Origin of the sequence: Vibrio litoralis DSM 17657, from assembly GCF_000426765.1 — a bacterium.
Classification (GTDB): domain Bacteria; phylum Pseudomonadota; class Gammaproteobacteria; order Enterobacterales; family Vibrionaceae; genus Vibrio; species Vibrio litoralis.
The window spans coordinates 230,686-346,028 of the sequence record NZ_AUFZ01000016.1 but is presented as its reverse complement, the minus strand read 5'-3'; the positions used below and the strand labels follow the sequence as shown (position 1 = coordinate 346,028).

Sequence of the window (115,343 nt, the reverse complement as noted above, 5' to 3'; positions counted from 1 at the left end):
GATATAACTGAAAATATAACAATAATGTGGAGAACCTTATGTTTCCTAAAAACCTCATATATAAAGTATTAGTTGGTACTGCCGTATTAATGCCTTTAGCTTCAACCGCTTCAGCTGAGACCATCTTAAAACTCGCTTATGCCGAAAATAGCCAGCCGGTCAAAGATGCTTTGAAATACATAGGTGAAGCTGTTGAAAAGAAAACCGATGGTGAAGTTAAAATTCAATACTTCCCCGACGCACAACTCGGTGGTGAACGTGAACTGGTTGAAATGACCCAAGTTGGCGTCGTTGATATCACTAAAGTCTCTTCGGGACTACTTGAAAGCTTCTCTCCTGTTTATGGTGTCTTTTCTCTCCCTTACCTTTTTAATGATCAAGAAAGCTTTTATAAGGTGATGGAAGACCCAAGCATTATGGATCAAGTTTATCAGTCAACCGAATCAATGGGCTTTACTGGTGTGGGTTGGTATGACTCTGGTGCTCGAAGCTTTTATATGACTAAAGGGCCAATTGAGAAAGTCTCTGACCTTAAAGGTAAAAAAATTCGTGTCATGCAAAGTGAAACGTCAATTCGAACAATGGAATTACTTGGCGCATCTCCTATCGCAATGAGCCAAGCCGAAGTCTATACCTCATTGCAGCAAGGCATTTTAGATGGTGCGGAAAATAACGAATTTGTACTGACCATTGCTCGTCACGGTGAGGTTGCTAAATACTATAGCTATGATGAGCACACTCGTATACCAGATGTCATCTTAATGAGTAATACCACTAAGATGAAGTTGACTCCCGATCAACTCAAAGCACTTGAAGAGGCCATCCAAGAATCAATCGAAATTGAAAAACAAGCTTGGTCAATTGAGATGGCAAAAACGCGCAAATTAGCGGAATCGGAGTTTGGTGTAACCTTCAATAAAGTTGAGCATGCTCCTTTCCAAAAAGCAGTACAACCTATCTATAACGACTTAAAGAAAAAACCTGAGCTGTTCAAATTATATGAACAAATTCAATCAGCTCAACATAACTAAATAACAATACAGGGAGGGAAAAACCTTTTCCCTTCCACCTCCTATGCTGTTTGAGGCTGTTATGAACAAAATTAGATACATACTCGATAAAACCATCGAAATATTTGGTGGCTCGTTACTGTTTATTATGGTGTTAGTCGCTTGCTGGCAGGTGATCAGTCGCTATATTTTTAATTCCCCGAGTACTTTCTCGGAAGAATTTTTACGCTTTTCATTAGTGTGGTTATCGGTCATTGGTCTTGCTTATGTTTCAGGTAAACAAGAACACATTAGCCTAACTTTATTCTTGGATAAATGCCCTAAAACGCTAGTCCATATTTGGCAAATTATACTGCAGGTTATCTTTATTGCATTTGCAATTTATATTTTGATCATTGGCGGAATGAAAGTAGTAAATAATGCCATGATGCAGGTATCCCCTGTCCTACAAATCCCTATGGGTAAAGTTTATTACGCCTTACCAATCTCTGGCGTGCTTACCATTGTTTATAGCGTACTCAACATTATTGATTATGTTGCTCAACATAAAACTGAAACAAGCTATCCCTCTTCAGCAGCAGTAATGGGAGAGAAAAATGATTGATCCAATTTACGCAGCAACGCTTTTAGTGTCTGTATTTGTCGTCTTACTGATACTTGGCACCCCAATTGGTTTATGTATTGTCATCGCTTCTGGTGCAACCATTATGTTGGTATTGCCATTCGATGTCGCGATGTTCTCTACCGCGCAAAAAATGTTCTCCAGCTTAGATAGCTTTGCCTTATTAGCCGTGCCTTTCTTTATCCTCTCGGGGGTAATAATGAATAACGGTGGTATTGCGACCCGGCTAGTTAACTTTGCCAAGCTATTTACTGGCCGAGTACCTGGCTCATTGTCTTACACTAATATCGCAGGCAACATGATGTTCGGGGCAGTCTCGGGCTCGGCGATTGCCGCCTCTACCTCAATTGGCGGTGTAATGATCCCAATGAGTGCAAAAGAAGGTTATAACCGTAACTTTGCCTCTGCGGTAAACATTGCTTCTGCGCCAACTGGAATGCTTATTCCACCAACAACCGCATTCATTCTATATGCTCTTGCGAGTGGCGGAACATCGATTGCCGCACTATTTGCTGGCGGCTTAGTCGCTGGTAGCTTATGGGGTATTGGTTGTATGGCTGTTACCTACTTCGTGGCTAAAAAGAATAATTACACAGTCTTTTTTCCATTACAAAAAGGGATGGCATGGAAAGTAACCAAAGATGCTTTACCTAGCTTATTACTGGTCGTCATTGTTGTAGGTGGAATCGTTCAAGGTATTTTTACAGCAATAGAAGCGTCTGCTGTTGCGGTTATTTACACTGCATACCTAACATTGGTCTTATATAAAACATTAAGTATCAAACAGTTACCGGGGATATTAGTTCAAACCTTTGTCATGACGGGCATCATCATGTTCTTGCTTGCGACATCGTCTGCAATGTCATTCTCAATGTCCATAACAGGTATTCCAGGAGCATTAAGTGCAATGCTGCTTGGTATATCCGATAACCCACTAGTCATCTTAATGGTAGTCACCATATTCTTACTTGTGGTCGGTGCCTTCATGGATATTGGTCCCGCTATTTTAATATTTACGCCAATCCTACTACCAATTATGAAACAGATTGGTGTAGATCCTGTCCATTTCGGAATCCTCATGGTTTACAACCTTGCGATTGGAACGATAACTCCGCCAGTCGGCAGTGGCTTATACGTTGGGGCAAGCGTTGGTAAAGTAAAAGTCGAAGATGTTATCAAGCCTTTAATTCCGTTTTATATTGCGATCATTTTAGTGTTAATGATTATCACTTATTCACCAAACGTCACTTTATTCTTACCAAGATTACTTGGTGTTATGTAATTTTCAGAGGTCTCTCACATGCAAGTTTTTCCAGTAAAACACAGTAAGTTACTCGCTCGCGTTGAACGTCCGCATCCGCGTAGCCATGTTATTAAACAAATTGATAAACTGATCAATAACCTTATTAATATTAAAGATGAAACTGGTGAGTTCTTACTTCACCTTGATGACGGCAGAACCATTGATACCAAAGGTTGGGCTGGTTGGGAGTGGACCCACGGCATTGGCCTTTACGGTATGTATAAGTACTACCAACAAACCAATGACCAAGCAGTTGTGAAAATCATTGATGACTGGTTCAAAGACCGCTTTTCAGAAGAACAAGCCACCAAGAACGTCAATACGGTTTGCCCATTTTTAACCTTGGCTTACCGTTATGAAGAAACTGGCGATCAAAGCCTGCTGCCTTATTTAGAAACTTGGGCAGAGTACGTAATGCATGAGATGCCACGTACTGCTGGCGGTGGTATTCAGCACATTGTTTATAACAGTGAAAATACCCAACAAATGTGGGATGACACGCTGATGATGAGCGTGATGCCACTGACCAAAATTGGCCTTCTACTGAATAAACCTGAATATATTGAAGAAGCGAAATACCAATTCTTAACCCATATTCAATACTTGATGGATAACCAAACCGGCGCATGGTTCCACGGTTGGACGTTTGATGGACACCATAACTTTGCTAACGCTCGCTGGGCACGTGGCAACAGTTGGGTCACTATTGTTATTCCTGATTTCTTAGAGCTACTCGATTTACCAAAACACGACGCTTACCGTCGTCACCTAGAACACGTGCTATCACGTCAGGTAGAAATGTTAGCCGCTAGCCAAAATGAAAATGGTCTATGGACTACCCTACTTGATGATCCTGATTCTTACACTGAATCATCAGCGTCGGCAGGTTTTGCATACGGTATTTTGAAAGCGGCTCGCAAAGGCTACCTTGATGCTAAATACCTACCTATTGCTCACAAAGCAGTAGATAACTTAATCAGTGACTATATCAATGAAGATGGTGAGCTAATCAACACATCATTTGGTACTGCGATGGGCTCTGATTTGGATTACTACCGTAATATCCCATTAACCTCAATGCCTTACGGTCAAGCGATGGCGATATTGTGCTTATCTGAATACCTAAGAACCTACCTATAAATTAGAGCTTTAAGATTCAACACCGCCTTCTCATTGGGCGGTGTTTTTCATTCAACTGTAACCCATAACCATAGTCGCAATATTTTGATTTCATGGAGTTTAAAATGGAAAAGCACTTAGATCCGACAGCCGTATTTTGCTTATCTGATGGTAGTAATAATGTCTTACAAGGCCGCTATCCCGATAGAATCCATTCTCAAATTAACCGGTTAGAACTGCATAACTTTCAAGCGGATACACCAAAGGCACAAGCCTTGATTTATGCTGGCGGTGGCTATGTAGAACTTGTTCATGATAAAGAAGGATTGGAGATTGCTGAGTGGCTATCAAGTATCGGTATTGATGCCTATGTGGTAACACATCGCCTTCCTGGTACTAACAACGAATTAGGTGGCGTTTATCCAGCGGATATTGCGCTGCAAGATGGTTTAACCTGCCTAGAATTTCTTAAACAGCGTAACTCGTTACCTTTGCTTCATATTGGTTTATCTTCAGGCGGCCACCTAGCCGGCGTGATGGCGTGTCAAACTGATATAATTCAAGCTGCCGGAGCCTTGATCGCTTACGCCCCAATTAATGCCAATCATAAAGACTATAAATACCCACAAGGCAAACCAGACTACCCACCGGTTGAAAAACAAGACTTCTATAACTCATGGCCAATTGGAATCGAAACCGAGCCTCATGGCATTCCAGCAATTCCGGTATTTTTAGCCTACCCACTTCATGACCAAGCCGTACCAATTGACCACGCTTTAAACATGATAAAAACCGCTCACCGGACTGGCGGCGATGTTGAAGCTCATATTTATCCGCAAGCACCACACGGCTTTGCTTTACGGGATAAAAATGGCTCGCATGACCAATGGAGTCAAACAGCGGAAAGATGGATTGAGCGGGTATTGAAATAAATGAAAAGAGGTAAAACCTCAACCAATAGATGCACAAAATCACTCAATAAAGAGTGTCATTTATCAAATATTTATATTGGAATAATGTCGCTTGGAGAAATATAGCTAGAAGATTTGGAGCGTACGGCGGGAATCGAACCCGCATCATCAGCTTGGAAGGCTGAGGTAATAGCCATTATACGACGCACGCTTACTGGGTAAGCTGTCTTTGGAAGACGGGAGCTACTATGCCACAACCGAGAGAAAAAAAAAGCCCTTTTCTGCACATTTCTGTTTAAGTGCGCACAATATAATCAAATGGTTATAGATGAATCTCCTTCTCCATCGTTTATCTCATCCCTACAACTAAAAAGCCACTGATGCTAAATCGCTATCAGTGGCTATTCGTTTAGCGTCTTAAACTAAATGGAATTATTCAAGCTAATTTATACGTTCTCGCTCTCTGCTTTTTCTGTATTGAGCCACACCGTAAATACGCCCCACCATAGTGACAACACCACTGCACCTAGGAATAAACCAATAATACCGGCAAACATCATCCCGCCTAATGAACCAATCACAACGATAGGCATAGGTACTAGAGAGCCACGCCCCATCAGCAATGGTTTTAGCACGTTATCAGCCAAACCTGCCAATAAACCCCACACGGTGAAAATAATAAATGAGGTTAAATCTGCGGTGAAATACATATAACCAAACAGTGGCAATAACGGCAAAATCGCAGGTAGTTGAGCAATACACAGCACCAATACCAATAAGCTAATTAGCCCAGCGGCAGGAATATGGAAGGTAAACAAGGCGGCACTGATAATCGCACTTTGAATAAACGCTACCCCGATAACGCCAACCAACACACTACGAATAATATTCGCCAACATATTGGCCCAATGCTTGCCATGTTCACCAGCACTACGCTCGAATACCTGAGTCACTACGTTCGAAATTGGCTCACTGGCGGCCATAAATACACCGGCGATCACCAATGATAATAAGAACATGATCAAACTACCTAGCCCGCTACCAAAGGTCGATAGCATTTTCGTCAGCACCATTTTGATCTGTGGCAGAAACTGAACCACCAGCTCTTTAATGTGCAGCGTTAAGTAGGTTAGCCCGTCAAAAATGCGCTCTCCAACTAGAGGCCACTCTTTGATTGCAACATTTGGTGTCCATGCTTTTAATTCCCCCGATGTCACCATGTTGGTCAAATACATCAAACCATCATAAATAGAGGTAGAGATCAGCGCGAAAGGAACAATCAAAATCAAAATACTAACGGCAGTGACAATGGTTGCGGCAACGGTACGATTGGCACGGATACGGTCAGTCAATATGTTCACTAAAGGGTTTAATGCGACGGCAATGATCGCCCCCCAAAGTACCGGTAAAATCAAAGGCTGAACAATGTGGTACGTGCCCCACACCAAAATAAAGATCAAACCGATACGGATGGCTGACTCGACCATGTTATTCACAAACACGCGAGAAGCTTCATCAATAGGTTTCATAGGGATATGTTCCTTTAAAAAAGAAGTCGAGAAAAATAACTTATTAAAAATATAGGTTATTCTACCCTTGAAAGTACTTGATTGTGACTTTTTTCACCCAATGGTGGAAATACTACATTAAAACTCAGAACTTATTGACTCACTCCTTCGCTCTCTCAATTAAAAACTTTTTGAACTTGATCATTAAATTTGGTCATTTTCTCGTCAAAACCATGTTCAATAGCAAATAAATAAAACATCGTTTTTAATTTATGGAAAGTAGGTTCTATAAATAGAATTCCTAATAATATTAACCTTATGGATGAGAATTATGAAAAAAATCGTACTAAGTTTAGCTGTTGCAACGGCATTAACTGGTTGTAAATGGGATATATCATCACTAGGTGCCGATGGATGGGCTGCGGTAGATGGCCCTGTCACCGGTGGTGAAGGATCAGAACAATCTGAGATATTTGTCGTCACAAATCGCCAAGAATTAATTACTGCTTTATACGGTTCAGAAGACGCAAGTTTAAGCAACGAACCTAGTCATGAATCAAAATTAATTTATATCAAAGGTACCATTGACCTTGCTGAAAACACCGCGGGCATTTCGGTGTCTGGTGATCAATTTATGCAAAGCTGTCCACAATCAGGCTATCAAGATTATGATGATTTTTATGCTGATTACCGCGACACCTACAATCCATTAGAGTGGAATAAACAAGATCTAGCGAGTAATGGCAGACCCATTCCCGTTCATGGTTTTTTAGAAGAGATGCGATCTTGCTTTCAAAAAGCTCAGCAAAACCACACTGTCTTTAAAGTCGGATCGAATACATCCATATTAGGTGTCGGTGAGAATCCAATTATTCAACACGGTAGTCTCGTTCTCGGAAATAGTTCAGCAGGTGCTGAGCCAGTAAAAAATATTGTAATTAGAAACATTACGTTTATTGATGCTTTCGACTATTTCCCCGCTTGGAGCCCTACCGATTCTTTCAAAATTGATAAAAACGAATTTGGCATTGGAAATTGCAGCGAAACTTACGTTAACGATGACGTTAACCCTGCTGGTTGTGAATCGATCTCTGGCGGCCGCTGGAACTCTGAGTATGATCTTATTACCGTTAATAACGCTCAAAATGTCTGGATAGATCATAATACCTTTAGTGATGGAACTCGTACGGATGATCAATTCCCACCGGTATTTGAAGCTCCATACAACCAAAAAGAACAAAAAGTTCAACATCATGATGGGTTAGTCGATATTACCAATGGCTCAACCAAGGTCACCGTTTCTTATAACATTTTTAAAGACCATGATAAGACCAACCTTTTAGGGGGAAGTGACTCTGCTAAACCTGAACTCAATTATGGCCCAGGCGCGATTGATGTCACCTTCCACCATAACTATTGGGAAAATACTGGTCAGCGCATGCCAAGAGTTCGTTTTGGTCGTGTTCATGTTTATAACAATTACTACAACCTAAATGCGAATGCTGAAGAAACAGTCTATAAGATGGGCGATGCGGTGATTTTAGGCACTGCATCTAAGATTTACTCTGAAAATAATGTCTTTAACATCAAAGGAACAGATAACTGGTCAAAAATCATCGGCTTCAGTTCTAAAACATCGAACCGAGATAAATGTACAGCAGCTGGGTATTCTGAAGCAGAATGTGGGACTTATTTCTATTCTTCTGGAAACTTTGTTAACGATGAAATCGTCGATTTAATGCCATTCGCGGTAGCTAAATCAGAAAGCTCCAGTGCAAATATGCCTGTGATAGCACTAAACCCTGAAGATCCTCAAGCATTTTGGATTCCATCATTTACTTATGATTATAAATTGAAGAAAGCGAAAAACTTGAAGAAATATGTCCTTAAGAATGCCGGTGCCGGTAATATTAAAGACTAGTATTCAGCTAAATGGAGGGCATCGTTCCCTCCATTTTTTATCGCTCGATTTAACGCAAAACCGGATACTTACGTAATAAGCCAACAAGCACTAACATAGAAACAAGACCGATAGCAGAGGCGACATAACCCACATTAGGTAAGCCTAGGTTAAGAATGACCTTACCGCCTAGTAGTGCGCCCGCACCAATGCCCAAGTTAATAATGCCTGAATACATCGACATGATGACTTCAAAAGCATCGTTATCAATGTTGAAGACTTTCACTTGCATGGTCACTGGTACAAGCATCATCACAACGCCCCAGACGAAGATCAAGCCACTAATGCCCCACGTAGACTGAGCCACAAGACTAAGTAGAAGCATACAAATAACCAGTAAAACACCGCTTCCAAGCAGCATCGGAGTATTGTGCTTTTCACCCCAGATGCCGAACATCACACTACCAACAATACCTGCCCCACCAAACAATAGCAGTAAGAAGGTCGTAAAGTAGCTATTGGCTTGGCCTACTTGATGCATAAACGGTTCGATATAACTGTAACTCGTGTAATGAGCGGTAAAGACTAAGAAAGTAAATAAGTAAGCGCCGATCAGAACTGGCTTTTTAAATACCGCGGCTAAACTTTTTAAGTTACCCGTCGAAACACTTGGCAGCTTAGGCAACAACTTCGCGAGTAGCAGCATCATGACAAACGCAACAACGCCAATCACGGCAAAGGTGGTTCTCCAACCAAACCATTGGCCAATCAAACGTCCAAGCGGCACACCCAGTACCATCGCCAAAGAAGTACCGGTCGCGAGTACACTCAAGGCAAAAGTCTTTTTACCTGCAGGAGCAACTCGAATCGCAATCGCGGCAGCAATCGACCAGAAAATCGCATGAGAGAATGCGATGCCAATCCGGCTAATCACCAAGACCGGAAAACTCCATGCAAATACGGATAAAATATGGCTAACCGAAAACACCCCAAATAAGCACAGTAGTAATGTCTTGCGCTCAACCTTGCGAGTAAGCAGCATTAAAGGCAGTGAAAACAGCGCCACAACCCAAGCATAAATGGTCAGCATCCAACCGACTTTCGCCGTAGTGACATCAAAGCTTTGAGCGATATCGGTTAAAATACCCACAGGTACAAACTCAGTGGTATTAAAGATAAAAGCACTAAAACCCATCGCCAATACTCGTAAATATTGTTGATGGCGAGGCACTCTTTCGGTCATGTTTAGGATCCTGAAGATAAAGGGGTAACGTGATTCAAGTCACACATTTTAACACTGTATTTTTTAAATAGCTTGAGGGTATGAAAAATATTTTGCCATTTATTTGCACTATATATTGGGGCCTGTTTTTTACAAAAAATCAGCTTTATTTCCACTCAACCTCATTTGGTCATAATGATGACTATTTTAAGATGTTTTTGGAATTTGGGCTTCTCAGCCTAACGGAGTAATATACCTAAGTAACTTCAAGATGTGGGTTTCAGCAAGAATAATACAAGCTTTAGGCAAGGAAAATTGAATAGGATTATAGTCATCCTATCTCTGTTCAATTTCACGCGACATAAAGTTTTTTAACTTGCCCTTAGGGAGTGTCATCGAAACAGTTAGATTTTATTGACAATACTTTGCTGCCCTTTGGCTAAACTAGATGCCAACTGGTCATCGTGAAAGAGGAAAGTCAATGCAATCCAAAAACATCAAAAATGTCGTATTTGATATCGGTAATGTCATCGTTCGCTGGTCGCCATTAGAAATTGCTCGCCTTACTTTTGGCGAGGTTAATGATCTTCAACCACGCTGCAATTCAATTTTTCAAAGTGAAATTTGGCTAGATTTAAATAAAGGCAAAATAACGGAGCAAGAGGCTAAATCACTCTACCAACAGTCTATTGCGCTTTCCGAGTTAGAGTGTGAGCGACTCTTCTATTACGTAAAACAAACTCAAATCTTATTGTATGGCTCAATAGATTTACTCAAGCGAGTTAAAGCTGCCGGTTATAACGTTTACGCACTGACGGATAACGTAATCGACATTGTCGAACACTTAAAATCTACCTACTCTTTCTGGTCTGAATTTGATGGCACCATAGTCTCAGCCGATCTCGGTGTATTAAAACCACAAGCTGAAATCTACCATGCCCTATTAAATCAATATTCTTTACAAGCAAAAGAAACGGTATTTCTTGATGATATGCCAAACAATGTGAAGGGAGCAGAAAGTGTTGGTATGTATGCGATTCAATTTCTAACTGCAGAACAGTGCGAAAAAGACTTAAAAGAGCTTGGGGTTCAGTTTTAGTACATAAAAAATCCGAGCCATTTGACTCGGATTTTTATTATTCAGAACTTAGTCTTATTAAATTCTAAACTTAGCAATTAAGCATCTGCACCTTTTGGCGGTAAGAAGGCTTGTGTTTCAAGCGCATCGCCTACCCACTTCTCAATTTTTACTAGCGCTGAGTTTGCTGCACAGCCATTAGCAAGACGAGAAGTTGGAATATCCAACGTCAATACGTTTGGACCACCGTTACGACAAATACCTAATTTAGGATCAAAGTCTGGCCATGCACCTTCGTGGATACATACCGAACCTTGCTTAATGCCATCAGTCACATCAGCACCCGCTAGAACTTGACCACGTTGGTTAAACACACGAACGATGTCGCCTGTTTTAATACCACGTTTTGCCGCATCATCTTTGTTGATCAAGATAGGCTCTTTGCCTGCAATCGCATACTCTTTGCGGATATCAGCATAGTTGAACTGACTGTGTAAACGATACGCTGAGTGCGCGGTCATTAACTGCAGCTCTCCTTCTTTAGCAGAACCGGTGTATTCAGTAGGCTCTAACCATGTTGGGTGTGCTGGGCAATCTGGCAAGTTATAGCTCGCAAGGGTCTTCGAATAGATTTCAATCTTACCACTTGGCGTGCCAAGAGGATTCATAGTTGGATCTTCTCTAAACTCTGCGTAACGAATAAACTTAGCATTTTTCTCGTTCCACTTCATTTCAATGTACTGGTTTTCTTTCCAGAAATGCGTGAAGTTAGGCATAGGAACACGAGAGTTACGACCACCTTTTTGCGCAATCTTGTAGAAATGGTTTAACCATTCCATTTCATCACGACCTTCGGTGTAAACATCACGTCCACCTTTGAATAGATGCTCAGATAGATCACCAAACACTTCAAAGTCACTCTTAGATTCGTATTGAGACTCTACTGCTTTTTTCATCGGTGATAAGAATTGGCTACTGTAATCACCAACCATAACCACATCATTACGCTCAAAGCTCGTATTGATAGGAAGAACAATATCGGCGTGCTTAGCAGCAGCAGTCCAGTAGATTTCAGAGATAACGGTTAATTCTAACTTCTGCCATGCTTTTGCAAGACGGTTAGTATCTTGATGATGAGTAAAGTTACCACCGCCACACCACCAAATCATCTTGATATCAGGGTAAGTGAGTGTGTGACCATTATGTTGGTACTGCATTCCTGGATTTTCTAAAGCCTCAGTAATACGAGCAACAGGTAAAGCGTTAACAACGCCCTCACCAGTATTCAACCAAGAACTTGTATCACCACCAGCATTAGCACCCGCATTAATACTAGATGAGATAGAAGGTAGAATACCCGCATCACGCGCTGGGTTACCACCATTTGAATAATGGTAAGAGAAACCAAAACCACCACCGGGTAGACCAATTTGACCAAGCATTGCTGCAAGGGTCACGATCATCCAGTGACGTTGCTCACCAAATTGTTGACGCTGCATACCCCAACCGGCCATTAACATGGTGCGATTTTTAGAGAAAATATCCGCTAACAGTTCGATTTGTTTCGTCGGTACACCCGTAATTTTTTCTGCCCATGCAGAATCTTTTACTACGCCATCTGTTTTACCCAACAAGTAATCATTAAACTTATCAAAGCCGTGAGTATATTTTTCGATAAACTCAACATCATGCTTACCGTTTTTCACTAAGGTATGTGCAATACCCATCGCTAATGCCACATCGGTCATTGGATGCGGAGCAATCCACTGCGCATTATCACCAAAGAACTCAATCGTTTCCGAACGAATAGGATCAATTGCAATGACCGTCTTACCAGATTTTTTCAATTGATGGAAAAACTCTAAACCTTGGCCATCTGCTGCCGTCCAAGCAATCTCAAGTGTGTTAATTGGGTTCATCCCCCAAAGCACAACCACATCAGAATGTTCTAATACGACAGGATAAGTAGTTTGTTGCTCGTATACTTCAATAGAACCTACTACGTAAGGCATGATCACCTGAGCAGCACCGGTTGAGTAATCACCTAATGAGCCTACATAACCACCCGCTAATCCCATGTAACGTTGCAACAAGGTTCGCGCATCATGCAATGCACCACTAGAGTGCCAACCGTAAGAACCTGCAAAAATACCTTCTGCACCGTAAGTCTTACGAATCCGGCCATGTTGTTCATTGATTAGCTTGTATGCTTCTTCCCAAGACACTCGGACATATTCGTCTTGTCCACGAACACCTTCGGGGTTTTCTGGGTTTACTAAATAGCCCTTACGCACCATCGGGTACTTAACACGAGCCTTAGTATGAACTTGAGATGGGCCGGTTTGTTGAAGATGGTTAACCACGGTTTGAGGCAGTGCATTAGTGGTTTTCACTAATTTTCCATCTTGTACTTCAGCTAGCAAAATACCCATACGCCCTGCTGTTAGGACTTTGCCATCAGTACGGCCAATTTTCGGTTCAGCAGCAAAAGCTGGCATTGGTTGAATTGATGCGATCGCCAATGCACCCGCTGTAGCACCAGAGCCTTTTAAAAATCTACGACGTGAAATTCCAGACATGACAGCTCCTTAGTGTTGTTCTTTAACAACGTCTTTCGCGTTGTTTTGTAAAAACTTAGTTAGGATTTCTAGGTTAAGATCCGAGATATCCGTACGACTTCCCATGCTTTTCGCAACCGGGCCCCATGCATTCACCGTAAAGTGATTTGGTGGGATCTTCGCATGACAAGTAGAGCAATATGTACTATCTAGTTTTTCGCCGTATTCCCATAAAGCTTTATTTGAATCAATAACAGGAGCACTAATTTCACCCGTTAAGCTAGCAGTACGCCATTCATTTCCATATTCATCAGTAGAAGGCTCACCAAGCTCTAACGCTTTTTGACCTTCTTCTGTTAGCGAAGCAAGAATTGAACGCTTACCATTGCCTAGGTAAATTACCGACTCTGCACCTTTCATTTGGTAACCAGAAACCGTTACAGTGCGCTTATCTCCATCTGTTTTCGCTACTTTTAGCTCAACAGTTGGATTGATGGTTGCAAGCTCACCCATTTTAATGAAATCAAGAGGGTAAACTGTTTGAGCATCATTTGGCGTAGATTTCGCAAGATCGTATAAGTGATCAAATGCTGAAGTATCTAACTTAGCTTGTGGGGCCATGTGAGCCACACCTTTGTGACAATCAATACAAGTTTGACCATCTTTCTGAGCGGCAATGTGCATTTCGCGTGCACCTTTAGGCTGGTCGTAAAGTTCCATTGCATTGAAACTATGGCAACTACGACAAGTCGCAGAGTCATTCGCTTTTAACTGATCCCAGACCGTTTGCGCCATTTCTAAGCGGTGTTCTTCGTATTTTTCGTCGGTATCAATTTTGCCAGTGACAAACTCGTGATAGATATCTTTAGATGCACGAATTTTCGTCCAAAGGTAATCAACAGTATTGTGGGTAGGAATATGACAATCGGCACATTCAGCTCTCACACCTTTACTATTACTGAAATGCACCGAGCCTTGGTACTCATGAAGAGGTTTTTCCATAGTGTGGCATGAGACACAAAATTCAGTGGTTGAGGTGGCATGGAGCACAGCTTGGGTTCCTCCAAAAGTGATCCAGCCAATTACCACACCGATGATCACGATGATGGCAATAGATGTTTTTTTCATAATTATTTTCCTTATTTGCCCACAAGTTGGTTTCGCAGCGGTGCGAATCTACCACTAAAGGATAGGTTACGAAAGTAAAATGTAACAAATTGAATATTAAATTTTTTTGATAACACTTCCTGTTAAGCAACTGGTTATTATGAAGATTAGTTCAATACCCATGAAATGGTTAAGTATTTAAAAATCAAACCGTAAACCTTCACTTTTTCCTCTCAAAAATAAACATTCAAAAAAACATCTAACGATAACTTTTAACATCAATAGCTGGGCAGTTTTTACTCAGGTAATTTCAAGTAAGTTGTACATTGCCTCTTAGTCTCATTATTGATACTTTCAGCCCTCACACATAATCGCTAACGAAGTATTACCATGCCTTTTCTAACCAAACATAAATACACGCTGTGCGGCGTACTCGCTATCCTACTGTGGAGCTCTCTCACCGCATTAATTCGTGATATCTCCGAGTTATTTAGTCCAACCGCGGGCGCGGCGATGATTTATTCCGTGAGTACTGTATTTCTGTTTGTGGTAATGGGTGTGCCTCGTCTTAAACAATTTCCTAAGCAGTACTTAATTGTAGGCGGGATTTTGTTTGTCACTTATGAAATTTGCTTAGCCCTATCACTCGGTTTAGCCAATAGTCGTCGCCAATCAATGGAAATGGCGATCATCAATTACCTATGGCCCGCATTGACCATTCTACTTAGCGTGATTGTCAGTAATAAGAAGGTGAACCTTTTGATCTACCCAAGCATTGCGCTGGCATTTATTGGAGTGGCGTGGTGTATATCGGGCGATCAAACATTATCCATTAAACTAATCAGCCAGAATGTTGCAGGTAATCCTATCCCATACCTGCTCGCTTTTTCTGGCGCGTTTATTTGGGCGATCTATTGCACGATCACCAAAAAAATGAGTAATGGTCAAAACCCTATCCCACTATTCTTTATGGCAACCGCTATCTCCTTATGGATAAAATACACCATCAGCGCAGAGCCTAGTTTATCCTTTACTTGGGGTAGCAGTATTACGGTGTTAATTGCTGGGATCACCATAGGTTCAGGTTATGCTCTATGGAATCACGCCATTGTCGGTGGCAACATCATTTTGCTAGGAACGCTGTCTTATTTTATTCCTATCTTCGCGACGCTATTTTCTGCCGTGTACTTAGAAGTCAGCCTCAGCCACTCCTTTTGGCAAGGTGTTGCATTAGTTACTTTTGCTTCGCTAATGTGCTTTTTCATTACTCGAGAAAAGTGTGCAAAACCTTTACCGACACAAAATGCTTAACGGTAAGGTCGCTAACCAACTCACGATAATTCGATGGATTTTATTCATCCAACCAAACTTGTAAGGAATCACTATGTCTATTCTCGCCGATGTGCCATTTTCACTCTTAGAATTAGCACCTATGCGCCAAGACTCAACGGTTGGGGAAACGCTGCAAAAAAGCCTTAAATACGCACAACTGGCCGATGAGCTAGGCTATAACCGCTTTTGGCTTGCCGAACACCACAACATGGCAGGCATTGTTTGCGCAGCAACTTCTGTTCTAATTGGTTACATTGCCGGTGGCACCAAAAACATCCGAGTGGGCTCTGGCGGCATTATGCTACCTAACCACCCACCACTGGTCGTTGCCGAGCAATTTGGCACATTGGAAAGTTTATACCCCGGCCGAATTGATCTTGGTTTAGGGCGAGCACCCGGTAGTGACCAAATCACCAGCCGTGCACTGAATCGCGATGAAAAGCGTGCCGATGAGTTCCCTATCGAAGTCGAAGAACTGCAAACCTTACTTGGCCCTTACAACGGCTTTAGCCAAGTTCGCGCTATGCCCGGTGAAAATACCAACGTGCCAATTTGGCTGCTTGGATCAAGCTTGTTCAGCGCACGTTTAGCCGCAGAAAAAGGACTACCTTATGCCTTTGCTGGTCACTTTGCGCCACGCTTTATGCATGATGCAATAGAGCTATATCGAGAAGAATTTCAACCATCAGACGTTCTCGATAAACCTTACGTGATGCTCGGTTTACCGCTGGTCGCCGCCGAAACAGATGACGAAGCACAGTACCTTTCTACCACCACCAAACAACGAGCGTTAGCGCTTATTCGTGGTAAAGAATTATGGTTGCAGCCACCAGTAGAAAGCATGGATGGCTTATGGAATGAGCAAGAAGAAGCTTATGTCGATAACTTCTTAGCCTTATCGATTACCGGAGGCCCAGCAACCGTCAAGCACCGTTTAGAAATGATGGTGAAGCAATTAGGAATTGATGAGTTTATCTTCACTAATGATTTGTATGATCATGATAAGCGCTGTAAGGCGATAGATATATTAGCGGATATTAAGAAAGCGTAACTTTTCTCATTCATTCCCCATAACGTCAAACGTCAACTTTACAAATAAAGAGCTCTACTTTCCGAATATTGAGCTCTTTATCATCTAATATTCATTCTCGTTTTGATCGCCTTAAGCAGATAAACCCACCTCGCGTAACCCTGTAAAACTCAAACTTAATTTGCATTTTTAGACGGTGCGCAAACTAAATGTTAACAGTATTGTTAATGCGAGATTACATTTTGTTACACATTGGAGGTAAATATGAAAGTTCTTATTGAATATAACGAGACGGGCCTATATAGAGATAACTCTTGGGCAACGCCATCGATTAGAACTAAAGGGCAACTGCAAGCGGTAGAACCTGCTTTAGCGGCGACTCTTATTAAGACGCATAAGGCGAGTCTGCATAAAAATGAAAATGGAGAGATCATCATTCAAAGGTAAGTAAAGTGGTAAACTAAGTTATATCGACCACCAATATGCTGAACTTTAGATAGGTCACGGGCTTGAAAAAAGAGAAACAAAATGCGCTACCATTCTTTAAATATGCTTACTAAAAACTAGATAAGTATTAAATAATGAATGACAGCGCTTTTGATTATTTAGATTAGGTTTCTCACGACTATCTTGATGACAAATAGAGGTGACTGAACAAACTATGATTTAATAAGTCGAGAAATATAAAGCAATAATACCGCTCCTACCGTCGCCGTCACAATTGAACCAATGAAGCCCCCAGACGATAACCCCAGTAGACTAAACGTAAAACCACCCACGAAAGAACCTACGATACCAATAACAATATTACCTACCGCACCAAACCCTGAGCCTTTCATGATCTGACCGGCAAGCCAACCTGCTATCGCACCAATAATCAAAAATGTAATTATCGACATCAAATTCTCCTTTAAAATGATCGTTTTTAATCTTCCTATTTTAGCCTAGTCAACTTTATGAAAACTCGCTGGATTTCATGGGATTATTTTAATTTTTAAAAGGAGTCATGCATTTATACTCAAACTAATTGGAGTGACAGTGAGGCGACAGGTGAATGAGGCCCCATGTGCATAGATCGCCTATTCGATTAGGGTGAATGAACGCCTTCAACAAAGCTGCTGCTTCAAGTACGAAGGGGATATACTAAGGTTTTATTAAATAACTCTAAAGTTCTATCCCAAGCCAATTCTGCTTCTTTTTCAGAATAGCGTCCTGTCGAGTCATTATGGAAACCGTGCTGAGTATTCGGATAAATGTAAGCTTTGTAATCCACTTTTGCGGCTTTTAAGTCTTCCTCATATTCCGGCCAGGTGGCATTTACGCGCTTATCTTCACTGGCAAATTGAATAACGAGGGGCGCGGTAATATTCGGACGAATTGATTTTTCCGCTGGCGTGCCATAAAACGGAACCCCCGCCCCCAGATCATCACCTAGGGTCGCGGCAAGCATATTGACGATATAGCCACCAAAGCAGAAACCCACTGCACCTAATTTGCCATTGCTTCGCTCACTCGATCTTAAAAACTGAGCGGCAGCAATAAAATCTTCTTCGATTTTGGCTTTGTCTAAAGAGCTTTGCATTGAGCGACCTTCATCGTCATTGCCCGGGTAGCCACCTAAACTGTAAAGCGCGTCTGGGGCAAATGCGATAAATCCAGCTTTGGCTAAACGACGTGCCACATCTTCTATATAAGGATTCAAGCCACGGTTCTCATGAATCACCAAAACAACCGGAAGTTTCCCTTCTTTATTTTTGGGTTCAACATAATAGCCTCGCCCTTCCCCATAACCTTTAGGAGATGGAAAGGTACGATAACTGCCCACAATATCAGGATCGTTAAACGAAACCTGTTCAGCTAAAGCGTAGTTGGGGAGCAATGCAGAAGTGAGCGTTGTCATAGTAAAACCAAGTGCGACTAGGCCACCTAAACGAGAAAAGAACTCACGTCGGTCAATTAGCCCGTGGGCATATTCGTCATACCAATCAAATGCTTCTTGTGGAATGGGTCTTGAATCCGTCATCACGCTCTATCCTTTTTACGTTATTAATATCTATTGAGAATAGATGGCGTTTGATGGCTTATCCAATTTATTACAGATATAAAAAAGGCACCCGAGGGAGGTGCCGAATAAGTACAACAACGGAATAAAATAGGTTCATGACCAAAGTAATTGAAGAGGTTGTGAGGCAAACAATACCATCAAGCTACCGCTTCAATGACTAAGGTTTTAGCGGTTAGATCTTCGCGCCATCGCTCACCCAATCGACCACTAACGCTCGCTCTTCATCTGTCATCTTGGTTAAGTTACCAAGTGGCATCACGCGAGTCTGAACTTGTGATTGAATGCGTGGAGCATTGGTTTGAATCTCTTCCGGTGTATCAAGTACTACTCCCGCAGGTGCCGTGGCAAACATGTTGCTAGTTGGCGTTGCTGAGTGACATTCCACACAACGATCATTCATGATTTTTTGCACTTGAGTAAATACTGAAGCTTCCGCAACTTCGGTACCCGCTTCATTTGCACTGGCGGTTTCCGTTGCGCTATCAGTCGTAGTTGCAGCTTCTTGTTGAGCAACAGGCGCACTTGGTTCAGATAAGCTAGGCATCTTGTTTGACGTCACAAACGCAAGGCTGATCATACCTAGTACTGCAACCGGTACTGCCCACGCAAACTTCTGACCACCATGACGAGTGTTAAAGTAGTGACGAACTAAAATACTGAACACCGCTAAACACGCCAAAATTAACCAGTTGTATTCCGAGCCATACGTGCTTGGGAAGTGGTTACTGATCATAATGAACAGCACTGGCAATGTTAGGTAGTTATTGTGACGAGAGCGTAATAGACCTTTGGCTGGCAGTGCTGGATCTGGCTCTGTACCGTCTTCAATTGCTTTTACTAGGTTACGTTGGGCCGGCATGATAACGAAGAATACGTTACCCACCATGATAGTACCGATAATCGCACCAACATGAATGTAAGCACCGCGGCCACTAAACACTTGGCTTAAACCATAAGCCGCACCAACAAGGCAGGCAAACAGCACCACACCTAATAGCAGTGGCTTTTTACCTAATGGTGAGTCACACAATAAGGTGTAGATGATCCAACCACCCACTAGCGAAGCGATACCAATACCAATTGCCGCGCCGACACTTAAACCAGAGCCCGGAGCAATCAGATAAATATTGGCATTAAGGTAGTAGACTACGCCTAGTAGCAACACACCAGTGATCCAAGTGAAGTAAGCTTCCCACTTAAACCAGTGTAGGTTTTCTGGCATTTGAGGGGGTGCTAATTTGTATTTCTCTAGGTGATAAATACCACCGCCATGAATCGCCCATAAATCACCAGACAATCCCGTTTTTGGATTAACACGGTTTAAGTTATTTTCTAACCATACAAAGTAAAATGATGCCCCAATCCACGCGATACCAACGATCATGTGAACCCAGCGAATTGCGAGGTTGAGCCATTCCGTAATATGCGGATCCATAATTTTCTCCTTAAACTGTTCCTTGTCTAGAGCATACGTAACCGGGATATGGTGAACCGGTATGCTCTTCAATAGACGGCTAAATAATCAACTTTTGCTTGTTCGTAATTCGGTTAATTCACACTCGGTAAATTATCCAATGACAAGATGATTTCGGTTGATTGTTCAAAGTACACTTCATCACAGTTATTGCCTTCGCCAGCACGATCAACAATTAAGAATTGATCATCCGGTTGCAGTGCAAGCACTGGATGGTGCCAAACCCCTTTGTGATAATTGACACCTTGACGTCCATTGCTTAAAAACGCTCTCAATGCCTGTGGCTGCAAATCTTCGCCCTTCTCTGCCACCACAATTAAATATGGATGACCAAGAAGTGGAATAAATGCTTGAGAGCCCAAAGGATGACGTTCCATCATTTGGATGTTCAATGGGTACGTTAAAGGGGTTGCCTGAAAAATACTGATGATGGGTTCACCACCGTTATCTGCCACATCCACATCCGCCATACGGTGATAGCGTCTTGTTGAACCGTTGTTGATCATAAAGTAATCGCTGACTTCTTTATCAATCACATCGCCAAAAGGTTTAAATGCCTCTTTGGTTAATGGTTCAACTTTCAGTGAAATTGCGGTGTCTACAGTCATGATATCCCTTCCGTTATTTTATGCTCTATTGAGCCCTATTTAATTAACCTCAATGCTATTCAATACCGCTAAATAACGTTGAGTATGGGCACAGACAGTCCTCATTCCCTTTTATGATTTACATGTCTTCCGCGTTATATATTGGTTTGTTACATGTCTTGAAGTCGAAACGAAGCGATCTTATTGATCTGTGCAATCGCGGTTGCAAATTCCGTTTCTTTATCGTTGTCAATTCTCTCAGCAAACGACGCCAAGATTTGGTGACGGTTGGCCCCTTTTACCGCCATGATAAAAGGGAACTCAAAACGAGCTTTGTATCGCTCATTAAAATCGGTAAATTGTTCAAACTCTTCTGGAGTACATTGACTAATTCCAGCCCCTGCTTGCTCTGAAGTTGATGCAGCGGTTAGCTCACCATTAACCGCAGCTTTTCCGGCTAAATCTGGGTGAGCGTTAATCAAATCTAATTGCTCTTGTGGGTCGGCATCTAGCATGGTTTTTGACATTGCCGTATGCAGCTTTTCAATCTGATCAAAAGAAGAATCCAGACCTTTATCAAAAGTACGCTCTGCAACCCAAGGACTGTGTTCATAAATATCAGCAAAGGTTTCAACAAATTCTGCTTTGGTCATTTGGCTTGGTTGGCAAGTTTTAAATTGAGTCACGGTTCCTTCCTTCTTTACTTAATATTTGAAACTGGCTTGCAATGTTCACTTAAATAAAATCAATTACTTAACAAGATCAGGATGCGGATGACATTCATGCCAATGTTTAGCGATATCTAAACGACGGCACACCCAAACTTTGTCATGCTGCTGCACATATTCCATAAATCGTTTTAAACCTTGAATACGGCCTGGGCGACCAATCAAACGACAGTGCAAACCGACAGACATCATTTTTGGTGTTTCTGCGCCTTCCTCATACAAAGTATCAAACGCATCTTTTAAGTATTGGAAGAATTGCTCACCCGTATGGAAACCTTGGTTGGTCGCAAAACGCATGTCATTCACATCAAGCGTATAAGGAATCACCAGTTGAGGTTTCGGGCCTTCGGTATGCCAATAAGGAAGATCGTCATCATAAGCATCGGAGTCATATAAGAAGCCACCTTCTTCGGCCACCAGCTTGCGAGTATTCACACCATTACGGCCAGTGTACCAACCATACGGACGCTCACCTGTGATCTCCTTAATAACATTGATCGCTTTCTGCATATGTTCGCGTTCAGTATCAATGTCAATTTTGTGGTAATCCAACCAGCGGTAACCGTGGCTGCAAATTTCATGACCAGCATTCGCCATTTCTTGAATGACTTCAGGATGACGCTCAGCTGCCATGCCTACAACAAACGCGGTCAGTGGGTAGTTAAATTGCTCAAATAACTTCAGAATACGCCAAACACCTGCGCGGCTACCGTATTCATAGATAGATTCCATACTAATATGACGAGCATTAGGGAAAGGCTGCGCACCAATGATTTCAGAAAGAAACGCTTCTGACTCATCATCACCATGCAAAGTACAGCGCTCGCCGCCTTCCTCATAGTTCAGCACAAATGAAACCGCTACTCGAGCCTCGTTCGGCCACTGAGCATCAGGCAGATCTTTTCCATACCCGATTAAATTGCGTGGATACTCACTACCCATGAACCTCTCCTTTGTCGTGTCATCCTGAATATTGAATACTGAATTCATCTGAATTAGATTCGTACACATTAAAAGTATACAACCTAAACCAGTAAATAGCCCTGAACCTTTGTTTTAATAATTGTATACAATTATTAAAACATGGCAAATATTTTTATTCACAACTTGTTAACCTGCGCACTATTTTAAGTGCCAAACAAAATTAAGCTGACTTTTAAGTCAAGAATATTAAAAATTTTTTGCTGAATGATGAAAGCTGCCAAATCTAAAGTTTTATATTTAAAATCATTGAATTATAAATAACCTACCAAATTATCATCCACTTCAACACATGATCCAGTGCCAATTTTTTGAGCTCTCACCTTTACGGAACACAATGTTGTGTACATAATCAATTTCAAGTGATCACATTTTTATAACAAAACTTTTTTTGATTCACTCAACATTTACTAACCATTTATTTTAACAATTAACAAGCAGAGCTAATTATGGGAAAACTGACTACACATGTTTTAGATACGGCGAATGGATTGCCGGGCTGCGATATACAGGTCGAACTCTTTCGCATCACCGAGCAAGGCGCACAAAAAATCAAAACCGTCGCCACTAACTTTGATGGACGAACCGATTCGCCTCTATTAGAAGGTGCCGATTTTGAAGTGGGTAAATACGAACTTATTTTCCACACCGCAAGCTACTTTAAGCAAAAAGGCGTAACGCTAGACGAAGTGCCGTTTCTAGATGACATCTCGATCCGCTTTGGTATTAACGATCAAGACAGCCACTATCATGTGCCGCTACTTTGCTCGCCTTACAGCTTCTCAACCTATCGCGGCAGCTAGTTTTCGTCGCCAACATAAATTCAGCGTAGTGCCAGCCGGCTGTCGGCACTTCACTTAACTCTAAACTTAACTATCAATGCATGGAGATCAGGATGTCCTCCAGGCCTAAGGTCTGTTGACCTTTGTTACGCCTAAAAAACGTATCGAGCTTTCTATCTAAGTCGCAAATTAACAAATCGTTGTGACAAGTAGATGCAAACCACAAGGACCACCCTACAAGGAAACGTACCGTGGAAAATTCAAACAGCGAAACCTTAACCACAAACCAAGCCGAGCAATCCAACCAAAATTCAGGGCTACTAGAACGTTGGTTTAAACTCAAACAACATGGCACTACCGTCAAATCTGAAATCATTGGCGGCTTAACCACCTTTGCCACGATGGCTTACATCATCTTCGTCAATCCATCGATTATGGCGACGTCTGGTATGGATGCAGGCGCCCTCTTTGTGGCAACTTGTATCGGGGCAGCCATCGGTACCCTACTGATGGCGTTTTATGCCAACTGGCCCGTTGGGCTGGCACCGGGTATGGGGCTAAATGCCTTCTTCGCCTTTACCGTTGTCGGAGAAATGGGGTATAGCTGGCAAGTCGCACTAGGTGCCGTCTTCATTTCAAGTGTGCTATTTGTTGCCATGAGTTACAGCAGTTTGCGTGAATGGATTATTGATAGTATTCCACATAGTCTGCGCTACTCAATGACCGCAGGTGTCGGTTTATTCCTTGGTCTAATTGGCTTAAAAACCGCAGGCATTGTAGTCGAAAGCCCAGCGACCCTCGTCTCCCTAGGTGACTTCACACAACCTAGTGCAGTATTAGCCGCACTATGCTTTTTGATCATTAGCGTGCTGAGCGAGCGTAAGATATTCGGTGCAGTATTAATTGGTATTTTCAGTGTCACCATGATCGGCTTTTTCATGGGTATCGTTGAATACAACGGCATTTTTGATACCCCGCCTAGCCTAGCTCCAACCTTTATGGCGATGGATATTTCAGGCGCGTTAGAAATTTCGATGATCAGCGTGATATTAGCTTTCTTGTTCGTCAATATGTTCGATACCGCAGGCACCCTAATGGGCGTGGCTCAACGTGCTAACTTGATGGATAAAGACACCGGCAAAATTAAAGATCTGCGTAAAGCATTGAAAGCCGACAGTGTGGCGAGTGTTGCGGGTTCTTGCGTAGGCTGTCCACCCGTGACCAGCTATGTAGAAAGTGCCGCTGGCGTTGAAGCCGGTGCTCGAACTGGCTTATCTTCTGTCGTGGTTGGTTTGCTATTTATTGCGGCAATCTTTGTGTCACCACTGGCTGGCATGATCCCAGGATACGCCACCGCAGGTGCACTGATTTATGTGGCGTTTGTAATGATGAGCAGCATGCAACACATTAAATGGAACGACTTCACCGACGCCGCTCCTGCAGCCATCACCGCATTAATGATGCCGCTGACCTTCTCGATTGCCAATGGCATTGCACTAGGCTTTATTACTTACACGGTTTTAAAAGTCGCAACGGGTAAACAAAAAGACGTCTCAATTTGCATGTACGTATTAACAGCAGTCTTTGTGGCTAAACTAGTCTTTATGTAAAAGGCAGTTATTCATTTAAAGTAAATTCAAACCAGTAGTATGGAAACATGCTGCTGGTTTTTTGTTGTTCTTTGTTTGTTTAACTTGCCGTACTACAAAAATGTATTGTGTGCTTATCGCACCTTAATGAAGCGTTAGTTGTCGCACAACGACTTAATACTTAATCTATAGGAAACTTTTGCTTCTGATGCAGAACTCGCATAATGCGAATGATTGAACCCTCAACCCAATAGGAAACAATCATCGATACTTCGGGAATAATCAGCAACCTTCCTCGAATTCCATCACGTTGCGCTCCCATTAGTGGTTGTTCGAGTAAATTTTCAACCTTAGCTTCAATAATGTTATCGGTTCTTTCAGCGACATCTGGGTTAAAGTCGTATAGAAATTCAAAGATCTTCTCTCGGTCATTAAGGGACTCTTCTTCCCATAAAATCATTGCTGACCTCGGTTGCGAATTCTTTCTTTTCGGACTTCCATACGAGACTTGGCTGATTCATTATCAACAAACACGGCTTTCCCAGAATCATACTTATCAAAAGCAAGGTTTACCTGCTCCGTTAACCAAGCATCATGGGATAATGTCTTTCTTTGTTGTTCCGCCATTTGCTCTGTAAGTTCACGGCAAGCATCACTAAGGGTACGGCCTTGGGTCTCTGCCATTTGTTGAGCTAAGCGTTTTGTTTCTTCATTAACACGAAATTGAATTCTAGTGTCCATGAGTCGTTCCTTAATAAGTAATGTACACACAAATGTTAGCACCGGTAAGCTAGAGGGGCAACGAACAAATATTTAAGGCTCACTATTTTTTTAACCACAAAACTAAAGATGCTAGAAATTGAAGCACACTCTCCAACGCCCCTCTCAAACCTTTAATGTAAACGTTGCCTCAATGCGAAAATGTTTTAAACTAGCTTTCTAATGAGTGGGTTAATGTAAATAAAGGTCAGTATGGCAACCATTAAAGATGTCGCAAAAGAAGCGAACGTTTCCATCGCTACCGTTTCAAGAGTGATCAACAAATCACCGAAAGCCAGTAAGGCATCGATTGAATCGGTCACGCTTGCGATGAAAAAGTTAGGGTACCGCCCAAATGCGGCGGCGCGCGCTTTGGTTAATCAATCAACTCAAACCATGGGCGTATTAGTGGGTGATGTGTCTGATCCGTTTTTTGGATCTATGGTAAAAGCGATTGATACGATTGCCACTCAACAAGGCAAACATTTATTGATTGGTAATGGTTACCACTCGGCGCAAAAAGAACGTGAAGCAATTGAGTTATTGATCAACCATCGATGTGAAGCCTTGGTGATCCACAGTAAAAGCCTAAGTAGTGAAGAACTGATTGCCTTTGCTCAAGAAATTCCCGGCATGGTGCTAATTAATCGCTTTATACCGGAAATAGCCGACCGTTGCATCGCATTAGATAATCATAAAGGCTCTTATCTCGCCACTGAGTTCTTGATTAAAAATGGCCATAAGAATATTGGTTATATCTGTTCGAATCACGATATTGAAGATACTTACCATCGTAAAGATGGGTATTTACAAGCCTTAAAAGATAACGGCCTAACTTACTCTGAAAGCCATATTGAATACGGCTCACCAGATGAAGAAGGCGGCGAGCATGCCATGACTAATCTATTAGCAAAAGGCTTACCGCTAACCGCTATTGCAACCTATAACGATTACATGGCGGCTGGCACGCTATCAGTGCTAGAAGAGAATGACATTGAAGCACCAAAAGATATGTCGATTATCGGGTTTGATAACGGCTTAATTGCTAAGTACCTACACCCTAAACTGACTACCGTGCGCTACCCTATTCAAATGATGGCAGAAAAAGCTGCTGATTTAGCGCTGAAACTTGCCAACAATGAACCCGCCAAAGCAGAAACCACTATGTTTGTACCGACGTTAGTTAGGCGTTTATCGGTGCAGCAAGCGTAGAGCTTACTCTATTTATTACACACATGAATTTAAACTAGGCGTACACAAAGCGCCTAGTATTGATCTCAGATGAACCACACGCCTTAGTCTCGCTCTCACCCTCTCATTCGATTACCTTTAGCTAACAACCCACCAGGTAACAAAATATTTTTGGTTGTAACTATTTGTGATTTCTATCACTTTCAATTTAAGGGTAAACGTTTACACTTCGCCATGAAAAATAACCATGCCCACCAAAATGATTGAGGTTACGGTCTGTAAACCTAGCTTCTTATCATTAACAGGGTATATAACAAATTTAACAGTAGGTTAGATACTATGTCTCATGTTGAAAATGGATTAGGTACCATCGACATTATTGTGTTTGCTATTTATGTAGCAATCATTATTGGTGTTGGTCTTTGGGTTTCCAGAGACAAAAAAGGTACTCAAAAAAGTACTGAAGATTATTTCTTGGCGGGTAAATCATTACCTTGGTGGGCAGTTGGTGCGTCACTTATTGCCGCCAACATTTCCGCGGAACAGTTCATCGGTATGTCTGGCTCAGGCTTCTCGATAGGTCTAGCGATTGCCTCATATGAATGGATGGCCGCAATTACGCTTATTATCGTGGGTAAATACTTCTTACCGGTGTTTATTGATAAAGGTATTTACACCATTCCTGAGTTCGTTGAAAAACGCTTCAATAAGAATTTGAAAACCATTCTTGCAGTATTCTGGATTGCCCTTTATGTGTTTGTAAACTTAACCTCTGTGCTTTACTTAGGTGGCCTTGCTCTACAAACCATCCTAGGCATTCCTCTTATGTATTCTGTTATTGGTTTGGCAATCTTTGCTTTGGTTTATTCTATTTACGGCGGCCTTTCTGCTGTGGTTTGGACCGATGTGATTCAAGTATTCTTCCTTGTACTTGGTGGACTGCTGACTACTTACATGGCGGTTGATTTTATTGGTGGTGCAGATGGCTGGTTAAGTGGTTTGTCTAAAATGGCAGAGGCAGCCCCTGAGCACTTCGAAATGATCCTAGATCAAAGCAACCCACAATACATGAACTTACCGGGTATTGCGGTTCTCATCGGTGGTTTGTGGGTCGCCAACTTGTATTACTGGGGGTTCAACCAATACATCATTCAACGTACTCTGGCGGCAAAGTCGATTGCTGAAGCGCAAAAAGGTATCGTGTTTGCAGCGTTCCTGAAATTAATCGTGCCTTTCCTTGTCGTTATTCCGGGTATCGCAGCGTATGTTATCACTTCGTCACCGGAGCTAATGGCGCAATTAGGTGATGTCGCAACAAACAACATTCCATCATTAGCGCACGCGGATAAAGCGTACCCTTGGTTAACTCAGTTCTTACCTGTTGGCTTTAAAGGTATTGTATTTGCAGCCCTTGCCGCAGCGATTGTGTCTTCGTTAGCATCGATGCTGAACTCAACGGCAACCATCTTCACAATGGATATCTATAAAGAATTCATTGCACCGAAAAGTGGTGATCACAAGCTGGTGAACGTCGGCCGTATTACTGCCATCGTAGCGTTAATCATTGCTTGCTTTATCGCTCCATTACTTAGCAATCTTGGTCAGGCTTTCCAATATATTCAAGAGTATACCGGCTTAGTTAGCCCTGGTATTCTAGCGGTATTCTTACTTGGTTTATTCTGGAAGAAAACGACCAGCAAAGGCGCGGTAACTGGTGTTATCCTATCGATTCCATTCGCCCTGTTCTTGAAGTTTATGCCTCTAAACATGCCGTTTATGGATCAGATGCTTTATACCCTGCTATTCACAATGGCGGTTATTGCATTCACAAGCTTAAGTTCTTCTGAAAACGATGATGATCCAAAAGGTATAGCTCTGGACTCATCTATGTTTAAAACAGAGTCTAGCTTTAATATTGCAGCCTATGCGATTGTTATTATCCTTGCGGTACTGTACTCAGTATTCTGGTAATAAAGACAGCCTAGCCTCATCTTCGGATGGGGCTATGGTTAATGAGATAACTTATCATTTCATTAACCATAGCCTTGATTTTATATCCTCATTTAGCCGACAGGGAGAAGGAAACTCACGATGAACAATGGACTTCTTCCCAATATCGTCTCGTTTCTACAAACAATTTACCCATTCAGCCAGCTGCCAAAAACGGTTCTAAACAATATCGCTCAAACTGTAGATATTTTATTTCTTAGCCCTGAGCAACAGTTAAAACAAAATGGTGAAGCAACCTATTTATACATTCTTCGTTCAGGTGTGATTCAGCAAAGCTACCCCGATGACAGCCTACGTTCTATGTTAGGTGAAGAAGATATTTTTGGCTTTAACCTTCATAATAAAGATTCTGAAAACAAAGACTCTGAGAACTATGTCATCACAGCAATCGAAAACACCTTGCTTTACCGTTTTGATTACCCAGCGCTGATCACACAACTACAAGACTACCCTGACATAACCTCGCAACTGGCGCTAAGTTTACAGACTCGCCTACAAGCAATCCAAACTCAACATCATCGCTTACAATCAACACAGCACTGTTACATGCGCCCAAGTATCGATATTGCTAGCGATAAAATTTTGACGGTATCGGCCTCTGAAAGCATTCAAGAAGTAGCGCATCAAATGAGGGATATTGTCGGAGTTTCTTGCGCGTTTATTGTCGATGATAATCAATGCTTAATTGGTATGGTGACAGATAAAGACATGACCAAAAGAGTAGTGGCACAGGCAATCAATGTCCGTGAGCCAATTAGTCATGTGATGACTCAAAACGTCCATACGGTAGATGAAGATGAGCTGGTCATCTCAGCCGTTCACTTAATGATGAAGCATCAAATACAAAACATTCCCGTAGTAAACCATCAAAAACAAGTTACTGGGCTGATCACGCCGCAGCATTTAATTCAGAATAACGGCGTTCAATCGATATTTCTAATTGACCGAATCCACCGAGCTGATTCCATTTCGGCTTTAATCAAGCTCTCAGAAGAACGTAACCTTGCTTTTGAAGGCATTATTGAAAGTAGCTCTACCCCTAATATTGTCGGGCAAGTATTAAGCATGATTTATGATGCCTTTACCTACCGCTTAATTGAGCTTGCCATCGAAAGTTTTGGCCAGCCACCTTGTGCATTTTCTTGGATGGTCGCCGGGTCTCACGCTCGAAATGAAGTACATCTCGGATCTGACCAAGATAACGCCTTAATTCTTGCGGATAATGCCACCGAAGCTGACCGAACCTACTTCCAGCATTTTGCTATGTACGTTTGCAAAGGCTTATCACAAGTCGGCTACACCTTATGTAAAGGTCGCTTCATGGCTGCCACGCCTCAATGGTGTCAAAAGCAATCAATATGGCAAGCCTACTATCGAAAATGGGCTACCAATCCTGAATATGACCTACTGCTCAACCTTAATGTGTTTCTCGAAATTCGTCACATTTATGGTGATGAACCTTTATTTGAATCGGTGGATCAATACCGACATCAACAAGTCTCTAATAATGCGCGTTTAACGTCGGCCTTGGTACGCAATGCATTACGCACTCGACCACCGTTGGGCATATTTAAAAATTTAGTGTTAGAAAAAGATGGCAACGACAATCAGGTGTTAAACATCAAAAAAGCTGCGATTGGATGTATTGTCGACTTGGTAAGAATTTACAGCTTAATGAACGATAGCCCTGAACTAAATACAACAGAGCGGATTGAATGGTTACATGATCACGACATTCTCAATAATTCAACTTATCAAGACTTAATTGAAACCTACCATTACGTAACGGAATTGAGATACCACGGTCAACGAGTTGCGATTCAAAATAAATCGAGTATTGATAGCATCTTACAGCCTGATAAATTCGGTAGCTTCGAACGCCAACACTTAAAAGACGCCTTTCGGATCATCTCTAGCTTCCAAGACTTAATAAAAATGAAGTTTGGAGGCTAGTATGTTTTCGATATTCTCTAGCCGTCATCCTTTGCTGCAATTAGAAAAACAGCGACAAGACTTAGTCCAGACGATAAATTTACAAAACACGAGTGAGTTACCGGTGTATCTCACTAGATTGCTACGCTCTACTTATCCAATCCCTAAGCATGATACGACGGATTTACCGATTACAGTCATCGACTTTGAAACCTCTGGGCTCGATCCCACAACCGATCATATCGTTAGCATGGGTTGGGTTCATATCATCCAAGGCGTGATCAAATTAAGCACCGCGCAACATTGGGTGATTCAAGAACCGATAGAGAAAAAGAATAACAACCTAGAAGAGCCAACCGCCCGCTCGTTACACCACATTCTGCCCGAAGATCAACAGCACGGCATACCGCTTCAGCAAGCAATGCAGTATTTCTTTGAGTCGCTGCCAAGCCCTGTTGTCCTCGCACACGGCGCCACGATTGAAAAACGATTTATCGAACAATTTTGCTTAGACCAAGGCTTACCGCGTTTACCTCTAATTTGGCTTGATACCTTAAAAATTGAACAAAATACCAGTAATAAAAGCGGCTACCAGAAAGACTTTCGCCTATTCGCTTTACGCCAACACTATCAACTGCCGGAGTACCCCGCCCACCACGCATTAATGGATGCTACTGCCACGGCTGAACTCTTTCTCGCTCAGAAACAGCGCCTATTTAATCAAGATATCGCGCCAATTGGCGTGCTGTATCAGAAATCGTTATAACCACTTCCCAATCCAAAACCCAACCTACTTCAAACAATTCAACCCTAGATTCTCTCACTCACAGTAAAATTGATCTAAATCAAGTTTGGCAGGCAAAAGCAGGCGTAAGTTAATAATATGTTAATCACTTCATACGAGGGAAGTATATGAAGCTAAAGCAATGTGAAAAGTGCTACACCGACGTGTGCCTAGATGGAAAATGGTTTCACCACGATCACTTAACCACCAAAGCCTACATGCTAAAAGGTGGATTAAACCACGAAGTTGAGTTGGCCAAAATGCCGACAACAGAAGATGAATTAATCGAACTCATCAATGATTCTACTCGATTGAACTAAAACTTACTCGCCCTGATGTTAGTTAGAAATGCACAACTAAGCCAAGTGGATGATTCCTGCTTGGCTTTTTTGTTTGCTTTGGCTCTTGCAGGTTTCTCTACCACCACATAATTGATAACTCACTCACCAATTTGAAGTTCTGTGCGAGACGACTCATTCATAATAATATACATTAACTTCCCATTAACACATTCAGGCAAGAAATCAGTCGCGTGCTATTGGTTAGATATTAATCAGATAATTGTTCTCATTGAGTGATTTAATATACATTTTTCTTGCATAAAACCACACAATCATTAGTATATTTATCTAGTGACAATAAATGCAGATTGGAAGCATGACTATTCAAATTAACGCTATTGATAAGTTTTACGGCTCAAACCAGGTTTTACACAATGTAAGCTTTGAGTGTGAAGCCGGTGACACCTTAGTTTTACTGGGCCCAAGCGGTGCAGGTAAAAGCTCATTACTACGTGTTTTAAACCTATTAGAAATGCCTGATAGCGGTACGCTTTCTATTGCCAATGAGTCGTTTGATTTTTCTACTCAAATTTCAGAAAAACAAGGCATGGCGCTGCGTAAGAAGGTCGGCATGGTTTTTCAACAATACAATCTATGGCCTCACATGAGCGTTTTAGATAATTTGATTGAAGCCCCTGTCAAAGTTGCCGGTATGAATAAAGCTGAGGCAAAGAAAGAAGCAATCGAGATCTTAACCAAGCTTCAACTCGCCGATAAAGCCGATGCTTGGCCACTGCAGTTATCTGGCGGTCAGCAGCAACGTGTGGCAATTGCTCGCGCATTAATGATGAAACCTGACGTGTTGCTTTTTGATGAGCCGACTGCGGCGCTTGATCCAGAGATCACTTCTCAAGTTGTCGATATTATTAAAGAATTAAGCAAAACTGGCATCACGCAAATTATCGTAACTCATGAAGTCGATTTTGCGAAAAAAGTCGCCAGTCATTTGTTGTATTTAGAAAAAGGCTATGTGGTTGAGCATGGTGATAAGAGCCACTTTACCAACCCACAATCTCAAGCGTTTGCTGAATACTTAAAACATTAATCATGCAAAACCTAACAATAAAAACAGTTAAAAAAATCACAGATATAAATGGAGTTATACAATGAAAAAAATTCTACTTGCTAGCTTAATTGGCCTTGCTTCAACTCACGCGATGGCGCAAGACGAAATCAAATTTGCCACTGAAGCCACCTATGCCCCGTTTGAATACATGGATGACAACAACCAAATTCAAGGCTTTGATATCGACCTTGCTAAAGCATTATGTGCAGAGATTGAAGCTAAATGTACCTTCCAAAACCAAGCCTTTGATAGCTTGATCCCAGCACTTAAATTCAAGCGTTACGATGCAGCTATTTCAGCAATGGATATTACTGAAGCACGTCTAAAACAAGTGAACTTCACCAATGCTTACTACGATAACGCCGCCGCTTTTGTTTCTGTTAAAGGTAAAATCGCAGACCAAGCAGGACTAGAAGGTAAGCGTGTGGGTGTTCAAAATGGTTCCACTCACCAAAGCTACCTAGTCGATCAAATGCCAGGTGTAACGGCTGTTCCTTACGCAAGCTACCAAGATGCGTTTATTGATATGCAAAATGGCCGTATTGATAGCGTATTTGGTGATACCGCAGTAGTCGCAGAATGGTTCAAAAAAGAAGATGACCTAGCCTACGTTGGCGAACCAGTGACCAACAAACAATACTTTGGTAATGGTTTTGGTATTGCGGTAAACAAAGATAATCAAGAGTTGGTAGATCAACTGAATGCGGCACTAGAAAAAGTGAAGCAAAATGGTGAATACAAAGCGATTTTTGATAAATACTTTGCTAGCAAATAAAATACCAACTCCAACAAATAACTGATCATCCTAGCTTGTTAAAAAACTTGCTAACTACGTTATAAAATTTGTATGTAGAACCACTACGAACAGAAACTTTATGCCTTGTTATCAAGCTTTTTCTCTGCGCTAATTTAGACCACTTATTTATTGGAATTAGTATAGGCAATCTTGAAAACTAAAGAATAGTGAATAAGTGATGTTCTCAGGTTACTCTCTAGCGTTAATTGACGCGAGCTGGCTGACAATTCAGCTAGCCTTTACCAGCCTTGCTGTGGGCTTGGTCCTTTCTATGATCTTTGCAGGTGGCGAAATGTCGCGCTTGAAATTGATCTCTTGGCCAACCACGGCTTTGGTGACGGTAATTCGAGGGTTACCTGAGCTGCTTGTTGTCTTGTTCATTTTCTTTGGTTCAGGACAAATCTTATTCTACATTACTGGTGAATATATCGAGATCAGCCCCTTTCTTTCTGGGGTGATTGCGTTATCACTTATCTTTGCCTCCTATGCAGCCCAAACCTTACGTGGTGCGCTTAAAGCCGTACCGAAAGGTCAAGCCGAAGCGGCGACTGCTTTAGGTTTATCTAAGCCTCGTGCTTTTATTCGCATTGTGCTGCCACAAGCAGTGCGCCATGCCCTACCCGGTTTAACTAACCAATGGTTAGTACTATTGAAAGATACCGCCTTGGTTTCTCTGATTGGTGTGACCGATTTACTCAAACAAGCACAATTAACTTCCGCTGCCACTCACCAAAGCTTTACTTGGTATGCAACGGCGGCCGCAGTTTATCTCGTGATTACTCTAATCACTCAACGTGTTATTGCCATTCTCAATAAAAAATATCAATTACAAGATGCCAATATGGTTTCAAGTAAACCTAAGAAGAAACAGCCACTAGGAGCACAATCATGAACGAACAACATGTTTGGCAACTACTTGATGGTCTGCAAACCAGTATCGAATTAACAGCCGTTGCGTTATTGGTCGGTTGTACTTTGTCACTGCTGATGACCATGACATTAATCGTACGTTTGCCTGTCGTTCATTGGTTCAGCCGTGCTTTGATTACCCTATTCACTGGCACACCACTACTAGTGCAAATCTTCCTTATTTACTACGGCCCCGGTCAGTTTGAGTGGATTCGTGATAGCTTTATGTGGAACTGGTTAAGCCAACCTTGGTTCTGCGCGATGTTAGCGTTAGCACTGAACACTGCTGCTTATAGTACTCAACTATTTAAAGGCGCATTTGATGCTATTCCATCAGGGCAATGGCAAGCCTGTCGCGCACTAGGTATGAACACCAAAACCACACTAGGTGTACTACTACCCTATGCGATTCGTCGTGCTATTCCGGCTTATTCCAATGAAGTCATTTTGGTATTTAAAGGCACATCCCTAGCCAGTACTATCACTATTATGGATTTGATGGGCTACGCACAACGCATTAATGCTCAAACCTATGACACCTTGACAGTATTTGGTATTGCTGGTGCATTCTACTTAATCGTCAATGGCATCTTGTCACTAGTATTCCGCAAAGTAGAACAGAAAGTATTGGCGTTTGAGTCGCAGAGTCATTAAAAGATTTCAATAGAAAGAATAAGAAAAGCGAGCTCAAAATAAGCTCGCTTTTTGCTATTTAATCAAAAGTATTTATACCCAAGTAACTCGGTTATAGACTAATTAGATATCAAACATTAAGTTACCCGGTGCAAGGAATGGCCAACGCAATATCGCAGGTTCGCCTTTTGCATCATCAGCAAAAAAGTAGCCGACTTGTGGGGTAGCATAAACTTCATCTCCACGACTAAATGATTGCTCATTCAATGCTTGATGTGTCAATTTCGCTTCCCATAACTCATTTGAGCCCCAACCAACTGGTGATAACTCTACACGAACTTCTGCCCCTACTGGGTTAATCGCAACAACTTTGCATGGCAATGATGCCTGACTATTAGGTTTAGCCGAGATGCTGACTTCATGGCTTCGAATATAAAGCGCACCATCTTTTTGCGTTTTTTCCTCCATAGGGGGAAGGATAAAAGCATTTCCATCTTGCCAATGTTTGTTATTCCATTTGGCTTCAAATTGGTTAACGTTGCCAAAGAAATCAAACACAAAACGGCTGTTTGGATGAGCATAAAGCTCTACCGGTGAATCCACTTGCTCTATTTTACCGTTACTCATTACCACAACACGGTCAGAAAGCTCCAAAGCTTCATCTTGATCGTGAGTAACAAATACACTGGTAAAGCCTAATTCATCATGAAGATTACGCAACCAACGGCGCAAGTCTTTACGCACTTTTGCATCCAATGCGCCAAAAGGCTCGTCAAGTAATAACACTTCAGGTTTGGTCGCTAAAGCTCGTGCCAAAGCGATACGTTGCTTCTGCCCACCCGAAAGTTGTTCAGGATAGCGACCGGCTAAGTGGCCAAGTTGCACAATGTCTAATAATTGCTTAACTCGTTTACTGATTTCAGCAGCGTTAGGTCGAACAGAACGCTCCATGACTTGCAAACCGAAAGCAACATTATCAGCCACTGTCATATGACGAAATAGCGCATAGTTTTGGAACACGAATCCTACGCGGCGATCACGCACATGAACGTTGGTAACATCTTTATCACCAAAATGAATCGAACCTGTGTTGGCATTTTCTAATCCAGCAATAATACGCAGTAACGTGGTTTTACCCGAACCTGAAGGCCCCAGCAGCCCTATCATTTCACCATTTTCAATATCTAACGAGAGCGGTGAAAGTGCCTCAAATTTACCAAATTGCTTGGAAATATTATTTAAACGAATACTCATAATTCACCTTGTTGCTGCTGTTGAGACTGCTGACTATTGATATGGTTACGTTCTTGTCGCCACTCAACGATGGCTTTAAAAATCAGAGTTAATAATGCGATAAATGCTAATAACGATGCACTGGCAAAAGCCGCTTCTGATTGGTAATCCTCATACAGCAATTGAACATGTAATGGTAAGGTGTTGGTTTCACCACGGATATTGCCCGATACCACGGCTACCGCGCCAAATTCACCAACCGCACGTGCATTGGTCAAAATCACACCGTAAATCAAGGCCCATTTGATATTAGGTAGTGTTACGCGACGGAATAATTGCCACCAAGAAGCCCCTAAAATCACGGCTGCTTCTTCATCTGACTGGCCTTGTTGCTGCATCAATGGAATCAACTCTCGCGCCACAAATGGGCAAGTAACAAATACTGTTACCAATAAGATTCCCGGCCAAGCAAACATAATTTGTAAATCATGCTCATATAACCACTCACCCAGCCAACCACTGCTTCCGTATAGCAACAAATATAAAAGACCTGCGACAACTGGCGATACCGCAAACGGTATATCAATTAAGGTGATTAAAAACTTACGACCAATAAAATCAAATCGAGTCACCGACCAAGCCAACATTACACCGAACACCAAATTAATTGGCACAGTCAGTAATGCCACAATCAAAGTTAAGCCAATAGCATGAAGCGTATCAGGCTCACTCAAGTTATTAAAATAGGTAGAAATTCCACTTGCAAAAGCTTGTTGAAAAATACTTATCAGTGGAATAACCAAAAGAATGACAACGAAAAAAAGCGCAAGAGAAATTAAACTCCATTTAACTAAAGGCTTCTCACCAATACGTGAAGATTTGGACATCATATCCCCCTTACTTACCGTGAATACGGCGTAAATAAGCGCCTTGCCATAGGTTTATCAGCAATAACAATGACAATGAAGTGAGAAGTACAACCGAAGCAATCGCACTGGCCGCTGGAAAGTCAAACTCCTGCAAGCGAACAAATATCATTAATGATGTGATTTCACTAACATATGGCATATTGCCGGCAATAAAGATCACCGCCCCAAATTCACCTAAGCTACGTGTAAATGACAAAGCAACGCCAACAATCAGGGCTGGACGAATGGAAGGCATAATAACTTTCCAGAATACGGCCCAGTCAGAAGCACCAAGTGTCACTCCTGCTTCTTCTTCCTCTTGAGAGATTTCTTCTAAGACGGGCTGAACCGTACGCACAACAAACGGAATACTCGTAAAAGCCATCGCGACGATAATACCTAAAGGGGTATACGCGACTTTAATACCGACGTCTTCTAAAAGGCTGCCAATCCACCCATTGCTGGAGTACAAGGTCGCTAAAGTTATCCCCGCTACTGCGGTTGGTAGTGCAAAGGGTAAATCGACTAAAGCATCTAAAATACGCTTTCCAGGAAACTGATAGCGAACTAAAACCCAGGCGAGTAATAAACCTAAGGCACCATTAAACAACGAAGCAACAAATGCGGCTCCAACCGTGACTTTATAACTGGCTACCACGCGAGGATCGGCAATAACATACCAGTATTCACTGAGTGACATGCCTTTTGTTTGCATCACCAATCCAGTTGCAGGGAGTAAAAGAATCAAACTCACAAAGAGAAGTGATATGCCCAAACTAATGGCAAAACCGGGTAGTACTCGTTGCTGTTTTGGGCGAGAAAGTGCGTGAGATCCGCTCATAAACCCTCAAAATAATCTATCAAAATGAATGGCTACCCCAGCGAGAGGTAACCATATACTAAGAAATGCAGATTAACGACGTTGCAATTGATCGAGTTTTGCACCATTTCCAAACTGTGTTTTCATTGCATTTTCCCAACCACCTGCAATATCTTCTACCGTAAGTAGTTCAACTTCAGGGAATCGGTCAGCAAATTCAGCTTTGACTTTCTCATCATGAACACGGTAGTTAAAGCCAGCAAGCATACGCTGTGCTTCTTCACTGTATAAGTAAGAAAGGTACTCAGTCGCGACTTCTGTTGTGCCATTACGTTTTGCATTTCGCTCAACAACGGCAACAGGGAATTCCGCTAGAATCGATGTTTTTGGTACCACGACTTCGTAATTGTCTTCACCATATTGTTTACGAATATTGTTCACTTCTGATTCAAACGTGATAAGTACATCACCGATTTGACGCTCAACAAATGATGTTGTTGCCCCGCGGCCACCAGTATCAAATACCGCAACGTTAGCTAGCATTTTCTTTAGAAATTCATCTTGCTTAGTTTCATTTTCTTTACCAAATGATTTCTGTGCATAACCAAGTGCTGCTAAATAAGTATAACGAGCATTACCTGAAGTCTTAGGGTTCGGAAATACAGAAGACACACCTTCACGCGCTAAATCGCCCCAGTCTTGAATATTTTTAGGGTTACCTTTGCGAACTAAAAATGCAGTGGTTGAATAATATGGAGAGCTAGCGTTAGGCAATTTACTTTGCCAGTCGGCAGGAATCAATTTCCCTTTATCATGTAATACCTGAACATCGGTAACCTGATTAAAGGTCACAACATCGGCCGATAAACCTTGCAGAATAGAACGTGCTTGAGCAGAAGAACCACCATGTGATTGTTTGATCTCAATGGTATTCCCTGTTTTTTCTTGCCAATGTTTAGCAAAAATTGGGTTATAGGTTGCAAACAATTCACGAGCGATATCGTAAGAAGAGTTCAAAATAGTTTGGTCTTGTGCTGACGCATTAAACGAGCTTGCGATTAACAGGGCAGCAAATACTGACTTTATCTTTTTCATTATATTCATACTCCTAATTCACTTTCCAAGGTGACATCCTTTGTGACTAGAGTATGTTTATACATTATTAATAACAAAGATTATAAATAGAACTTTTTGGAATATTATCAAACCATAAATTGTTTACCTTATTTCTATTTACCATTGTATTAATAGCGATGGTAGATACACAATAGCAACTGGCAATATATCAGCATAGAGGAATACCAGTGTCTGAATTTCTAACGATTGAATCTTATGTCGGTAACACACCTTTAGTCAGGCTGCAGCGGCTTGTAGTAGGTAATCAAAGTACTGTGCTCGTTAAACTTGAAGGCAATAACCCTGCTGGTTCAGTTAAAGATCGCCCTGCGCTTAATATGATTACCCAAGCTGAAAAACGCGGAACAATTACACCTGGTGATACCATTATCGAGGCGACTAGTGGTAACACAGGTATCGCATTAGCCATGGCGGCAGCGATTAAAGGCTACAAGATGATCTTAATCATGCCTGATAACTCGACTCAAGAACGCAAAGACTCAATGAAAGCCTATGGTGCAGAACTTATCTTGGTCACTAAAGAGCAAGGAATGGAAGGCGCTCGAGATTTAGCACTTCAAATGCAAAATGAAGGCAAAGGTATTGTACTCGATCAGTTCAATAATACAGATAATCCCGATGCCCACTTTGGTTCAACGGGGCCAGAAATCTGGCAACAAAGCCATGGGAAAATCACTCACTTTGTTTCTAGCATGGGAACAACAGGTACCATTGTTGGCGTTTCTCGCTATCTTAAATCGCAAAATCCAGACGTTTGTATTGTTGGATTACAGCCTTCGGAAGGGAGTGCCATTCCGGGTATTCGTCGCTGGCCTATTGAATATTTACCGGGTATTTATGACGATTCAACGATCGATATAGTTATCGACATTGACCAAAAATCCGCAGAAACAACAGCGCGAGCCTTAGCTCAAAAAGAAGGGATTAGTGCCGGGGTTAGCTCTGGCGGTGCCGTGTATGCGGCAATTGAAATCGCTAAAAATAACCCGGGTTCAGTAGTAGTTGCCATCGTCTGTGATAGAGGGGATCGCTACCTGTCTTCAGGGTTATTTTCTTAATCACGAAATTCTAAGTATTCATTTCTAATACTTTAACTGATCGCACTTAGATTATAGATCTAAGTGCCTCGCTCAGAATGAAGAAATGAGTACACTCATAACAAAGTGAGTACTGGCCGCTTTCTTTCATTCACTCTCACTGAACGATGCGCTAAATGTCGCAACCCAGATTCTAATCCCATTTTATAACCGCTTTCTAAGATCGGCTTTTTCATTGTTAGGCGTTTCACTGCAAAGTTTTCTGGTGGCGCAATCACCCTGATAACCGCATCTTCTGGAAAGTTATGAATAAAATCGAGCGTTTTATTGTAGTTTCTTGCCCGCAGTAGCATCGAGCGAACAATATGAGGATGGCGTGCGAATAACTTCTTAGTCAACCAAGTCACTTTAGGCTGTTGCATTTGATAACTAAGCGGATGGGATAAGATCACGGTGATATCCCGCGCACCACGACGATATGCTTCAATTACGGGAATCGAATCCGCCACGCCGCCATCGGTATAACATTCACCGAAAAAACATGGCGTTTGTTTATAGGCTATTGGGAGTGCTGCTGTCGCTTCTAGAGCTTTCGCTTGATTATTTTCAGTAACTTGATAATAACTGGCGCGCCCAGTCTCAACATTGGTTGCAACGGCATAAAAAGGAATTCGATTAAACGTTTTTTGACTATCTACTGGAAATTGTCGATTAGACTCTTCAACCAACCATTTTACATCCACGAGATTGCCTCCCTTTACAAAGCGAAGAGGATTATAAAATTTTCGGCTAGTCGCAAGCTCCGTAATAACACGATAGCTACGCTCTGGTTGCTCGGCCAAATAACCAACCAAATTTGATGCCCCCGCTGAAACACCGATAACAAAATCAAAAGGGCTATAGTCGTGCTCTAAAAAGCTATCAAGCACCCCACTGGCAAAAACGCCTCTCATTGCGCCGCCTTCAACCACCAATGCTTTTTTCATCATGACATCCTCATAAAATCATCCAGAGGAGCTGTCCTCCTATCTGCGCAAAATTTTACGTCAATGCTAATAATGTAACAGTGAGTTTTACAGATTCTATTAATAGGTAAAAACGATAAGAATAATAAATAGAATTTTGTGTATTTTCACCATAGGTGGATAAACGTTTTTCATCAGAGCTTGAACTCCACTCCAGTAATCGCACCAAAACCCATCACCTTAGTTTCAAAATTGTGCAAAAGAGTTTAGCCATAGATACTCCATACCACTGAAAAACAAAAAAACCACTTTAAAACAATTAGTTATAAACATGGCACGCATTCTACTTAATAATAAATGAATACATGGCAGTATTCGTGAGGCCAATCTAGTCCCTTGATTGGTTCATGTTATTTTCCTTTGAGGTACCTTTCCCACCCTATGTGGGAAAGGTTTTTTTTGTTGGTCAACTAATCATTCCTATCAACAGTATTTTTTATCGTAAAAACAAAAACTTTTCACAAGACTCACAAAAAAAATATTGATAAATTCGCGCCCAACATCACCCTTCACATTAATCATTTGTTATAGTCTATAGACACAATTTTTATATGCTTATTAAATAGCATTGGTTTTCAGGCGCTCTTTCTCATGAGTGCATTTATTTATCCAACCTTAGCGATATACATATGACTAAAAAAATCATTGTAGGATGGCGGGAAATGTTGGCTTTACCAGAGCTTGGCATTGAACAAATCAAAGCAAAAATTGATACTGGTGCGCGCAGTTCTTGCCTGCATACTTTTAAGATTGAACCTTTTGAACAAGATGGTGAGCTTTGGGTTCGCTTTTGGATTCATCCTCAACAGAAAAACGATGAATTCGTTAAAGAGTGCGTGGCTAAAGTGATCGACCAACGAACGGTGAAAGACTCCGGCGGCCATGAAGAAAAACGCTATGTTATCGAAACCATGCTAGCTTTTAGTGGTGAGCAGTGGCCAATTGAGGTCACGCTAACCAATAGAGAAAATATGTTATTTAGAATGTTGCTAGGCCGCACGGCAATGCACCATCGTATTATTGTCGACCCTACGGCATCATTTTTAATTGCTTCACCTACCACTCATTCAACAGATTCTAAGGATCACGATTTATGAAAATCGGAATTTTATCTCGCAACCGCTCTTTGTACTCAACTAAGCGCTTAATTGAAGCTTGTCAGAGCCGTGGCCATGAAGTCAAAGTGATCGACGCGTTACGCTGCTATATGAACATTAACTCAGAGCAACCAGAGATCCACTTTAAAGGTGAAGAGCTGAAAGACTTCGATGCTATCGTGCCGCGTATTGGTGCCTCGGTCACTTTTTATGGCACAGCAGTATTGCGTCAGTTTGAAATGATGGGTGTCTACCCTGTTAACGAATCGGTAGCGATTACCCGTTCTCGCGACAAATTACGTTCTATGCAATTGCTATCGCGCAAAGGCATTGGTATGCCAATTACAGGTTTTGCGAGTAAGCCCGATGACATTAAAGACCTACTTGAAATGGTAGGCGGGGCTCCAGTTGTGATCAAGTTGCTGGAAGGTACTCAAGGTATTGGTGTGGTTCTAGCGGAAACTCGTAAAGCGGCCGAAAGTGTTGTCGAAGCCTTTATGGGACTAAAAGCCAACATCATGGTGCAGGAATATATTAAAGAAGCTGGTGGCGCAGATATTCGTTGTTTTGTTATTGGCGATAAAGTTATTGCGGCCATGAAACGACAAGCAGGCGAAGGCGAATTCCGCTCTAACTTGCACCGTGGCGGCACGGCTTCTCTAGTTCGCATTACGCCAGAAGAGCGCAAAACAGCGGTCGCAGCAGCGAAAATCATGGGATTAAACGTGGCTGGTGTTGACCTGCTTCGCTCTTCTCGTGGGCCTTTAGTGATGGAAGTGAACTCATCCCCAGGCCTTGAAGGAATTGAAGCGGCAACAGGCAAAGATGTCGCGGGTATGATCGTTGAATTTATTGAAAAAAATGCGTCAGCAAAAGGAGTGAAAACTCGTGGGCGTGGTTAATTCAGGACGTGGTGAAAAAAAAAGAGTGAGAAAAAACTCACCTTTTAAATTCATGGATCACACCGTGCGAGCCGGTGAAAGAAAGGTTTTAGAAATAGAAGCAGCAAAGCTTTACACCCACTCACCGTTGTCGATTCCGGTTGAGATCATTCATGGTAAGCAAGCTGGTCCAGTATTAATGGTCAACGCAGCCATTCATGGTGATGAGCTAAACGGTGTAGAAATTGTTCGCCAACTCATTGAAAAAGTGGATGCGAGTAAGCTTAAAGGTACGCTAATTGCGGTACCTATCGTTAACGTCTTTGGTTTTATTCATAAATCTCGCTATTTACCCGATCGCCGCGATCTTAATCGTTGCTTTCCGGGTACAGAAAAAGGTTCTTTGGCATCGCGTATTGCCCATACTTTTTTCACAGAGGTCGCCGAAAAAGCCAACTACATTATTGACTTACACACTGGTGCGATACATAGAACGAACTTGCCGCAAATTCGTGCTTGTTTAGATAATGAAGATACGCTTCGAATGGCAAAAGCGTTTGGTACTCCAGTGATTATCGACTCTGCAATACGCGATGGTTCACTTCGTTCTGAAGCAGAAAAACGCGGTATTCCAGTACTGACCTATGAAGCAGGTGAAGCACTACGCTTTGAACCCATTGCAATAAACGCTGGGGTTCTTGGGGTATTACGTGTTATGCAAGAACTTGGCATGCATCGCCCAAGCCGTAAGAAGGTGCCAGAGTCTGTCACTGCTAAATCCACCAGCTGGATCCGTGCAGATAGTGATGGCATTTTACGCACCATGGTAACCTTGGGTGATCGAGTGAATAAAGGCCAAGTATTGGCTTACATTAGCTCACCTCTTGGGCATGAAGAGATCACCATGCTAGCGCCAAAAGATGGCATTGTAATTGGTCAACAAACACTGCCATTGGTGAATGAAGGCGATGCGGTCTTTCATTTAGCTTACTTTACCGAAGATAACGATACGGTAGGAGATACGGTGGAAACCTATATTGGCCAAGTGATTGAGCATGTTGAAGCCAAAGATGAGCACATCACAACAGGCTTGATTGCGGTACCCGGCAAGTCTGATAACGTCTAGTTATTGCTAGCACATCTAAAACAAAAGGGCCGAATAATCCACTATTCGGCCTCTTTTTGTTTTTCTTATACCAATCAAATTAATTAGATGTTCAGAAATTGCGAAGGAAAAAGCCTTGAGAACAAGGCATAAATTTTCGATAAGTAGTTATTCTACAATTAACTTCTTTATAAACGAAAAGTATAACGCAGTTATCGAGGCTTTTCACAAGCAAGAATGATCAGATAATTAGTGCGATTGGTATTAATCTTATTATGCGTTCAGTAAATCAAGCACATCTTGTGTTGAGCCTGTTTCCGCTAAACGAGGGAAGATTAAATTCACGCTGTTATTGTGCGTATCTAGGTTTAAATCTGTCATGGCGTCAGTGGCTAGCGTTACGTTATAACCTAGTTCCCATGCTTGGCGAGCGGTTGATTCCACACCGATGCTGGTTGCAACACCAACGACAACCACTTGAGTCACCGCGTTCGCTTTCAAATATTCATCTAAATCCGTGTTGGTGAATGCGCCCCACGTTTTCTTGGTTACTAAGTGATCACTGGGCTTAACATTTAAACGTGCATCAAGATCTGCCCAATCAGCAGGAAGCTCACCATGTGAAGCCGCTTGCTCGTTACGACCTGGTGCGCCACCCGCAACATTGACTAAAACAACTGGCAGCTGATTATCACGAAACGCATTAATTAACTGACAAGATTTTTCTACAACAGGATCGGTGTCATGGCAAGTTGGCAGCGCTAAAATGCCCTTTTGTAAATCAATAACAATCAATGCTGTTTTAGGATCAAGCACAGTAATAGACATAAACACTCCAAGAAGTAAGCTTAACTAAGATAAAATTACATTTTACCTTATAAATAATATTGTCTCTATTTTTACCCTAGTTTAGTTGAGCTATCACTGTCTGCTTGGTTTTCCCCCTCTTCATTAGGCAAATCAAACACGCTGCTATCCAATTCATGCTCAGCGATGGCTTCTTCTATAATCGCTACCAGTTCTTGAGTATGTTGTGGTGCGGATTGTTCTACCGTTGAGAGTAAATCAGCAACTGCATGATTCATATCTGCCGCTTCTCTATCGGCAGCACGCATACTTTCTGTACTTTCAACCACATTATCCACCAGCTGTTGCGTGAACTCTGATAATTTCTCAGGGTGAGATTCAACTAAGGTTTCAATCATACCAATAGATTCGTTGTCATTTGCGGTGGTCATGGCAGCTAACGATGCATAAGCCCCTTCTGGCTCTTTATCAAATAACCAAGCGGCCAGTTTTTCTGCTTGTTGGTAATCTAACTCACTCACCACCGATACGTACTCATCTAAGCGCTCTGATGCGGTTAACGACAGCACTCTGTATAGGGCGATTAAATCTAATTGACTTAGATCTGGCACTCTTCTGATAAGCGGGATCACCCACTCAGGCTGGACTTGAGAAAGGGTTTTTAAGTATCGGATAGCATCGCCACTTCCCTTTGTTAAGTGCAGCTGAAATTGCTCAAAGGCTCGCTCGAACGGCGCTGAATACTCATGATATTCGGTCCTAGGATCCAACTCTTCCGAAATAGATGATGGAGTGTGCATAACAAACTGCTCTTGATCCTCTACTGGGCGAGCTTGCCTAACAGACATGCGATACAAGATGAAAATCACTAAGCCAAATTCCAACAAGCTAAGTAAAGAAAACAATGCATCATTACCCCAAGTTTTAATCACCATAGAGCCTGAATATGGTCCAACGATACAACCTATGGCGTAGACACATAATAAACCTGATAACACCGGCACTAATTGTGTTTTCAGTGCTCTGTCGAAGGTTTCCGAAATACTCAATGGGTATAAACAAGCAATGATCCCCATCATTATTGCCACCAGCATGAGCGACAAAGTAAACGTCGATTGACTTAAACTAAATGCTAAAAAGAGAGTAGAAAGTAACAGAACACAACAAACCGATAAGATCACTTTACGGCGTTCAAAACGATCGGATAAATAGCCAATTGGCAGTTGTAAAATAATCCCGCCAGCGGTTGCCGCCCCCATAAACATCGAGATTTGCAGCTTATCCATACCGACATCATTGGCATATAACGGCAAAATGTTCATTACGATGGAATACAGTACGCCACACAAAAAACAGGCCACAAAACCTAAAGGGGAAAGCGAGAAAAGTTCACGGTAAGAAATCGGGGTGAAGGTTTCAATCTTCGGCTCAAAATGAGAAATAAACACCACTGGACTAATCGAAATACTGAACAATAAACCACAGATAATAAATAAAGTAGCTTGACTTGGTGGTGCGAGAACCAAGCCAAACTGCCCCAAAGTTATCGCAGCAAGTATGACGACTTGGTTCACTGCCAAAACTTTACCGCGGTTGGACTCTGTTGAAACGCTATTATACCAAGTGTCAAGTGTTCCCATTGCACAAGCAATACAAAAGCCCATCACCGCGCGCATTATCGACCAGACATAGGTATTAAAATCGAGCCCCATGATCAAAATCGCAGTCGCGGCCAAGCTGCCACACATCGCAAAAGTACGGACTAAGCCAATTCGGCGTAAGATCTTTTTCGCCCAAATCGCACCAAACAAAAAGCCAACAGAATATAACGATAAAATCACACCTATCGATTGGACATCAACACTCTCATCGGCCAATCGCACAGGAAGTAATAAACCACTTAAACCGTGGCTAATCATTAAAAAGAAAGAACTGATACAGAGCAGTATCAGAGGGCGAATCGCCGCTATTGCACTCATGCTATTCCTTTATACATATCGAGCTTGTGTTGGCATCATGCCGCTCTAAAACTTTCAGGGAGAAGCTTAATCATCCCATTGATATAAAGTGATTACAAATTGTAGGGGATCTTTTAACAAAATAGGAGTGGTTGAGGTTAACGCGAGGAGGTATTCAGTAACGAAAATAAAAAAACATGGGCAGTAAATCACCCCATGTTTTTAATACAGTTACATAATCAGACTAAGCCTGCTTACAAGTACTCACACAAATAAGCAGTATCGACGGGTACTTGTAGATCAAACGATGAATCACCAATCACATTAAACGATTCACCCGCTTGGTAGGTGATCCATTCTTGAGTATTCGGTAGTTTCACCGTCAGTGCACCTTTAATCACAGTCATTCGCTCTGGTGCAGCGGTACCGAAAGTATATTCCCCTGCCACCATAACACCGACGCTGCTATCACCGTCTTGCTGAGTAAAGCCAAGTGATTTTACATTGCCATCAAAGTAGGCATTTTCTTTTATCATCTTCATATCCTTATGAAAGTATACTTAATTAACTTGCCTATGTTGTATACAAACCTAGGCGAGAGCTCAAGCTTTATTTTTTCGATAGCGAATCAAAACTATCCATGACTTCTTGAGATTTCATGATGCGGCTATGCCCATAACTGGCTGCAGCAACTAATTCTACCCACGAGCTTTGCTTTGCCATTTCTGCACTAATGGAAAAGTTCGCGATTTTATCATCCGGATCGTGAACAATCAGCGTAGTTACTTGACGTTCAAGTAGATGTTGCTGTGGATTAATACGTTGCAGTGGGTATTGGTATTCTTGCTCGACTTCCGCAATCACGGCGTTGAATAGTTTCATAGAAAAGCCCGAACGACTCACCGCTTGCATCAGGTTCTCTAAATAATTTAACACTGGAGCCACCAGCAAAAGAGGTACTGATTGAAACTTTTGATGCTTAGATTCAAGTACTGCGGCGCTTCCCATACTGTGAGCCACAACACCGACAATGTCGTCACAAGAATCAGCAATGACTTCAAGCGCATCAACAAAAGCCGGCAAGTGGCCAAACTGCCCTTCACTTTCACCATGGCCAGCATAATCAAAGGCTAGTACAGTAAAGCCTTGTTGAGCAATATGTTCCATTAATGGATAAAACTGAGAAGTAGAGCCCGACCAACCATGGGTAATTAGCCATATTGGCCCACTACCTAATGTGTAGGTCGTTAATTGACCTTGTGGACTCGTCACTTTGCCGCGGATTAAACCTTTAGGCTCTGAATTTTTGACCTTTAAACGTGCAGGCGTAAGCAATAACTTCTTCGCCGTTTTGATCGCATGTTTACGCGCAAGTGTGTGATGTAAGCGAGTAGACACATTCACCAAACTGCGTTTTAAACTAAAACGACTTGGAGTATTGAAATATATTTTATTGCTCATCACCTATCCTATTTAAAGCGGCCAATCACGCACAAAGCCAAGCATGGTTACAATCATGAAAGGCAAAGGCAAGATTTTATATTTTATATTTTATATTTTATATTTTATATTTTATATTTTATATCGTTTTTAAATGATGAATTTATCATCAAGTCCATTTTTTATTGAATCTAAATGTGATAAAAATGTCTATCCTTTCGCCACTGATATTTAATGGATTAATCATGTCAGGCATCATTGAGCAGTTTCTCTTTTCCGCCACTATTACTGGCCCCATTTGTTTGATGTTACTACTGGGGATCCTGCTCAGACGTTTTCAAATCATTGATGAACCGTTTATCGATACCGCTTCCAAGTTAGTATTTAAAGTCACACTACCCGCCCTACTGTTTTTAAGTATTATTAAATCCGATTCAATTAGCGACAGCAGCTTCCCCTTAGTCACCTATGGCCTCATTGCCAATATTGCCTTTTTCTTACTGGCTACTTTTACGGTCAAATGGCTATTAACAGACAACCATCAACACGGGGTGATCATTCAGGGTGCGTTTCGGTCTAATACTGGCATTATCGGTTTAGCTTATGTGGCCAATGCGTATGGAGAACAAGGTGTGGCTCTTGCTGCGATTTACGTCGCCGCGATTACCGTTTTGTATAATATTTTAGCGGTGATTACCTTATCGCCGCGAAGTCAGCAATCAAACTTGAGTACCTACCGCAATATGCTGATTTCGATCGTCAAGAACCCTTTAATCATTGCGATTGTGTTCGCCTTTGCGATTCATGAGTTATCGATTCCCGTCCCTGATATGATGATTCACACTGGGCAGTACTTTGCTAACATGACACTCCCACTCGCCCTGCTCTGCACCGGCGGTTCTCTCAATATTAGCGAACTGCGTCACGATAAAGCGTCCAATATTATCTCAAGTAGCTACAAACTTATTCTCTGCCCTCTACTCATCACATTAGGGGGATTTTGGTATGGATTCCGTGGCTTAGAACTTGGCATTATCTTCTTTATGACCGCTTCTCCTGCCGCCGCGGCAAGTTATGTTATGGCAAGAGCAATGGGCGGTAATGCCACCTTAGCCGCCAATATCATCGCCCTAACGACCGTTGGTTCGATGATAACGACAACCTTAGGAATTGTGGTACTTTCAAGCTTTGGGCTAATGTAAAGCCGATTATTCACTGCTATGCCTATCTACCTTTAAGCGAGCGACAATGAGCCAAGAATTAAAAAAAGAAATCACCTTATTAGGTGGCGTTGGACAACTTTCAACTACATTATTAGGCACTGGGTTATTTATGATCCCAGCCATTGCCGCAAACTTGGCTGGCGAATGGTCATTATGGGCTTGGTTAATTCTGTTATTAGCGATTTGTCCTATCGCGCTCACTTTTGCCCTTCTTGGCCGACAATTCCCCAATGCGGGTGGCACCGCCTATTTTGTTCGCAAGGCTTTCAATAGCAAAGTTGAACGCAGTGTCGCTTGGTTATTTTTAAGTGTATTACCTGTTGGACTACCTGCTGCGATTACCCTTGCGGGCGGTTTTGGTAAAGAACTACTACCGACTTTTATGGCACATCAATATATGGCTGAGGTCATCAGTTTATTGCTGATCTTAAGTTTAACGTTACTTGGGAGTAAATCTTCATCTCAATTTCAGGCATTAATTGCTTTGAGTATTTTAGCCTTAGTGGCGGTGTTCTTTTGGAAGGGCGATATCGGGCTAGCTGACATACCAATGCCAAGCTTAAATGCCTCTGCCGCTTTACCACTAGGTAGCGCGCTGGCGGTGATGTTTTGGTGCTTTGTTGGCATAGAAGCTTTTTCGCATATGGGGGAAGAATTTAAAAATCCACAACGAGACTTCCCTATCGCGATAATTCTTGGTTGTTTTCTAGCAGGCTTTATTTACTGGGCTTGCTCGGTAGTGATTTTAAAATTTCATGCTTTTGAACCCAATATTGCTGCGCATAGTTCGATTCCTTGGCTGAGCGAACAGTTATTAGGTAATGGTTTAAGTATGGTGATCACCGTTATCGGCTACTTTGCCTGCTTTGCAAGCATCAACTTATATACTCAAAGTATGATTCGCCTAGTCTGGGCTCAAGCCAGAGAATATCGTCCAACCAACCGTCTGGCGGTCCTTTCTAAACGTGGCGTTCCAACGTGGGCAACTTATGCGGTAGCGGCGATACTTTTTTTATCGATTAGCCTAGGTCATATTGTTCAATTAGATCTCGAAGTATTGGTGAAACTGGCTAACAGCGTATTCGTTCTGTTGTATTTATTGGCGATGCTTTCTGCTTACCGCTTATTAAAAGGTTGGGCAAAATATCTGGCTGGGATTTCGACTCTACTGTGTGTGATTGTATTTGCCTGTTTAGGCTGGAGTATGCTCTACGCTTTGGTTATTTTTGCTCTGCTTATGCTGCCTTGGAAACGATTTATAACAAGCTCTATCATCTCACCAAATTCTTGACGGATTAAATCGCTTAAATAAAGTAACCGGCAAGGTAGCAGGTTACTTTATTAATAACACATTCTTTATTTTTCAATAAAATACATGTCTTTTGCGTAGATATTCCCTTTCGAATTATTGGCCGGAAAACCTTTTAGTGTTTCGCGCACTATTCGGGTATGCATATAGTGATGTAAAGGAATAAAAGGTTCAGCTTGATTCAGTCGTTTTTCTGCTTCTTGGTATAACTGATATCGTTTCCCTTTTTCTGGCTCATTCCCTGCCTTTATCATTAACTCATCAAATTTCGGATCGCAGTAACCGCTTTCGTTTGATATATGGTCACAAGTAAACGCATCTAATAAACCAGATGGCTCTGGATAATCTGCGAACGCCCAAGAACGCGCAACTTGGTAATCCCCCGTCCCCTTACTTGCTACATATGACTGCCATTCCATATTCTGTAACTCAACCTTTACTCCTAGCGGTTTCCACATAGACGCCAAAGCCAATGCAATCTTTTTATGATTTTCACTCGTGTTATAAGTCAAAGTAAACTGTAACGGATTTTGTTTATCAAAGCCTGCTTGTGCCAACAATTGCATGGCATCTTCCATACGTGCTTTTTGACTTAAACTTGAAAATTCGGGAAGACTAGACTCGTAATTTGGGATGGTTGACGGTACTAACGAATATGCAGCAGGTTCACCTTGAGCAGTCACTTTTTCAACCAAAATATCTCGGTTTACAGCCATACTTAGCGCCTTTCTAACACGAACATCGTTAAATGGCTTTTGCTTCGTATTAAAAGAATATAAATAAGTACCTAATAAAGGCTGCGCTTTTATCAATTCAGGGTTTTCTTTCATTAACTTTTGATAATATTCCAATTGAACTCTATTAGTCATATCAATTTCACCTGATTGAAAGCGTGTGAGCTCTGCCGATTGCGATGATAATCCTAAGTAGGTGACTTTGTTAATGATCGTTTTATTATCATTCCAATATTTGTCATTACGAACAACTTCGACATATTCATTTGGAACCCACTTCGTCAAAATATAAGCACCATTCGTCACTATATTTTCTGGTCGGGTCCATTTATCTCCATATTTTTCAACAACTTTCTGAGGTAATGGGAAAAACGTTTTAATACTCATTAAACTTAAAAAGTATGGTGTTGGTTTTTCTAAATTAATTTGAATAACTTTATCATTTAATGCTTTGATACCAAGCTCTGAGCTAGGTTTTTCTCCACTCAATATTTCTTTAGCATTCAAAACATTAGCAGTTATAAAATAATGACTCGTATTGTTTCCAGTTTTAGGATCCACCGCTCGCTGCCACCCAAATACAAAATCAGAAGCTAATATTGGTTCACCATTCGACCATTGCAAATCATTACGTAAAGTAAACGTTATCTCTTTCCCATCATCAGAAGTTTGCCATTTAATTGCTTGACCAGGAATAACCTCTCCTTGTGAGTTTTCAACCAATAACCCCTCAAACATATCGTTTACAATAATATCACCAGGCATTCCCGAGTTAACGAATGATGGATCAAGCGTACTTGGTTCAGCACCATTTCCCCGAACTAAATGTTGTTCTTGAGCAAGAACATCACCATCTTCAACAACTGCAGCGGTTACTGCACATGAAGTTAAAGCAAGCACAACAGCACACGATATTAGAGATTTCTGCATTTGATTCCCTTTCTTAATTTATATATTCCATTATTGCGAGTAAAGAGGAACTCTCAAATCAAAAAGTAATGATTTATCTTGATGAATGCAAAGTAATCTCTCCAATATGATAAATAGAACAGGATGGGTTAAGATCTCGCTCTTTTAAATCGTAAGCTTAATTCCGTTGATAACAAAAGACAATGATACCCCATTTGCTATACACTCTGGCTGAGTATTTGTTTGCAAGGAAGCAAGCCTGATGTTTACAGAATGGGAACCAAACCGAATTTGGTACATTGATAAACCTTATCGTAAGTTTGGTTTAACGCATATACAACGTATGGTGATCATTAAATTGGCCAATGATGAACTGATGCTTATCACGCCAATTGAATTAACCACCCAATGCCAGCTCGCCTTGACCGAACTCGGCGCAGTAAAATACATCGTGTCTTCGACACCAAGTTACCACCAGCACTTATCCGATTGGTGGCTCGCTTATTCCAAAGCCTACTTTTTTGCCACTCATGCTTTAATTGAAAAAAGAACCGACCTCAATTTTGATGGTGTACTATCCAAGCAAACACCACCGCAATGGCAAGGACAGCTTTTTCAAACCGCGATTGGTAACGATGATACACCCAATAAAATGTTGTTTTGTGATCCGGTTAGTCGCACGCTTTTTGTCAGTGACAACCTTGTCGCAATCCAGCCTCACTTGCCCACCGGACAAAAATTAGCGTCTTTGCTGCAAGGTGGAAAACATCAACTTCGCCTGCCTTATCACGAACGCCGTAAATTCAAAAATAAAGCAATGTTGCGCGTGTCGATTCAAGAAGTAATGACTTGGCCATTTGACCGCTTAATCACCTCCAATGGATTAATGATCGAAAAAGAAGCTAAAGCCGCCTTTTACCAAGCTTTTTGGTGGGCATTTCAGTAAATAAACGTTCATTAGAACAAGTAGAACTTTTCATTTTCCATAAACCATGACAACCTACGCGCTCAAATTTATCTATGGTTAACATGGACATGGTTATTCATTTTAATGGTATGGGTTTATGAATTATCTTTGGACTTATCTTAAAGGCATTGCAATGGGTGCGGCCGACGTTGTACCTGGTGTTTCTGGTGGCACAATTGCCTTTATTACGGGCATTTATGACACGCTTCTAGGTAGTATTCGTAAAGTAAACCCAAGCTTATTTGGCTTGTGGAAACGTGAAGGTTTTAAAGCGGTATTGACGCATGTTAACGCCGGTTTTCTTATCGCGTTATTCGGCGGTATCTTGACCAGTATTTTAACTCTAGCGAAGCTGATTTCTTGGCTACTCGTCACCCACCCGATTCCGTTGTGGTCGTTTTTCTTCGGTTTGATTCTGATCTCTGTGGTTCACATTCTTAAGCAAGTGGAAGATCGCCGCTTGCACCATGTTATCTTTCTATTAGTTGGTGTTGCGTTCGCTTACACCATTACGGTGCTGCAACCTTTAGATCTACAACCGACTACCCTGAATTTAATCTTCGCCGGTGCGATTGCGATTTGCGCGATGATCCTTCCTGGGATTTCGGGAAGCTTTATACTGTTACTACTTGGTATTTACCCAACCATCTTAACTGCTGTTAAAGAGCTTAATATTGGCATACTTGGTTTATTCGCCATTGGTGCGGTTGTGGGTTTGTTGAGTTTTTCACATTTGCTTTCGTGGTTACTCAATAAACATCGCTCAGCAACCTTGATTTTTTTAACCGGCTTGATGATAGGTACACTACCAAAAATCTGGCCTTGGAAAGAAACCATCAGCTGGCGTATTAATTCTCACGGCGAGCAAGTGCCTCTAGTTCAGCACAACTTATTACCTCACCAGTTTGAGCAGATTGTCGGTCAACCATCACAAGTTATGCTGGCGGTTGTTTGCATGATTGGTGGAATAGCGATTGTTTGGTTGCTAGAAAAAGTCGCTCAAAAGAAAGATTAGAACCGACTAGCGCCATATTTATTTCAGCCCAAATCGAACCTGGCTTTCGGTTTGGGCTTTTTCATATACAAATGCCATTCACTTCAAGAATCTCCCGCTAGGTGCTTTATCTGTCATGGCTATGTGGTAGCATCTTCCAACATTTTCATGAAGACAGTAAATTATGACTTTGCGCTTTCATCTATCAAAATATCGCACTACTTGGGTTTTGTTTCTCCTGGTACCTATTACTTTACTTGCCGGCTTCTATGCACCCAAGATAATCAATATTATTAATGCTTCAAACCAAGTCAATTTACCAACAGAAGCATCGCAATATTGCGCTCTGTCTACCCAACAATGCGAACAACAAGACGTTACCATCACACTCGATACCGACATAGCAAAACCATTGAAAGCGACACATATTGAGGTTAATTGGCCCGATAACCAAAGTGATAAATTAATGCTGACTCTTAGAGGGTTGGAAATGGATTTAGGCGTCGTGAAATTCCCGGTACAAAAACAAAAAAATGGTCAGTTTCAGGGTACGATTGTTCTACCGATTTGCACCTATAGTAAAATGACTTGGATTGGTACTTTAACTGACCAACAAGGGAATAAAGTTTATACCTCAATCAGGATGGAAAAATGAAGAAATCATGGATTTTAATACTGGTGTTCGCTTTTGCTCTCGGCGTAACGCTAAACTTATATCTACAAAAAGACAGCGCTCAGACCGAACCAACGGCTTCTTTCACTCTTGAGACCGAAGGCGATACTCAAGTCGATATTTTTTCTACCGATGACCCACGCATTCGTATTATCTACTTCGGTTTCACTCGTTGTCCGGATGTTTGCCCAACGTCACTGGCTATGCTTGCCGCTGCTTTAAAGCAAATTGACCCTCAATATTTAAAAGACGTTCGCCCGATGTTTATCACGCTTGATCCTGAACGTGATTCTGGCACTGATGCTCAAAAATATGCAGATTATTTTCATCCTCAAATAGAAGGTTATTCAGGCTCATTACAAACTATCAGCACACTTACTCACCAATATGGGGTGATCTTTCAAAAAACAGAATTAGCTGATTCAGCATTGACCTATACTATTGATCACAGTTCATATTTTTACTTTGTAAAACCTGACGGCTCATTACTCAAAAAAGTGCCTCACACTTTAAACCCGCAACCTCTTATTCTCGCTATTCAACAAATTGAAAAGGAAAACGCGCAATGAAAAAAGCTACTTTAATCTTATCTAGCCTACTCATTAGTGGCTCTGCATTAGCTCATGACGGATTAAAATATGATGAACCTTATGCACGCGCTACCCCACCGAATGCGGTAAACAGCGCGGTATTCATGACGATTGAAAACCACATGAATAAAGATCGCGAATTGGTGTCAGCCTCGACCGATGTAGCTGAAAAAACAGAATTACACACGGTTGAGAAAGAGGGTGATCTGATGAAAATGCGTCAAGTGGATCGCATTGTATTGCCAGCAGAAGGTGAAGTGGTCTTAAAGCCGGGTAGTTATCACATTATGCTGTTAGGCGTGAAGCAACCGCTCGTTGAAGGTGAGACCATTTCGGTCAATTTATCTTATGCCAATGGTGAAACTGAAACGCTAGATGTACCAGTTAAAAAAGTCATGTCAGGCATGAAACATGAGCATGAACATAATGACGATCACTCACACCATTAATTCAACGTACAAGATATGCTTTAAATAAACATATCTATAAAGGGCAAAAAGCTGTGAACTCTAGTTTGAACAAAGCAACGCAATATTCATTCGTCACTTTGACATTCATGCTCTTTGCCTTAATCGCTTTTGCTGCCAATTCAGTACTCGCGCGCCTTGCGTTAATCGACAACAATATCGACCCTCTCAGCTTTACAAGTTTGCGGTTATTATCAGGCGCGATCATGTTGGCTATTTTAGTCATCACAACGTCTGCATCAAAAAATAAAGCAGTCAGAGTCCCGACACTTGAAGGCAGCGCCATATCGTCAATATTTCTGTTTATCTATGCTCTGTGCTTTTCGATTGCCTACCTTTCCATTAGTACCGGAACTGGCGCATTGATCTTATTTGGTGCAGTACAAATCACCATGATTATTTACCAATTATTGAAAGGTAATAAGCTTAAATTGGTCGAGTGGGTTGGGATATGTTTAGCGTTCAGCGGGTTTGTTTGCTTAGTGCTACCAAGTTTATCGACGCCATCATTTAGTGGTTTTTTATTAATGGTAATCGCAGGCGTTGCTTGGGCAGGTTATACCATTAGAGGCAAAGACAGTCGCGACCCTTTAAGTGATACCGCAGGAAACTTTATTCGTAGCCTACCGCTCTGTTTACTGGTGGTTTGTTATATTTTAGCGACTCAGCATACCTTAACCCAAACAGGGGTAACGCTTGCCATTATTTCAGGTGCAATCACCTCTGGTGTGGGATATGCCATTTGGTATATTGCGCTGAAGGGATTATCTGCGACTCAGGCTGGTATTGTTCAACTACTGGTGCCCGTCATTGCGGCATTAGGTGGGATGATTTTTGTACAAGAGCCGATCACGATGTCTTTTGTGCTAGCATCAAGCATGATTTTATCGGGCATATTGCTAGTAACGTTAAAAAAGACGTAAGGCAGCAACATTATATCCCCAAGTAACTGCAAAGTGCAGAATTCACTTGGATATAAATGCTCGTAATAACAGATACTACGAGCATAATAAGTAACGTTAGCGACTAGCTCGCCACTTTTACTTTGATTTTACTCTTATCAATCTCTTTACCATTCAATGCAAACATTGCTGTTTTTGCTTGATCAAGATCAGGCATATATACAAAGCCAAAGCCTTTTGACTGGCCAGTTTCTTGGTCCAGAACAAGGGTACATTCACCCACTTCACCAAATTCTTCAAATAATTTGCGCATTTCAATTTCTGTGGTTTGGCGAGCAAGATTGCGGACTAAAAGCTTCATAGCATTTCTCTTTAATGTTGTGTACTGAATTTGATTTTGTATACCAAAAAAACTGATATATCTATCTCTAATAATGACACATAAAACAAGGTAGGTATGTTTTAATCTTCCTATTCGAGACAATTCATTGTAAAAGGAAGTGAAAGGTAAACTAATATACCCCTGTGACCTCTGGGTATATTTATTCAAGGAATGATAAATGAACATTGGTATCTATATTTATGATAATGCTGAAGTGCTGGATTTTTCCGGGCCATATGAAGTTTTTACGACCGCAAATCGCGTATGCAGCCCTTCTCCATTTAATGTATTTTTGGTTGCAGAAAACTTGCAGCCAGTAAAAGCTCGCTCAGGATTTAACGTTCTGCCGCATTATGACATTTCAAATCACCCTAAATTAGATGTCTTAATCGTTGTAGGTGGCGATCACACTCAAGAAATCAATAATCAATTGGCTATTGATTGGATTTCTCAGCAAGGCCAAACCGTCCCTTTAATCACTTCCGTTTGCACTGGCGCTTTTTTACTGGCTAAAGCTGACATTCTGCAAGATCATAAAGCCACCACACACTGGGAAGATATAGCAGATTTACGCCAACAATTTCCTCACCTAAAAGTATTAGAGAATGTTCGTTGGATACAGGATGGTAATCGAATTAGCTCAGGTGGGATCTCTGCTGGCATTGATATGAGTTTATTTATTGTCAGCGAATTAACTAGTATTGAAACGGCAGAAGCGACAGCCAAGCAAATGGAGTTTCGCTGGCAGCGCAATTAGCCACATGAGTATCCTGTACGCATATTAACTTCTAGCACCAATAAAAAGCCCCTGCGACTAGTGTCAACAGGGGCTGATTCTATTTAGCTATACTGTCTACTTAGCTATACTGAATGCAACTTATATTGAATGTAATCAATCTTAAGCGGCTTTTTCTTTCTCAGTCTTTTTATCTGATTTTACGCCATCGATAAATTCTTCATGCAAAGTACAAATTGCCGACTCATAATTCTCATCATCAACCACAAATTGTACATCAACATTACGCATCGATGAGTGCGCCGCTCGAGGAGTAATATCTTGATTCATCAATGAAATCATACCGTGGCTTAACGCCTTATTGGTATCAATTGATGCACCAATGACTGAAATCAAGGCGACCATTTTGCCGGTAATTTTAGCATTCGGGAACGCTTTTTCGGCACGAGACAACACTTTATTTTTACTCTTCGAGTTACCGCTTAAGTAATAAGTAATTGAGTTCGCATTCATTTCTTTACCAACCAGTTGGACACGCTCATCATTAATGATTTCCATTAATTCATAACCAACGTTATCGGCTTGTCCTACCATTGCTTGGTCAAAGATATGTAATGCAAAGACCTTGTTACGGCCTGCAATAATCTCAACTTTATCCGTATTGCCAGCATAGCTGTGCGGGTTGAAAGCATGAGAAATCAAAGTACCTTTATGCTCTGGCTCAAAGGTATTTTTAATCACAAGCTCAATGCCACTGCGACGTAAACCTGATGCGGCATTTGGGTGAATCGCTTCCATACCTAGGTTGGCGAGTTGGTCAGCAACATCATAGTTAGTTTGTCCCATTGGGCGTACTTTTTCAGGCCCAACAATACGCGGGTCAGCAGTACTCAAGTGGTACTCTTTATGAATGACCGCTTGTTGAGCTTTTGATAATACCGCTAAACGACTGAATGTCATTTCACTATAACCACGGTCATAGGTTTTCATTAAGCCTTCTGAGCAGTACACATAGCCAGTAACAATCGGCAATTCTTTGTTCATATCGATATCTTGAAGGGCATTTTCAATGACCGTATCAAGATTACCCGAAACATCTTTACCTTCGCTTTGCTGTTCGTCTAAATCCCAACCGGATAAATCAATAAACTTAGCATTGATATCAAGAGTTTTTAGCTTCAAGCAAGTATTGTAGGCACTATGTGCTTCACCGATGGAAGATAAAAACTCTCGGATTTGCGGCAAATAATGCTGCATTGAAAACTGTCCATATTGGCAAGTTTCCATAATATTATTAATACAGTTGGTCGCTTTAGCGATACGGTCTTTGATAAAGTTATCGGCACGACGGCGGCTGATTGGATCAGCAAACATGTTTTCGTTGATCAGCAACATACGCTGTTCAAGCTCTTCCATTGCATCAACCCAAGCATCATCACGATCAGCAACTAAACGATAAATACCCGGTTTACCCGTACGCTTACATTCTAATAATGCATCGGTAATACCACCGTAGGCAGAGACCACAAACATGCGGTTATATGGATTTTCTGGGCGCAGTAGAATGTTATCAAGAACAGCATCAAAGGCTGACATGGAAGTACCGCCAATTTTTTCAACGGTATGATTTGCAGTTTTATTATTGGCAGTGTGGCTTCTATTTGAAGAAGTCAAAATAAGCTCCTATGAAGATCAATGAATTTAATTATTTCAATTTATATTTAGGTTTCTAGGTGCTAGTCCCTAGTAACTAGGCTTTGTCGCTGACTCTACATCAATAAAACGGAAGTATTATCAGTGTTGTTCGTTCAACTACCCGCGATAACCTCTAGAAACTAGGGACTCGTAACCTATTCTTCTATTAATGGATAAACACCATTTTCATCATGGGTTTCCGCACCAGTAATTGGCGGATTAAACACACAAGCCATGACCATATCAGCATCTTTGTAGGCACGTAATTGGTGTTCATCGTGCTTGTCTAAGATATATAATGTACCTGGTTTAATTGGATACGTTTCGCCACCAACCACTTCAATCTCGCCTTCGCCAGAAATACAGTAAACCGACTCTAGGTGGTTTTTGTAATGAATGTGTGTATCCGTGCCAGCATAGATGTTTGTAATGTGGAACGAGAAGCCCATTTTGTCGTCACGCAATAACATACGTACACTTTCCCACGTATCTGCGACTACTCGACGTTCACTGTTTCGGCATTCTTCTAATGTTCTTACAATCATGTTTTATCCTTTTATTAATGCATCTAGGTATCATTGGGCTCGTATATAGGGCCTCTGTTTTTGAAGCCCCACTTTTGAAATTGCGACAATTAAGACGCTTTACGAGTCACCTTAGCGGAAATTTTCTCAACCGCTTTTTCGAAAATATGAATACCTTGTTCGAGTTCTGATTCGCTTACTGTCAATGGACAGAAGAACTTCACAACTTCATCGTTTGGACCTGCAGTCTCAATCACCATGCCGTTCTCAAAACATTCACTAGTGATCATGTCTGAGATATCGCCATCTTTACATTCGATACCCTGCATCAAACCACGGCCTTTAATACCTTCAAATAGGTTTGAATATTGCTTCAAGGCTTTCTGTAATGATTTATTTAACTGCTCAGCACGCTCTTTAATGTGCGTTTCAAACTCATCATTGTGCCAGTAAGTATCAATCGCTTCTGCTGCCGTTACGAACGCATGGTTATTGCCACGGAACGTACCGTTATGCTCACCCGGGGCCCATTGGTCTAACTCAGGCTTCATCAACATAATAGCCATCGGTAAACCGTAACCACCGATTGATTTAGACAATGTCACCATATCTGGCTTAATACCTGATGGCTCAAAGCTAAAGAAAGTACCCGTACGACCACAACCAGCTTGAATGTCATCAACAATCAGCAAGATATCGTTGGTTTTACAGATTTTCTCTAAACGCTGTAACCATTGATCAGATGCAGCATTTAAGCCACCCTCACCTTGCACAACCTCAACAAGTACTGCTGCAGGCTTATCCAAACCACCTGAATTATCATCAAGCATCGTTTCAAATAACGCCAAACCATCAATGTCCGCATAACCTTCATAAGGAATACGAGTCACCCCCGAAAGCGGCATTGCTGCGCCACCACGGTGATGCTGGTTACCTGTTGCCGCTAATGCGCCGTAAGACACACCGTGGAAACCATTGGTAAAGGCGACAATATTAGTGCGACCTTTCACCTTACGAGCCAACTTCATGGCAGCTTCAACGGCATTAGTACCTGTTGGGCCGGTGAACTGAATCTTATATTCCAGATCACGTGGTTTTAAAATTTTGTCATTAAAACTTTCTAAGAAATGACCTTTCGCTTGTGAATGCATATCTAAACCATGGGTTAAACCATCTTGGTCGATATAGTCGAGCAATGCTTTTTTTAGAACAGGGTTGTTGTGGCCATAGTTCAACGAGCCTGCACCGGCAAGAAAATCTAAGTAGCGATCTCCGTCTTCGGTATGAAGCCAGCAACCTTTCGCCGATGAAAATACTACCGGGAAGTTGTTGGCATAACATTGAACGTTTGATTCGTGCTTTTTAAAGATATTCATGTCTGATCCTGTCTATCATCCTATGTATGTATCTCGATTGAGCGAATTCCCAATCAAGAATTTTTAAATTTTGTGTTAATTGGTATTAGCTCATAGCAAGCGGTATATGGAATAAATACTCACTATCATGCTCACCATCGAAATGATTTTGTTTGTCTAAGAAAACACTGACGCGTCCTTCTTCACCATCTTCTCGCTCAAGTTTTCGGAATAAATTCCAAGAACCATGATTGTCTTTGGTAATCGTCGTCTCAATTGCAGCGACGCCAGCAACACACTCACGCGCTAATAACGATTTAATCATTCGATACGCTAATCCACAGCCACGGCTATTTTCCGCAACCGCTACCTGCCAGATAAAAAGAACAGGTCGATTAGGGTGACTTGATGGCTTGAGATAAGCGGAAACAAAACCTGCAATTTCACCACCTTTTTCAGCTAATACGCATGTATCGCTAAAATGTGATGCCTGCAAAAAGTTGCAGTAAGCAGAATTCGTATCCAAAGGAGGACACGACTCAATCAAAGCATTGACTTGATTGCCGTCGGTTATTTCGGGTTTTCTAAATGTTAACTCATCCTGAGTTTTGGTCACTTTTTCGGGGTGTGCTACCCACGGTGCCGTAATCATCTTAGCCCTATTTTTTATTTGTACACTGCTTCTTTATTTGAACAATCCAACTGCCAATAAAGAAGCTCAGTGGCGATTAATTTTTATTAGTGCTCGTTGCTAAAATCAACAACAATTGTTTAGTGCCCTAATCAATTTCGTTTTAAATAATAACGTACTCGATTATTTTATCAACCCTTTATTCCTTAAGCGAATATACAATCACTAAGTAACTAATTGATTTAAAACTAAATTATAAGTTTATAAAAATATTTTACCCCCTCCAAACACCTTTAGAGGTGTAAGTAAAAATCCAGTAAAAAATCATATAAATGTCATATCGGTTAGTTACGCTGCATCACACGAAAATTGGTAATTGAAGTTTTACTCCAAGAGGAGTTAGATCTGTAATTGAAGAGTTTCGATGCTCAATGTGGTAGGCAATAAAGGTGAAGAGTACAGCGTGATCAAGCTCTCAAATTAAGATCTAGGAACTGGATAATCCTGCTATTTTTTTAGCTGTAATTAAATTATGCTGTTGTTAGCATTTCATTTATTTTTATTGAACATTTAGGATGTTAACAATGAAGAAAACCATTCGCACAATGCCTGCGCACAAGAATATCGCCCTGGTTGCTCACGATCACTACAAACCAGAGCTACTTCGCTGGGTTGTCGAGAATAAAGAGAAGCTACAAAGCCATTTTCTTTATGCCACAGGTACAACAGGGAACATGTTAAGCCGTGAAACTGGGCTTGCGATCAAGAGTTTAATCAGTGGCCCTATGGGGGGAGATCAACAGCTTGGTGCTCTTATCTCTGAGGGGAAAATAGACATGATGATTTTCTTCTGGGATCCACTAAACGCAGTTCCTCACGATCCTGATGTTAAGGCACTACTACGCATAGCATCGGTATGGAATATTCCAGTAGCAACCAACCGTGCAACCGCAAAATTCTTATTCAACTCCGTATTGCTAGAGCAAGAAGTTGATATTGAGATCCCTGACTATCAAGCTTATTTGAATGAGCGCCTTTGATTTTCAATATATATCATCGCCAAACAAAACGTCTTGTTTGGCGATGAATTTTTATTTAGATCATCTATATCCAAGTGGCTTCAAGATGCGAGTTTCAGCAAGAATAAAACAAGCTTTAGGCAAGACAAATTGAATATGATCATAGTTATTCTATCTCTGTTCAATTTAACGCAGCATAAAGCTTGTTTTAACTTGCCCTTCGGGAGCTTCATCCAAACCTTTATGCCGCGTCAGATTGATTTGAAAGGTGGCCTACATTCCTTCGCCAATCTTTCTTGCCTAAAGATTTGGATGATAGCTCTGAATTCTGCATTTTGAAATCACTTGGGTATACAACTAGCTCTTCAAGTTGATCGACCTTCCAGATAAGGGCGTTTAAACGTTGTTGTAAAATAGCCAATTCTTTTGCCGCTTTTTCATTGTCACCAGTTTTAAGCAATTGCTCAATATAACCAACACGAGCATAAATTGGCGATAAGCTTTTACCTACTTTAGTCACCGAATTCATCTCACTTTTTAAGCTATTTAAGTGGGTTTTCTGAATACCTAAATTGACATTTGAAAGTTGGGTTCGTACTGAATCAAATTTATTCACCATCTCATTAACTGCTTCAATACTCTCCTTTCTCTCTACCAACCACTGCTGCCTTAATAGAGCAATCCGTTCCTCATCACCAAGCAAAAATTCAAGCTTTTTTATGTTTTCATTTTGTCGGTTAGGCGTTTCACCTAGCCAAGCTAATGAATTATTAGCCATATTGGAAATATAATGATTTAACGCTTCTCTTTGCTGTTGATCTAATGGCTTCTCTGGTAAGGCATTTGACTGAATATAGAGAGTCGGATTCAGTCGGTTAGGTGGCGATAAAAACTGATAGGCAACAAAGGAAGTAAGCAATAAGGCTAAAACATAATAATGCCATTTAACTGCTACTTTTTGCTCACTAGGTGGCGAAATTTCAGCGACCTTTTGTTTGCTTTTATATTGAATTTCTAATCGATCAATATGTTCAAAAATCACATAAGCAATTCCATCCATATTGGCCACGAATTCAGGTTGCTTTTCTGTAAAAATTTGGTCTATTTGCTCACAGTGACGCTCACATCGATACAAATCTCGAAGCATTTCGTAGTTAGGCTTAAGCAGTTTGATTTCTTTAATAATGCAACTATTAACCCAATCAATAAGCTCTTTTCGTTTGTGGGCATTTTTTAGATCTTTTGTAGAGACAATCAGTGAAGATAACAACAACTCTAAACCGTTAGCCAACCCAACAATACCATTAAGTTTCGTCGTAGCTACCGTATAGTAACAACATAGCAATAAATCTATTCCTGATTTTTCAGAAAGCAAAGTGCACTTTTTTTTAACCGCCTCCCAATCTGTCCCACCCGAAAATGGAGAGTTTTGCTTATTTATTTCCGCTTTTACATCATCATAAATATGATTTTTTCTAAGAGCACTCGAGTCGCTAACAAGGTTAAAAACACGGTGTTCAATATATACGCAGCTCGACATAATCCACATCCAAAGAAATCAGAGTGAGGCTTCCCTCACTCTCTTTTAAATTTATTAATTCGCTAATATAAATGCTCTGTTAGCTTGAATGTCCTAAATAAATTATTCGTAAATGGATTGCTATCGTTATTCGAATTCAACCGATATACCATGCTTCCATTATCGACTGAAAACTTATAGTCCACTGACTTCGAACTAGCAGAAACCACTCTTGCTTGATCCAATAAGCGGAAGAAAGACCAAGAACCTTGACTCGTAATGCTTCTAGGCGAATATCCGTTCTGTGTCGGTACTAGTGTCACTTTTGACGATGCCGTTTCTCTTAATGAATTAGGCCAAATCAACTCAACCACATCCCTCTGACCGTGGCTGTAGGTTAAGTACTGACCATCAACATCAATCGCACTACGTCGCTTATTCCCACTGAGAACTATCGGCTGTAATGAGAACTCAATATCAAGAACGCCTTTTCGGTTAAAAAATGCTTCCTGTATTTTCTTGGCTTTAGCCAACTCATCGATAACTTGCTGATTAACAATAGAGTTATCGCCACTCTCAGCATCGTCGGTAAACACGTTTTCATTAAGAAATAAATCTAGCTGATCATTATAAAAAGTATTTAATATTCCATCTGGCGCAAAAAAGGCTTCAAAATCAGACAGCGATACCTCTTTTTTAGCCGTTAAGGATAATGGATATTTTCCAGCTAATTTTTCTTGATAAGGCTTATATACATCTTCTTTCCAGCGAACCTCTAAGTAACGAATCGCCTCTTTCTTCACCACATACCAACTTTGGTCAGATAACGTTTTCATCATCTGATTCAGCGGGCTTGGCAAGCCGCTAGACACTCGGCGTAATGTATAAATAGGATCGATACTCTGCAATGTCACCCGCTCTTTTGTGGCACTTAAGGCTGACATTCCGACATTCGGTGAGTCTTGCATCGCTTTAAGATAATCACGTAACTGCCCTACAACATCTAACACTTCTGTTATATACGCTGGATTATCACCATTAGGGTAACTCAGTGCATTTAGCTCAGAAAAAGGCTCATCAATCTTAGAGGCTACTTTAAATTTAGGGCTTTTCAATAAAGCTTCTTTTACTGCCTTATCACCTTCTGACGTAGAAGAATTAAACAAATAAGTATTAGTATCAACCGTTCTTAGAAGCCTCTGGATAGGTTCTAAATTACCCATAATGTTATCAACAACCGTTACCGCCTCATTGATATCATTAAACTTTTTAATATTAATGTTATTTAAAGCATGACGCCAAGTACTGGTGTAGTCTGCAATATATAAATTACGGATTTTTTCCCTTAATACTCGCTTATCTTCTTCACTAAACTCTGCGGTTGAAGATTGACCTAGTACCCAACTATCAATTAAAGCCAACTTAGAAACAGACTCAGATTGAGGCATAAAGTAATCATCAAAGCCTTCTTTAGTGAGTAATTTAGGAATATAAAGCGACTGATCACTTCTTTTTCCTTTTTGATAAACAATATCAAAAACAGGTCCAATTAGATTACGCAGGCTGACTGCCGGACCTAATAAACTTTGCGCGCTTAATTTTAAATTTCGGTACACCCTTTCTTCGTTTGGCATACGACCAAGTTCATTTTGAACTCGACTGATCAGCAAATCATAAGGACGCATCAATTGATCGGCTAATTCATTACCATTGTTTCGATCATTGGCGAGATCAGTATGCTCCATTGCATAATCCAGGTGTGCCAGTAATTGCTTTTGAATTTTCTGCTGACCTGAAAATTGACGCTGCCAATATTTTGAAAAATAATCTAAAACGAACTCTGAGTGCCGGCCACTCGCATCTACCATCATTCGGTAAACTCTTAATACCGCTAATTTTTGCTCATCTGATTGGGCCTGATTTAAGTCATGAATAGTATCAGCCATGAGTAGTGGCAAAAACTTATACTCGAGTAAATTTAAGTAGGTTTCTTCTACCTTAGGACCAATCGTATGACCTTGGTATAGCCCTAGATCCGATACATATTTCAGCTTATTGCGAAAAAAACCAAACTCTAATGTCGCTTCACGAATCTTGTTTAATGGCTCTAAAATATCTTTCTGCGACAACATTCCATTATTACCTGAAATGAGCACCTGATATTCATTAACCTTCTGTAACACCTTATCCGCTTGAGTAACATTGATTGAATAGTACTTCTGCCAAGCCGTAATCAATAATAGACTCGCAACACTACAAGCAATCACTGAGGTATATATAATTCTCTTCTTCTTTTTCGCAACTTTAAAATTATCAGAGGCAAGTCCTGCTTCTGGATAAATAATTTTATTAAATAACTTTTGAGTAAAGTATATTGTCGAATTTTTTGCATGTTGTGCGCTATTGATGGCATGCCTTAGCCCATATCGACGAGAGGTTGCATTATCAAAGGCATTAATAGCAACCCCCTGCTGAAATACTGAATTAAAATAGACACCACGAACTAATGCCGAGGTTGAGAATTGATCGCTTCCCAATGTTTCTTCTAATAATCGGTAAATCGTATCTTGTAATCCAGCTAGTTGGCGAGAGAAGCTATAAACCGCATTGCGGTCTTCGCTATCAGTCAGGTTCACCATAATATGAGGTATTGCTTCATTAATTCGTGTAATAAACTCTTTATAGCTAGCGGTGTACTCGGTTAGCCAATGATCTAAGTCATCCACTGAATCTAATGAAAAAGTGAAACCAAGGACTTCTTCACGCTTTTCTTTGGTGTAATTACGAAAAAAAGGTTCAAAGCCGTGTAACAGATCAAACTTCGTAAAAGAAACGTACACAGGAAGCCGAGTCGATAATGTCTCCATTAATTCACGTAAGCGAGTACGTAATAAATTAGCGTAGGCTTTACGCTCCGATTCTGTTGATTTGGCTAAATGCGCAATATCGATCGCTAAAACAATACCATTTAATGGCCTACGACTACGTGTTTTTTCTAACCAGCGAATAAAGTGAACCCACAAACGTCGTGATAACTCAGGATCCACATCATTTCCTAAGCCGCCCTGAGTTAATAGTTCACCATCCGGATCAATTAACACTGATTCATCACCAATCCACCAATCAAAACTATATGGGTTTTCACTTTTAAGATGAGAAGCTCGCATTACCGACGAAAAAACGAAATTTTGTCCCGATCGATTGATTAAACTGGTTTTTCCAGCATTCTCTAAACCAAGCACTAAATACCAAGGAAGCGAGTAAAGATAATTACTCTTGCTTAAATTTGCCTTCATCGTCTGCATGACTTGGTTTAATTCTAGCTCTTGACGTTCTTCAAACTGAAGCAGAGGATCGGTTTTCAATTCAAGTGCTCGTTTCTCTTCATCTCTTATCCGTACTAATTTTCTCCATTGCCACAGTCCCCATAAGGAGAAGCAAACTAGCGAAAATAATACACAAGCAACGGTTCGAGCAGTGAAAGACGATAATGGCTGACTCTTATCTATCGTTAACCAAGGCCCCATCCACCAAATCGCAACATTAATGAGGACAAAAAGGCTAAATAATAAGATTGGCATTGCCGCGGTTAGCGCTGGCTTAAGCTTTTGACCAATCCCTGTTATCATTTTCCACATATAATCACTACCTTAATTATTTAATATTATTAATATGCTTAAGCTTTTCTACGAGTGATGGCTCCCAATCACTCAAACTCATAGACATGAATTGCTCATACAAACCGCGATATTGTTCACTTGCCACCGCCGTCAACCGACTATCTTCCAACAGATCGGCTAACAAACATTGCCAGTAAAACTTGTCTCTTGGATCTACGGCACTTTCCAAGCCATCATTAACACTCGATATGGCAACAGTGACGCCCGCTTCTTTTGCCAGCTGTTTAATTTGCTCATACTTTTCCTGCCAGTTACTTACGCCACCTTGAGATTGAGATTTCGCTGAAGATTCAATCCATTGCTGAGTTTCATCGGAAATAAAAGGGGCACCATCTTTAAATTTCAATTCCAGCAACTTAGGTAATCGAGAGATGAATTGTTTCGTCTCATCATGTATCGCTTTTGCCCATTCAGGTTGGTCAATAGATTCAGCAATTTTGGCACTTAAATACTGCCCATCAATCCAATAAGGAGCCAAAGTTAAGCTCTTTTCAACTTTGCGCCATAACGCAAGATCAGGATGAGACATTCCATCTGTGTACTCTTTTAGACGCTCGCTTTGTATCCCGCGTAACTGGGTTTCACCTACGTTGTTATGCTCTGGGGGCGAATCAATGCCTGCCCATACGGCATAACGTCGAGTCCTGATAGAAAGCGGAGTACCGTAGTCTTGCTCAGATAAAAAATCCGATACTTTTAAAAGTGTCTGCTTGACTGACTGGTCACTTGAAGTATCAAACGTTAGAGGATTATTCGCTTGAAGATTCACAACCGTGGAATGACCGACATCTGAGGTGCCAGCAGCAGAGCTTTTCGGTTGTTCATAAAGTGAAGATCTTTCTTCATAATCTTTAAGTTTGGTTTTTATTCTTTGCACAAAATACTGTACAGAATCAGAATCTAATTCATTCTTTATCGCCGCTGCGTGCCAATCAGTCAGCGCTTGCAATAGTAAATCTCTTCCTTTGGCATCAAAAAGAGAGAAGTCATACTTATCAGCAAGTAAATCAAACCTCTGCAGAAGTAAGCTAAAAAATTTACGGCGAGGTAACTTTCCTCTCTCTCCTGGAGAAGGATAACTATCACTCCAAAATTCACGCATGAAATCACCAAAAACAAACAAAGAAAGAGTTAGCCTTTCCGGAGTTGTTTGGTGATGTAAACACTGTATAAGGTGAATTAGCAGCTTAATATCTTTCGTTTTTTCTTTAAAAATCTGAAGGATACTTTTTTCAACTTCACTCCATTGCACGGAAGCATGCGATAGAGAACCAACTTTCATCATTTGATCATCTATAAACTCGTATAAGGGATCATCGTATAAGCGTTCACCTACATGAGATTCTTTAGATATTGGCGTTATGATGGTTTGGCGATATTCTGTGATATTCATAGAATCCCTTACCAACCACAGCTTTTACGTAACGAAATTAATACGTTTGATAAGTGTTCAGTATTAAATTTAAAACCATTAACAGCATCTATATCTGAGCGTAATTGTAAATTCGAAGATGACGATATTTTCTTCATCAGTTCAATAGCAAAAATCCCCCTAGAACTGCTGACGACAAAGCCAGAATCATCGGTTCTCCATAAGCTAGATTTGAATGTATTGGCTGATATATTAACTCTGGCCTGCTCAATATTTTTATGAAGTAATAGATCCAAGTGGCTAATATTATTGATACAACTCATCATTAGGACAGCACCCTGTCCATCATTACTATGACTTGCCGCGGGTAAAGTTACCCAGATATCAGAATCAGCACTTCCATTTCCGCTTGAAATTAAAGGAAGTAAATCGCCTTTTACTCGCTGTTGTTCTACAGCCATGCCCCGAGACCAGATTTCTGGTTTGACTTCTTTTAATAAGGCTATTTCTGGTAAAGTTGTTTTGAAAATACGATCAAAACAATCTAAACGCTCCAGCCGAGCCGTGATACTAGTGCATGCTTTAGCTTCATTTAAAAGTGAACTTTGTTCAGCACGAACATCACTAATAAAAAACAACTGAAACAAAATCACAGTAAAAATAACGGTGTTAAATTGATAATTCATCAAGAAATCTCCAGTTTCTGGCATTTATAAGTCAGAGTTCTAAGAGGTATCCCTAAACTTTTTGCAGCTTTCGTTTTATTCCCTGAGTGTTTATTTAATCGCTCTTGGATAACATTAAATTCAAACTCACCAAGGAGCTCTGTTAAATTACCAATATGATTAACACCTTCGTTAAAATCGAATAACGACAATGCATTTGAGTTGTCTGAAATATAAGATAACGAAATTGGCTGTCCGTCCTCGACTTGAGAGCAAGATAATTCAATCATGCTTTTTAACTCTCTAACATTACCTGGAAAATCTAATTTTTTTAGATACTCCAAAGACTGCTTCGTCAAGAACCCAACATCCCTTTGATAGCTTTCATTATATTGCTCAATAAAATACTCACTCAATAACTCGAGATCTTCTTTTCTATCCTTTAACGCTGGAAGTAATACCGGACACTGCATTAATCGATAATATAAATCTGGACGAAATTCCTTTGATTTAACTTTCTCTTTTAAATTTATATGGGTTGCAGAAATCAACCTAAAATTTGATATTAGTTCTTTCTTTCCCCCAAGGGGACGAAAGCTTTTTGTCTCAAGTACACGTAACAATTTAGATTGGAGATGCGTTGGCATATCACCAATTTCATCAAGAAATAATGAACCACCATCTGCCTGCTCAATCAAGCCTGCATGGTAAGAATTAGCACCAGAAAATGCCCCTTTTTCATAACCAAATAACTCACTTTCCAATAAATTTTCAGGTATGGCGGAACAATTAATCGCGACAAATTGCCCTTTGTTATAATCGGATATCTGGTGGATTGCTTTTGCAGCAACTTCCTTTCCCGTCCCCGTTTCACCATGGATCATAACCGACAGAGGTGATTCAGCTGCTACTACGATTTTCTTTTTTGCATCTAACATTGCCGAAGAATTACCAATCAACGTCTTAGACAAACTCATTAATTTTTGCCCCCGCTGATTCACCTTCCTTTCTGTCGTCAATGTTTCAGATAAACTTTCTTTTTCTAAGCCTACTTTTTTTAGATCTTTCAATAGCTCCCATTGCGTTGCATATGCTTCAATATACAATTTGAATTCAGGCGCTACTGCTACTTGCTCTAGCTTATTTTCATCACCAAATATTACTAATAAAGAAGGACTTGATTCTTTGGCGCATGGTAAAGGGTAAATTAAACATGCCTCTCCATTACCTAATGATGATGTCAATATTTTAAAGTATTGATTGTCTTGCCAGTAAACAAGATCTGATTGAGGTATAAGCTTATACTTACCTTCTTGCAACACATGAGAAAAAGGGACATCAAAATCCACAGCCGACCAGCTAAAAATATCATTATCCTCACTTTGATAAATCAACTCTCTACTACTGTCGCTTAATTCAACCGTTAAACACTTGGCTATATTCAACGTTTTTGTTAATGAATTAATAAAAGTATTCGATAGCGTCTTAGCATCTCTCAACTTCATTAATTCTGTTATAGAGATTAACCATGAGTTCATCTTATTCAACCTCACCAATAAACTCGCCATCTTGTACTGACATCGAAACATGAGAGATAGATTCTTTGTCGACTAATTTATTTAACAACGCTAATGAGATGGGTGGTAATAACTGACCATCAATGATTGCCTCTAACATACGCGCACCATTTTCTGAACGGTTAGCACGATTTAATATCTCATCAAACAACTCATCCGCAATCGTGACTTTCGCCCCATAACGTTGCTTAAATAAGTTTTCTAAACGAGATAATTTACCTTTAATGATTTCAGACAAAACCGTTCGAGATAAAGGCAGGTATGGAATAGTCTCCATTCTTGCCAATAGTGCAGGTTTAAAGAATGCAGCAAGCTCAGGGTATAGCTTCTGCTCTAACTCTTCTGGATGCTCGGCATAGTCGACAATCATTTGATAACCTAAGTTTGAGGTTAGAAAAAACACCACATTCTGACAGTCAATTAAGCGCCCTTCGCCATCGGCTAGTTCACCTTTATCAAAAGCTTGATAGAAGATATTTAGCACCTCTGGATGCGCTTTTTCGACTTCATCGAGTAGCACAACTGAATACGGCATCTTACGAATTGATTCGGTTAAAATCCCGCCTTCACCGTAGCCTACATAACCTGGGGGAGAACCAATTAAGCGTGATACGGTATGTTTCTCTTGGTATTCAGACATGTTAATGGTGGTTAAAAATTGCTTTCCACCATAAAGTTGCTCCGCAAGTTGAACCACGGTTTCTGTTTTACCTACACCACTAGGGCCAATAAGTAAGAAAGCGCCTTTCGGACGTCCTGCTCGTCTTAAATCTGCTCGAGCAGTGAGTAAATGCTTATGTATCTGCTTAATCGCGGTATCTTGGCCTTTAATGGTTTCTCCCAAAATATCGACAAGGTGAGTAATTTTATACAGCTCATCTGAATCCATTTGGTTAACAGGAACACCCGTCCAGTCAGCGACTACTTCTGCAACTTGTTGAGCCGTAACATGTGGATGAACTAAACGGTCATCATGCTCAATAAGATCTAACTGCTGGTATTTTTGATTAAGGCTTGCTTTTAACTCGAGCAATTCTTCAGCAGGTAACTCTTCTGAAGAAATAAGCTGTGAGCGTAATGATAAAATGTCATTAACTAATTCCTGCTGAGTCTGCCATTTATCCTCTAATTCGCTTTTCTCAGCATTTTCAAATTCTTGTTGCGTTAGAAGCTCATCAAGGCGATCTTGATTTGGCTCTTGGCCTAAATAAATGGAACGCTCAATCATTTCAATTTCAAGCTGTCTTTGATGAGCAAGCGTGGCAAGAGCAGAAATGCGTTTCGGTGGAACCGCTAAGTTAATCGCAATTCGAGCACATGCGGTATCTAACACATCAATTGCTTTATCTGGCAGCTGACGACCCGAAATATACCGAGCAGATAACTCAGCTGCCGCTTTTAATGCGTCATCAGTAATTAATACTTGATGCGACTTTTCGTAAACCGAGTTTAATCCGCGTAAAATATCAACCGCTTGCTCAATGGTAGGCTCATCCAACTTAACCAATTGAAAACGTCGAGTTAAGGCAGGATCTTTTTCAAAGTACTTTTTATATTCTTTCCATGTCGTCGCAGCAATAGCACTGAGCTCACCACGAGCAAGCGCGGGTTTTAGTAGGTTAGCCGCGTCACTTCCCCCTTCTTGATTACCCGAACCAATCAAAGTGTGTGCTTCATCAATAAAAATGATAATAGGCTTACTCGACGTTTTCACATCTTCAATCACGCCTTGAAGACGCTTTTCAAACTCACCTTTAACCGAAGCGCCTGCTTGCAATAAGCCTAAATCCAAAGACCAGAGATCGACATTTTTTAACTGTTCGGGGACTTGACCACTAACAATTCGCAATGCCATCCCTTCAATAATGGCACTTTTACCTACCCCAGCATCGCCAACCACGATAGGGTTGTTTTTGCGACGTCGGCATAGAATATCAATCATCAAATTAAGCTCTTCATCGCGGCATAGCACCGGATCCAACTCACCATTACGAGCGGATTCAGAGACATTTTTACAATATCGAGATAAATAATCCGAAGTGGATGAAGTGACCGATGATGCATTACCTGATTGCGGTGAAACAACGTCCGTCTCACCCGAATTAACTAAAAGTACATCGAAATCTTTTTTTAAGGTCTCTCGATTAATCGCTTCAAACACAGGAATAATATTCAGTGCTAGGTATCGGTCTTTACGTAAAAGCGCGGCTAAAAATATCGCACCAGAGCGTAATTGATGCTGATTTAACTCAGTAGTAGAAAGTAGCCAAGCTTCTTGTAGTAATTCTACTAAAAGAGGTGAAAAGGCAGGGTAAGTATCTAGTCCACTTTCCGTGTGATAGCTTACACTGAGCTTTTCTTTTAAAGATAAAGTATCAATATTGGCTTGCTTTAAAATCACTCGTAAATCAGAAATAGGGTTATCAAGTAAAACATTAAAAAGGTGCTCGATCGTAATTTCAGAGCTTTGCTTTTCAATACATAAAGAAGCAGCCTGTTCTAAAGCAAATTTAGTTTGTTCATTTAACTTAGAAATGAGCGTTGATAATTCAATTCGGAGCATAATCATACCTTTAAAGTAACTGATTCAATTGGGTTAACACATCGGCAGACTTATTATTTAGTACGTATAAATACCCAGAAAAAACAACGCACAAGCCTAGAAGAAACATTGCAAAAACAGACCAAACTGGAATCTGTCGGCCTAATTTATATTTAGAGTGAACAACATGCTCTGTTGCTTTAGAAAGAGAGCTCGGCTCTGAATCGTTGAGCGATTTTAATAACTCATGTAGCTTAATAATCACCCTTTCTCGCTCAGCAAAGCCATTTGAAATGACCTTGTACTTGCCTTCAAAACCCAAGTTCAAGCAGTGGAAAATAAATTCCAAAAGATCTTTGTATCTCACAGGATCATTTTCTAAACGAGTCAGAATAGAAAAAACCTTCTCCCCACCCCATGTTTCATCATGAAAACGAGAAAGCAGTGAATGTTGCGCCCAAATACTTTTTGCTCCCCATGATGTGCCCATCACCGACTCATCAAGAAAAGCGCACAATACATATCGGTAAGCCATAATGACCGAATGCTCATAACCGTTTTCAGATAACTCCATTTCAATCGCCGTCACTTCTTTAACCACTTGGTGGTAAATGTTGGCAATAGACGCGCATTCCGAGAGCTGCTTTACTCTGAGAGCTAAACCAAATAATGGTGTGGCAACATCAATCAATAAATTTGGATTATCACCACGTAAAGGAAACCAAAAGTCTTGATCCCGGTCTATATTCTCACTTCCCTCATACAGCAATTCATCCACTGCAACATTGGTGGTATTGGTTTTCATCATTAGCTCCTAATTGCCCAAAATTGCAGGTCAAGATCTTCAAATGCCCCTGCTACATGAAATGCAAATCCTGTTGAATGCTGTAAGCTTTCCCATGTAAGACTGGTCTTATCAAGCTGATAGTAGGTATAACCGGCGTGATACGGTAATTGACGCGGAGCAACCGGTAATGGGTTAAGAGGAACACCAGGTAATTGAAGAGAAATCAGCTCTCGTATTTTTTCAACTGAGGACACTTTCGTTTGCTGAATAAATAAACGGCGTAACTCATCAACCGGCATCTTCGCCTTCACCGCAATAATAAATTCGGCCTCTTCAATTAATTGAGGATCTTGTACTGGCGCAACCATCAAACCGTATTGTCGCTTATGCAATTGTATTGAAACTGCTCTTGGCTCAAGCACAATGCTTAAACTCTGACGCAAATGGTGCACAACAGGCCAAAACGATTCTGCTGGATTATCGTGGTTATAAGCTGATATTGAAGGTGGTAATCGGCTTTCGTTGGTAAACGTTGCTAATTCCCCGGCAATTGAGCTTAAACATTCAAATAATCGTTCAGGATGCAAACCTCTTAATTTAGATAAATGCTGTAACTGTGGCTGAATTTTATTTAACGCCTGCAATAGCATGAAATCAGACACATCTGCCACACCACCCTGTGTCGGCGATGAGATTTGCTGAGCAATATTTTTAGCCCTTTCACGTATAAGCCCTGCAATTTCACCTACCACACGATGTAAACCTGCATGACAGAGCACGTTGGTATGACAAGGAATAAAACTTTCATCGAGCATAATGCTGCCATCTGGTCTTTTTTCTCGAATTCTAGCGATCGCCATTGATGCATAAGAGGTTCTGTCTTCCTTTTCTAGCATCAATTGAATTTTAAGCGGTGCAACACTAACGGGCGTTGAGCTCCCCTGTATTGAATGAATATCGCGCTGCTCTTGAATTCTCTGTTGATAACGTCCTGTGCCTTTTTCTTCTGGCCAATCAACTTCTAACAAAGAGTCACTGCGTAAAGGGATCGCTAAATAAATGATTTGGTTCGCTAAGCTGGCATCTTCAATATCAAGAGGATCAGGTAACAAGTCTTCCTGTGGAATACAAAATATTGAGCCATCCGGCATAATGCCAACCGCTCTCTCTATTGCGATTCGACCAAATGCTAAATACTCAGGATTAAGAGATAACTCTGTTACCCCGTATAAGTATGGGCTCACAGCCTTTGAGCGTTCATCCGCATAATACTCAAGATTACGTTGCTGTTGCTGAAAGTGTTGAGGCTTCATAAAAAGCCCTTCACTCCAAATAACACGGTTACGTGTAAACATGAATTACTCTACCTTTTCTAAGATGACTTCGTAGTCGCGGAAATAAACCAGTAAATGATATAAGTGATCTTTATTTAAGATTTTTACTGTTTTTTTCCATTCACTATTATCGGGGTCTGAAAAATGGACAACCACGCCGATATAATTAGTCTCATCACTAATTTCAAAATTACTTATAAATTTAAATTGGCCAGGCGTTAAAGCGTAGTCATAGCTTTTGACAAAATTACTTCTAAGCGCTTTTTTAAAGTCGTCTCGTATTTGATGATAATCCGTTGATAACAACATTGAATCATCAACAAGCTCGAAGACTTGTATCTCAACAGGAGATGCAACCCCTTCTACATTTGGGTTTACGCCATGATCTGCAAACATGCTAATGGTGATTTTTGTCGGCTCTGGCTCTGGTTTTGGATCAGAGCTACATCCTGATAAAAAGACCAACATGATTAGCGCGGAAAGAATAAACTTCATGCTTATTTCTCCAATTGCATCTCTCGGATCCGGCGATCATAAGATTGTTCAAATATTTCCCAGAATAACTTATCAAAGCCTCGTTGGCGGTTTGAGGTTAGCTCTGAAAAATAATTCTGATACATATTCCATGCCCAAGATTCGGGATCATTGTTATCGGTATCACTTGTGCGTTTATAACTATTAAAACGTTTAAGTAATATTTCTGGAGAAAAGGCCATTAAAATATGCTGCAGCGCTTCTGAAGTTGCTTCTTGCATGGCTTGATTATGATTGCGAATATTGTGAAGACTTTCTTCAATCGCGGCAGGAGGAGATAAATGCACCATGCTTTTCTTATTATCGAACAGGGTTCTCATCGTTTCTGTATAATTGAGACCAAGCCTTAACGGGTTATCCTCAATAGGCTGCAAGTTACGGTTAATCACACCAAAACGCCCATTTTCTACTTGGCTATGAATATTCAAGATGCCCTGAATACATGCCTTTAGGCTTTCACCAAGCTCTTCTCCCAATTTATGGACATCTTCAATTCCATAGCTATTACCCACTTGAACTTCTAACCCACTTAGCAATGGTCCCATCACTAAATGACTATTCACTTCAACGCTTTTATCCTGCAGCGAAGTTTGAGCTAACTCTTGCTCTAAAATTTCCAGGTTATTCTCATCCATATTAAAGCTCTCAATATTTTTCGGGTTGTCTAAAATAGGGTCACTCTTTCCATCAATATAATTTTCTGAATTCAAATCCGTTTTTTTCCTTCGACCAAAACCCAATATTTTTTTCAATCTCATTGAAGACGTCAGTTCAAACTCACTATCCGATTGAGGTGTAAATACGTATTCGTTTTTGGTTTCATTTTTATTAATTAAAGCTTCCAAGTCATTACCAGCATGATCATCAGATTCGTTACTAGTATTCTTTTCTCTATCTAGCTCTTTAATAGGATCAAGTGTTTTCTTATCATCACGTTTTACTTGTTCACTATTGGGACTAACATCCATGAACACTTCATCTTCTAATAATATATTTCTACTTTTATTAATAAACTCTTCCAATGAATGACTATCCGACAATTCATCATCTTCCGTTAATTTGACTCGAATATAATAATCTCCAACCCTTAACGCGTCTTTATGCTGTAATCTAGCTTCATTATCTGAACCTAATGGCATATCGGAATCATTAATATAGGTATGCCCGCATAAGTCTCTTACGCAATAAGCGTTATCGATGTTGAAAATTTCAAAATGATTTTCATAAATATTATTTTCATCATCATATAGAGTCCAAACAGAGCTATTACTCGAGCCAACAATGCCACCGTCAGCATCAAAGGTATGGCTAGGATTCAAACCTGGTTGTAATATTTTCACATTAGAAACGGTTAAAAATAATTTGTTACTTCCTAAAGTCATACTATTGCCTTCCTTGAATTAACACGCTGCCATTTCTATTACTTTCACCTAAGAAAGAGGTCCACCCCAAAGACATACCTGATGAGCTATTAATCTTTTTTAATGCCTCGTCATCCATGACCAGTTCGATATCATAAGCAAGCTGATCTCGAACGATGAATTCAATTAGCTTTCTTAAAGGTTCAAAATTCTCTCCTGATGGTAAAAAATCAGAAAATCTCTCTTTGGTTAAATGAGAAATACAAATCGTGAATTTCCCACTAGCATCTTCAATAAAGCTACCTAATACGGTGTCTACCCCCAAGGTCATATTTTTCTTTCCTAAAAATCCCCTTTGCTCTTTCGAAATTCTGACATTACGTATATCCCACTCTTTAATTTCAACTTTCGATAAATCAAAGCAATGTGCAATAATTCCTTCAACAACTTGAGGTGACCGGCTTCGGCTTGCTAATAATCCAGAATAAGAAAGCATCTTGCTCCAGTTAATCGGTGTATCTCCTCGCAAAGACACATCAAACAAGCCTACTAAAGCAAAAACTTGAGATGAAAACTCATCTTCTGCACCTGGTCTAAAACGTACGTGATATCGATATTTTCGCCAAAGCCGATAAGATAAACTTACAAGTCTATTATTAAAAAAATCAAAAAATGGTCTACGAAGTCCGCCAGGTTCCTCATTCACAAGTTGTTCCAATATATAACCGGGAAGTGGTGATGCTCCGCCAGACAAACCAAGAAAGTTAGTCTCTAAACTCAACTTTCCATCGGAAAAATAGGTTAATTTAGTAATATCTGAAGGAGAAAAACCCAAACTAGGATTACCAGAAAAAGAGAGTCGACATTCCCTTTCCCAATCACTCTCTTCGGGTATATTCCCTTCAAATAAATGAACCAGCTCAATTAATTGATAAAAATTAAAGTCATGCACAGATTCTGATAATCGATGCACCTCTAATTTAGCTAAATCAGTGGTTGCATCCCTATCTGTAAATTCCATGTATATTTCTCATTATTGTTCGTATTAATTACTGTTAATTGATGAAAAGAATTAATACTTGCATATAAAGCAAAAAATCGACTGAGTACTGTTCCAAATAAGTACAGTTCACCTTCAGAAGAAAATGCATTTTGATTAAGATACAGCACCGACTCTAAACCTCGAACTGATCGACCTCGTATAATTTTATCAATAGGATTTGATTCAATTTTTTCAATTCCATCTAAACGTCTCTGACTTATCTTTTCTGCTTGTCTATCAACTAAAGCTTTAAAGTCATAGGCTCGAAAAATACTGCATAGCGCATCTTTAGATAATAAAGACAGATAATTAAGTGATAAATTTGAAATCAATGTCCAAAGTAAGCTCCCATCAAGCACAGGTCTTAATGTCTGTGTGGGGATTGTGATATTCTCAAAAGACGCAAATATTGGTGATGTATCCGTCGGTTGATCAATATCCCCGATGCTTAACTCAATAGGTAATAATCTATTGGTGCAAGTCAGCTTTATTGATACTGTTTCATTATATTGAGTGGCTTGCTGCTCATCGCTACGAACAAAAGACAACCAATTATCAAAGCCATCATTACGAAGACTCTCCCTAACTCTTACTCGATAGTAATTTGCAGAACGATGATTCGTTCGTTCAATTTCATGCTGAAAGCTTTCAAAAGCTGAATATTTTCTTCGCTGCCCACAGGTTCTTCCTTGCGCTTCCTCTTTCGTTTCCAACCAGCCATAAACCTCATTGACACTAAACACTTCATAATGAGAAGTAAGCCGACTAGATGGCGTGATTTTGTACTCTGTGGATTTCCCGGTTAAATCAATAGGGTATGCATCGTGTTCGAACAGATTAATAACTGGTGAGCAATACAATTGAAAATGATCATTTGTTACTCGAACATCAGCAGGTAAGGTTTTTGAAAAAGCAATTTTCAGCTTGAAGCCATCGAAAATATTTTTAGGTAATGCTTTGTCTAAGTCATTTAAATCAAAGAAATAAAATGCATCTTGAAAAGTTAGATATTCTTGCAATATCCGGTAACCAGAATAAGCATTCTTTGGATATGGAAGTAACCCATCATCATCAGAAAAACCCACTGAACTCAACGATTCTAACGGTATATTAAAGTCTACACCTTTCGCTTCAACTATAATGGAATCAATATAATGGTTAAGCCATAAGTAAATCATCTGAGAACTATATTGATCCGAGCCTAGAAAAAACCGAATACTAGATAAGTTAATGTCACCTAAACTCATCGTTCCCTGAAGTTGGAAATCAAGCTCGATCGTCGTCGCTTTACGAGTGTGATGAGGAACCACTTTTTCTATTGTCATTGGATAAATAGTGAAATCACGACAAGTCTTAAATTGGCATTGCGTACCATTCACCTCTCGGCTATTAATACTCGTACCTGAAGAGATAACTTGGCCATCAGTTAAGTTCTTTTTAGGACAAAATTTAACGATAGACATACTAGGGATAGGCCTTAAGTAATTAGGCCAAAGCATGTTAATAATAGAATGCGTAAATTCAGGAAAGTCATCTTCAACTTTTTCACGTAAGCGCGCCGTTAGAAAAGCAAATCCTTCTAATAATCGCTCAACATCTGGATCAGTATTTTGACCATGTAGGAAACGTGATAATTGAGGATATATATCGGTAAAATTTTTGCCTTGCTCTTTTAAAAAAGTAAGCTCTTCCCTAAAATATTTATCATGTGCCATTATTAAAACACTCTGTATTTTTTATTCTGATCTAGCATTAAATCAAGTTTGACTTTCTTATGAATTGCTTGGTGGTCAAGCTCAGCTAAGATCTGAAAACGTAAAGAAAAAGCATCAAAGTTATCAAGTGATGTGTACACTGAAATATTCTTTAATCTTGGTTCATATATGTCTAAACACCTCTTTATGGCTAATCTGATTGTCATCGAAAGATCACTAACTTCTAACGTCGCATCATTAAAATCGATTAACCCCAGCTGTGGGCTACTCTGAGAATCTCCCACTCTAGTATTTAGAATATTTGAAATATTATTCCTGACAGAATTAAGGACCTCACTTAAATTTGGTGCCTGAATAATATTTAAAGGCTTAGCATCAGCTTCCAAACGCTCAAGGAAGCTGATACCAAACGCACTGTCTTCTGGTGCTATATAAGCCATTACTACGCTTGGTCCAGACGACCTACGAGAGATAACTCAAAGCTTGCTCCCATATACTTGAAGTGAGGTCGAACAGACATAGAAACCTGATACCATCCAGGGTTCCCTTCAACATCTGACACTTCAATTTTGGCCGCACGTAATGGGCGACGGCTACGAACGTCTGCTGGCGGATTTTCTTGGTCAGCTATGTACTGCTTGATCCAACCATTCAATTCACGCTCTAAATCTTGGCGCTCTTTCCAAGAACCGATCTGCTCACGCTGTAATACTTTAATGTAGTGAGCTAAACGGTTAATAATCATCATATAAGGTAACTGCGTACCTAGTTTATAATTAGTCTCCGCTTCTTTGCCTTCTTTAGTATTTGGGAAAATCTTAGGTTTTTGGATTGAATTAGCAGAGAAAAATGTCGCATTATCGCTACCTTTTCTCATCGTTAAAGATATGAATCCTTCTTCAGCTAGTTCAAACTCTTTGCGGTCTGTCACTAACACTTCTGTTGGAATCTTAGCTTGTAGCGCACCCATTGATTCAAAGACGTGAACAGGTAAATCTTCAACTGCACCACCACTTTGAGGCCCAATAACATTTGGACACCAGCGGTATTTCGCAAAGCTATCAGTTAAGCGACTAGCAAAAGCAAAAGCGGTGTTACCCCATAAATAATGACTATGAGATGCCGTTACGCTCTCTTTATAATTGAAAGATTTGATCGGGTTCTCTGTTGGATCATAAGGTACTCGCAGTAGGAATCTTGGCGCGGTTAGACCAATATAACGAGAATCTTCTGAATCGCGTAATGAGCGCCACTTTGTATATTTAGGGCTTTCAAAAATTGATTTTAAGTCTTTCAAGTTTGGCAGTTCTTCAAAAGAATCAATGCCAAAAAACTCAGGGCCGACACTCGAAATAAATGGGGCATGAGACATTGCACCGATGGAAGCCATATATTGTAATAAGCGCATATCTGGCGTTGATGGTGTAAAGGCAAAATTACCAATTATCGCACCTGTTGGCTCTCCGCCAAACTGGCCATAACCTGAAGAGTAAACATGTTTGTACAATCCAGACTGAGTAGTTTCCGGCGAAAATTCAAAATCTTCTAGCAGCTCTTCTTTCATCGCATGCAAAAGATCTATTTTATTGTTCTCGCTGAAGTCAGTACGGTCGACAAGAAGCTTTAAACCTTTCCATGATGATTCCATCTGCTGGAATGTCTCATTATGAAGAATCTCATCCATTTGAGAGCTGATTTTCTTATCAAGTTCAACCAACATCTGATCCACTAATGATTTATTAACTGGCTCTTCTGTACGGTTCGCACTCACAAGATTTTCAATGAAAGCCGCAATACCTTTTTTGGCAATATCATAGCCTTCTTCATTTGGAGTAATACGAGTTTGCGCCATCACTTCATCTAATAAACTACTACGCTCTAACGTTGTATTTTCAAGAACCTTTTCAACTGTAGACATAATCTTTCCCTAATTAATTGATTAAACGTCTTTATTAGAACTGTCAACAAGCTCTAATTCAGAAAGTAATCGATTACGATCTTCTTCAGAACCTAGCAACTCTTGCATGCGTTCACGGAATGCCGGAATATTTCCTAAAGGACCTTTTAATGCAACAAGAGCTTCACGTAATTCAATTAGCTTATTGACTTCAGGAACCTGAGAAGCAACAGAATCTGGAGAAAAATCTTCAAGTGATTTAAACTGTAAATTAATTGATAGGTCATCACCTTTATCAGGTGATAATTTATTATCTACAGAAGTGTTAATACTGAGACTACTTTCTCTCATTACTGATTGAAAATTATCTTTATTAATTGAAATAGCTTTTCTTTCTTCAATTGAAGTTTCTTCTGCATGTCCTTTAAAATCACCAACCACCAAAGTTTTAAATGGTAATTCAATTTCAGACTGGGCATCACCAGTAGCTGGAATATACTTAATGTTAACTCTTTCTTTAGGAGCAACGCTTCCTTCCTTTGACATAATAACCTCTAGCATGGTTTTAAATTAAAACTGACAATTGCAACGCAGCAAATAATGGCGATCATTATGTATTATTTAAATAGGTATAAAGGTTAAAATAAAATATTTGAGATGAATATCAAAAATTGAATGGCAATAAATGAAATATTTATATTAATTAAGAACATACAAACAAATTACATAGCTGGCAGAAATAAACTTACAAAGTAAAAGGAATTAATTTTATATCAATATAATTAACAAGGTAATTATAGGTGATAATTTAAAATATGTGTTTAAAAAACTATAAATAAATGAGCTAGCATAAAGGACGATAAAGAGAAAGGTAAGTTCGAATAGAATAGGTCATGAAAAACTAGATGGAACTGATTTTTCAGAATGGAAACTGAACAGAGTGTTTTTAATTTTAGTCGTATGGTTACGAATAGAGGTGAATACCAAAGTGACTTAAAGTGAAGAATCAGACGAGTAAAGCCGTGAAAATTGAGTATAAATAGCTCACCGGTAGCCTTAAAAAATCAGACATAAAAAAAGAGAGCCTAGGCTCTCTTTTTCTTAATCTTAAAGACTGGTTCTAATTAAAGAGCAGCTTTTGCTTTTTCAACTAGTACTGCGAAAGCAGCTTTGTCGAATACAGCGATATCAGCAAGGATCTTACGATCGATCTCGATAGATGCTTTCTTAAGACCGTTGATGAAACGGCTGTAAGATAGACCATTTTGACGAGCAGCAGCGTTAATACGAGCGATCCATAATTGACGGAACGTACGCTTTTTATTGCGACGGTCACGGTATGCGTATTGACCAGCTTTTGTAACTGCTTGGAAAGCTACGCGGTAAACACGTGAACGTGCTCCGTAGTAACCTTTAGCTTGCTTTAGAACTTTCTTATGACGTGCACGAGCTTGTACACCACGTTTTACGCGAGGCATTATGCTTCTCCTAAACTATTTGATTAAACTAAAAAATTAAGCGTATGGAAGCATACGAACAACACCAGCTACTTCACATTTTGGAAGGATGGCATTTGGACGAAGCTGACGCTTGTTTTTAGTAGTACGTTTAGTCAGGATGTGACGTTTAGTTGCGTGCTTGAATTTAAAGCCGCCACCAGTTTTTTTGAAACGCTTCGCAGCGCCTCGGTTTGTTTTCATCTTAGGCATGATGAATAACTCCGCATTGTATGTATTAATCGTTCTACGTGCTAAGTAAATAGCTTTAAAGACGCAGTGTTAATAAACATATCGGTTAATATTATGTAATTAGGGCGAATAAAACCCCATCAATCACTGCATAACAGCGAATGACGAGGCTGTATTACTTGTAAGGCCGTTAATTACTTCTTTTTAGGGGCTAGCATCATGATCATTTGACGACCTTCTATACGCGTTGGGAAAGATTCAACCACTGCTAACTCTTCAGTGTCGGCTTTCAAACGGTTTAGAACGTCAACGCCAATTTCTTGATGCGCCATTTCACGGCCACGGAAGCGAATAGTTACTTTCACTTTGTTGCCGTCTTCAAGGAAACCAGTCAGGTTGCGTAGTTTTACCTGATAGTCTCCGATATCAGTCCCAGGACGGAATTTAATTTCCTTAATCTGGATCTGCTTTTGCTTCTTCTTCTGCTCTTTAGCAGCTTTGCTCTTCTCAAAGAGGAATTTACCATAGTCCATCACACGACAGACAGGTGGTTCAGCGTTTGGACTGATTTCTACCAGATCCATACCAGCTTCAACAGCCGCTTCTAGAGCTTCATTGATTGCAACAACACCTACGGCTTCGCCGTCTGCACCTGTTAAGCGTACTTCTTTAACGCCTCGAATTTCATCGTTTAAACGATGCTGGTTTTGCTTGGCCGGTTGTTGGCCTTTTCTTCCGCCTTTAATAGGTTATTCCTCCAGATTGAGCTTACGGCTTGAAACATCGGCTTGAAGATAAGAAATAAAATCTTCAACTTTAAATTTACCGAGATCTTTGCCTTTTCGTGTACGTACTGCAATTTCACCAGCTTCCATTTCTTGGTCGCCACAAACAAGCATATAAGGTACACGCTTTAAAGTATGTTCGCGGATTTTAAAGCCAATCTTCTCATTTCTCAAGTCCGCTTTTACTTTAAAGCCAGATTTTTGCATTTTTTGTGCAACTTGTTGCACATAATCCGCTTGTTTATCAGTGATTCCGGTAATAATCGCTTGTTCAGGCGCTAACCAAGTTGGGAAGAAACCTGCATATTCTTCGATTAAAATACCGATAAAGCGCTCTAGTGAACCTAGAATTGCACGGTGAATCATAACTGGAACTAAACGTTCGTTGTTTTCACCAACATAAGTTGCACCTAAACGGCCTGGTAAGTTGAAATCAAGCTGAACCGTACCACATTGCCATGCACGATCTAGACAGTCGTATAATGTGAATTCAATCTTAGGTCCATAGAACGCGCCCTCACCTTCTTGGATTTCATATGGAATATCCATCGATTCCAATGCCAGTTTTAGATCGCTTTCTGATTTATCCCAAATTTCATCACTACCTACACGCTGTTCAGGACGAGTTGACAGTTTCACAACGATATTTTCAAAACCGAACGTGTTGTATACATCGTAAACCATCTTGATGCATTGCTTCACTTCGTCTTGAATTTGATCTTCTGTACAGAAAATATGCGCATCATCTTGAGTAAAGCCACGAACACGCATAATGCCGTGTAGCGCACCAGATGGTTCGTTACGGTGACATGAACCAAACTCAGCCATACGTAATGGAAGATCACGGTATGATTTCAAACCTTGGTTAAAGATTTGAACGTGACCTGGGCAGTTCATTGGTTTAATTGCATATTCACGGTTTTCAGAAGAAGTTGTGAACATCGCATCAGCGTACTTATCCCAGTGGCCAGAACGTTCCCAAAGCACACGGTCCATCATTAATGGGCCTTTTACTTCTTGGTAGTCGTACTCTGTTAATTTCTCACGTACGAACACTTCCAACTCACGGAAAATAGACCAACCATTGTGATGCCAGAACACCATACCCGGCGCTTCTTGCTGCATGTGGAATAAATCTAAGTGCTTACCGATTTTACGGTGGTCACGTTTCTCTGCTTCTTCTAAACGAACAAGGTGCTCTTTTAGTAATTTCTTATCTGAAAATGCTGTGCCGTAGATACGTTGCAGCATTTTATTGTCGCTATTACCACGCCAGTATGCGCCCGCGACATTCAATAAAGTGAAATGCTGGCAGAAGCTCATATTTGGTACGTGTGGACCACGACACATATCAATATATTCTTCATGATGATAAAGACCCGGACGATCGTCACGTGCCACATTCTCATCTAAAATTTCGATTTTGTAACTTTCACCACGTGATTCAAACGTATCACGCGCTTCTTGCCAACTAACGTTCTTCTTGATGACTTGATATTTGGTTTTCGCAAGTTCTTTCATACGCTTTTCAATCGCGTCTAAATCTTCTTGCGTTAAAGAATGCTCAAGATCGATGTCATAGTAGAAGCCTTTATCGATCGTTGGACCAATCGCCATTTTAGCTTCAGGGAAAAGTTGCTTAATCGCATGACCAAGCAAGTGAGCACATGAGTGACGAATGATTTCTAAGCCATCTTCATCTTTAGCAGTGATGATTTCTAAGCTCGCATCATTTTCAATAAGGTCACACGCGTCAACACGGTTACCATCAACACGGCCAGCGATGGTTGCTTTCGCAAGACCAGGACCGATTGATAAAGCAACATCCATAGTTGAAACAGCGTTGTCGAATTGGCGAGTACTGCCATCAGGAAGAGTAATTACAGGCATGATATATCCTATTTCCAGTGGTGCCACATACCAAGTAGCACATGAGTTTAAATTTAACCTACATAATCAGTAAGTTATAAAGAAGATAGTAAATCGTTTTCGAATATTTGGTACAAGTTTTAGTACTTAATAAAGCTTTTCCAAATATGAAAGCGAGTATTCTAAAGAAATTCACTGGAATTGAAAGATTTCAACGCAAAATAATATCCATTGGCTAAAGTTAAGAGGTAGGTCTGTTATTTGAAATTGCCTTCACAAACTTGCGATCTATCTGCAACGATACACATTTGCTGGGGAGTCTATATTCAAGGGAAGCTGTGAGGAATTACACTATGGTCAGCGCTAAAGATTTTGCCTCGTGGTTAAAGGATAAATTTATCCATGAGACACAAGGAGTCACGTTAACTCGGCGTGATATTAACCAACTGACAGGGCGTCAGGGCTTTAGCCTTGGGTTTGTACACGATACTCATTATGAGTTGATGCGATATGGTATTGCCTTCGTCACGGATACGGCACGTGAAAACTTTTATCTCATCCCTGTCAATGACTGCAAACACTGGCGCTCAGCACTTGAAAGTCAATTTGAGAAAGAGCTTTACTGCAATATCTACCCTATTGAGCGTTCTTCTGGTTAAGATTTAATCTTCTAACCTTATAACATGTAAAAGAAAATCAATTTATTTTCACTGGACTGACCAATTATGTTCGATTGTCATATATAATCTCGGCTGTTTTTTCTATTAGTAGTGAATTATGTTTCTAACACCTTATTTCTCAACTCAAGATAGCGCTTTCCAATTTACTCGTCAGCAAGCAAGTCATTTTGCTAAAAAAGTGGCGGGTGACTTCAACCCTATTCATGATGAAGACAGCAAACGTTTCTGTGTTCCTGGTGACCTTTTATTTGCCGTTTTATTGCAACAAGAAGGCATTAGCCAAAAAATGAGCTTCCGCTTTTCTGGCATGGTCTCTGATGGTGTTGCTTTACATATAGAAGAGAAAGGGCCTCAAGACAGTGCTTTAGTTGATGAAAATGGTAAAGAATACCTACTGATGCATCACGAAGGTGAAAAAAGCCAAGATCAAAACTTTATTGAACATGTCGTCACAAACTACGTTCAGTTTTCTGGTATGAATTTCCCACACATCATGGTTCCTCTAATGGAAGAAGAGCAGATGATGATTAACACTCAACGCCCTCTCGTGATCTACGAAAGTATGGATGTTGAGTTCTGCCGCTTAGATCTCTCTCATCCTGAAGTTGAGTTTACTGGTGCGACGTTTGATGTAACCGGTAAACGCGGTGTAGTAACATTAAACTTTGCTTTTAAAGAAGATGGTGAAGTGGTCGGCAAAGGCGTGAAAAAAATGATCGCGAGTGGGCTGAAGCCTTACCAACAAGAAGATATTGATGAATTCGTAAATCGCTTTAATGCATGTAAAGCCGCTTTTACTGCCGAATATAATTCATAATTTTTTTCAGCTCAGCAGCTACCTCTTGCTACAGCCTATACATAAAAAAGTGAAGCCCTCAGAGCTTCACTTTTTTATGTTTGAAAAACTACTGCAATCTATATCAACTCAACGCTTTAATGGTTTCACTAGGCTATCTAACCCTTCCACTTTTAACGCTAAGCATAATTTCAACAAATCCCCTAGCTCACCTTTAGGGAACTCCGCTTTATTTTGAAACCACAGCAGATACTCTTCAGGCAGATCAATCAACATTCGCCCAGCATACTTACCAAATGGCATTGGCATACGAGCCAGTTTTATCAGGTTCTCTTTTTCTAACACTGTGTATTCCGTCTGAGGTTATTCCAATGCTTAAAAACAAACGCCTGCGGATAAAAGGCAGGCGTTTATTCAATCGTTCAACTCAAAGCAGATTAATGCACTGGACGCGCGTCATCATCATTAAACTTACCAAAGTGCTCTTCAAGAACTTCAGGAGTTAGCTTACCTTCAGCTTCTAATTGCTTAAGTTTTGCAACAATTGCTTTTTGCTCTTCAATACTTGGTAATGGGGTTTCTGGAGCTTCCGTCATCTCTGCCGACATTTGCTCTAGCTCTTTTTCAATATCATTACTCATGATCTAATTCCCAAGGTTACAATTTATAAAATCAATTGCATTAATTCTAACGGCTTTGGCTCACAACTGCCAGAAAACCAGTTTGAAATGACTATAGCAAACCTTACTTTTAACAATGGCTCTGATATTATGACCAAAAATCAAACAGCTCAATTAAATCTCTTATTTTTAGTTTGTCACTAGAGAGAACTTTTTCACTCTCTAGCGGTCATAGAACTCAAGTTACAAATTGTCACATTCATAATTCAACGACATTTCATAAACGTATTTATCAGACATATCAGGAGATATTTTGACCATGCATTCGGACACTTTTGCCCAGCTCCAGCAATATTTGAATTCTCAAGTGATTGGCCAAAATGAACTAGTTAAACAATTATTAGTGGCACTACTCGCCGACGGACACATTCTAGTGGAAGGTCCTCCAGGACTGGCTAAAACCCGTGCAGTTAAAGTATTAGCCGATTGTATTGAAGGCGATTTTCACCGCGTGCAATTTACTCCTGATCTTTTGCCAGCCGATTTAACGGGTACGGATATCTTCCGCCCTGAAACCGGAGAATTTACCTTCCAAGCTGGCCCAATATTTAACTCATTAATATTGGCCGATGAAATTAACCGTGCTCCTGCTAAGGTTCAAGCGGCAATGCTAGAAGCGATGGCAGAAAAGCAAATTACCGTTGGACGAGAATCTTATAAATTACCCGACTTGTTCTTAGTGATGGCAACCCAAAACCCGATTGAACAAGAAGGCACTTACCCTCTTCCAGAAGCACAGTTAGACCGTTTCTTACTTCACCTTGAAGTAGACTACCCAAATGCGGAAAGTGAGTTAGATATCTTGCGTCTTAACCGCGGTGAAGCTCAAGGGCAACTTGCCAGTCAACCGGTGAAGCTATCTCAACAAACCATTTTCGATGCTCGACAAGCAGCACTTTCGATCCACATGGCAGAAAATGTTGAGCAATACATTATTCGTTTGATCATGGCCACGCGTCAGCCATCGCAATACAACCCACTGTTAGCTGAATGGCTACAAATGGGAGTGAGCCCTCGCGCCACTATTGCACTTGATCGTTGTGCTCGCGCGCATGCTTGGTTGGCAGGTCGTGATTTTGTTAGCCCTGAAGATGTTCAAGCCATGGCCTTCCCTGTTCTACGTCATCGTTTATTGCTCAGCTATCAAGCACAAGCTGAAGGTGTAACGTCTAACCGCGTGATCGCAGAATTACTGGCACAGGTTGGCAGTGCATGATGGAGCAAAAGTTACCCCCTTTTGCCACGGGCGTAGAATTAAGCTTAAAAGAATTGCTGTACTACAAAAGCCATACAGTGCATTGGCAGCCGCCAAGTAAAAGCCTATGGTCACAACTGAACGGCAGTCATACTAGTAGCCAAAAAGGTCGTGGTATGAATTTCTCAGAGGTTCGTCAATATCAAGCGGGCGATGATATTCGCTCTATTGATTGGCGAGTCACTGCTCGTACCGGAAAAGCCCATACCAAACTGTTTACCGAAGAGCGTGAACAGCCCGTGATCTTATATTTAGATCTCAGCGCAAGCATGCGTTTTGGCTCTCAACTGTTATTTAAAACCGTTCAATGTGCGCATCTCGCCAGTTTATTAAGCTGGCTCGCAGTAGAGCAAAAAGATCGCATTGGCGCCGTGATTGATATGGGAGACCGTTTGATTGAGTTAAAACCGACCGCTCGTCAGCAAGGTGCATTACATATTAGTCATCAATTGGTTGAGCTAAATAATGAGGCGATTAAACAGCTACAAGCCCAGCAGCAAACCAATACAAAACCAGCGAAAGAATTACCATTCCAGCAAGTACTTCAAACCCTGCATCGTATGTGTCCGAAAGGCAGCGATATCATTTTCATTAGTGATTTTAAACGCTTAAATCTAGACGGAAAACCGCTGCTGAACCAACTAAGACAACATAACCGCTTGCAGTTTATTCATATATTCGATCCTTTAGAAATGGGTAATACCGATTTTCGTGGCAGTGAATATGTCAGCAATGGCGAACAAACTCGCTGGTTGAACTTTGGGCAAAAAAATACCCGAACACAACTAAAAAACCGCTATATTGAACACCTCAATCAAATTGAGAAAATCTGTAAAAGTCTCGCTATTCCGATGCGTTCTTTATCATGCTCAGAACCTTTATTATCTCAACTAGGTGCACCTTCATCATCCGCACCAACTTCAGGAAATATCAATGAATAACGCCCCATTATCTGCGGTATCACAAGCGCAACCGGCTTTATCTGAGTCCGGTTCTCAAACGCTTCCTTTAGCACCGCTACATTTGCCGACAGAACCCGGCTTGTGGCCTATTGCTTGGGGATGGTGGGCTTGCGCAGCCATCATTATCTTGGCGGTAATCATTGCGCTGATTATTATCTCTCGTTATAAAAAACGCCGTTTAGCGAAAAAGGCTGCACTGCGTTTACTGGCGCAAAATAGCAATAAACAACAAGGCCAGAAAAAAGTCGCCACCGCCAATGATCTACTTCGCCAAGTCTGCTTGTCTTATTATCCAAGACCTATGCTTGCCAGCTTACATGGCGAACGTTGGTACACGTTTTTAGATGAACAGCATCCATCATCGAATAAAAACAATTTCCAAGCCAACCAGCAAGATTGGCAGACGGCTTTATATAAAAAACAAGACGTCTCATCAGAGCTTGCAGATCAGCTTTACCAACAAGTAGAAGAATGGATCACCCAATCACTACCGCCAAGTAAAAAGAAAATCAAAGCCGCTCAACAGGCATTTAAGCAATCAGCCAGCAATCTGAATGATGGTGTCGTTTCAGCTGCTCGTCCTGCCAGTCAATCACCAAAAACACCAAAATCATTAATAGAAAAAGAACGTGTTCTCAACGAACTTGAGTCCAAAGTTCAAAACCCAACAGATAAAGGTTCCAAAGACGATGTTTGAGTTTCATTGGGTGTGGGTGTTTCTCGCCTTACCACTGCCCTTGATTGTTTATTGGTTTGCTCCAGCTCATCAACCTAGGGCTGCCATAGTTTTACCTAACCTGCCAACAGAAGGTAATGTTCAGCAAAAACAACATATTGGGCTTAAAGCTCTCGCGATTATTATCTGGCTATTATTAGTCACCGCGGCGGCAAGACCAATATGGTATGGCAAACCTGTCGAATTCCAGCCGAAACATCGCGATATGATGTTAGTCGTCGACTTATCCGGTTCAATGGCGCAAGAAGACATGAATTCGCCTTCAGGCTATATCGACCGTTTAAGCGCAGTAAAACAAGTATTAACCGACTTCATCGCCAAGCGAAAAGGCGATCGTTTAGGGTTAGTATTATTTGCTGATCACGCCTATTTGCAAACCCCACTGACGCTTGATCGCACCACCGTATTGCAGCAGTTAAACCGTGCCCAATTAAATATGATAGGGACTCAAACTGCGATTGGTGAAGGCTTAGGTATTGCCACTAAAACCTTTATAAAAAGTGAAGCTGAGCAGCGCGTTATCGTACTACTCAGTGATGGTAGTAACACCGCAGGCGTCATTGACCCAATTGAAGCGGCTAATATCGCCAAAGAAAATCACGCCATTATTTATACCGTTGGCGTGGGTGCAGGTGAATTACAGGTAGATAGCTTCTTTGGTAGCCGTACCGTGAATACCGCTCAAGACTTGGATGAGAAAACACTTACTCAAATTGCACAAATGACTGGCGGCAAATATTTCCGCGCTCGTGATCAAAAAGAATTGAACGAAATTTACAACACCATTAATCAGTTACAACCGGTCAGTAATGCGACACAAACGTGGCGACCACAAACTGAATGGTTTACTTACCCGCTCGCTTTAGCGCTGATTTTGTCATTCATCCTTGCCGCATTAAGGAGACGACATGTCTGATTTCCAACTTCTTAATCCTACTTGGTTATACGCGATCATTCCTGCCGTATTACTCAGCGTATGGTTGTATCGAAAACCAAAAACCACCAGCTTAATTGCTAATCATTTAAGTCAGCAATTGGGACTAGACCAAACCAAAACACACAGCTCAGTCGTTGGAGTATTACTCACTGCTTGGCTGATTGCCATCATCGCTCTAGCAGGGCCAAGCTTTCAGAAACAGCAGGTTCCGAGCTTTGGCGTGAATAATGCACGAGTGATTGTGATGGACATGACTTTATCCATGTATGCCACCGATCTTACGCCAAACCGCTTAACCCAAGCTCGCTACAAAGTGATGGATTTACTGCCAGCATTGAAAGAAGGCACCACCGGGCTAGTCGCCTACTCGGCCGATGGTTATATGATCAGCCCACTCACCCATGACGCCAACACGCTGAAAAATTTAATTCCAAACTTATCTCCCGATATCATGCCAACCCATGGCAGTAACGCGGGCGCTGGTGTTAAAAAAGCCATTGATATGTTGACTCAAGCAGGCCACCAGCAAGGTGACATTATTTTAGTCGCCGATGGGTTAAGTTCTGCGGAATCAGACAACGTCGCGACCCAACTGAAAGGCACTAATTGGAATTTATCTGTAATGTCAGTTGGCAGCGCACAAGGCGCACCAATTCGCCTACCTAGTGGCGATATGTTTACTCATAATGGTATCACCGTGGTTGCGAAAGCCGATCTCAATGCACTGCAATCATTAGCTCAAACGGGACACGGCGTTTATACCGCGCTTCGCACCGATGATGTCGATATTCAAACGCTTGCCCAAGCCCTCAATCATGTGGAATTAAAAACCGACAAACAAAATAAAGGATCGCCAGAATTGGAAGTACATATTAATAATGGTTTTTGGCTATTACCTATCTTGCTTATTTTTGCTCTTGGCGCGTTTCGCCGTGGTGGAATTTTCAGCCTAGCACTTTTAGTCAGCCTACCCTTGCTGCAACCTCAAGATGCTTTCGCGGCGCAAGAAGCCCAACCAAAGACGATGCCTGAACCTGGTTTTGACATTACATCGGCATTTAAAACGCCCGACCAGCAAGGCTACCAATCTTATCAAGCCAAAGATTACGCAAAAGCCGCCACGCAATTTGAAAACAGTGCATGGCAAGGTGCGGCTCAATATCAGGCAGGTAATTACCAAGCGGCGATTCAATCTCTGCAAGGCTTAAAAGATGAAGACTCTCGCTACAACTTAGCCAATGCACTTGCTCAAGCAGGTCAGTTAAAGGAAGCAGAACAGCTCTATGACGATATATTGAAAACTAATCCGAATCATGCTGATGCGAAAAAGAATTTAGAGATCGTCAATAAAGCTTTGCAGCAACAAAAGCAACAGCAGAAAAACCAAGACGATAAAAATAACAAACAAGACGATCAGCAAAAGAACGACAAAGACTCGCAAGACCAGCAGTCTAAAGATCAACAGTCACAAGACAAACAACATCAAGACTCTAAGGGAAATAACGCTCAAGATAAGTCATCTCAAAGTGACCAATCTCAAAAGAATCAGTCACAAAGCGATCAGCCACAAGATTCACAATCGCAAAACAACCAAGACAAGTCTGCTCAAAACCAGAAAAAAGATTCTCAACAAAATCAGAATCAATCTGAGCAAAGTGAGCAAAGTGAGCAAGACCAACATAATAAAGATCAACAAAATAGCTCGCAGCAGAACAGCCAAGAAAAATCTAAACAGCAACAAGCTCAAGCCCAACAACAAGCAGAACAATCAAAGCAAGAAGAACAGCAAAAACAGCAAGCGATGGCTGCGAGTAAACAAGATAAAAACAACCCAGCGGGTAACACGGTCGCGGTTGATCCAAAACTTAATAAGCTAGAACAGATCCCTGATGATGCAAGGCGCTTACTACAAGCTCAAATGGCGCTTGAAGCCCAGCAAAACCCGCAACCAGAATCTAACGGTCAGCAATGGTAATTCGACGAATGGAAAACACAATGTATTCAATCTTTTCTCAACTATTGTCTCTGCTAAGCGCCTCAAAACTAAAACGTGCTTACCATAAACAATTCGCTCTATTCAGCGCTGTTTTAATGTCACTTGCGATAAGCCAAAGTGCATTTGCCAATGATATACAGGCGACCGCTTCCGTCTCACAAACCCGTTTAAGCACCAATGAAGTATTTAATCTACAAGTCGCTTATATGGGCGCGGCGCACCGAGAAGATTTCGACCCAAGCGCACTAGATAAAGACTTCACTCAAGGCTCGCTACAATTTGGTTCATCGCGTTACAGCGTCAATGGCAAAGTCACGCTGAGAAGTGAATGGAACATCAGCCTGGCGACCAATAAATCCGGTAACGTTATCATTCCGAGTTTTGAGATTAATGGCGTTAAAACCGATCCCATTACCTTGCATGTCAGCAACGATCCAAGCACGCCAAAACAAAGCGACCTAATTAGCTTTGATGACAGCATTTCAAAAACCACTTTATACCCAAAAGAGATGGCGACTTTTACCTCTCGTTTATTGGTTAAGACCGATCCTCGTGGTTTGCAAAACACTAAGCTCACGCCACCTTCAGGTGATGGCTTAAGCATCGAACCTATCGGCCAACCTAACCAATATCAAAAAATCATTAATGGCATTGAAACGACGGTTGTAGAACAAGACTATCGTGTAACCGCCGAACAATCTGGAACGCATCAGCTTATCCCTACTCGCCTACAAGCTTCTGTGATTAGCATCAGCCGCACAACCGGTACCCGTCGTATTGTGCCAGTCGATGTGCAATCAGACCCTATCACCTTAACCGTGAAAGAAAAGCCCGCTTCGTATCAAGCCGCATGGCTACCTACCCAATCACTAACCTTGCAACAAGGCTGGCAAGACAGTGAAGGGAACATGCTAGATTCATCGACCGCTATAGATGCCACGGTTGGCCAACCTATCACCCGAATTCTCGCCCTAGTCGTGCAAGATGTGAGCGCAGAAAGCTTGCCTGATATTAAAATTGACTACCCAAATTCAGTACGTGTTTACAGCGAAAAACCTAAATTTGGACAAGATAAATCCGGCAATACCGTTATGACTCTAAAACAAGTCATCATGCCGAAAAAATCCGGTGACATTGCACTACCGTCCGTAAGCGTGCCTTGGTGGAACTCAAAAGCCAATCAAGCAGAAACCGCCAATGTAAATGGCGTCACTCTAAAAGCGAAAGTAGATGAGAATGCACCGCAGCCATCACAAGCGTTAAACGTGCAGCCTGAAAGTACCACTAACACTACCGAAAATGATAACGCCGCTGAACCTAAAATCGTTTCTACAGCTAATAGTACTAACGCAAGTTTTTGGCCATACACGACTGCCCTATTTGCCGCTTTATGGTTAATAACACTAGTATTATTCGTGCAGAAAAAGCGTAAACAGCCTCAAACACCAACAGAGGAAATCACGCCAAGCAAAGCACAGCCAAATAGCTTTATTGATGCTGTTAAATCCAAAGACGGTGCAAAAATTCACAGTGCTTTTGCTCAATGGCAAGCACGACATTCAAATGTAGCCGCCGATCTCAAACACAGTATTCAATCACAGATCAACGCATTAATGGCGAGCTTATACGGCCCCCAACAGCAAGATTACGACACTCAGACCTTGCTAAAATTAATCAAGCAAGCAGAAAAGCAAAGCAAGAAAAAGCCAAATAACAAACAAGATGAGATCGCTAAGCTGTAGGTAAGAAATAAATACCCAAAAGCCAGAAACAAAACACCCCGTTGATATTTGATCAATGGGGTGTTTTTTGTCGACAGAATTGAGTTATCTGTTAAAACACCTCAATCTGAAAAAGTATCTCAGTACTACCAAATCAAGAAGAGAGGTTTCAGGAGCGGAATTACAAACTCGATCTCCCGAATTAAGCTAAGAAAATTAAAACTATCTCTATGAATAACACAAATTTAAAAAACAAATACACACACCCTACTCCTCCGTCAAATAATCCTCGAAAATAAATGTTACTTTCATCACATTATGAACTTAACATTAAAATAAAAACACCATCAAATTTTATTCAAACCAAAAAATAAAAATAAGAAATAAAAAACAACGACTTAAAAAATAAGCCACCTCCCATAAATATGATAATGATCACAAAAATAGCTGTTGATTCTTATATTAAAAAAGGAATTGATACTTAACCAGTCTAATTTTGTGATTTGATTCAAAAAAATATTCCTAACAAAAGCCAAAATTAACACATCAACGCTTAGGAGGAATTATGAAAATAGCAATCGCGATCAGTGGAGGAGATGCCGTTGGTATAAATAACTTCCTACTACAAATAGCTAAACTTACCAATTCAGAAATGTTCCTTTATGACGGAGGAATAACAGGGTTATTAAAAAACAAGGTTAAAGAGGTTAGCTATTGCGATCTAATTGATTATGCTTCTTCTGCTATGCCTATATTAAATTCAGGAAGAACAGAGAAGCTACTCATTGAAGAGGAATATATTAAAATCGTAAAAAATCTCTGCAAAACTAAAATCGATGTATTAATTTTAGCTGGTGGTGATGGGTCCTTACAATTTCTAAATAAATTATCTCTTTATGGCGTTAATTGTTTTGGTGTCGGTATGACTATCGACAACGACGTTAGTGGTAGCGAATATACCATTGGGTTTGCAACCGCTTGTGAGCAAATAAGGATAGAGGTTCAAAAGCTTCGAATGACGGGACGTGCACTTCCTAGCCGAGTTTTTATGGTTGAATTACTCGGGGCATATTCTGGAGAACTCGCATTGCAGTCATCTATAAAAGCAAATGCCGATATCGCTTTAATTCCTGAATACCCAATCAGTGATGAAGCATTAGCTAATAAGATAAATCAATTACTTAAAGTTCAAAACTCCGTCATCATCTTGTGCTCTGAGGGCTATACAAAAGAGTACTATCCAGGCTTTCAAGGGGCTATTGACACTGTTATTAAAAATTTAGAACCACTTGTATACACTCGAATTCGCAAGGCAATTATGGGCTTCAGCCTGCGTTCAGGAGAACCTTGTTGTGAAGAAATATATCAAGGAACCTTAATGGCAAAAGAAGTCCTTCGTTGCCTAGAATCGGGGCTCACAAATAAAGCAATAATTATAAACTCTAGCAATAAAGCAATCCCCATTGATTTATCAAGTATACAAAGGAGAAAAACAGAAAAGGAAGACCACTATGTAAAATTAGCTAAAGAACTAAATATAATCTAATAAAAGGATATAACATGATTAAAGTACTCTGTGTGTGTGGATGTGGATTAGGCTCAAGCTTTGCAATTGAAATGAGTGCAAAAACCGTTTTAAAGAAATTAGGGGTAGATTTCACAATCGATCATACCGATGTGTCCGGCGCAAGTGCATTTGATTACGATGTAATATTAACTCAAAAAACATTTGCCGATGTTTTAAGTTCTGATGCGACAGAAACCCAAACATCAAAAATAATATCCCTCAACAAATTAACCGACAAAAAAGAAATAGAAGAAAAACTCACTCCTTTTTTAAATATTTAATTAAAAAAGATCTACAAAAAAATAATACATAGAGGTTATCTATGAACACTTTTTTTAACTTTATAATCCATGACCTATTAGGCCAAGCATCTATATTAATTTCATTTATAGCTATGCTAGGTTTAATTCTACAAAAAAAATCCATCGGCAAAACTGTCGAAGGAACATTTAAAACCCTACTTGGCTTTTTAGTCATGATGGCGGGTATCAATATTATTGTTGAAACCCTTACGTTCCTAAACCAAATATTCACGCAAGGCTTTGGCATGACAGGTTACATCACAGATGTGGCTGCCATAGCGGGTTTAGCAAACAGAGAGCTTGGCTCAGAAGTCGCTCTAACCTTACTCGTCATTTTCATTACCAATATTATCATTGCTCGATTCACACCTTGGAAATACATATTCCTAACAGGTCAGGCTCTTTTATGGATGGCGACGATTGGTGCAGTTATTGGCTATAAAGCAGGTCTAACCGGTCTACCTCTTATTCTGACTGGAGGGATCTTTGGTGGGATCATGGCCGTCGTAATGCCAGCAATCGCCCAGCCTATCGTTAGAAAAATCACAGAATCCGATGATGTTGCTTTAGGACACTTTTGTACCATCGGCTATTTAGTTCAAGCGGCTGTCGCCAAAGTAGTAGGGAAGAATTCAAAGTCAATTGAAGACATTGAATTACCTGATGGCTTTAAATTCTTAAATGATACTTACCTATCGATGGCGGTTGTGATGGTACCAATGTACCTAATTCCAGCTATTTTCGCAGGCCCAGAATTTATTGCACCGCTAGCAAACGGTATTAACTACCTCATGTATGCCTTTATGCAATCAATCACGTTCGTTGCTGGTGTGTTTGTTTTATATGCAGGTGTTCGTCTATTACTGAATGAGCTAGTACCGGCATTCCGTGGCATTGCAATGAAGTTAGTGCCTGATGCAAAGCCTGCTCTAGATTGCCCAGTATTATTTCCATATTCGCCAAACGCCGTCATTGTTGGGTTCTTATCCACAACCGTTGGCTCAATCATTGGGATGCTCGTTTTCCCTATGTTTGGCTTAGCCATGATTCTACCTGGCTTATTAACAAACTTCTTTGCCGGTGGTACCGCAGGTATTTTCGGAAACGCAATGGGTGGCCGAAAAGGAGCGGTTATTGGCGGAGTGGTTCATGGATTATTTATTACGTTCTTACCCGCAATACTTATCCCACTGCTTGAAAGCTATGGCTTTGTCGGCGTGACCTTTAGTGACTCTGATGTCATATCTACAGGGCTATTACTGGGTAATGCTTTCAACGGTAACTGGACATTTGTCGCCATATTTACCGCCTTCATCATCGCCGTTACCTATTTTGTTCACCGCAGCATTAACAATGAAAACAAACAAAAGGAATTAACAAATGAAACTGTATAACTTCACTGAATTAAGAGCGATTGCAAAGGAAAGAGGATTCCAAGCGATTGGGTCATTTAATCTTCATTGCCTAGAGATGTTACCGGCATTTTTTAAAGCAGCGAAAGAAACAAATTCACCATTGATGATCCAAATTTCAACGGGAACCGCCCAGTTCCTAGGCTATGAACTGATTGTGGATTCAATTAAATCACTATCGAGAACTTTAGATGTTCCTGCTTGTTTACATTTAGATCACTGTTCAAATCTTGACGATATTAAGACTGCAATAGACACAGGATTTAGTTCCGTTATGTATGACGGCTCTCATCTACCTTTAGAAGAGAACATCGCCAATACCAAGCTGATTATTGAGTACGCTCACCCACGAAATGTAACGGTGGAAGGTGAATTAGGCGCAATTGGTGGAAGTGAGGATGGAAAAGCAGTCGCGGAAAGTGACATTGCCTTTACAACCCCAGAAGAAGTACAAGCTTTTGTTGATGGCACAAATGTCGACATGCTAGCGATTTCAATTGGGACGGTACATGGGTCCTATACCGCCAAGACAAATATTCAACATGAACTACTAAATCGAATTACACAGCTAACTAAAACACCATTAGTACTGCATGGTGGAACAGGAGTAAGTGATGAAGACATGCGTTTGGTCGTTGCAAGTGGAATAGAAAAAGTTAACGTAGGGACTGAAATGAATGTTCAGTGGGTCGGTAATGTTCAAAAGACATGTGCTGAAGGAAAGGTGGATGACAGCGTTCGTAAGTTCTTAATACCTGCGAATAATGCCGTACAAGAAGTACTGAAACAGAAAATTCAACTGTTCCAATAATTATCATTAGACACAGAGTCATCGCTGCCAGTACCCCTGGCAGCTGATAAGGAATATTTATGTTTAAAATGATCCAATCCATGTTTCAGACAAAACCTAATCAGGCTCATTCCTCACCTAAGTCATCACAAAACGATGCGTTTACAGCCCAAGAAATAGAGCAAAACATTCGAGATTTGGAAGTAAAGCTAAAGCAAGATGAGGCTAGTTTTGATACTCAAAAAAAACTCATGATTGAGTACAACAAAGCCCTCAAAGTCTTTGCGAAAACGCCAAATTACCAGCATAAAGTCGACGATCTGTTTATCAAAATGGATGAGCTTAGAAACACTACTCGAAAAAACTTTTAGGCCAGATATGAATATAAAAGAATTATTAATCGAATCAGATGCGATTCAAATTGGCATCAATGAATCCAATTGGGAAAAGGTTATTCAGCTAGCAGCTCAGCCATTGATAAAAAATGGCTACCTGACGGAAGAGTATGCTAAGTCTGTCATAGAAAGCACTCAAAGCAACGGGGCTTATTATGTCTTTGAAGAAGGTATCGCCATCCCTCACGCTAGACCCGAGTGTGGGGTCATCCAAAATTGTTTCAGCTTAGTTTTGCTTGCAGAACCAATCTCATTTAATGGAAGCATACCTGCCGATATCATCATCATGTTCGGTGCGACAGATAGTAATGGTCACATAGAACAAGGCATTGGTTCTATTGTCTCTATGCTCGACGATGAGGAAAAGATACAAGCCATACGTCGAGTCACTTCCCAGCAACAGCTATTGGAGTTGATATGAGCGAAAAGACACACCAAACAGGCAAAACGGTTATTTTGGTTAATGGTGTACCGGCCTCTGGGAAAAGTTCTGTCGCGCACAAGATCGCTAATCATTTTAACTTAACGTACCTATCAATTGACACGATCAAAGAGCCATTTATGGCGACGGTCAAAGACTACAATAGAGAGATAAATCGAGAACTTGGCAAAGCCGCCTATAACGTCATATGGGATATTATTAAACAGGCCCCAAACAATCATACCTTTGTTATAGATGCATGGTTTGGATTCCAACCCAGAGAAATGCTAATCAATTACCTAAACGACTCAGGTGTGGAAACGGTTATCGAACTCTGGAATAACATATCTGGCTTAACAGCCGCGCAAAGGTATGAAGATAGAATTCCATATCGATCAGATAAGCACCCTAAACATGAATACTTACCAGAACTGGCCTCTTTAGCAGAGAGAGCAAAGCCAATGAGCATTGGAGATGTCATCATTGTCGATCAAAACAAACCAATCGAAATGAAAACATTATTCGCCAATGTTTCCAGCCTATTAGCGAACCCGCACAAAAAAAGAGCTTAAGTTCATAACAGCCTCGAGCCAACTGAGGCTGTTTAACTAAGATTGGTATTTATGGTTACGTTTCAAAACATTCGTAAGACACCAAAATTGCACCAACACAAAACAAACTTACTATAGCCTTTATGGCAACACTCTTATCTTTTATGTCTATGTTTACCCATGCCGATAAGATCGAAAATATCAAAAAGCGTGCTTACCTACTCGATCACTAACATTACAGCAAGGTTGGTAAGACAGTGAAGGGAACATGCTAGACTCATCAACGGCTATAGAAGCCACGGTTGGTCAACCTATTACCCGAACTCTCACCCCAGTCGTGCAAGATGTGAGCGCAGAAAGCTTGCCTGATATTAAAATTGACTACCCAAATTCAGTGCGTGTTTACAGCGAAAAACCTAAATTTGGACAAGATAAATCCGGCAATACCGTTATGATTCTAAAACAAGTCATCATGCCGAAAAAATCCGGTGACATTGCACTACCGTCCGTAAGCGTGCCTTGGTGGAACTCAAAAGCCAATCAAGCAGAAACCGCCAAGGTAAATGGAATCACTCTAAAAGCGAAAGTAGATGAGAATGCGCCGCAACCATCGCAAGCGTTAAACGTGCAGCCTGAAAGTACAACTAACACTACCGAAAGTCATAACACCGCTGAACCTAAAGTCGTTTCTACAGCTAATAATACTAACGCAAGTTTTTGGCCATACACGACTGCCCTATTTGCCGCTTTATGGCTAATTACACTAGTATTATTGGTGCAGCAAAAGCGTAAACAACCTCAAACACCAACAGAGGAAATAACGCCAAGCAAAGCACAGCCAAATAGCTTTATTGATGCTGTTAAATCCAAAGACGGTGCAAAAATTCACAGTGCTTTTGCTCAATGGCAAGCACGACATTCAAATGTAGCCGCCGATCTCAAACACAGTATCCAGTCAGAAATCAACGCATTAATGGCAAGTTTATACAGCCCTCAACAGCAAGATTACGATACTCAAACCTTGCTGAAATTAATCAAGCAAGCAGAAAAGCAAAGCAAGAAAAAACCAAATAACAAACAAGATGAGATCGCGAAGCTGTAGGTAAGAAATAAATAGCCAAAGCCAGAAACAAAACACCCCATTGATATTTGATCAATGGGGTGTTTTTTGAAGAAATAGATTGGGGTTACTAGAGTTTGGACAATTTTGAGTTACCGATTTACTAATTTAGTAAATAATCAATTAGTTCAGGAATGGTAAGCTTCTTATTAGGGGCCGAAGTCACAGAGCCACAGCAAATAAAGTTTAGTATAACTAATCAAACATGAGACAAAAAGTTTATCTGCGACTATTAACCACTAAATTGCAATCAGCCAAAAAGTTTAGTGAATCGACAAGAAATTTCTGATATCTAACTTTTTTGTGACTCAAAGTTAGATCTACATTAAGCAAAATTCTAGTTTGTTGAGGGTTGTTTAATACCTCCTCTCTCCCTAGTCCTTCTAAAAGATTAATTCTGTCATGCAGGTTCTTAAACTCTCTTTTTGTTCCAAACTTGTTGTATACATCTTCAAGCTCAAACAATCTTGAGTTTGCATGTAATTTGGGTGATAAATTATTTACAGTTACTCTTATTTCCTCTTCGATGAAGTCACGTCCTAACGGGTATTCAAAGTCAAAAAGAGCTACGTTAGGAAGTTCGTCTAGTGCTGGGTTGAAGTAACCAATCATCTCGTTATTTTTTTTGAATCGACTGTTACATCTATCACCTGATGGCACAAAGTTATGTAACGATAGCGCTAGGAAAGGAAATTTTGACTTAGGGAAATAGTGATCGATAGCGGGCCTGTAACGATGGAAAGGCTCAATACCTTCTTCGGCACAATAGGGGCAATAATGTAAATCAATCAGATTAACTATCTGCGCACCAAACCTAGCTATAACGTAATCATAATTGAATGCGCTGGATAAACATTCTAACCAAGCTGGAAACTTTGCTTTGAAATTATCGTTAGCCTGAATTGTCCCATTGACCATACTAGTGATCTTTCCTAGTTGGGCTTTGATCTCACTTGCTTTAGTTGCTTGGTCCATGCTCTCAACAACCTCGTCGAGCAAAATCGATGGTTTTGCGGTAAGGAAGGTCTCGATCTCGGCTTGCACATTTTCCTTAATTCTTAGTAGAGCTAGCTTACCTTCATTCGTTCTCAGATTTAGATGATCACATTTTGTGTCGACATTAAGAGAACTGAAAAAAAACTTAGGATTAAAACGCTCTGCCAGAATAGGGACACTCTCAAAAATCTCTTCGAAAGCGACCTCCAAAACGAAAGCATCTGAAGATAGAAGAAATCTGAGGGCAGTATTACTAAAATATAACTCGAGCCTCTCTCGCAATTCGCCTTCAAGCTCCTCGAACGCTGTATCTAATCTTGGGCGTATGTAGTTGAGACAAAAAGCCGAGTACTCTTCAATAAAGTCTGGAGAGTATAAGGTCTTCAACTGAATCATTCATCACCTCCTAGCATACGTCTAATATTTGAATTCTTTATTTTTCTGACTAACTCTTTATCAAACGCCGTTTGACAGTTATTAATTTTGTTATTCAGAATCCTATCAATATGAGATTTAGAGTGGCTACCAAACGTGGAACTCAAGTGCATACCATCCATATAAAGTTGCAAAATCTGAGTACCAAAACCAAAAGAGTCCCCTACTCGAGGAGATTGTCTTGGTTCCCGGTATAAAGAAACAATATCTTCAGGCAGAAAGTCGCCAATGATTATAGGAGAGTGAGATGTAAGAACTAGTTGTACACTATCTCGTGGATACTCAGCTTTCAAAAAACTCAGCGTATCAGCCAAAAACTCTCTTTGCCAATCGGGATGCAAGTACAAATCGACTTCATCCATGACAATCAAGTGACTTTCCGAACTTGAACGCTTTTCATCATTGATATAATAGAAAAGCTCGGCAAATAAGTTTAACTTTGCAAATTCTCCTGTACTAAAGCCTTTCCAACCATAATGGAAGTTAGAAACCACATTGCTTGGAAGTTTGGATATTGACATCATCAGGTCTATAATTAACGCTGTCTGCGAAGAGGTAAATCTATCTTTATCTTTTACCTCAATATCCATTCGGTGCTCACTGATGACTTCCGATATTCTTCTAATTGCTCCCACCACGTCGTGAAACCGCTTGCAAATTATAAATGCATCAGCTTCTGATATCGCTTTCACTTCGGAGTACTCGTACATCTTGCTACTAAGTATGAGATCTAGAACAGTATCTGGTTCTGATAGGTCAACTAGGCCTGTAAAAGAACCATATAGTAACTTTACAAGCATGAAATCTTGCAGCTTAGCTCGAAATCCTGAGTACTTGGTAACATGTCTAAGAATCGATATAAGATTTACACGCATCAATTCTGAAAACAAAGATACACGCGGATCATCTATTGAATCCGATATGAAAGCTGGTCTCGTTTGAAGCATATGCTCTAAATACTTTAGATCTTTAGAAGAAAGCTCAAACTCTTTTCTAGCATCGTCCCTAGCTAAAAGGTTCTTAAGGTAAATCGTAGAAGATGGCTTGAAGAAAAACTCAAACTCCACCTTAATATTTTGTTCATTCGCCATCCAAGAACTGTTCGCGAAGAAGCTAATCAGACGAGATATTCTCTGGGCTAACTTCGTTGGGCTACTTGTTTTGTATTGAGCCAAAGATAAGTCATGTGAAAAAACATTTTTTCTCGTTCTTCTAGAAATTGTACTTGATTCACCACCAGATAAATTATTTGCTTTTATCAACCTAACCTTATGATAATTAAGAAACCTTCTATAGTTATTGTTCACTTTTACCGTGTGCGTAGATTCAACTTTAATTGAGTCAACGTCAAAATTTATCGGGCAAAGATGATAGATTTTTTCCTTTTCATTGAACCAAATAAAGAATCCAGTAGAATCTGTCGCTTCATAAGAAGACTCGATAAAGTCCAGTAATGTACTTTTCCCCGTGCCGTTTTTGCCAACTATCGCAGTACTTTGAATTCCATGGTAATAATCAAGGTTACTCTCAACAGTATCGAGAAAAAGTTGTTGACGCTCAAAGGTTACTTTATGAGCATTTGATAGTCTGACACCAATGTCCTCAAGGACATTGTGCTGCTCAACATAAACGTAAATTAGTTTCATATACTTTCTGTTCGCATTTGATTCGCTAAATAACTCTATGATCTTCTAGAGAACTTTTAATTTAAGACGAAAAGGGGCAGCAACTTTTGCATTAGCAAACCATTAATTAACTCAGGCATGGAAAGTCGCTTAACTCTCACCTCTAAGGCGATAAGCTAACCTCCCGTATTTCATGTGGGCAAATGAAGCAGCAACGAATAGAGTTATCTGCAACACGCCGACCCATTTACTAGGTTGCATTAAAGCAACTACATAAATCGTAACGCTAATTGCTGACATCACACTGGTAACCGTCATAAACCAATCAAGACCAACTTCATTTAGTTGGCCATGATACTTTCTAGTAGCACTTCGAACATTGATAATTGAACTTGAATAAATCATCGCACTAGCAATAGACCAATCACCTGTAAGCAACAAATCATCATACTTCCCCGTCAAGACCTTAACCAAGACAAGCAAGATGAATGGAGTGATAATGAACAGATAAGATGTAGCTACCGCCTTAAACTCATTCTGATGTTGGTATTTCATTCTGAGTTCCACGATAAGTAATAACTTCTTTGATCTCTTTTATCTTTGCATTCTTGATACGTTCTTCACCTTTCTCAACGACAACGTCATACTCTGCGTGAACTCTCAGATAGTCACTCCCCCCCAGACGAACCTCAGAGTTAAGATATTCATCCAACCACTCTTTGTGTGTAATTTCTGCGCTATATCTCTTATGAGTCCTAGTGCTAATTACTTCCCACTTAGAAGTAGCCTTTTTACAAGGCTTAAAAACTTCAACGACTTCTTCACCGTCAAAGTGACCTTGGTCACTAGAGAACATCTTTTTGACATTACCAGTGAATCTAAAGTTAGGGTCAAAAGGGATTACCTCAGCTAACTTAGCGCCTTCATTGCAAACTTTAAGATACTCATCAGGTAACAGATTTTTATTGCCCTCAGACCACTTCTCAGCAACTAAAGCAACATCTAAATCACTAATGTAAGGATCAAGGTGACTTGAACGACCTCTTTTAGCCATCTCATTCTTCAGTCTATCTCTTTCAATATTAGTGATGTGTTGAACCTGCTCTTTTTGAGACATCTCACCAGTCAACTCCCTGAAAAGGGAGTCAGGTCTTGTCCACTCCTCAACCTTTAATAACAACTTAGCGAGAATGCAACCATGAGTAACTTCTTGCAACTCAACATCAAAGATCATCTCTGAATCAACAGCCTGAGCAATAATTTGCCCCATTTCCTGATACGCTGAAATGAAATCCCCCATAGCGTGAAATACTTCCGCAGGGTTCTTCCTGTTAGAGTTGTATTCAAGGTGAAACTCTAAAACCGTTGCTTCCATTGCCTAGTCCGTTCATCATTATTGTTCATGAGGTTATGAATCTTACATCATATTTAAGTGCCAACAAATGTTTGACCGCACCATTAGCCAAACTAAACATATTGCCTTCTTAACTCGCCGACTAGAATCGACCTCGATTTTTAAAGTCATACGTGATCAAACTTCATTATAATCCGACTTATCTCACGCTTATTGGATAACATTGAGTAGGGCAAATTAGCACTAGCAGGACATAAAAGAGCGATATGACTAAAACGGTTCGGGGGCATAAATAAGTCATTCACATCAACCCTCCCCCGCCCTCCCTTAGCTGTAAAATCTTGATGCCAAGTATTTTTCATTGGTAAAGGGAGGGAGTTATTTGTGATCGCTTGTTGCTTAACGGTATCTACATAAAAAACACTGTAAATATTCAGCGCGTGATAAGTAGATTCCTGCTCTCGCTTAGGCTCGGCTGGAATGACGCTCTAATAATGTGCGGGAATCTTGGGTAGATATTGCAACTGCAAGCGACAAAGACTAGCTCTTCCCCTTGATAGATGATGTCACTTGGCAGCAGAAGTCGATATAAGGGGAAGCGGGGATGGGGTTGGTTACTTCAAACTACTTTAGCGCATAAATAGATCACTCACATCAACCCCCGCCCTCCCTTGGCTATAAATTTTGATCCCAAGCCTTTTTCATTGGTAAAGGGAGGGAGTTATTTGTGATCGCTTGTTGTTTAATGGTATCTGCCTAAAGAAATACACTTGAAATATTCAGCGCGTGATAAGTAGATTCCTGCTCTCGCTTAGGCTCGGCTGGAATGACGATCTAATAATGAGCGGTAAATCTTAAGTAGGCATTATAGCTACAAGCGACAAAGACCAGCTCTTCCCCTTGATAGACGAAGCTACTTGGTAGTAGGTGTCAATATAAGGGGAAGCGGGGATGGGGTTGGTTACTTCAAACTACTTTGGGGCATAAATGGTCTCCCCCATGATCCTAGGTGAAGAAGATACAGGGCTTCGCTTTCACGTAAGTATTTTTAGTGTAATAGATTCCGGATAACTCGTTCCTCGTTTCCGGAATGACGAGATGGGGGCGTTAAATCTTTAGATCATTAAATGGTTAGCCAAGTCAGATCTTCCACTCTAACAAAAGAAGATCTGACTCAGTTTTATTCGTTTTTAGCCGAACAACTTGCTCCAAATACTTGGATTACGCTTGTCATGGTATTCAACACGAAGATCATCTACTTGGCGTAACTCTTCTTTAGCTTGCTCAAATTCACCAGCGTCAAGATGCGTTTCGACGCTATTTAATGTTGTGGTCAATTTATTAAAGCCTTCTAAGTACAATTGTTGTTTTTCTGGTGAGTAAGTACCTTGCTTAGCTTGATTGACTAACACCGTCAGCTTTTCAACGGGCGCTTTCATTTCATCAATATTCTGCGCTTTTGCGGCGTGATTGAATTCAATTTTCATTTCTTTCATTGTCGCTTTCAGGTCAACCCCAGAAGCATACACATTAGCAGTCAGTAATAAGGCGATAAACGGAATTAACTTTTTCATTTACAGTTTTCCTAGTATTTAAATGCGGCCCGCAGTGTAACGAAAGCCGTCTGTTAGGCACAAGTATAAGTTATAGTTAAAGGAAGTAAGTCGCTACTTCGCATAGCTACTTAACTTAAATCGTCCCCACCCCTTCTCAATAACAACAACACTCAGCACACTAATTATTACGGCAAGACAAGTTGAGGCTAAAACATCTTGTGGCCAGTGCATGCCTAATAACATACGGCTCGTTCCCATGCTTAAACCCCATAGAAACACTATGACATTCAAAGTAGTAGCACCAGAGAGAAGCAAATAATAGCTGGCGATTAACGTTAAAGTAATCGCAAAGATAGTGTGGCCCGATGGAAAAGCGAAGCCTACTTCATGTACCCAGTGATGTTGCAAACTGTTGGAAACATTAAGTGGTGGATTGGTATTTAATTGTTGAGGATCGGATTCACTACGGTATTGCTGCAATGCCATTTCAACATCCGCACTACGTTGCTTATCTTCTTGTTGATAGAAAGTACTTAAATCAATGGGAGAATTAGCTTGCTGACTTAACCACGTGAAGTTCGGTCTTGGCTCTTCAAAGTGTGATTTAAGGCCATGATTAAGCGTAAAGCTAATCGATAGTCCAAACAAAGTGGCAAGTACCATTTTCTGCCAGTAAAGTTTGTTCATAAACTTAAAGCTAAACGCCCAAAATACCACTACCGTTAAGATTGCGTATGGAGCCGTGCCTGTTGATGTAAGTGCATAAAGTAAACCGGCAAACCAACTCGACAAATCTAACCAAGGAAACACTTGCTGGCCAGTTAACAGCAACCCACTAGGAACTACCGCTAAGCCTAGCCATATTAACGCTAAACGAACATACACTGGATATTGAGATACCACATACACCTCTTAATTAAAAAACGGCTACACCGATAAACTGAAACACTACCAAACTAGTAGAGTGAAAAAAACAAACAACTGTTAATAAAAAATTTTCCCATATTATTGACTAGATTTAGGTCGGGATGTTTAATTTTCACTCGTAGAATTACCGCTTATATGTTACAAGATATGTCTTTGATTCCTTTCCGGTTTGCCTTTTAAAATGAATACCTCAACTCAAGATGGCCTAGCTAACCCACAGCGATTAGGCGCTATTATTACCATCGCGCTTGGTATCACAATGGCAGTACTTGATGGTGCCATTGCCAATGTTGCTCTACCAACCATTGCCGCCGATCTTAATGCCAGCCCTGCCGAATCTATCTGGGTAGTCAACGCATACCAAATTGCCATTATCATCTCGTTATTATCTATGTCCTTTATTGGTGACATGGTTGGTTTTCGTCGTGTTTATCAAGTGGGTTTAGGGGTATTTTGTTGCACCTCTTTGTTTTGTGCTCTTTCGACGTCACTTGAAATGCTAACCTTCGCTCGTGTATTACAAGGGTTTGGTGGGGCAGCCATTATGAGTGTGAATATTGCCTTGATCCGGCTGATTTATCCCAAGCGATTTTTGGGGCGGGGAATGGGTATTAACTCATTTATTGTCGCAGTATCGGCAGCCGCCGGACCAACAGTGGCCGCAGCCATCCTTTCTATCGCGTCGTGGAAATGGCTCTTTTTAGTCAATGTGCCTATTGGTATTGTGGCACTGATCTTTGCGATTAAATTCCTACCCCCTAACCAAGAAAAATCCGCAGGGCAACGTTTTGATATTCCAAGTGCCATTATGAATGCGCTGACCTTTGGTTTATTAATTTCAGCCATTAGTGGCTTTTCACAAGGTCAATCTGCCACGTTAATTACTGCGGAACTACTTGCGGTTGCAGTTATTGGGTTCTTCTTTATTCGCCGACAATTAACCCTTACCGTTCCATTGTTGCCAATTGATTTATTGAGAATTCCTATTTTCTCACTTTCAATGTGCACCTCAATTTGTTCCTTCTGTGCCCAAATGCTCGCAATGGTTTCACTGCCTTTCTTTTTGCAATCCGTATTAGGTAGAACCGAAGTTGAGACGGGATTATTGCTGACGCCTTGGCCGCTCGCCACTATGGTGATGGCACCATTATCTGGCTATTTAATTGAACGTGTTCACGCAGGTTTATTAGGTGGGATTGGTATGGCAATTATGGCGCTTGGTTTATTCATATTAGTGATGTTGCCGGCAAGTCCAAGTGACTTAAATATTATTGTGCCGATGATATTATGTGGTGCTGGTTTTGGCTTATTTCAGTCTCCCAATAACCACACGATTATTTCATCTGCACCACGTAACCGCAGCGGTGGTGCCAGTGGCATGTTGGGTACGGCGCGCTTGTTTGGTCAAAGCACAGGCGCAGCGTTAGTGGCTTTAATGTTTAATATGTTCCACGATAACGGCACCCATGCTTCGTTAATTTTAGCGGCAAGTTTTGCCACAGTTGCAGCCATTGTCAGTAGTTTAAGAATGACGCAGCCTAGAGCGAGTAGCGATTAATCTATCGTTGCTCGGGCGCTGCGCTTCTCGTTATTCGAATGCTCGATATCCGATAGTTTGAATAACGAGAGTGAAACGCCCTAAACTATATAGCCAAAGTAATTGGAGTTGCAGTGAGGCGACAAGTGAGTGAAGCCCCATGAGCATAGCTTGTCTATGTGATTGGGGTGAATGAACGCCGTCAACAAAGCTGCATCTCCAAATACGAAGGCTATATTAACGACTAATCCAAACCGCCTCTTGTTCTACCTTCACTTGCCAGGTTTTCACTTGAATTTCCGGCTGTTCAACACATTGACCATTCTGTAAATCAAAATGCTGTTTATACAAAGGCGATGCCACACATGGCGTACCTTTAACATCACCAACGATACCTCGGCTCAGCACAAAAGCTTTACCAATCGGATCCCAATTATCAATCGCAAATACTTGTTCTGACGTTTGTTTTTTCTCTGATGGTAAATAAAACAAGGCAACTTGCTGATCATCCACCATAGCGCCTGTACCTAGGTAAGCATTCAATTGATTTAATTCACATACTTTATGCCACATAATTAAGCTCCTACTTTTTCAGGTTGTTGCTCATCCATGCTAACGTTTGATTCCGCTTGCGCAGCCGTCGCATCAATAAAGGTGGTTGGAATACGTTGTTCGCGAATGCGTTGATAAGTCATCGGCACGCCATACTCTCCTTCTTCTTTATTGATAAATGGACGGAATTTGGCACGCTTAAGTGGGTTCTCAACCGCGGTTTTCCATTCACATTGGTAGGTATCGACCACTAATTGCATTTGGTCTTCTAAAGCATCGCCTAAACCTAAAGAATCCTCGATAACCACTTGTTGTAGATATTCGAGACCACCTTCTAGGTTTTCTAGCCATACTGAAGTACGTTGCAATCGGTCAGCGGTTTTAACGTAGAACATTAATACTCGGTCGATATATTGGATCAGTTGTTCTTTAGTCAAATCGACAGCAAATAAATCCGCGTGACGTGGACGCATGCCGCCATTGCCGCACACATATAAGTTCCAGCCATTTTCAGTGGCAATTACACCAATATCTTTACTTTGAGCTTCAGCGCATTCACGGGTACAACCGGATACTGCCATTTTAATTTTATGAGGTGAACGTAAGCCTTTGTAGCGGTTCTCAAGTTCAATCGCCAAGCCTATCGAATCATCAACCCCATAACGACACCATGTAGAACCAACACAAGATTTCACGGTACGTAATGATTTACCGTAGGCATGGCCCGTCTCAAAACCGGCTTTGATCAGTTCTTCCCAAATGTCGGGTAATTGGCCCATTTGCGCGCCGAATAAATCCACACGTTGACCACCAGTGATCTTGGTATAAAGGTCGTATTTCTTAGCCACTTCCCCTAGAGCGATCAGTTTATCTGGGGTAATTTCACCACCAGCAATACGCGGTACTATTGAGTAAGAACCATCTTTTTGTAGGTTGGCCATAAAGGCATCATTAGAATCTTGCAAGCTATGATGGATAGGATCCAAAATATGCTCATTCCAAAGTGAAGCAAAAATCGAAGCTGCGGTTGGTTTACATAAATCACAACCGAGCCCGTGACCATGCTCAGAAAGTAAAGTATTGAAATCTTTAATTTCTTCCACTTGGCATAAATGGAAAAGCTCTTGGCGAGAGTACTCAAAGTGCTCACAAACGTGGTTATTCACTTCCATCCCCATGTTCGCTAATTCATTATCCAGCACGGTTTTCACCATGTTGCTACAACCGCCACAACCACTACCTGCTTTGGTGCAAGATTTCAGTGACGCTAAGTCGTGACTACCCGCATGGATCGCTTCTACCAAGTCGCCTTTCGTGACGTTATGACAAGAACAAATAAGCGCGTTATCTGAAACTTCACCGGATAGCATGGAGGTATCAAATAATAGATGAGCAGCATGATCGGGCAGTGGTGTGTCATTCAGGTAGCATTGCAACAAGGCATCATAATCAGTGTTGTCACCAACTAAAATAGCGCCTAATAGCTTGTCGCCTTCCGCGTTGACCACCAGCTTTTTATAACTGCCGGCAACCGTATCTTGTAGCACCATTTCTTGCGCGCCTTGAGTCATCATTTGCACGTCACCAATCGAGGCTACATCGACACCAAGCAGCTTTAATTTAGTGCTCATATCCGCACCTTTAAAGCTTGTTGTTGGGATTGCAAATTCTTGTAATAAGCTGCCACAAGCCACGCGCGCCATTTGATAACCTGGTGCCACTAGACCAAAGATTTTTTGCTCCCACAACGCACATTCACCAATTGCGTAAATGTTAGAATCATTGGTT

At 40.8% G+C, this 115,343-nt stretch carries 107 protein-coding genes, 1 tRNA gene and 2 pseudogenes (1 of these 110 running past the window's edge); 52 read left to right on the top strand and 58 right to left on the bottom strand.

Annotated elements, in window-relative coordinates; genetic code table 11:
* The first annotated feature begins 38 nt into the window (after nt 1–38).
* The 5 genes from K358_RS0104800 (at nt 39) to K358_RS18085 (ending at nt 4,986) form a co-directional block, all read left to right on the top strand.
* Nucleotides 39–1,031, top strand: coding sequence for a TRAP transporter substrate-binding protein (locus K358_RS0104800; protein ID WP_038149704.1), 993 nt, complete (start codon nt 39–41; stop codon nt 1,029–1,031).
* 61 nt (nt 1,032–1,092) lie between these two features.
* Nucleotides 1,093–1,614 carry a TRAP transporter small permease gene (locus K358_RS0104795; protein ID WP_027695749.1) on the top strand — a complete coding sequence of 174 codons (522 nt, stop codon included), beginning with the start codon at nt 1,093–1,095 and terminating at the stop codon, nt 1,612–1,614.
* Nucleotides 1,607–2,914: a TRAP transporter large permease gene (locus K358_RS0104790; RefSeq protein ID WP_027695748.1), complete on the top strand. Its 1,308-nt coding sequence runs from the start codon at nt 1,607–1,609 to the stop codon at nt 2,912–2,914. Before K358_RS0104795 ends, K358_RS0104790 begins: the two co-directional genes overlap by 8 nt.
* A gap of 18 nt (nt 2,915–2,932) precedes the next feature.
* Nucleotides 2,933–4,075 carry a beta-galactosidase BglB gene (gene bglB / locus K358_RS0104785; protein WP_027695747.1) on the top strand — a complete coding sequence of 381 codons (1,143 nt, stop codon included), beginning with the start codon at nt 2,933–2,935 and terminating at the stop codon, nt 4,073–4,075.
* Between the two features lie 104 nt (nt 4,076–4,179).
* The gene (locus tag K358_RS18085; protein ID WP_169716283.1) at nt 4,180–4,986 is read left to right on the top strand and encodes a dienelactone hydrolase family protein; all 807 of its coding nucleotides are present in this window, start codon (nt 4,180–4,182) and stop codon (nt 4,984–4,986) included.
* A 115-nt stretch (nt 4,987–5,101) separates the two neighbouring features.
* Here K358_RS18085 and K358_RS0104775 read toward each other — a convergent pair.
* A tRNA-Gly gene (locus tag K358_RS0104775) sits at nt 5,102–5,176 on the bottom strand.
* Between the two features lie 235 nt (nt 5,177–5,411).
* Nucleotides 5,412–6,494, bottom strand: a complete 1,083-nt coding sequence (locus K358_RS0104770; RefSeq protein WP_038149702.1) for an AI-2E family transporter — start codon at nt 6,492–6,494, stop codon at nt 5,412–5,414.
* Between the two features lie 310 nt (nt 6,495–6,804).
* Between K358_RS0104770 and K358_RS18770 the strand changes: the two genes are divergently transcribed.
* Entirely contained in the window at nt 6,805–8,394 is a 1,590-nt protein-coding gene (locus K358_RS18770) for a pectate lyase family protein (protein WP_051241187.1), read from the top strand.
* 49 nt (nt 8,395–8,443) lie between these two features.
* Here K358_RS18770 and K358_RS0104755 read toward each other — a convergent pair whose 3' ends face one another.
* Nucleotides 8,444–9,616 (bottom strand): sugar transporter, encoded by a 1,173-nt coding sequence (locus K358_RS0104755; protein ID WP_027695745.1) that lies wholly within the window; start codon nt 9,614–9,616, stop codon nt 8,444–8,446.
* Between the two features lie 460 nt (nt 9,617–10,076).
* Here K358_RS0104755 and K358_RS0104750 point away from each other — a divergent pair, with 460 nt between their 5' ends.
* Nucleotides 10,077–10,694 (top strand): HAD family hydrolase, encoded by a 618-nt coding sequence (locus K358_RS0104750; RefSeq protein WP_027695744.1) that lies wholly within the window; start codon nt 10,077–10,079, stop codon nt 10,692–10,694.
* A 77-nt stretch (nt 10,695–10,771) separates the two neighbouring features.
* Here K358_RS0104750 and K358_RS0104745 read toward each other — a convergent pair whose 3' ends face one another.
* Complete coding sequence (locus K358_RS0104745; RefSeq protein WP_027695743.1) at nt 10,772–13,252, bottom strand: molybdopterin guanine dinucleotide-containing S/N-oxide reductase; 2,481 nt, start codon at nt 13,250–13,252, stop codon at nt 10,772–10,774.
* A 9-nt stretch (nt 13,253–13,261) separates the two neighbouring features.
* A complete protein-coding gene (locus tag K358_RS0104740) occupies nt 13,262–14,365 on the bottom strand; it encodes a NapC/NirT family cytochrome c (RefSeq protein ID WP_027695742.1) in 1,104 nt (367 codons plus the stop codon).
* Nucleotides 14,366–14,728: 363 nt separating this feature from the next.
* Between K358_RS0104740 and yddG the strand changes: the two genes are divergently transcribed.
* From yddG to K358_RS0104725, 3 genes are all read left to right on the top strand, one after another.
* Nucleotides 14,729–15,649 (top strand): aromatic amino acid DMT transporter YddG, encoded by a 921-nt coding sequence (gene yddG / locus K358_RS0104735; protein WP_027695741.1) that lies wholly within the window; start codon nt 14,729–14,731, stop codon nt 15,647–15,649.
* 73 nt (nt 15,650–15,722) lie between these two features.
* A complete protein-coding gene (locus tag K358_RS0104730; RefSeq protein ID WP_038149696.1) occupies nt 15,723–16,721 on the top strand; it encodes an LLM class flavin-dependent oxidoreductase in 999 nt (332 codons plus the stop codon).
* Between the two features lie 243 nt (nt 16,722–16,964).
* Nucleotides 16,965–17,147 (top strand): hypothetical protein, encoded by a 183-nt coding sequence (locus tag K358_RS0104725; protein WP_027695739.1) that lies wholly within the window; start codon nt 16,965–16,967, stop codon nt 17,145–17,147.
* Between the two features lie 212 nt (nt 17,148–17,359).
* Here K358_RS0104725 and K358_RS0104720 read toward each other — a convergent pair whose 3' ends face one another.
* The 7 genes and pseudogenes from K358_RS0104720 to puuE all read right to left on the bottom strand — a co-directional run bounded on the left by K358_RS0104720 (nt 17,360) and on the right by puuE (nt 22,496).
* Entirely contained in the window at nt 17,360–17,599 is a 240-nt protein-coding gene (locus tag K358_RS0104720; protein WP_027695738.1) for a GlsB/YeaQ/YmgE family stress response membrane protein, read from the bottom strand.
* Between the two features lie 224 nt (nt 17,600–17,823).
* Entirely contained in the window at nt 17,824–18,723 is a 900-nt protein-coding gene (locus K358_RS0104715; protein ID WP_027695737.1) for a dienelactone hydrolase family protein, read from the bottom strand.
* A gap of 214 nt (nt 18,724–18,937) precedes the next feature.
* A pseudogene (locus K358_RS19565) lies at nt 18,938–19,156 on the bottom strand (urate hydroxylase PuuD); the annotation flags it as partial.
* Between the two features lie 78 nt (nt 19,157–19,234).
* Nucleotides 19,235–20,200 (bottom strand): annotated as a pseudogene (locus K358_RS0104710) (urate hydroxylase PuuD); the annotation flags it as partial.
* Between the two features lie 113 nt (nt 20,201–20,313).
* Nucleotides 20,314–20,847 (bottom strand): ureidoglycolate lyase, encoded by a 534-nt coding sequence (locus tag K358_RS0104705; protein ID WP_027695735.1) that lies wholly within the window; start codon nt 20,845–20,847, stop codon nt 20,314–20,316.
* 149 nt (nt 20,848–20,996) lie between these two features.
* On the bottom strand, nt 20,997–21,512 hold the full coding sequence (uraD, locus tag K358_RS0104700) for a 2-oxo-4-hydroxy-4-carboxy-5-ureidoimidazoline decarboxylase (protein ID WP_027695734.1): 516 nt from the start codon (nt 21,510–21,512) through the stop codon (nt 20,997–20,999).
* A 63-nt stretch (nt 21,513–21,575) separates the two neighbouring features.
* Nucleotides 21,576–22,496 carry an allantoinase PuuE gene (puuE, locus tag K358_RS0104695; RefSeq protein ID WP_027695733.1) on the bottom strand — a complete coding sequence of 307 codons (921 nt, stop codon included), beginning with the start codon at nt 22,494–22,496 and terminating at the stop codon, nt 21,576–21,578.
* A 488-nt stretch (nt 22,497–22,984) separates the two neighbouring features.
* On the opposite strand from puuE, the gene uraH reads away from it, so the two are divergent.
* Both uraH and K358_RS0104685 read left to right on the top strand, forming a co-directional pair.
* On the top strand, nt 22,985–23,338 hold the full coding sequence (uraH, locus tag K358_RS0104690) for a hydroxyisourate hydrolase (RefSeq protein WP_027695732.1): 354 nt from the start codon (nt 22,985–22,987) through the stop codon (nt 23,336–23,338).
* 230 nt (nt 23,339–23,568) lie between these two features.
* A complete protein-coding gene (locus tag K358_RS0104685; RefSeq protein ID WP_027695731.1) occupies nt 23,569–24,927 on the top strand; it encodes an NCS2 family permease in 1,359 nt (452 codons plus the stop codon).
* Between the two features lie 160 nt (nt 24,928–25,087).
* Here the strand turns inward: K358_RS0104685 and K358_RS0104680 are convergent, their stop codons facing one another.
* Nucleotides 25,088–25,366: a type II toxin-antitoxin system RelE/ParE family toxin gene (locus tag K358_RS0104680; RefSeq protein ID WP_027695730.1), complete on the bottom strand. Its 279-nt coding sequence runs from the start codon at nt 25,364–25,366 to the stop codon at nt 25,088–25,090.
* On the bottom strand, nt 25,363–25,647 hold the full coding sequence (locus tag K358_RS0104675; protein ID WP_027695729.1) for a type II toxin-antitoxin system TacA family antitoxin: 285 nt from the start codon (nt 25,645–25,647) through the stop codon (nt 25,363–25,365). Before K358_RS0104675 ends, K358_RS0104680 begins: the two co-directional genes overlap by 4 nt.
* Nucleotides 25,648–25,878: 231 nt before the next feature.
* Between K358_RS0104675 and K358_RS0104670 the strand changes: the two genes are divergently transcribed.
* The 9 genes from K358_RS0104670 (at nt 25,879) to artM (ending at nt 35,348) form a co-directional block, all read left to right on the top strand.
* Complete coding sequence (locus K358_RS0104670) at nt 25,879–26,877, top strand: substrate-binding domain-containing protein (RefSeq protein ID WP_027695728.1); 999 nt, start codon at nt 25,879–25,881, stop codon at nt 26,875–26,877.
* Nucleotides 26,878–27,195: 318 nt separating this feature from the next.
* Nucleotides 27,196–28,827, top strand: coding sequence for a sodium/sugar symporter (locus K358_RS0104665; protein ID WP_027695727.1), 1,632 nt, complete (start codon nt 27,196–27,198; stop codon nt 28,825–28,827).
* Between the two features lie 120 nt (nt 28,828–28,947).
* The gene (locus K358_RS0104660) at nt 28,948–30,819 is read left to right on the top strand and encodes a DUF294 nucleotidyltransferase-like domain-containing protein (protein WP_027695726.1); all 1,872 of its coding nucleotides are present in this window, start codon (nt 28,948–28,950) and stop codon (nt 30,817–30,819) included.
* 1 nt (nt 30,820) lies between these two features.
* The gene (locus K358_RS0104655) at nt 30,821–31,564 is read left to right on the top strand and encodes a 3'-5' exonuclease (protein ID WP_051241186.1); all 744 of its coding nucleotides are present in this window, start codon (nt 30,821–30,823) and stop codon (nt 31,562–31,564) included.
* Between the two features lie 146 nt (nt 31,565–31,710).
* Nucleotides 31,711–31,902 (top strand): hypothetical protein, encoded by a 192-nt coding sequence (locus tag K358_RS0104650; RefSeq protein WP_027695724.1) that lies wholly within the window; start codon nt 31,711–31,713, stop codon nt 31,900–31,902.
* A 337-nt stretch (nt 31,903–32,239) separates the two neighbouring features.
* Nucleotides 32,240–32,968 (top strand): arginine ABC transporter ATP-binding protein ArtP, encoded by a 729-nt coding sequence (gene artP / locus K358_RS0104645; protein ID WP_027695723.1) that lies wholly within the window; start codon nt 32,240–32,242, stop codon nt 32,966–32,968.
* Between the two features lie 61 nt (nt 32,969–33,029).
* A complete protein-coding gene (locus K358_RS0104640) occupies nt 33,030–33,764 on the top strand; it encodes an arginine ABC transporter substrate-binding protein (protein ID WP_027695722.1) in 735 nt (244 codons plus the stop codon).
* Between the two features lie 196 nt (nt 33,765–33,960).
* Nucleotides 33,961–34,677 (top strand): arginine ABC transporter permease ArtQ, encoded by a 717-nt coding sequence (gene artQ, locus K358_RS0104635; RefSeq protein ID WP_027695721.1) that lies wholly within the window; start codon nt 33,961–33,963, stop codon nt 34,675–34,677.
* Nucleotides 34,674–35,348, top strand: a complete 675-nt coding sequence (artM, locus tag K358_RS0104630; RefSeq protein ID WP_027695720.1) for an arginine ABC transporter permease ArtM — start codon at nt 34,674–34,676, stop codon at nt 35,346–35,348. Before artQ ends, artM begins: the two co-directional genes overlap by 4 nt.
* A 102-nt stretch (nt 35,349–35,450) precedes the next feature.
* Here artM and K358_RS0104625 read toward each other — a convergent pair whose 3' ends face one another.
* From K358_RS0104625 to cysP, 4 genes are all read right to left on the bottom strand, one after another.
* Nucleotides 35,451–36,581, bottom strand: a complete 1,131-nt coding sequence (locus K358_RS0104625; protein WP_027695719.1) for a sulfate/molybdate ABC transporter ATP-binding protein — start codon at nt 36,579–36,581, stop codon at nt 35,451–35,453.
* Nucleotides 36,578–37,447 (bottom strand): sulfate ABC transporter permease subunit CysW, encoded by an 870-nt coding sequence (cysW, locus tag K358_RS0104620; RefSeq protein WP_027695718.1) that lies wholly within the window; start codon nt 37,445–37,447, stop codon nt 36,578–36,580. Before cysW ends, K358_RS0104625 begins: the two co-directional genes overlap by 4 nt.
* A gap of 10 nt (nt 37,448–37,457) precedes the next feature.
* Nucleotides 37,458–38,309: a sulfate/thiosulfate ABC transporter permease CysT gene (gene cysT, locus K358_RS0104615; protein ID WP_027695717.1), complete on the bottom strand. Its 852-nt coding sequence runs from the start codon at nt 38,307–38,309 to the stop codon at nt 37,458–37,460.
* Between the two features lie 72 nt (nt 38,310–38,381).
* Nucleotides 38,382–39,383 carry a thiosulfate ABC transporter substrate-binding protein CysP gene (gene cysP / locus K358_RS0104610; protein ID WP_027695716.1) on the bottom strand — a complete coding sequence of 334 codons (1,002 nt, stop codon included), beginning with the start codon at nt 39,381–39,383 and terminating at the stop codon, nt 38,382–38,384.
* 209 nt (nt 39,384–39,592) lie between these two features.
* Here cysP and cysM point away from each other — a divergent pair, with 209 nt between their 5' ends.
* Nucleotides 39,593–40,483 carry a cysteine synthase CysM gene (gene cysM, locus K358_RS0104605; RefSeq protein WP_027695715.1) on the top strand — a complete coding sequence of 297 codons (891 nt, stop codon included), beginning with the start codon at nt 39,593–39,595 and terminating at the stop codon, nt 40,481–40,483.
* Between the two features lie 95 nt (nt 40,484–40,578).
* Here the strand turns inward: cysM and K358_RS18075 are convergent, their stop codons facing one another.
* Nucleotides 40,579–41,451, bottom strand: a complete 873-nt coding sequence (locus tag K358_RS18075) for a patatin-like phospholipase family protein (RefSeq protein WP_051241185.1) — start codon at nt 41,449–41,451, stop codon at nt 40,579–40,581.
* 665 nt (nt 41,452–42,116) lie between these two features.
* Here K358_RS18075 and K358_RS18070 point away from each other — a divergent pair.
* The 3 genes from K358_RS18070 to K358_RS0104585 are packed head-to-tail and all read left to right on the top strand — an operon-like array spanning nt 42,117 to nt 44,591.
* Nucleotides 42,117–42,584, top strand: a complete 468-nt coding sequence (locus K358_RS18070; RefSeq protein ID WP_051241184.1) for an ATP-dependent zinc protease family protein — start codon at nt 42,117–42,119, stop codon at nt 42,582–42,584.
* The gene (gene rimK / locus K358_RS0104590) at nt 42,581–43,486 is read left to right on the top strand and encodes a 30S ribosomal protein S6--L-glutamate ligase (protein ID WP_027695714.1); all 906 of its coding nucleotides are present in this window, start codon (nt 42,581–42,583) and stop codon (nt 43,484–43,486) included. Before K358_RS18070 ends, rimK begins: the two co-directional genes overlap by 4 nt.
* Nucleotides 43,487–43,538: 52 nt before the next feature.
* Entirely contained in the window at nt 43,539–44,591 is a 1,053-nt protein-coding gene (locus K358_RS0104585; protein ID WP_051241207.1) for a succinylglutamate desuccinylase/aspartoacylase family protein, read from the top strand.
* Between the two features lie 252 nt (nt 44,592–44,843).
* Here the strand turns inward: K358_RS0104585 and K358_RS0104580 are convergent, their stop codons facing one another.
* The 4 genes from K358_RS0104580 to K358_RS0104565 all read right to left on the bottom strand — a co-directional run bounded on the left by K358_RS0104580 (nt 44,844) and on the right by K358_RS0104565 (nt 48,796).
* Nucleotides 44,844–45,398, bottom strand: coding sequence for an isochorismatase family protein (locus tag K358_RS0104580; protein ID WP_027695712.1), 555 nt, complete (start codon nt 45,396–45,398; stop codon nt 44,844–44,846).
* A gap of 71 nt (nt 45,399–45,469) precedes the next feature.
* Nucleotides 45,470–47,356 (bottom strand): MFS transporter, encoded by a 1,887-nt coding sequence (locus K358_RS18065; protein ID WP_051241183.1) that lies wholly within the window; start codon nt 47,354–47,356, stop codon nt 45,470–45,472.
* A 233-nt stretch (nt 47,357–47,589) separates the two neighbouring features.
* Nucleotides 47,590–47,871, bottom strand: coding sequence for a pyrimidine/purine nucleoside phosphorylase (gene ppnP / locus K358_RS0104570; RefSeq protein ID WP_027695711.1), 282 nt, complete (start codon nt 47,869–47,871; stop codon nt 47,590–47,592).
* 73 nt (nt 47,872–47,944) lie between these two features.
* Nucleotides 47,945–48,796, bottom strand: coding sequence for an alpha/beta hydrolase (locus K358_RS0104565; RefSeq protein WP_027695710.1), 852 nt, complete (start codon nt 48,794–48,796; stop codon nt 47,945–47,947).
* A 224-nt stretch (nt 48,797–49,020) separates the two neighbouring features.
* Here K358_RS0104565 and K358_RS0104560 point away from each other — a divergent pair, with 224 nt between their 5' ends.
* Both K358_RS0104560 and yjeH read left to right on the top strand, forming a co-directional pair.
* Entirely contained in the window at nt 49,021–49,977 is a 957-nt protein-coding gene (locus K358_RS0104560; protein ID WP_027695709.1) for an AEC family transporter, read from the top strand.
* 46 nt (nt 49,978–50,023) lie between these two features.
* Entirely contained in the window at nt 50,024–51,289 is a 1,266-nt protein-coding gene (yjeH, locus tag K358_RS0104555; protein ID WP_027695708.1) for an L-methionine/branched-chain amino acid transporter, read from the top strand.
* 65 nt (nt 51,290–51,354) lie between these two features.
* Here yjeH and K358_RS0104550 read toward each other — a convergent pair whose 3' ends face one another.
* Nucleotides 51,355–52,971: a peptide ABC transporter substrate-binding protein gene (locus K358_RS0104550; RefSeq protein WP_027695707.1), complete on the bottom strand. Its 1,617-nt coding sequence runs from the start codon at nt 52,969–52,971 to the stop codon at nt 51,355–51,357.
* Nucleotides 52,972–53,212: 241 nt separating this feature from the next.
* Here K358_RS0104550 and K358_RS0104545 point away from each other — a divergent pair, with 241 nt between their 5' ends.
* From K358_RS0104545 to K358_RS0104520, 6 genes are all read left to right on the top strand, one after another.
* A complete protein-coding gene (locus K358_RS0104545; protein WP_027695706.1) occupies nt 53,213–53,896 on the top strand; it encodes a DUF4336 domain-containing protein in 684 nt (227 codons plus the stop codon).
* Nucleotides 53,897–54,014: 118 nt separating this feature from the next.
* Nucleotides 54,015–54,932 carry a polyprenyl-phosphate transporter gene (locus K358_RS0104540; RefSeq protein WP_027695705.1) on the top strand — a complete coding sequence of 306 codons (918 nt, stop codon included), beginning with the start codon at nt 54,015–54,017 and terminating at the stop codon, nt 54,930–54,932.
* Between the two features lie 163 nt (nt 54,933–55,095).
* Nucleotides 55,096–55,566: a hypothetical protein gene (locus K358_RS0104535; protein ID WP_051241182.1), complete on the top strand. Its 471-nt coding sequence runs from the start codon at nt 55,096–55,098 to the stop codon at nt 55,564–55,566.
* Complete coding sequence (locus K358_RS0104530; protein WP_027695703.1) at nt 55,563–56,153, top strand: SCO family protein; 591 nt, start codon at nt 55,563–55,565, stop codon at nt 56,151–56,153. Before K358_RS0104535 ends, K358_RS0104530 begins: the two co-directional genes overlap by 4 nt.
* Nucleotides 56,150–56,623, top strand: coding sequence for a copper chaperone PCu(A)C (locus K358_RS0104525; protein ID WP_027695702.1), 474 nt, complete (start codon nt 56,150–56,152; stop codon nt 56,621–56,623). The genes K358_RS0104530 and K358_RS0104525 overlap by 4 nt, the downstream gene beginning before the upstream one ends.
* Nucleotides 56,624–56,676: 53 nt before the next feature.
* On the top strand, nt 56,677–57,564 hold the full coding sequence (locus K358_RS0104520; RefSeq protein ID WP_244875224.1) for a DMT family transporter: 888 nt from the start codon (nt 56,677–56,679) through the stop codon (nt 57,562–57,564).
* A 103-nt stretch (nt 57,565–57,667) separates the two neighbouring features.
* Here the strand turns inward: K358_RS0104520 and K358_RS0104515 are convergent, their stop codons facing one another.
* Nucleotides 57,668–57,904 (bottom strand): RNA recognition motif domain-containing protein, encoded by a 237-nt coding sequence (locus tag K358_RS0104515; protein ID WP_027695700.1) that lies wholly within the window; start codon nt 57,902–57,904, stop codon nt 57,668–57,670.
* Between the two features lie 199 nt (nt 57,905–58,103).
* Here K358_RS0104515 and K358_RS0104510 point away from each other — a divergent pair, with 199 nt between their 5' ends.
* The gene (locus K358_RS0104510; protein WP_027695699.1) at nt 58,104–58,682 is read left to right on the top strand and encodes a DJ-1/PfpI family protein; all 579 of its coding nucleotides are present in this window, start codon (nt 58,104–58,106) and stop codon (nt 58,680–58,682) included.
* Nucleotides 58,683–58,823: 141 nt separating this feature from the next.
* Here the strand turns inward: K358_RS0104510 and K358_RS0104505 are convergent, their stop codons facing one another.
* The 4 genes from K358_RS0104505 to ectA form a co-directional block, all read right to left on the bottom strand.
* On the bottom strand, nt 58,824–60,335 hold the full coding sequence (locus K358_RS0104505; protein ID WP_083962748.1) for an aspartate kinase: 1,512 nt from the start codon (nt 60,333–60,335) through the stop codon (nt 58,824–58,826).
* A 176-nt stretch (nt 60,336–60,511) separates the two neighbouring features.
* Nucleotides 60,512–60,901, bottom strand: coding sequence for an ectoine synthase (locus tag K358_RS0104500; protein ID WP_027695697.1), 390 nt, complete (start codon nt 60,899–60,901; stop codon nt 60,512–60,514).
* Nucleotides 60,902–60,990: 89 nt separating this feature from the next.
* Nucleotides 60,991–62,256 (bottom strand): diaminobutyrate--2-oxoglutarate transaminase, encoded by a 1,266-nt coding sequence (gene ectB, locus K358_RS0104495; protein WP_027695696.1) that lies wholly within the window; start codon nt 62,254–62,256, stop codon nt 60,991–60,993.
* An 85-nt stretch (nt 62,257–62,341) separates the two neighbouring features.
* Entirely contained in the window at nt 62,342–62,887 is a 546-nt protein-coding gene (ectA, locus tag K358_RS0104490) for a diaminobutyrate acetyltransferase (protein ID WP_027695695.1), read from the bottom strand.
* Nucleotides 62,888–63,450: 563 nt separating this feature from the next.
* On the opposite strand from ectA, the gene K358_RS0104485 reads away from it, so the two are divergent.
* Nucleotides 63,451–63,906, top strand: a complete 456-nt coding sequence (locus tag K358_RS0104485) for a methylglyoxal synthase (protein ID WP_027695694.1) — start codon at nt 63,451–63,453, stop codon at nt 63,904–63,906.
* Nucleotides 63,907–64,126: 220 nt separating this feature from the next.
* Here the strand turns inward: K358_RS0104485 and K358_RS0104480 are convergent, their stop codons facing one another.
* The 19 genes from K358_RS0104480 to thrS all read right to left on the bottom strand — a co-directional run bounded on the left by K358_RS0104480 (nt 64,127) and on the right by thrS (nt 88,273).
* Nucleotides 64,127–65,425, bottom strand: coding sequence for a type VI secretion system ImpA family N-terminal domain-containing protein (locus K358_RS0104480; protein ID WP_027695693.1), 1,299 nt, complete (start codon nt 65,423–65,425; stop codon nt 64,127–64,129).
* A gap of 62 nt (nt 65,426–65,487) precedes the next feature.
* Complete coding sequence (gene tssM / locus K358_RS0104475; RefSeq protein WP_038149684.1) at nt 65,488–69,042, bottom strand: type VI secretion system membrane subunit TssM; 3,555 nt, start codon at nt 69,040–69,042, stop codon at nt 65,488–65,490.
* Nucleotides 69,043–69,058: 16 nt separating this feature from the next.
* Nucleotides 69,059–70,477 (bottom strand): type VI secretion system protein TssA, encoded by a 1,419-nt coding sequence (gene tssA / locus K358_RS0104470; RefSeq protein WP_027695691.1) that lies wholly within the window; start codon nt 70,475–70,477, stop codon nt 69,059–69,061.
* Nucleotides 70,478–70,485: 8 nt separating this feature from the next.
* Nucleotides 70,486–71,142, bottom strand: a complete 657-nt coding sequence (vasI, locus tag K358_RS0104465; RefSeq protein WP_051241181.1) for a type VI secretion system-associated protein VasI — start codon at nt 71,140–71,142, stop codon at nt 70,486–70,488.
* Nucleotides 71,142–72,659, bottom strand: coding sequence for a sigma-54 interaction domain-containing protein (locus K358_RS0104460; RefSeq protein ID WP_027695689.1), 1,518 nt, complete (start codon nt 72,657–72,659; stop codon nt 71,142–71,144). The genes vasI and K358_RS0104460 overlap by 1 nt, the downstream gene beginning before the upstream one ends.
* 1 nt (nt 72,660) lies before the next feature.
* Nucleotides 72,661–75,261, bottom strand: a complete 2,601-nt coding sequence (gene tssH, locus K358_RS0104455) for a type VI secretion system ATPase TssH (protein ID WP_027695688.1) — start codon at nt 75,259–75,261, stop codon at nt 72,661–72,663.
* A gap of 10 nt (nt 75,262–75,271) precedes the next feature.
* Nucleotides 75,272–76,045 carry a type IVB secretion system protein IcmH/DotU gene (icmH, locus tag K358_RS0104450; RefSeq protein ID WP_156888683.1) on the bottom strand — a complete coding sequence of 258 codons (774 nt, stop codon included), beginning with the start codon at nt 76,043–76,045 and terminating at the stop codon, nt 75,272–75,274.
* Between the two features lie 2 nt (nt 76,046–76,047).
* The gene (gene tssK / locus K358_RS0104445; protein ID WP_027695686.1) at nt 76,048–77,382 is read right to left on the bottom strand and encodes a type VI secretion system baseplate subunit TssK; all 1,335 of its coding nucleotides are present in this window, start codon (nt 77,380–77,382) and stop codon (nt 76,048–76,050) included.
* 3 nt (nt 77,383–77,385) lie between these two features.
* The gene (gene tssJ / locus K358_RS0104440) at nt 77,386–77,856 is read right to left on the bottom strand and encodes a type VI secretion system lipoprotein TssJ (RefSeq protein ID WP_027695685.1); all 471 of its coding nucleotides are present in this window, start codon (nt 77,854–77,856) and stop codon (nt 77,386–77,388) included.
* Between the two features lie 2 nt (nt 77,857–77,858).
* Nucleotides 77,859–79,277 carry a type VI secretion system-associated FHA domain protein TagH gene (gene tagH, locus K358_RS0104435; protein WP_027695684.1) on the bottom strand — a complete coding sequence of 473 codons (1,419 nt, stop codon included), beginning with the start codon at nt 79,275–79,277 and terminating at the stop codon, nt 77,859–77,861.
* A 1-nt stretch (nt 79,278) separates the two neighbouring features.
* Nucleotides 79,279–80,277 carry a type VI secretion system baseplate subunit TssG gene (gene tssG / locus K358_RS0104430; protein ID WP_027695683.1) on the bottom strand — a complete coding sequence of 333 codons (999 nt, stop codon included), beginning with the start codon at nt 80,275–80,277 and terminating at the stop codon, nt 79,279–79,281.
* Entirely contained in the window at nt 80,241–82,013 is a 1,773-nt protein-coding gene (gene tssF, locus K358_RS0104425; protein ID WP_027695682.1) for a type VI secretion system baseplate subunit TssF, read from the bottom strand. The genes tssG and tssF overlap by 37 nt, the downstream gene beginning before the upstream one ends.
* 2 nt (nt 82,014–82,015) lie before the next feature.
* Entirely contained in the window at nt 82,016–82,453 is a 438-nt protein-coding gene (tssE, locus tag K358_RS0104420; RefSeq protein WP_027695681.1) for a type VI secretion system baseplate subunit TssE, read from the bottom strand.
* 2 nt (nt 82,454–82,455) lie between these two features.
* Entirely contained in the window at nt 82,456–83,931 is a 1,476-nt protein-coding gene (gene tssC, locus K358_RS0104415; RefSeq protein WP_027695680.1) for a type VI secretion system contractile sheath large subunit, read from the bottom strand.
* A 21-nt stretch (nt 83,932–83,952) separates the two neighbouring features.
* Nucleotides 83,953–84,456: a type VI secretion system contractile sheath small subunit gene (gene tssB / locus K358_RS0104410; protein ID WP_027695679.1), complete on the bottom strand. Its 504-nt coding sequence runs from the start codon at nt 84,454–84,456 to the stop codon at nt 83,953–83,955.
* A gap of 578 nt (nt 84,457–85,034) precedes the next feature.
* On the bottom strand, nt 85,035–85,388 hold the full coding sequence (rplT, locus tag K358_RS0104405; protein WP_027695678.1) for a 50S ribosomal protein L20: 354 nt from the start codon (nt 85,386–85,388) through the stop codon (nt 85,035–85,037).
* Between the two features lie 36 nt (nt 85,389–85,424).
* Entirely contained in the window at nt 85,425–85,619 is a 195-nt protein-coding gene (gene rpmI, locus K358_RS0104400; protein ID WP_027695677.1) for a 50S ribosomal protein L35, read from the bottom strand.
* Nucleotides 85,620–85,792: 173 nt separating this feature from the next.
* Entirely contained in the window at nt 85,793–86,344 is a 552-nt protein-coding gene (gene infC, locus K358_RS0104395; protein ID WP_083962744.1) for a translation initiation factor IF-3, read from the bottom strand.
* Nucleotides 86,345–86,347: 3 nt separating this feature from the next.
* On the bottom strand, nt 86,348–88,273 hold the full coding sequence (gene thrS, locus K358_RS0104390) for a threonine--tRNA ligase (protein WP_027695675.1): 1,926 nt from the start codon (nt 88,271–88,273) through the stop codon (nt 86,348–86,350).
* 332 nt (nt 88,274–88,605) lie between these two features.
* On the opposite strand from thrS, the gene K358_RS0104385 reads away from it, so the two are divergent.
* Together K358_RS0104385 and K358_RS0104380 are read left to right on the top strand one after the other, a co-directional pair.
* Entirely contained in the window at nt 88,606–88,911 is a 306-nt protein-coding gene (locus K358_RS0104385; protein ID WP_027695674.1) for a hypothetical protein, read from the top strand.
* A gap of 118 nt (nt 88,912–89,029) precedes the next feature.
* Nucleotides 89,030–89,749 carry a DUF3581 domain-containing protein gene (locus tag K358_RS0104380; protein WP_027695673.1) on the top strand — a complete coding sequence of 240 codons (720 nt, stop codon included), beginning with the start codon at nt 89,030–89,032 and terminating at the stop codon, nt 89,747–89,749.
* A 108-nt stretch (nt 89,750–89,857) separates the two neighbouring features.
* On the opposite strand, the gene K358_RS0104375 is transcribed toward K358_RS0104380, so the two are convergent.
* Both K358_RS0104375 and K358_RS0104370 read right to left on the bottom strand, forming a co-directional pair.
* Nucleotides 89,858–90,073: a DUF3820 family protein gene (locus K358_RS0104375; protein WP_027695672.1), complete on the bottom strand. Its 216-nt coding sequence runs from the start codon at nt 90,071–90,073 to the stop codon at nt 89,858–89,860.
* 92 nt (nt 90,074–90,165) lie between these two features.
* Nucleotides 90,166–90,369, bottom strand: coding sequence for a chromosome partitioning protein ParA (locus K358_RS0104370; protein WP_027695671.1), 204 nt, complete (start codon nt 90,367–90,369; stop codon nt 90,166–90,168).
* Nucleotides 90,370–90,667: 298 nt separating this feature from the next.
* Here K358_RS0104370 and K358_RS0104365 point away from each other — a divergent pair, with 298 nt between their 5' ends.
* The 14 genes from K358_RS0104365 (at nt 90,668) to K358_RS0104300 (ending at nt 104,555) form a co-directional block, all read left to right on the top strand.
* Nucleotides 90,668–91,624 (top strand): AAA family ATPase, encoded by a 957-nt coding sequence (locus K358_RS0104365; protein ID WP_027695670.1) that lies wholly within the window; start codon nt 90,668–90,670, stop codon nt 91,622–91,624.
* Nucleotides 91,624–92,604: a DUF58 domain-containing protein gene (locus tag K358_RS18060; RefSeq protein WP_051241180.1), complete on the top strand. Its 981-nt coding sequence runs from the start codon at nt 91,624–91,626 to the stop codon at nt 92,602–92,604. Before K358_RS0104365 ends, K358_RS18060 begins: the two co-directional genes overlap by 1 nt.
* Entirely contained in the window at nt 92,597–93,322 is a 726-nt protein-coding gene (locus K358_RS18055) for a DUF4381 domain-containing protein (protein ID WP_051241179.1), read from the top strand. Before K358_RS18060 ends, K358_RS18055 begins: the two co-directional genes overlap by 8 nt.
* Nucleotides 93,315–94,277 carry a vWA domain-containing protein gene (locus K358_RS0104350; protein ID WP_038149672.1) on the top strand — a complete coding sequence of 321 codons (963 nt, stop codon included), beginning with the start codon at nt 93,315–93,317 and terminating at the stop codon, nt 94,275–94,277. The genes K358_RS18055 and K358_RS0104350 overlap by 8 nt, the downstream gene beginning before the upstream one ends.
* On the top strand, nt 94,270–96,273 hold the full coding sequence (locus K358_RS0104345; RefSeq protein WP_027695668.1) for a vWA domain-containing protein: 2,004 nt from the start codon (nt 94,270–94,272) through the stop codon (nt 96,271–96,273). Before K358_RS0104350 ends, K358_RS0104345 begins: the two co-directional genes overlap by 8 nt.
* A 20-nt stretch (nt 96,274–96,293) precedes the next feature.
* A complete protein-coding gene (locus K358_RS0104340; RefSeq protein ID WP_027695667.1) occupies nt 96,294–98,036 on the top strand; it encodes a BatD family protein in 1,743 nt (580 codons plus the stop codon).
* A 544-nt stretch (nt 98,037–98,580) separates the two neighbouring features.
* Nucleotides 98,581–99,561: a 6-phosphofructokinase gene (locus K358_RS0104335; RefSeq protein WP_027695666.1), complete on the top strand. Its 981-nt coding sequence runs from the start codon at nt 98,581–98,583 to the stop codon at nt 99,559–99,561.
* Between the two features lie 14 nt (nt 99,562–99,575).
* Nucleotides 99,576–99,863, top strand: coding sequence for a PTS sugar transporter subunit IIB (locus K358_RS0104330; protein ID WP_027695665.1), 288 nt, complete (start codon nt 99,576–99,578; stop codon nt 99,861–99,863).
* Nucleotides 99,864–99,904: 41 nt separating this feature from the next.
* Nucleotides 99,905–101,278 carry a PTS sugar transporter subunit IIC gene (locus K358_RS0104325; RefSeq protein ID WP_027695664.1) on the top strand — a complete coding sequence of 458 codons (1,374 nt, stop codon included), beginning with the start codon at nt 99,905–99,907 and terminating at the stop codon, nt 101,276–101,278.
* Nucleotides 101,265–102,107, top strand: a complete 843-nt coding sequence (locus tag K358_RS0104320; protein ID WP_027695663.1) for a class II fructose-bisphosphate aldolase — start codon at nt 101,265–101,267, stop codon at nt 102,105–102,107. The genes K358_RS0104325 and K358_RS0104320 overlap by 14 nt, the downstream gene beginning before the upstream one ends.
* A gap of 59 nt (nt 102,108–102,166) precedes the next feature.
* Entirely contained in the window at nt 102,167–102,457 is a 291-nt protein-coding gene (locus K358_RS0104315; RefSeq protein ID WP_051241178.1) for a hypothetical protein, read from the top strand.
* Between the two features lie 7 nt (nt 102,458–102,464).
* Nucleotides 102,465–102,902, top strand: a complete 438-nt coding sequence (locus K358_RS0104310) for a PTS sugar transporter subunit IIA (RefSeq protein WP_027695661.1) — start codon at nt 102,465–102,467, stop codon at nt 102,900–102,902.
* Nucleotides 102,899–103,474, top strand: coding sequence for a P-loop nucleotide/nucleoside kinase family protein (locus K358_RS0104305; protein WP_027695660.1), 576 nt, complete (start codon nt 102,899–102,901; stop codon nt 103,472–103,474). The genes K358_RS0104310 and K358_RS0104305 overlap by 4 nt, the downstream gene beginning before the upstream one ends.
* 247 nt (nt 103,475–103,721) lie before the next feature.
* Nucleotides 103,722–104,555, top strand: a complete 834-nt coding sequence (locus tag K358_RS0104300) for a BatD family protein (RefSeq protein ID WP_027695659.1) — start codon at nt 103,722–103,724, stop codon at nt 104,553–104,555.
* Nucleotides 104,556–104,792: 237 nt separating this feature from the next.
* Here K358_RS0104300 and K358_RS0104295 read toward each other — a convergent pair whose 3' ends face one another.
* The 6 genes from K358_RS0104295 to K358_RS0104265 form a co-directional block, all read right to left on the bottom strand.
* Nucleotides 104,793–105,965, bottom strand: a complete 1,173-nt coding sequence (locus K358_RS0104295; protein WP_027695658.1) for a hypothetical protein — start codon at nt 105,963–105,965, stop codon at nt 104,793–104,795.
* Nucleotides 105,962–107,650, bottom strand: coding sequence for an AAA family ATPase (locus tag K358_RS0104290; RefSeq protein WP_027695657.1), 1,689 nt, complete (start codon nt 107,648–107,650; stop codon nt 105,962–105,964). The genes K358_RS0104295 and K358_RS0104290 overlap by 4 nt, the downstream gene beginning before the upstream one ends.
* 129 nt (nt 107,651–107,779) lie before the next feature.
* Nucleotides 107,780–108,184: a hypothetical protein gene (locus tag K358_RS0104285; protein WP_027695656.1), complete on the bottom strand. Its 405-nt coding sequence runs from the start codon at nt 108,182–108,184 to the stop codon at nt 107,780–107,782.
* Complete coding sequence (locus K358_RS0104280; RefSeq protein WP_027695655.1) at nt 108,162–109,004, bottom strand: hypothetical protein; 843 nt, start codon at nt 109,002–109,004, stop codon at nt 108,162–108,164. Before K358_RS0104280 ends, K358_RS0104285 begins: the two co-directional genes overlap by 23 nt.
* Before the next feature lie 1,169 nt (nt 109,005–110,173).
* Nucleotides 110,174–110,557, bottom strand: coding sequence for a cytochrome b562 (locus K358_RS0104270; RefSeq protein WP_027695654.1), 384 nt, complete (start codon nt 110,555–110,557; stop codon nt 110,174–110,176).
* Between the two features lie 93 nt (nt 110,558–110,650).
* Nucleotides 110,651–111,442 (bottom strand): phosphatase PAP2 family protein, encoded by a 792-nt coding sequence (locus K358_RS0104265; RefSeq protein ID WP_038149670.1) that lies wholly within the window; start codon nt 111,440–111,442, stop codon nt 110,651–110,653.
* 205 nt (nt 111,443–111,647) lie between these two features.
* Between K358_RS0104265 and K358_RS0104260 the strand changes: the two genes are divergently transcribed.
* Nucleotides 111,648–113,024: an MFS transporter gene (locus K358_RS0104260; protein ID WP_027695652.1), complete on the top strand. Its 1,377-nt coding sequence runs from the start codon at nt 111,648–111,650 to the stop codon at nt 113,022–113,024.
* Between the two features lie 216 nt (nt 113,025–113,240).
* Here the strand turns inward: K358_RS0104260 and nirD are convergent, their stop codons facing one another.
* Nucleotides 113,241–113,576, bottom strand: coding sequence for a nitrite reductase small subunit NirD (nirD, locus tag K358_RS0104255; RefSeq protein WP_027695651.1), 336 nt, complete (start codon nt 113,574–113,576; stop codon nt 113,241–113,243).
* A gap of 2 nt (nt 113,577–113,578) precedes the next feature.
* Nucleotides 113,579–115,343, bottom strand: the 3' portion of a protein-coding gene (nirB, locus tag K358_RS18050; RefSeq protein ID WP_051241177.1) for a nitrite reductase large subunit NirB. Its footprint extends 833 nt past the window's final position; 1,765 of the gene's 2,598 nt are visible here — the last part of the coding sequence; the start codon falls outside the window, past its right edge; its stop codon occupies nt 113,579–113,581.

Excerpts from the sequence above, each read along its gene's own strand:
- K358_RS0104800 (WP_038149704.1), top strand. The coding sequence starts at position 39 with ATGTTTCCTAAAAACCTCATATATAAAGTATTAGTTGGTACTGCCGTA.
- K358_RS0104795 (WP_027695749.1), top strand. The coding sequence starts at position 1,093 with ATGAACAAAATTAGATACATACTCGATAAAACCATCGAAATATTTGGT.
- K358_RS0104790 (WP_027695748.1), top strand. The coding sequence starts at position 1,607 with ATGATTGATCCAATTTACGCAGCAACGCTTTTAGTGTCTGTATTTGTC.
- bglB (WP_027695747.1), top strand. The coding sequence starts at position 2,933 with ATGCAAGTTTTTCCAGTAAAACACAGTAAGTTACTCGCTCGCGTTGAA.
- K358_RS18085 (WP_169716283.1), top strand. The coding sequence starts at position 4,180 with ATGGAAAAGCACTTAGATCCGACAGCCGTATTTTGCTTATCTGATGGT.
- K358_RS0104770 (WP_038149702.1), bottom strand. The coding sequence starts at position 6,494 with ATGAAACCTATTGATGAAGCTTCTCGCGTGTTTGTGAATAACATGGTC.
- K358_RS18770 (WP_051241187.1), top strand. The coding sequence starts at position 6,805 with ATGAAAAAAATCGTACTAAGTTTAGCTGTTGCAACGGCATTAACTGGT.
- K358_RS0104755 (WP_027695745.1), bottom strand. The coding sequence starts at position 9,616 with ATGACCGAAAGAGTGCCTCGCCATCAACAATATTTACGAGTATTGGCG.
- K358_RS0104750 (WP_027695744.1), top strand. The coding sequence starts at position 10,077 with ATGCAATCCAAAAACATCAAAAATGTCGTATTTGATATCGGTAATGTC.
- K358_RS0104745 (WP_027695743.1), bottom strand. The coding sequence starts at position 13,252 with ATGTCTGGAATTTCACGTCGTAGATTTTTAAAAGGCTCTGGTGCTACA.
- yddG (WP_027695741.1), top strand. The coding sequence starts at position 14,729 with ATGCCTTTTCTAACCAAACATAAATACACGCTGTGCGGCGTACTCGCT.
- K358_RS0104730 (WP_038149696.1), top strand. The coding sequence starts at position 15,723 with ATGTCTATTCTCGCCGATGTGCCATTTTCACTCTTAGAATTAGCACCT.
- K358_RS0104725 (WP_027695739.1), top strand. The coding sequence starts at position 16,965 with ATGAAAGTTCTTATTGAATATAACGAGACGGGCCTATATAGAGATAAC.
- K358_RS0104720 (WP_027695738.1), bottom strand. The coding sequence starts at position 17,599 with ATGTCGATAATTACATTTTTGATTATTGGTGCGATAGCAGGTTGGCTT.
- K358_RS0104715 (WP_027695737.1), bottom strand. The coding sequence starts at position 18,723 with ATGACGGATTCAAGACCCATTCCACAAGAAGCATTTGATTGGTATGAC.
- K358_RS0104705 (WP_027695735.1), bottom strand. The coding sequence starts at position 20,847 with ATGACTGTAGACACCGCAATTTCACTGAAAGTTGAACCATTAACCAAA.
- puuE (WP_027695733.1), bottom strand. The coding sequence starts at position 22,496 with ATGGGTAGTGAGTATCCACGCAATTTAATCGGGTATGGAAAAGATCTG.
- uraH (WP_027695732.1), top strand. The coding sequence starts at position 22,985 with ATGGGAAAACTGACTACACATGTTTTAGATACGGCGAATGGATTGCCG.
- K358_RS0104680 (WP_027695730.1), bottom strand. The coding sequence starts at position 25,366 with ATGATTTTATGGGAAGAAGAGTCCCTTAATGACCGAGAGAAGATCTTT.
- K358_RS0104675 (WP_027695729.1), bottom strand. The coding sequence starts at position 25,647 with ATGGACACTAGAATTCAATTTCGTGTTAATGAAGAAACAAAACGCTTA.
- K358_RS0104670 (WP_027695728.1), top strand. The coding sequence starts at position 25,879 with ATGGCAACCATTAAAGATGTCGCAAAAGAAGCGAACGTTTCCATCGCT.
- K358_RS0104665 (WP_027695727.1), top strand. The coding sequence starts at position 27,196 with ATGTCTCATGTTGAAAATGGATTAGGTACCATCGACATTATTGTGTTT.
- K358_RS0104660 (WP_027695726.1), top strand. The coding sequence starts at position 28,948 with ATGAACAATGGACTTCTTCCCAATATCGTCTCGTTTCTACAAACAATT.
- K358_RS0104655 (WP_051241186.1), top strand. The coding sequence starts at position 30,821 with ATGTTTTCGATATTCTCTAGCCGTCATCCTTTGCTGCAATTAGAAAAA.
- K358_RS0104650 (WP_027695724.1), top strand. The coding sequence starts at position 31,711 with ATGAAGCTAAAGCAATGTGAAAAGTGCTACACCGACGTGTGCCTAGAT.
- artP (WP_027695723.1), top strand. The coding sequence starts at position 32,240 with ATGACTATTCAAATTAACGCTATTGATAAGTTTTACGGCTCAAACCAG.
- K358_RS0104640 (WP_027695722.1), top strand. The coding sequence starts at position 33,030 with ATGAAAAAAATTCTACTTGCTAGCTTAATTGGCCTTGCTTCAACTCAC.
- artM (WP_027695720.1), top strand. The coding sequence starts at position 34,674 with ATGAACGAACAACATGTTTGGCAACTACTTGATGGTCTGCAAACCAGT.
- K358_RS0104625 (WP_027695719.1), bottom strand. The coding sequence starts at position 36,581 with ATGAGTATTCGTTTAAATAATATTTCCAAGCAATTTGGTAAATTTGAG.
- cysW (WP_027695718.1), bottom strand. The coding sequence starts at position 37,447 with ATGTCCAAATCTTCACGTATTGGTGAGAAGCCTTTAGTTAAATGGAGT.
- cysT (WP_027695717.1), bottom strand. The coding sequence starts at position 38,309 with ATGAGCGGATCTCACGCACTTTCTCGCCCAAAACAGCAACGAGTACTA.
- cysP (WP_027695716.1), bottom strand. The coding sequence starts at position 39,383 with ATGAAAAAGATAAAGTCAGTATTTGCTGCCCTGTTAATCGCAAGCTCG.
- K358_RS18075 (WP_051241185.1), bottom strand. The coding sequence starts at position 41,451 with ATGATGAAAAAAGCATTGGTGGTTGAAGGCGGCGCAATGAGAGGCGTT.
- K358_RS18070 (WP_051241184.1), top strand. The coding sequence starts at position 42,117 with ATGACTAAAAAAATCATTGTAGGATGGCGGGAAATGTTGGCTTTACCA.
- rimK (WP_027695714.1), top strand. The coding sequence starts at position 42,581 with ATGAAAATCGGAATTTTATCTCGCAACCGCTCTTTGTACTCAACTAAG.
- K358_RS0104585 (WP_051241207.1), top strand. The coding sequence starts at position 43,539 with ATGGATCACACCGTGCGAGCCGGTGAAAGAAAGGTTTTAGAAATAGAA.
- K358_RS0104580 (WP_027695712.1), bottom strand. The coding sequence starts at position 45,398 with ATGTCTATTACTGTGCTTGATCCTAAAACAGCATTGATTGTTATTGAT.
- K358_RS18065 (WP_051241183.1), bottom strand. The coding sequence starts at position 47,356 with ATGAGTGCAATAGCGGCGATTCGCCCTCTGATACTGCTCTGTATCAGT.
- ppnP (WP_027695711.1), bottom strand. The coding sequence starts at position 47,871 with ATGATAAAAGAAAATGCCTACTTTGATGGCAATGTAAAATCACTTGGC.
- K358_RS0104565 (WP_027695710.1), bottom strand. The coding sequence starts at position 48,796 with ATGAGCAATAAAATATATTTCAATACTCCAAGTCGTTTTAGTTTAAAA.
- K358_RS0104560 (WP_027695709.1), top strand. The coding sequence starts at position 49,021 with ATGTCAGGCATCATTGAGCAGTTTCTCTTTTCCGCCACTATTACTGGC.
- yjeH (WP_027695708.1), top strand. The coding sequence starts at position 50,024 with ATGAGCCAAGAATTAAAAAAAGAAATCACCTTATTAGGTGGCGTTGGA.
- K358_RS0104550 (WP_027695707.1), bottom strand. The coding sequence starts at position 52,971 with ATGCAGAAATCTCTAATATCGTGTGCTGTTGTGCTTGCTTTAACTTCA.
- K358_RS0104545 (WP_027695706.1), top strand. The coding sequence starts at position 53,213 with ATGTTTACAGAATGGGAACCAAACCGAATTTGGTACATTGATAAACCT.
- K358_RS0104540 (WP_027695705.1), top strand. The coding sequence starts at position 54,015 with ATGAATTATCTTTGGACTTATCTTAAAGGCATTGCAATGGGTGCGGCC.
- K358_RS0104535 (WP_051241182.1), top strand. The coding sequence starts at position 55,096 with ATGACTTTGCGCTTTCATCTATCAAAATATCGCACTACTTGGGTTTTG.
- K358_RS0104530 (WP_027695703.1), top strand. The coding sequence starts at position 55,563 with ATGAAGAAATCATGGATTTTAATACTGGTGTTCGCTTTTGCTCTCGGC.
- K358_RS0104525 (WP_027695702.1), top strand. The coding sequence starts at position 56,150 with ATGAAAAAAGCTACTTTAATCTTATCTAGCCTACTCATTAGTGGCTCT.
- K358_RS0104515 (WP_027695700.1), bottom strand. The coding sequence starts at position 57,904 with ATGAAGCTTTTAGTCCGCAATCTTGCTCGCCAAACCACAGAAATTGAA.
- K358_RS0104510 (WP_027695699.1), top strand. The coding sequence starts at position 58,104 with ATGAACATTGGTATCTATATTTATGATAATGCTGAAGTGCTGGATTTT.
- K358_RS0104500 (WP_027695697.1), bottom strand. The coding sequence starts at position 60,901 with ATGATTGTAAGAACATTAGAAGAATGCCGAAACAGTGAACGTCGAGTA.
- ectB (WP_027695696.1), bottom strand. The coding sequence starts at position 62,256 with ATGAATATCTTTAAAAAGCACGAATCAAACGTTCAATGTTATGCCAAC.
- ectA (WP_027695695.1), bottom strand. The coding sequence starts at position 62,887 with ATGATTACGGCACCGTGGGTAGCACACCCCGAAAAAGTGACCAAAACT.
- K358_RS0104485 (WP_027695694.1), top strand. The coding sequence starts at position 63,451 with ATGAAGAAAACCATTCGCACAATGCCTGCGCACAAGAATATCGCCCTG.
- K358_RS0104480 (WP_027695693.1), bottom strand. The coding sequence starts at position 65,425 with ATGTCGAGCTGCGTATATATTGAACACCGTGTTTTTAACCTTGTTAGC.
- tssM (WP_038149684.1), bottom strand. The coding sequence starts at position 69,042 with ATGTGGAAAATGATAACAGGGATTGGTCAAAAGCTTAAGCCAGCGCTA.
- tssA (WP_027695691.1), bottom strand. The coding sequence starts at position 70,477 with ATGAATATCACAGAATATCGCCAAACCATCATAACGCCAATATCTAAA.
- vasI (WP_051241181.1), bottom strand. The coding sequence starts at position 71,142 with ATGAATTATCAATTTAACACCGTTATTTTTACTGTGATTTTGTTTCAG.
- K358_RS0104460 (WP_027695689.1), bottom strand. The coding sequence starts at position 72,659 with ATGAACTCATGGTTAATCTCTATAACAGAATTAATGAAGTTGAGAGAT.
- tssH (WP_027695688.1), bottom strand. The coding sequence starts at position 75,261 with ATGCTCCGAATTGAATTATCAACGCTCATTTCTAAGTTAAATGAACAA.
- icmH (WP_156888683.1), bottom strand. The coding sequence starts at position 76,045 with ATGAAAACCAATACCACCAATGTTGCAGTGGATGAATTGCTGTATGAG.
- tssK (WP_027695686.1), bottom strand. The coding sequence starts at position 77,382 with ATGTTTACACGTAACCGTGTTATTTGGAGTGAAGGGCTTTTTATGAAG.
- tssJ (WP_027695685.1), bottom strand. The coding sequence starts at position 77,856 with ATGAAGTTTATTCTTTCCGCGCTAATCATGTTGGTCTTTTTATCAGGA.
- tagH (WP_027695684.1), bottom strand. The coding sequence starts at position 79,277 with ATGACTTTAGGAAGTAACAAATTATTTTTAACCGTTTCTAATGTGAAA.
- tssG (WP_027695683.1), bottom strand. The coding sequence starts at position 80,277 with ATGGAATTTACAGATAGGGATGCAACCACTGATTTAGCTAAATTAGAG.
- tssF (WP_027695682.1), bottom strand. The coding sequence starts at position 82,013 with ATGGCACATGATAAATATTTTAGGGAAGAGCTTACTTTTTTAAAAGAG.
- tssE (WP_027695681.1), bottom strand. The coding sequence starts at position 82,453 with ATGGCTTATATAGCACCAGAAGACAGTGCGTTTGGTATCAGCTTCCTT.
- tssC (WP_027695680.1), bottom strand. The coding sequence starts at position 83,931 with ATGTCTACAGTTGAAAAGGTTCTTGAAAATACAACGTTAGAGCGTAGT.
- tssB (WP_027695679.1), bottom strand. The coding sequence starts at position 84,456 with ATGTCAAAGGAAGGAAGCGTTGCTCCTAAAGAAAGAGTTAACATTAAG.
- rplT (WP_027695678.1), bottom strand. The coding sequence starts at position 85,388 with ATGCCTCGCGTAAAACGTGGTGTACAAGCTCGTGCACGTCATAAGAAA.
- rpmI (WP_027695677.1), bottom strand. The coding sequence starts at position 85,619 with ATGCCTAAGATGAAAACAAACCGAGGCGCTGCGAAGCGTTTCAAAAAA.
- thrS (WP_027695675.1), bottom strand. The coding sequence starts at position 88,273 with ATGCCTGTAATTACTCTTCCTGATGGCAGTACTCGCCAATTCGACAAC.
- K358_RS0104385 (WP_027695674.1), top strand. The coding sequence starts at position 88,606 with ATGGTCAGCGCTAAAGATTTTGCCTCGTGGTTAAAGGATAAATTTATC.
- K358_RS0104380 (WP_027695673.1), top strand. The coding sequence starts at position 89,030 with ATGTTTCTAACACCTTATTTCTCAACTCAAGATAGCGCTTTCCAATTT.
- K358_RS0104370 (WP_027695671.1), bottom strand. The coding sequence starts at position 90,369 with ATGAGTAATGATATTGAAAAAGAGCTAGAGCAAATGTCGGCAGAGATG.
- K358_RS0104365 (WP_027695670.1), top strand. The coding sequence starts at position 90,668 with ATGCATTCGGACACTTTTGCCCAGCTCCAGCAATATTTGAATTCTCAA.
- K358_RS18060 (WP_051241180.1), top strand. The coding sequence starts at position 91,624 with ATGGAGCAAAAGTTACCCCCTTTTGCCACGGGCGTAGAATTAAGCTTA.
- K358_RS18055 (WP_051241179.1), top strand. The coding sequence starts at position 92,597 with ATGAATAACGCCCCATTATCTGCGGTATCACAAGCGCAACCGGCTTTA.
- K358_RS0104350 (WP_038149672.1), top strand. The coding sequence starts at position 93,315 with ATGTTTGAGTTTCATTGGGTGTGGGTGTTTCTCGCCTTACCACTGCCC.
- K358_RS0104345 (WP_027695668.1), top strand. The coding sequence starts at position 94,270 with ATGTCTGATTTCCAACTTCTTAATCCTACTTGGTTATACGCGATCATT.
- K358_RS0104340 (WP_027695667.1), top strand. The coding sequence starts at position 96,294 with ATGTATTCAATCTTTTCTCAACTATTGTCTCTGCTAAGCGCCTCAAAA.
- K358_RS0104335 (WP_027695666.1), top strand. The coding sequence starts at position 98,581 with ATGAAAATAGCAATCGCGATCAGTGGAGGAGATGCCGTTGGTATAAAT.
- K358_RS0104330 (WP_027695665.1), top strand. The coding sequence starts at position 99,576 with ATGATTAAAGTACTCTGTGTGTGTGGATGTGGATTAGGCTCAAGCTTT.
- K358_RS0104325 (WP_027695664.1), top strand. The coding sequence starts at position 99,905 with ATGAACACTTTTTTTAACTTTATAATCCATGACCTATTAGGCCAAGCA.
- K358_RS0104320 (WP_027695663.1), top strand. The coding sequence starts at position 101,265 with ATGAAACTGTATAACTTCACTGAATTAAGAGCGATTGCAAAGGAAAGA.
- K358_RS0104315 (WP_051241178.1), top strand. The coding sequence starts at position 102,167 with ATGTTTAAAATGATCCAATCCATGTTTCAGACAAAACCTAATCAGGCT.
- K358_RS0104310 (WP_027695661.1), top strand. The coding sequence starts at position 102,465 with ATGAATATAAAAGAATTATTAATCGAATCAGATGCGATTCAAATTGGC.
- K358_RS0104305 (WP_027695660.1), top strand. The coding sequence starts at position 102,899 with ATGAGCGAAAAGACACACCAAACAGGCAAAACGGTTATTTTGGTTAAT.
- K358_RS0104300 (WP_027695659.1), top strand. The coding sequence starts at position 103,722 with ATGCTAGACTCATCAACGGCTATAGAAGCCACGGTTGGTCAACCTATT.
- K358_RS0104295 (WP_027695658.1), bottom strand. The coding sequence starts at position 105,965 with ATGATTCAGTTGAAGACCTTATACTCTCCAGACTTTATTGAAGAGTAC.
- K358_RS0104290 (WP_027695657.1), bottom strand. The coding sequence starts at position 107,650 with ATGAAACTAATTTACGTTTATGTTGAGCAGCACAATGTCCTTGAGGAC.
- K358_RS0104285 (WP_027695656.1), bottom strand. The coding sequence starts at position 108,184 with ATGAAATACCAACATCAGAATGAGTTTAAGGCGGTAGCTACATCTTAT.
- K358_RS0104280 (WP_027695655.1), bottom strand. The coding sequence starts at position 109,004 with ATGGAAGCAACGGTTTTAGAGTTTCACCTTGAATACAACTCTAACAGG.
- K358_RS0104270 (WP_027695654.1), bottom strand. The coding sequence starts at position 110,557 with ATGAAAAAGTTAATTCCGTTTATCGCCTTATTACTGACTGCTAATGTG.
- K358_RS0104260 (WP_027695652.1), top strand. The coding sequence starts at position 111,648 with ATGAATACCTCAACTCAAGATGGCCTAGCTAACCCACAGCGATTAGGC.
- nirD (WP_027695651.1), bottom strand. The coding sequence starts at position 113,576 with ATGTGGCATAAAGTATGTGAATTAAATCAATTGAATGCTTACCTAGGT.